We start from the raw sequence: 114,488 nt of genomic DNA on the forward strand, positions 1-114,488 counted from the left end.
AGATCGCCGGCAAGGCAGTCATCGAGCACACCCTGACCACCTTCGAGAACGCCGAGTCGATCGACGACATCATCGTTCTGATGGCGCCGGGCTATGTCCCCGACGTCGAGAAGATCGTCGCCAAGGCCGGCTTCGAGAAGGTCACCCGGATCATCGAGGGCGGCTCCACGCGCAACGAGACCACCGAGCGCGCCATCGCCGCCCTCGGTGAGGGCCTGGCCGAGGGCGAGGACGCCAACGTCCTCTTCCACGACGCCGTGCGCCCCCTGCTCTCGCAGCGCGTGATCGACGACTGCGTGATCGCGCTGGAGCGCTTCCAGGCCGTCGACGTGGCCATCCCCTCCGCGGACACCATCATCGTGACCCGCACGCACGGCGACGACGGCGAGTTCATCACCGAGATCCCCGACCGCTCCCGGCTGCGCCGCGGCCAGACGCCCCAGGCGTTCAAGCTGTCCACGATCCGCCGCGCCTACGAGGTCGCCGCCGGGGACCCCAACTTCCAGGCCACCGACGACTGCTCGGTCGTACTCAAGTACCTGCCGGACGTGCCGATCCACGTCGTCGCGGGCGACGAGTACAACATGAAGGTCACCCAGCCCGTCGACGTCTTCATCGCCGACAAGCTCTTCCAGCTCGCCTCCACCGCCGCCCCCGAGCAGGTCGACGAGGCCGCCTACCGCGAGCTGCTCACCGGCAAGACCCTCGTCGTCTTCGGCGGCTCGTACGGCATCGGCAAGGACATCGCCGAACTCGCCGAGGGCTACGGCGCCACGGTGTACGCGCTCGGCCGCTCCACCACCGGCACGCACGTCGAGAACCCGGAGGAGGTCGACGACGCGCTGTCCAAGGCCTACGCCGAGACCGGGCGCATCGACCACGTCATCAACACCGCGGGCGTGCTGCGCATCGGCAAGCTGGCCGAGACGGACAACGCGACCATCGAGGAAGCGCTGAAGGTCAACTACCTGGCGCCGGTGCAGATCGCCCGTTCCGCGTACAAGTACCTCGCCGAGACCAAGGGCCAGCTGCTGCTCTACACCTCCAGCAGCTACACCCGGGGCCGGGCCGAGTACAGCCTGTACTCCTCGACCAAGGCCGCGATGGTCAACCTCACGCAGGCCCTGTCCGACGAGTGGGCCGGCGACGGCATCCGCGTCAACTGCATCAACCCGGAGCGCACCGCCACCCCGATGCGCACCAAGGCCTTCGGTCAGGAGCCCGCCGGCACGCTGCTCTCCTCCGAGGCCGTGGCCCGCACCTCGCTCGACGTGCTGCTGTCCGAGCTGACCGGCCACGTCATCGACGTCCGCCAGCAGGACCCGACGGCCGGCGCGGCCAAGGCCTCCGGCTTCGAGGCCGCCCTCGCCTCGGTGCTGGACGTCCAGGACGGCGTTTAATAAAGCCTGACTCTGAGTTCCCGGTAAATTACTCAAAACCCCCAAGAGCAGGTTTATCAGTGATTTCCACCGCCATCCGCGTTGCCCGGGTGGGCAGCGCGGCCGAGCTCGCCGCGGCCGTCCTCATGATGCTGGGATTCCCCGCGCTCATGCTGGCCGCGCTCATCCCGAGTGTCCCGGCCTTCGCGGCCGCGGCCGTCGTGACGTACGTCGCGGACCACTATCTGCACCGGCAGGCCAGCTACCTGGTCAACCGCCTCAGCAAGGTCCGGGCGGGCCTCTCGATCCGCTTCCTGATCCGCCAGCTCCTGCTGATCCTGCTGCTGGCCCGCATGGATCTCTCGGACCACCTGATCTTCTACGGCGCGATCGCCTGCTTCATCGCGTTCTACGGCCTCCAGGCCCCGCACGGCGCGGTCGTCACGCTGATCCGCAACCGCCGCCGGATGCCGGTCGCCACCCGCAACGTCGACCTCGGCTCGCGCATCAACATCCCGGACGCCCCGCCGTTCGGCCTGCTGGAGCGCTCGGCCGAGAAGATGCTCCACCTCGACCTGTTCGCCGTCGTGGGCCTGCTGATCTCCGCGCAGCTGGACTCGGCCGTCGCCGCCTTCATCGGCATCGGCGTCACCCTGTTCCTGGGCACCCTCTACGTAGTCGCGCTCCTGCCCTACATAAGGGGCACGAAGATCCCGCCGACCGCCGAGGTCATCCTCGAAGCAGTCGACGACTGGCTGCACGAGTACGAGCCGCAGACGGTGCTCTGCTTCTCCGGCTCCAAGGACTCCGCGTACCAGGTCAACATGTGGCTGGAGACCATGGAGCAGCTGGAGTCCCGGCCCCTGGTCCTGCTCCGCGAGCGCGTCATACTGCAGAACCTCGCTCCCACCAAGGTCCCCGTCATCTGCGTCCCCGGCGGCGTGCACCTGATGAACATGGACCTCTCCAGCGTGCGTGTCGCGCTCTACGCGGCCAACGTCGGCAAGAACATCCACCTGCTGCGCGTCCCCACCATGAAGCACGTCTTCATCGGCCACGGCGACAGCGACAAGCTGGCCAGCGTCAACCCGTTCAGCAAGGTCTACGACGAGGTGTGGACCGCCGGCCGCGCGGGCCGCGACCGCTACGCCATCGCCGACGTCGGTGTCCGCGACGACGACATCGTCGAGGTCGGCCGCCCGCAGCTCGCCCCCATCCGGACCTGGCAGGGCGTCCCCGACGGCCGTATCCCCACCGTCCTGTACGCGCCGACCTGGGAGGGCTGGGACAACGACCCCGGCAACACCTCCCTGCTGCTGGCCGGCGAGAACATCGTGAAGAAGCTGCTCAAGGCCGACCCGCCGGTCCGCGTCCTGTACAAGCCGCACCCCTTCACCGGCACCGTCAGCTCCGCGGCCGGCTCCGCCCACCGCAAGGTCACCGCCCTGGTCGAGAAGGCCGCCGCCCAGCGCGCGACCGACCCGCGCTTCACGGCCGACGCCGCCGCGCAGACCAAGGCCAAGGCCGACATGGCCCGCATCGAGGCCCGGATCACCGAGCTGACCGGCGGCGCCGCCGACAAGGGCGACGAGGCCGAACTCACCCGCGACGGCGTGGTCGACCTGGCCAAGTACGAGGAGATCGCCCGGCTGCGCGCCGAGTGGAACGACGCGTACTGGCAGTCCTTCGGCACCTTCGAGCACCGGGTCATCTCCGGCGCCGAACCGCGCCTGTACGACTGCTTCAACGTGTCCGACGCGATGGTCTCCGACATCTCCAGCGTGGTCTCCGACTTCATCGCGAGCGGCAAGCCGTACGCGGTCACGGACTCCGCGCAGCTCGGCGTCGAGGAGTTCAAGCGGCAGAACACCGCGGTGCGCGCCGCCGTGATCCTCTCCAACAAGGCCGCCGAACTGGGCGAGCTGCTGGCGGCGGTCCGCGCCCCGGACGCCGACCCGCTAGCCGAGGACCGCAAGGAACTCAAGCAGTACCTGCTCGGCCCGGACGAGCCCACGTCCATCGAGCAGTTCAACACCGCGGTACGGGACCTGGCGCTCAAGTCCGAGGCCCGCAACGTCGGTCAGGAACGGTCGGCCGCGACCGAGGCCGAACTGACGAGCTGACCCGCTGACCCGCGCGGGTCAGAATTTGGTCAAGAAGAGCCCGGTTTTCGAGGAGTGATCCTCGAAAACCGGGCTCTTCTGCGTATCCCCAGCTGACGGAGGACAACCGATCCGCTCGGTCGGCCGTCTTCCAGATGTCGATTCGATGGACAAAGGGGAGCGCGTGACCGTGACACAGCCCGATGTGACCGTGGTCATCGGGGCGTACGAGGCGATGCCGTACCTCGTCGAGTGCCTGCGCTCGGTCGAGGCGCAGACCCTGGACCCGGCCCGGATCGAGGTCGTCGCCGTCGACGACGGCTCGACGGACGGCACGGGGGAGTACCTGGAGCAGTTCGCCGCCCGCGCCGCGAACCACGTCACGGTGATCCGCCAGGAGAACTCCGGCGGCCCCAGCTCCCCGCGCAACGTCGGCCTTGGCAAGGCCGCCGGGCGCTACGTCTTCTTCCTCGACGCCGACGACCGGCTCGCCCCCGAGGCCCTGGAGCGCATGGTCGCGATGGCCGACCGCAACGGCACCGATGTGGTGCTCGGCAGGGTCGAGGGGATCAACCGCGTCCCGCCCAAGGCGGCCTGGGTCGAGACGCTGGAGCGCACCGACGTCTTCCACTCCAACATCAAGTTCACGCTCAGCGCCCAGAAGCTGTTCCGGCGGGCGCTGCTGGAGCGGCACAGCATGCGGTTCGACGAGTCGCTGTTCACCGGCGAGGACGCGCTGTTCACGATGGAGGCCTATCTGCGGGCCGACGGCGTCTCCGTGATCGCCGACCACGTCTGCTACTACCTGGTGGGCCGCGACGACGGCAAACACGTGACGAAGAGCGGGAGTTACACCCTGCGCTTCGACTCGGCGCGCGCCCTGATGAACCTCGTCGCCGAGATGGTCCCGCCGGGCGTGGAGCGCGACAAGCTGATGCTCCGTCCGTTCCTGGTGACCCTGCTCCCGCAGTTCGGCCCGAAGTACCTGGCGGACAGCGAGCGGGTACGGCGCCACAAGTTCGAGCTGGCCAGGCCGCTGATGGCAGCCCACTGGACGGACGAGGTGGCCGTCCGCCTCAAGGTCGACGAGCGGCTGCGGCTGTATCTGGTGGCGCGGGAACGCCCCGAACTCCTGCTGGACGTGGTCGAGTTCGTCAAGTCGAAGAAGCGCCCCGAGGCAGTTCTGGAGAAGGGCGGTCGCCGGGTGTACCTGGCGTATCCGCACTTCCGCTCGGCCGAGGCGGGCCTGCCCGACTCCCTCTACCTCGCCGAACCCCGGGAGGCCCGCGAGGTCGAGGGGTACCGGGAGGGGGCGGCGGGCGCGCTCCTGCGGCGGGCGGTGCGGAAGGCACGCCGGGTGCTGCTGTCCCGGGCGGTCACCTCACGAGGCCGGGCAGCGGTCTGACGGATTCCGGCGGACGGTGGGCCCGGTCGCTCAGGACCTCCTGATGGGTGTCGCGCAGGATGCTTCCCGGCTCGACGCCCAGTTCCTGCACCAGGTGACGGCGGGGGTCGCGGAACACGGTCAACGCGTCGCCGCGTCTGCCCGATCTGTGCAGTGCGGTCATGCGCAGGCTCGCCGCGCGCTCCCGAAGGGGATGCTCGACGACGAGTGACGTCAGGTCCCTGATCGTGTCGCGCGCCCGGCCGGCTTCGAGGACGGCCGCGGCATGCTCCTCCAGGGCGGAGAGCCGCTCCTCCTCCATGTAGGCGCCGGCCGTCGACGGCAGCCACTGGCCCGCCACGCCCGAGAGCGGCGGTCCGCGCACGCCTGCGACCAGGGCACCTGAGACACCCTGGACGCGGCGGACTCCCACGGCCGTCCGTGACCACCAAAGGCCCCTCGCCGGACCGACGGGACAGTCACGGACGGCTGTCCGATGACTGGACCGATCCGCGGCCCCGGCCCTGTTCGCGTAGATTGCCGCGCGGGCAGCCGTACCTACGCGAGGGGAAGTCAGCACGTGGCAGGGGCAAGGCAGGCCGTGACCGAGGCCCGCAGGATCGTCGTCAAGGTGGGTTCCTCCTCGCTGACCACCGCGGCCGGCGGCCTGGACGCCGACCGCGTCGACGCACTCGTCGACGTCCTCGCCAAGAGCCGCAGCGGAGGCGAGAGAGAGGTCGTCCTCGTCTCTTCCGGAGCCATCGCCGCGGGCCTCGCCCCGCTGGGCCTGCGCCGCCGCCCCAAGGACCTGGCCCGCCAGCAGGCCGCCGCCAGCGTCGGCCAGGGCCTCCTCGTGGCCCGCTACACCGCCTCCTTCGCCCGCTACGGCATCCGCGTCGGCCAGGTCCTGCTCACCTCCGACGACATGAGCCGCCGCTCCCACCACCGCAACGCCTCCCGCACCCTCGACAAGCTCCTCGCCATGGGCGCCCTCCCGATCGTCAACGAGAACGACACCGTCGCCACGGACGAGATCCGCTTCGGCGACAACGACCGGCTCGCCGCCCTCGTCGCCCACCTCGTCCACGCCGACCTGCTGGTCCTCCTCTCCGACATCGACGGCGTCTACGACGGCGACCCCAGCAGGCCGGGCACCTCGCGGATAGCGGAAGTACGGGGACCGCAGGACCTCGCCCATGTCGAGATCGGCAGCGCGGGCAAGGCCGGCGTCGGCACCGGCGGCATGGTCACCAAGGTCGAGGCGGCCCGGATCGCCGCCGCCGCGGGCATCCCCGTCGTGCTCACCAGCACGGTCCACGCGACCGACGCGCTGAGCGGCGGCGACACGGGCACGTACTTCCACGCCACCGGCAAGCGCTCCGCGGACCGGCTGCTCTGGCTCCAGCACGCGTCCACGCCCCAGGGCTCGCTGACGCTCGACGACGGTGCCGTGCGCGCGGTCGTACAGCGCCGGATGTCGCTGCTGCCGGCCGGAATCGCCGCCGTGGAGGGGGAGTTCAGCGCGGGCGACCCCGTCGAACTCCGGGACGGCGCCGGACACGCGGTCGCCCGGGGGCTCGTCAACTTCGACGCCAAGGAGATCCCCCAGCTGATCGGCCGCTCCACCAGGGAACTGGCGCGGGAGCTGGGGCCGTCGTACGAGAGGGAAGTCGTACACAGGGACGACCTGGTGATCCTCCACCCGTAAAACAACCGAAACGTCCGCCTCCCTCGGTGGACGTTCCGCAAAAGTGCCACACGGACGCCCCGGGCCTGCTCAACTTTGCTCAGGGACCCATCCGCGCGAGCAGAGCAGCTCGACCGTTGCGTAAGGAGGCCGTCGTGAGACGAGTGCGCCCTGGGGCGGCGGCGTCCCGCGGTGGTGCCACCTCCCGCGTGCCCGGCGAGGAGCGCACGCTGACGAGCGTCGCGGCCGGCGCCCGGTACGAGGGCGAGGAGCCCAAGGACCTTCCCCGGCTGTGGCACGTCACCCTCAGCGTCTCCGGCGACGAGGCCCCGCTGAAGGAGGTGCGGCGCGGCCTGGAACAGCTCGCCCACGACCACCCCTTTCTGCTGACCAGCCGCTACGCCAACGACCACGCGGAGATCCGCTACTGGGAAGAGGCCCGCGACCTGCACGACGCCGCCGCCGTCGCGCTGCGCCTGTGGGGCGAGCACCGCCAGACCGCCAAACTGCCGCCGTGGGAGATCGTCGGCCTGGAGGTCATCGACCGCGAGACCTATCACCAGCGCATTTCCGAGGGTTACGGCCCGCTGCCCGCGACCCCCGTCGGCGTGCATCCGTTTTGAGCCGTCTTCGGGCCCTTCCGCGCTTGTCTCGCGGTTTGGGATAGCCGCTGGACGCCTCCGCCCGGCGCACTACCCTTCCCTCATGACCACGCTCTCGCCGTACGACTCCATGTCCCCGGTCACCCGGGCCGCCTACCGCGCCAAGTCCGCCGCCGCCGACCTCGCGCCGCTGCCCCGGGCGGAGAAGGACGACGCGCTGCTCGCCATCGCGGACGCGCTGGAAGTCCGTACGAGCGAAATCGTCGAGGCCAACGCCAAGGACATCGCCAAGGCCCGCGCGGCCGGCACCAGCGAGACGGTCATCGACCGGCTGACCCTCACCCCCGAGCGCGTGCGGGCCATCGCCTCCGACGTCCGGGACGTCGTCGCGCTGCCCGACCCGGTCGGCGAGGTCGTCCGCGGCTCGACCCTCCCGAACGGCATCGACCTGCGCCAGGTCCGCGTCCCCCTCGGCGTCGTCGGCATCATCTACGAGGCCCGCCCGAACGTCACGGTCGACGCCGCCGCCCTCTGCCTCAAGTCCGGCAACGCGGTCCTGCTGCGCGGCTCGGCCTCCGCCTACGAGTCCAACACCGCCCTCGTGCGCGTCATCCGCGACGCCGTCGGCGGCGCCGGACTGCCCGCCGACGCCGTGCAGCTGGTGCCCGGCGAGAGCCGCGAGAGCGTCCGCGAACTGATGCGCGCCCGGGGCCTCGTCGACGTCCTCATCCCGCGCGGCGGCGCCTCCCTCATCCAGACCGTCGTCACGGAGTCGACCGTCCCCGTCATCGAGACCGGCGTCGGCAACTGCCACGTCTACGTCGACGCGCACGCCGACCTCGACATGGCCATCGACATCCTGATCAACTCCAAGGCCCAGCGGCCCAGCGTCTGCAACGCCGCCGAGACCCTCCTCGTCCACCAGGACATCGCCCCCGAGTTCCTGCCGCGTGCCCTGGACGCCCTAGCCGAGGCCGGCGTCACCGTGCACGCCGACGAACGCGTCCTGGCCTACGCCAAGGAGTCCGCGGCCACCGTCGTCGAGGCCACCCCCGAGGACTGGGACACCGAGTACCTCTCCTACGACATCGCCGCCGCCGTCGTCGACTCGCTCGACAAGGCCGTCCAGCACATCCGGCTGTGGAGCTCCGGCCACACCGAGGCGATCGTCACCTCCTCCCAGCAGGCCGCCCGCCGCTTCACCCAGCTGGTCGACTCCACCACCGTCGCCGTGAACGCCTCCACGCGCTTCACGGACGGCGGCCAGTTCGGCTTCGGCGCGGAGATCGGCATCTCCACCCAGAAGCTGCACGCACGGGGCCCGATGGGCCTGCCGGAACTGACGAGCACGAAGTACATCGTCACCGGCGACGGGCACATCCGCCGCTGAGCCGACGGCTGTTGGCATATGCGCCGGGCATAGGGCCTCGTGGGCGGAGAGGTATCTCACCCTGCGGATGAATTTCCCTTCCGCCTGCCCAAATTGACCCCCCAGGTCTACTCTGGAGAGGTGCCGGAGGACGTGGGGGGCACGCCGTTCCCTGACGGCTGGGAGCCCGACGACGACCACGACCGCGGAATGTCGGACGAAGAATTCGACTCCGTGGTCTTCGACGAGGCCTTCGTACGGGCGGCCGTAGTACACGAGCCGACCGCCGTCGAGCGTCTCCTTGCCGCCGCGCAGGCGAGAGCGGAGGCCTCCGAGGCCGAAGCGCGCCGGGCCCAGCGCGGCAGAGGCCCCCGGAGCGACGACGACCTCTTCGAGGACATCTACGGACGCGATTTCGGCCATGATCCGGAGCTCGACGACCTGGACGACGCCGACCTCGTCGAGGGCCGCTACGGCGCCCCCGGGACGTACGGCAAACAGGTCCGCTGGCACCGCCCCGTCGCCTGGCTGCTCGCCCTGGTGATGGGCATCGGCATGGTCGCCCTGGCCTTCTCGGCGGTCTACCGCGGCGCGTCCTCGGGCAGCAGGGACCGCGTCCCGCCCCCGGCATCCACGGGTGTGGAGCAGGGCACGGCGGCGGCACCCTCCGTTTCCGCGGACAACTCCCAGCCACCGCTGTCGGCCGTACCGCGCACTCCCTGACCGGGCTGTGACCGGCTCGGTGAGAACCTGTCAGAACTTGTCGTGTACCAGGGCGTTTACCTGAGGCTCCGGAGACCTACTCTGAAAGTATGGGCGGTCCAGGAGACCCACCCGAGGGGACGCCCGAGGGCGCTCCCGGGGGTGGTGAGGACGAGTACCGATCCGTCGTGTTCGACGAGTCGTTCGTCCGTGCTGCCCGGCTCCAGGAGTTCTCCGCGCGGGAGCGCATGGCCGACCACGCCCCCGCCGTCCGCCGCCGCCCGGCCCTGCGCCGCGGTCTCTCCCGCCAGGCCCTGATCCTGGTCATGCTGATCGCCGTCGCCTTCGGCACCGCGATCTACATGGGCGTACGGCACCCCTACACGACCCCCACGGCCCAGCAGCCCGCCGAGCCGCTGCGGATGACCGTCATCCCGCTGTCCCCCCAGGGCGAGGTGCCGGGAGCGGCCGACGCCGAGTACCTCTTCGCGCACAGCCCGGCCGCGCAGTTCGACGTGGGCGGCGACGGCATACCGCTGCCGGCCGCGCGGCGCACCGCGCACTTCTCGGACAGCCAGGTCGTGGCCGCCCTGAGCACCGCCAAGGACTACATCGTGGAGTCCTCGCTCTACCCGGCCGTACTCACCGGCGGGCAGATCCGCCCCGCGCGCGTCCTCGTCGACCCCGACCAGCTCGACCAGTTCGACCAGAGCTTCGAGCACCCGGCCGCCGACGGCCGGCACGAGCCCACCGGATGGCTGGTTCGCTTCGATCCGGCACGCGCCGAGCTGGCCGACCGGAAGATCCGCGTCCAGGGCACCCTCCAGGCCACCGAGATCGACTCGTCCACCCTTGAGGTCACCGCCGACGGCACCTTCGTCTACGCGCTCCGGCCGACCGGCTCCGGCGACAAGGCCCAGGCGTCCCTGTTCACCGTCCGCCGCGAGCTCCAGTTCCGCTTCGACCGCGACGACCTGCGCATGGACCAGGCGCAGATCGTCACGTCCTACGTCCAGGCCGGGCCGCTGTCCTGCGCCGAGGACTCCGTCACCTACCTGCGCCCGCTGCTCGCCGGCCAGACCGCCAAGGCGGGCGGCCCGGCGGGCACCGACCCGTTCGCCACGGGCAGCGCCACCGCCCTGTGCGGCTCACTGGCGGCCGGCGCACAGCCGAAGGTGTGAGCGCCTCCGGAAGGGCTCCGGGAGGCGGCTGTGCGGGGCCGTCGTGGGTGTGAGGTCGGTGTGTATCCGCCGGGTTGGGTCCTCCCGCCGGGTCAGTCCTCGTCGCGCGGCGGAGTGTCCGTGGGCGGCTGCTCCGTGCCGTTGGCCGATTCGGTGGGCGGTCCGTCCTGCGGGCTCGTGCTCGCGAAGCCGCCGAAGCCGCGCCGCACCCGGCCGCCCAGGTCGCCCGCGCCGCCCGCGATGTCGCTGACCAGCTTCATCAGCGGGTCCTTGGAGCTCTTGACATTGCTCGCGTAGCTCGCCGCCGACTCGCGGAACGAGTCCGTGACCGAGGTGTCCTTGTCCTCGCTGCGCCGCGGGTAGTGCCCGTCCATGATCCGCTGGTAGTCGCGGGACTCGGCCCACTTCTTCAGCTCGGCCGCCCGCACCGTGGTGAACGGGTGGGAGCGGGGCAGTACGTTCAGGATCTTCAGGACCGAGTCGCGCAGGTCGCCGCCCGACTCGAACTCCTCGGCCTGCTTGAGGAACGCGTCCACGTTCATCTCGTGCAGGTGGTTGCCGCCCGCGATCTTCATCAGGCCGCGCATCGAGGCCCGCAGGTCCTGGCCGACCAGCAGCCCCGCGCGGTCGGCGGACAGCTCCGACTTGCGGAACCACTCGCGCAGCGCCGTCACGATCGCCAGGATCGCGAGGTTGCCCAGCGGGATCCAGGCGACCTTCAGGGCCAGGCTGGTCAGGAACAGCAGGATCGTGCGGTACACGGAGTGGCCGGACAGCGCGTGGCCCACCTCGTGGCCGACGACCGCCCGCATCTCCTCCTCGTCGAGCAGCTCGACCAGGCCGGTGGTGACGACGATGATCGGCTCGTCCAGGCCGATGCACATCGCGTTGGGCTGCGGGTCCTGGGTGACGTACATCGGCGGGACCTTCTCCAGGTCCAGGATGTAACAGGCGTCCCGCAGCATGTCGTTGAGGTGCGAGAACTGCTGGTCCGACACCCGCACCGAGTCGGACAGGAACAGCAGGCGCAGACTGCGCTCGGGCAGCAGCCCGCTGAGCGCCTTGAACACCGTGTCGAACCCGGTCAGCTTGCGCAGCGCCACCAGGGCGGAGCGGTCCGCAGGGTGCTCGTACGCGCGCGAGGAGATACCCGGGAAGCGCCTGCGCTGCCTGCTCGGCACGTTCTCGTGCGCGTTCTGCTCGTGGCCGTCTTCGGACATGTGGTCCCCCATGTGCGTCTGTGTGCGCTGAGTGCCCCCGAAGCAGAGCCCAGCCTAGGCGGAGATACCGTGGTCGGGCAGTACAGCGAAGGAGTCAACGCATGGAGCCCCATTCCGCAGCCGCCTGGCTCGCAGAGGCCGCGAACGCCGCCCCCCGGCAAGGATCGGGGGACCTGCTCAAGGTCGTACTGATCGTCATGTTCTTCGGCTGCATCCTGACCGCGTGGTTCCTGCTGCGCGGGTACAAACAGAAGGACGACTGAGACGCCCGTCGAGTTCCCTGCCGACGTCCCGCCGAGTTCCCAATGGCGGAGTCGGCGTGATCGCCGCCCGGGTGCCCGCATACCATGGGCCGACATCTTTATCCCGCCCACACCGGATAGGTTCTGCTGAAGATGAGCTTCCACGGCACCGCTGCCCAGTTGGTCACCCTTGCCGCCGAGGGGGAGGGCGGGGGCAACCACGAGAGCCTCCAGCCGATCGTCACCGGTGGCAGCGCTTTCATCATCCTGCTGCTCCTGCTGTGGATCACCACCCGCTTCAACCGCGACCGCTAGGGTCTGTCCCTTCTGTCCACCGGACGGGTCCCGGGGCCTTCACACCGGGCCGGTAGGGTCTGCACGCATGGGAGAGCAGGACATGCCTACCGGTCCGGCGGACGACACGACGCGCGGCACCTCACGCGGCACGGAGAACCGAATGGTCAACGGACCGCGCAACAACGGCCCGTCGAACCCCGGCAAGCGCCGTCTCGGCGTCATGGGCGGAACGTTCGACCCGATCCACCACGGACACCTCGTGGCGGCCAGTGAGGTCGCCGCGCAGTTCCACCTGGACGAGGTGATCTTCGTCCCGACCGGCCAGCCGTGGCAGAAGACCGACCGCAAGGTCGCGCCGGCCGAGGACCGCTACCTGATGACGGTCATCGCGACCGCCGAGAACCCCCAGTTCTCGGTGAGCCGCATCGACATCGACCGCGGCGGCCCCACCTACACCACGGACACCCTGCGCGACCTGCGCGCGCTCAACCCCGACGCGGACCTCTTCTTCATCACCGGCGCCGACGCCCTCGGCGCGATCCTCACCTGGCGGGACGCGGAGGAGCTGTTCTCCCTCGCGCACTTCATCGGGGTCACCCGCCCCGGCCACACACTGACCGACCCGGGCCTCCCGGAGGGCGGTGTCTCGCTGGTCGAGGTTCCCGCGCTGGCCATCTCCTCCACAGACTGCCGTGCGAGAGTCGCCAAGGGTGATCCGGTCTGGTACCTGGTGCCCGACGGAGTCGTGCGCTATATCGACAAGCGCGAGCTGTACCGCGGCGAGTGAGCCGAGAGGGGCACCGGTGAACGACCGATACGACGCCGGGTACGGCGGCGACCAGTACGAGCTCGTCGGCTACGACGAGTACAACCAGCCTGTCTACCGCCAGGTCCCGGCCCAGGGGACCCAACAGCCCCCGCATCAACAGCCGTACGACCCGTACGGGCAGCAGCAACAGCAGCAGGGCTACGCCTACGACCCGTACGCCACCGGCACCCAGCAGCAGACGCCCGACTACGACACGGGCGCCCAGCAGGCCTACGACAGCCGGCAGGCGCCCCAGTCCGGCTACGACCCCTACGCCACCGGGACCACGACGGCCTACGACCCCTACGGGCAGACCGCGACCGGCGGACAGCAGCCCCGGGCCGCCGAGCAGACCGCCTACATCCCGCAGCAGGGCGGCCCGGCCGAGGACACCGAAGCCCCGAAGACCCCTCAGGCGGGTGAACGGGACTACCGCACCGAGCAGTTCGCCTTCGTGGAGGAGCCGACCGACGACTCCGAGGACGTCATCGACTGGCTGAACTTCACCGAGAACCGCACCGAGCGCCGCGAGGAGGCCAAGCGCCGCGCCCGTGGCCGCATGGTCGCCCTCGTCGTCGCCCTGGCGCTGGTCGTGTCCGGCGGCGTCGGCTACCTCTGGTACGCCGGGAAGATCCCCGGAGTCTCCTCGTCCGCCTCGAAGTCCGGCACCACGACGGCCGCGGGCGCCCAGAACCGCGATGTGATCGTCGTCCACCTGCACAACACCGCGAAGGGCGGCACCTCCTCGGTGCTGCTCGTCGACAACACCACCCTCAAGCAGGGCACCACCGTGCTGCTGCCCAACTCGCTCGCCCTCACGGACGACGACGGCAACACCACGACACTGGCCAAGTCGGTCGACGACGACGGCACCTCCGGGACCGTCGACCAGCTCAACACGGTCCTCGGCACCGACATCGAGGGCACCTGGCGCCTCGACACCCCCTACTTGCAGAACCTGGTCGACCTCGTCGGCAACATCGACATCGACACCAACGCCGACGTGCCCGACCCGGCCGCCACGAAGAAGGGTGCCGAGCCCCTCGTCCACAAGGGCAAGGACCAGACCCTCAGCGGCAAGATGGCCGTCGCCTACGCCACCTACCGTGCCTCCGGCGAGTCCCAGAACACCCAGCTGGAGCGGTTCGGCCAGGTCATGCAGGGCGTGCTGCGCCAGCTGACCTCGGACCCGACGGCGGCGACCACCACCGTGCAGACCCTGGCCCAGATCCTCGACCCGCCCCTCACCGACAAGGACCTCGGCACCTTCCTCGCCAAGCTCGCCGACCTCGCCAAGAGCGGCGCCTACAAGACGGCCCTGCTGCCCGTCCAGAACGACGGCACGCTGACCGCGCAGGCCTCGGCCGGCGTCGTCAAGGACATCCTGGGTGGCACCGCGAAGAGCCCCGACGAGGGTTCGGCGGTCCGGGTCGCCGTCCAGAACGCCACCGGCGTCAAGGACGACACCGAGAAGGCCCGCGTCGTCCTCCTCAACGGCGGCTTCACCTTCCTGGAGGCCGGCACGCCGTCCGCGGCCTCGGCCAAGTCCAAGATCACGTACTCCGACGCGGCCGACAAGGAGAACGCCACCGAGGTCGCCAAGACCCTGGGCCTGCCCACCAGCACCGTGACCAAGGGCACGGTCGCCGCGAACGCGGACGTCTCGGTCGTCCTCGGAGAGGACTACAAGCCGTCGTCGGCATCTTGACGGCGGTGCGGTGACTGTGTGACGGAGAGCACGCCCCGGACGCCGGAGCCGGTGTCCGGGCCGGTGTCCGGGGCGTGATCCGTTATTCACGTGGGGTGCCGTCCGCGGTCCGTGAGACCCTTGAGGTCTGTTGACCGCCGACCGAAAGCCGCGTAGTGACCGCCACTGACCGCTCCATCGAGCTCATCTCCGCCGCCGCCCAGGCGGCCGCCGACAAGCTCGCGCACGACATCATCGCCTACGACGTCAGCGACGTGCTGTCGATCACGGACGCCTTCCTGCTGGCCTCCGCTCCCAACGACCGTCAGGTCAAGTCGATCGTCGACGAGATCGAGGAGCGGCTCAGCAAGGAGCTCGGAGCCAAGCCGGTGCGCCGTGAGGGCGACCGTGACGCCCGCTGGATCCTGCTCGACTACGTCGACATCGTCGTCCACGTCCAGCACAGCGAGGAGCGCGTCTTCTACGCCCTGGAGCGGCTGTGGAAGGACTGCCCCGAGCTGGACCTCCCCGCCGACGCGAAGCAGACCCGCGGCAAGGCCGCCGAGCACGCCAAGCTGCAGGCCGAGGAGGACGCCTCCGAGTTCGGGGAGGTGCGGTGAGCGCCGGCGCGGACGGCCGCAAGGCCGGCCGGGGCCGCCGCGTCATCCTGTGGCGGCACGGCCAGACCGCGTGGAACGTGGAGCGCCGCTTCCAGGGCACCACGGACGTCGAGCTCACCGAGACCGGCATCGGCCAGGCCCGCCGGGCCGCCCGCCTGCTGGCCTCCCTCAGGCCCGACGCGATCGTCGCCTCCGACCTGAAGCGGGCGGCGAACACGGCCGCCGAACTGGCCGCCCTCACCGACCTCGACGTCACCCACGACGAGGGCCTGCGGGAGACCTACGCGGGCGTCTGGCAGGGGCTGACGCACGAGGAGATCATCGCCCGCCACGGCGAGGAGTACGCCGCGTGGAAGCGCGGGGAACCGGTGCGCCGCGGCGGCGGCGAACTGGAGACCGAGGTCGCCGACCGGGCCGCCCCCGTCGTGGTGCGGCACGCCGAGAAGCTGCCCGAGGACGGCACCCTCGTGGTGGTCAGCCACGGCGGCACGATCCGCACCACCATCGGACGGCTCCTCGGTCTGGAGTCCCCGCACTGGGAGAGTCTCGGCGGTCTCTCCAACTGCTGCTGGTCCGTGCTCGGCGAGGGCGCCCGCGGCTGGCGCCTGCTGGAACACAACGCCGGCACGCTCCCGGAACCGGTGCTCGGCGACGACGACTGAGCGGCCCTCCGGGGCCCCGACCCCGGATTTCACTTTCCGGCAGGTCGCAGGCTAAAGTTCTTCTTGTTCGCCCGCCGAGCGGGAAGAACGCAAGGGGCTATAGCTCAGTTGGTAGAGCGCCTGCATGGCATGCAGGAGGTCAGGAGTTCAATTCTCCTTAGCTCCACAGTTCGACACTCTTGAGTTGTCAAGGATCGAGAGTCGTCACAGATCCAATCGATGAGATCCCATCCCTTTCAGGGGTGGGATTTTTTCGTGCGGCCTGGCCCGGGGCTCCTCGTCAACGTGCCCGTGGGCGTCGTACTCCTGCTCGTCGGCAGGCGCGTGCTGCCGACGGACGGGCCGTCGGAGCCCGAGCGGGCGCGGGCCCTCGACCTGCCGGTGCTGGTGCTGCTCGGCTCGGCCGTCGCGCGGCTTACGGTGCCGCTGGTGCTCGGGCAGGAGGAGGACTGGCCGCTGTGGTCGTGGCTGTCGCTGGCCGCGGCGGCGCCCCGCTGATCGCACCGCGTGTGCTGCGTCACCCCGGCATGGGTCTGGCCGTCTTCCGGATCCTGGCGGTCATGGCCGTCAACGGCGGTTTCCTGTTCGCGCTCACCCTGCACGTCCAAGAGGGCTTGGGTTTCAGCGCGTTGCGCGCCGGGCTCACCTACGCGCCGACCGCCGTCGTCTTCGGAGTGGTCGGTCTCACCTGGCGCAGGTGGCCGGCGGCCTGGCAGCGGGCGCGGACCCCGCTCGGGTTCGTGATCACGATCCCGTCCGCCCTGGGAGTCGGCCTGGCGTTCGAAGGCGGCGACCGCGGCGGGGCCGTACTGTACGTGGCGTACGTCGGAGTGGGGGCCGGGCTCGCGCTCGCCTTCGGTCCGACGCTGACCCGGGCGCTGGCCACCGTGCGGCCGAAGGACGCGGCGGACGCCGGCGGTCTGCTCTCCTCGGTCGCGCAGCTGGGTCAGCTGCTCGGGGGCGCGGTTTTCGGCACACTGTTCTTGAACCGGCTTGAGTCACTTGGGGTCCCGGGGGCGTATACCTCTGCGAAGGCGCTTTTGGCGTGCAGGTTCGCGCTGGCGGGGACGGCTGCGGTGGGTGCCGTGTCCGGACTGGTACTAAGGCGTCGCTGACCGTATTGGTCCGGCCGTGGCAGAATCAAACGGCCGGAAGGGGGCGCGGCCCGACGGGAGGGAGTAGCGATGCCTGCGAGCATCATCGAGGAGGTCGACCACCTCTTCGATGCGGCGTTGATACGAGATACGATCACCCGCCTGAGCTGCCCTTCCTGCGGTTCCGCCCACGTGGCCCAAGTCCTCGGTGACAACGGCGGAGTTTCCTACGTGTGCACGGCCTGCGGCCACAGCTGGAGCTGATCGATGGGTGCACACAGGCGAAAGTGCGACTGGTGCGGCAGTGGGACGCCGATCGTCCGTGACATGGAACCGGTGAATCCCGACTACCAGTACTGGTGCGAGGAGTGCGCTCGGGCGCTGATCATAAAAGGCGATCCGATCGAGACGTACCGCGAGCTCGAGGGCGAGCCGATCTACGGCCGACTCCTGGAAGAGCACTGCACTTTGAAACGGTTCTATTCGTTCGTCACCGCTTGACTCGGGCCGGGGCCCCGCGAGGAGGTCCCGGCGATCACGGTCACGGACGGGGCGAGGGAAACGATTTGGTGGTGCACCGGGTCGACCGGTAATGTTGGCGTCGCCGCCGGGGAGACCCGGTAGCACATTGCAAGGGGCTATAGCTCAGTTGGTAGAGCGCCTGCATGGCATGCAGGAGGTCAGGAGTTCAATTCTCCTTAGCTCCACAGAAGTCGAAGGCGGGTCATCCCACAGGATGACCCGCCTTCGGTGTGTCCAGGGGGAGTTGGCGCAGGTCATGGAGCGGCGGGCCGCCCCTTCCTGAGAAGAGGGCGGCCCGCCGTCCGTGTGCTCAGCGGCCGAGCGCCCGCCGACCGCGGCCTTGGGAGAGGACCGGCAGGTTGCGCGCGGGCCCCTTGTCCCGGGCCGTCTCCTCCTCCAGGCGGAGGGCCAGCGCCGGGCAGCGGCGCACCGCGCGGAGCGCCTTCGCCTCCGCGTAGCGCGGCACCTGGGCCTGCGCGACGGTGGGGAAGCCGTCGGCGCCGAGTTCGAAGACCTCCGGGAGGATGTCCGCGCACAGACCGTGGCCCCGGCACAGCGTCCAGTCGACGTAGATCTTCTGACGGCTGGGGCCGTTGTCCTCGGCCTCCGCGCCGCTCGTGATGCCCGCGGGGAGCTGGCCGCCCTCGAAGAGCGGCAGAACGCCCTCCACGGGCCTTCCGCAGCCGTTTCCGAGGACATGGGCCGCGAGGTCGTCCGTGAACGCCTTGATGGTCGATTCCAGGAACATCGCGGAGCCGTCCGGGTGCGAGCAGGCGCCGCGCCGCTTCACGGCCTTGGCGACCTGCTTCAGCGCCTCCAGGGCGGCCGGGCCGCCGCCGTTGAGGATGTCCTCCATGCCGCGCGCGGCGGCGGGCAGACCGAGGTAGCAGGGACCGCACTGTCCCGCGCTCTCGTCGGCCAGCCACTGGGCCACCCGGAGCGATTCGCCCAGGGGGCAGGTCTCCTGGGTGATCGGCATGATGGCGCCCGCGCCGAGCGCACCGCCCACCGCGTCCAGGGAGTTGCGGGAGACGATCGCCTCGTTGACCGTCGCCGCGTCGATCCACTTGCCGTGGTAACCGCCCGTCAGCACACCCTGGGGGACCGGCGGGGCGCCGGCCAGCTGAAGGACGTAGCGCAGCGGCACACCCGTGGGGACCTCGATCACCATGGGGCGCGCGACCGCCCCGGAGACCGTGAGCATGACGGTGCCGGGCTCGTCGTAGAGGCCGGTGTTGCCGTAGCGCTCGGGGCCGATGCGGGCGGCGATGGCGAGTTGGGCGAAGGTCTCGGCGTTGGAGAGCAGGGTCGGGGCGCCGCCGACGCCGTTCTGGGAGGCGCTGACCTTGCGGCCGGGCGGGATCGCCGGGCCGCCGTCGATCGAGCGGATCAGCGACGCGGCGGCACCGGTGACCATGCGGACCGGGTTGCGCTGGACGAACGCCTTCAGCGCCGAGCGGCGGGTGTTGCTCAGGCCGCGCTCCGAGAGCGCGGCCTCCATGGAGCGCTGCGTCGACTCACGGGTGACCCCCACCACGAGCGTGCGGGCACCCAGGGCCTCGGCGACCAGGAGGGCGCCGTCCAGGATGAGATGCGGGGCACGGTTGATGAGCACCGTGTCCTTGCGGCAGGCGGGTTCGTCCTCACTGCCGTTGACGACGACGACCGGCCGTACGCCGCGCTTGATCGCCGCTTCGGCGACCGACCGCAGCTTCTTGTGGAAGGGGAAGCCCGCGCCGCCGCGGCCCTTCAGGTTGATGGCCTCGGAGAGCTTCGCGAGCTGCTCCCCACCCATGGGTTCGAGCGGCCCGTGCACCTTGAGGTGCATGGGCAGGTCGAGCCTCTCGACAAGGTCGAAGCCCGACGTGAGCTGCGGAAGCCCGACGACGCGGACTTCTGGGACGTCGGGCAGGGCCTCGTTCACCTATAGCCTCCGGAAGGCGTGTTCCAAGGTTCGCCCGAGCCGCCCTGCGCGTCGAAGTCGTACGACGCGTTGGGCGTTTGATCAGTGGCGGGACCGCTGTTGTACGTGTCACCGGAGTTGTACGTACCGGAGGTGCCATTCGACTCACCGGTGGGGTACACATATCCGTCGCCGTATCCGCCCGCGCCCGAATTGTTGTTGTACGTCGGGATGTTGTACCCGGTGTCCTGGAGCGGGTCGTAGGCCGACGGGGGCGCCTCGCCGACCGGCGGCGGCGACGGGATCGGCCAGCTGCCGGAGGTGCTGCCGCCGTTGTCCGCGCGCGGGGTCTGGTCGGTGACGTACGGCATCTGGCCGGTGGACTCCGGTGTGGCGGTGCGGTAGGCGGCCGCGAAGCCGTTCGTGTCGGCCACCGGGGTCATGGACCTCGTCTCGTACTGGGCGGCGGCCGGGTCCACGCGCGGCATCGACCCGGTCCCGGTGAACGAGGGCTGCTGCGCGGCGCGTCGGCCCTCGGCCGGACGGCGGCTCTCGAAGCCCGGCAGCGCGGACTCGGCCACACGGCCGCGGCTCGCGTCGAGATCGTCCAGGCCGGGCCGCTCCTCGTTGCCCAGGAGCATGGCGACCCGGTCGGCGAACTTCCGCTTGAACGAGCGGGGCGCCGAGCGCAGGGCGAGGGCCGCGGCGACGCCGACCAGGCACAGCTCGTACGAGATCATGAAGAACGGCTTCGCCGCGCGGCCCGCGAACAGGCCGTGGACCAGGGCCGCGCACCAGGCCGGGTAGGCCAGCATGTGCATCGCGCGCCAGCGGGCGGCCACCGGGGCCGGCGACGCGAACTGGTTGCGCAGGGCGCCGGTGATGCCCACGAAGATCATGAGCAGGCCGGCCAGGGAGCCGAGGCCGATGAGTCCGGCGCTGCCCTTCACGCCGAGGCTGAACGGGATCAGCGCGGCGATCAGGACGGTGTGGTCGAGCGCCAGCTTGACCGTGATGTGAATCACGAGGAACGCGATCGAGCCGACGGCGGTCACCCGGTGGATGCCCTGGGCCACGATCCGCTGGCGGATGTTGAGGACGACCCGGTCCTGGGCGACGAGCCCCCAGATGACCGAGCAGGTGAGCGACACGAGCGAGAGAACGCCCGCGCCGAAGTTGAGGAAGTCCTGTACCTGGCTGCCTCCGGCCAGCACGAACACGGGTATGAAGATCAGGACGACGAGGCTCACCACGCCATAGGCCGAACGGCCCGGCTTGGGGAGCGAACTGGTACTACGACGAGCGTTCATGGGGGCAACTCCGAGCAGTATCGGGAAAGCGGTCCCGCTGCCGAACTCTAAGTGGCTCCATACCGGTGGGTACGAGGTTTGAGTTATTGCGTTGTTATCAAACGACAATGCGCTTGCTGTGATGTCCCGTAGTGGGTGGTACGCGAAGGTAGTCCTTGAACTCGGTTCAGTGCAGGCCGGTGCGGTCAGGGTGCCAAGGGTGATACGGAAGCGCGTCGCGTTGTGCTCAAGCGCTGCGGTACCCTCATGCCATGCGTGCCGTACGCCTTCTGCTTAGCGAGCCGCGCTGATCAGTCCCGACCACCGGTGAACGGTGAGGTCGGAATCGGCGCGGCGTCCCCTCCTGTGCGAGGGGATTTTTCGTTTCTTGAATGTCGCAGCCGCTGGCAGAGACGATCGATGGAGCTTTGAGGATCATGAGCGAGACGAACCCCGCTGCCGCCGCCGAGGTGGTCGCGCCGCACCGCTACACGGCCGCCATGGCCGCGGACATCGAAGCACGCTGGCAGGACTTCTGGGACGCGGAGGGCACCTACGAGGCCCCGAACCCGAGCGGTGACCTGGCCGGCGACCCCGAACTGGCCGCCCGCCCCAAGAAGTTCATCATGGACATGTTCCCGTACCCCTCCGGTGCGGGCCTGCACGTCGGCCACCCCCTGGGCTACATCGCCACCGATGTGTTCGCCCGGTTCCAGCGGATGACCGGTCACAACGTGCTGCACACCCTGGGCTTCGACGCCTTCGGCCTGCCCGCCGAGCAGTACGCCGTGCAGACCGGCACGCACCCGCGCGTGTCCACCGAGGCCAACATCGAGAACATGAAGGTCCAGCTGCGCGCCCTGGGCCTGGGCCACGACAAGCGCCGGTCGTTCGCCACGATCGACCCGGAGTACTACAAGTGGACCCAGTGGATCTTCCTGCAGATCTTCAACTCCTGGTACGACGACGAGGCCGACAAGGCCCGCCCGATCGCCGAGCTGATCGCCCAGTTCGAATCCGGTGAGCGTGCCGTACCGGGCCACACGCGCGCGTGGCCGGACCTGACCGCCACCGAACGCGCCGACGTCCTGAGCGAGTTCCGCCTGGCGTACGCCTCCGACGCGCCCGTCAACTGGTGCCCCGGCCTGGGCACCGTCCTGGCCAACGAGGAGGTCACCGCCGACGGCCGCTCCGAGCGCGGCAACTTCCCCGTCTTCAAGGCCAAGCTGCGCCAGTGGAACATGCGCATCACCGCCTACGCCGACCGGCTGCTGTCCGACCTGGAGGAGCTGGACTGGCCCGAGGCCATCAAGCTGCAACAGCGCAACTGGATCGGCCGCTCCGAGGGCGCCCGCGTCGACTTCCCCGTCGACGGCGAGAACATCACCGTCTTCACCACCCGCCCCGACACCCTGTTCGGCGCGACCTACATGGTGCTGGCGCCCGAACACCCGCTGGTCGACAAGTTCACCCCGGCCACCTGGCCCGAGGGCACCCACGACGTGTGGACCGGGGGGCACGCCACTCCGGAGGAGGCCGTCACCGCGTACCGCGCGCAGGCCGGCACCAAGTCCGACGTGGAGCGGCAGGCCGAGGCCAAGGACAAGACCGGTGTCTTCACCGGCGCGTTCGCCACCAACCCGGTCAACGGCGACCGGATCCCCGTCTTCATCGCCGACTACGTGCTGATGGGCTACGGCACCGGCGCGATCATGGCCGTCCCCGCGGGCGACCAGCGCGACTTCGACTTCGCGCGCGCCTTCGAGCTGCCGATCACCTGCATCGTCGAGCCCACCGACGGCCGCGGCACCGACACGTCCACCTGGGAGACCGCCTTCGGGTCCTACGACGCGAAGATCATCAACTCCTCGAACGACGACATCTCCCTGGACGGCCTGCCCGTAGCCGAGGCCAAGGCCCGCATCACCGAGTGGCTGGCCCGCAAGGGCATCGGCGAGGGCACCGTCAACTTCCGCCTGCGCGACTGGCTGTTCAGCCGCCAGCGCTACTGGGGCGAGCCCTTCCCGATCGTCTACGACGAGGACGGCGTCGCCCACTCGCTGCCCGAGTCGATGCTGCCCCTGGAACTGCCGGAGGTCGAGGACTACTCGCCGCGCACCTTCGACCCGGACGACGCGAACACGTCCCCCGAGACGCCCCTGTCCCGCAACGAGGACTGGGTGAACGTCACCCTGGACCTGGGCGACGGACGCGGCCCCCGGAAGTACCGCCGCGAGACCAACACCATGCCCAACTGGGCCGGTTCCTGCTGGTACGAACTGCGCTACCTGGACCCGCACAACGACCAGAAGCTGGTCGACCCGGCCGTCGAGCAGTACTGGATGGGCCCCCGCGCGGGCATGCCGCACGGCGGCGTCGACCTGTACGTCGGCGGCGCCGAGCACGCCGTACTGCACCTGCTGTACGCCCGGTTCTGGTCCAAGGTGCTGTTCGACCTGGGCCACATCTCGTCCCCGGAGCCCTTCCACAAGCTGTTCAACCAGGGCATGATCCAGGCCTACGTCTACCGGGACGCCCGCGGCTTCCCGGTGCCGGCCGCCGAGGTCGAGGAGCGCGACGGCGCCTACTTCTACCAGGGCGAGAAGGTCTCCCGGCTGCTGGGCAAGATGGGCAAGTCCCTGAAGAACGCGGTCACTCCGGACGAGATCTGCGAGGAGTACGGCGCCGACACCCTGCGCCTGTACGAGATGGCCATGGGCCCCCTGGACGTCTCCCGGCCGTGGGACACGCGCGCGGTAGTGGGCCAGTACCGGCTGCTGCAGCGGCTGTGGCGCAACGTCGTCGACGAGACGACCGGCGAGGTCACGGTCGTCGACGTGCCCGAGGCCGACATCGACGTGGAGACGCTGCGTGCCCTGCACAAGGCGATCGACGGCGTCCGCCAGGACCTGCATGGGCTGCGCTTCAACACCGCCATCGCCAAGATCACCGAGCTGAACAACCAGCTGACCAAGGCGGGCGGGGCGGTACCGCGGTCCGTCGCCGAGTCCCTGGTCCTGCTGATCGCGCCGCTGGCCCCGCACGTCGCCGAGGAACTGTGGCGCAAGCTGGGCCGCACCGACACGGTGGTCCACCAGGACTTCCCCGTGGCCGACCCGGCGTACGTCGTGGACGAGAGCGTGACCTGCGTCGTGCAGATCAAGGGCAAGGTCAAGGCGCGCCTGGAGGTCCCTCCGACGATCTCCGACGCCGAGCTGGAGAAGGTCGCGCTGGCCGACGAGAAGGTCGTCGCCGCGCTGGACGGCGCGGGCATCCGCAAGGTCATCGTGCGGGCGCCGAAGCTGGTCAACATCGTTCCGGCGTAGCTCCGCACAGCGCCGGGGCCGTCCGGGACCGGCGCCTCGGGGTAGTCCCCTACGGGCAGGTTCGGGGTTCTTCTGGAACTCCGGACCTGCCCGTTGCGTTTACCGTTGAAGAGCGGCGCGGCGTGTGCCGCCCGGAGCCGGTGGAGGAGCGTTGGAAGCCGTGATCGCAGTCTTCGCCCTTCTCTTCCTGCTGTTCGTCGTCGCGGGCGGCTATGCGGCGGTCAAGGCGGTGGGCGCGGCCAAGCGAGGCGTCGACCGCACGGTCGCGCAGGCCCGGCGCTCGGTCGAGGACCACACCCTGCGCGCCAAGTCCCTTGCCCAGCCCGGCCCGCAGGGACAGGTCGCCCAACTGCGGCTCGTGCTGCGCACATCGATGCGCGCGACCCAGGACGCGCTGCACGCGGGCGTGACCGAGGACGAGTCCCTCAAGGAGTCCCTCGGCCTCTTCGAGCGGCTCAGCGCCCACGGCCGTGAACTCGACGGCGAACTCAAACGACTGGAGGCCGAGCCGGACCGCAGAACGCTCGCCGAGCGCCTGCCCGCCCTGCGCGAGCGCACCGAGCGCATCACGAAATCGGCCGACTCACTGCGCTGGGCCGCCCGCGACCGGGCCGGCCGCTTCGCGGAGGACGACCTCGACGCGCTGAGCGCCCAGATAGACGTGGAGGCAGGAGCCCTCCGGCACTGGACGAAGTCGGAGCACGCGCCACCCCCGTGGCCCGACGCCCCGGCAGCCGACGCCACCACGGCCCACCAGACCTGGCCGGAGACCCCGCGCTCCCGCCCCGCCGCCGAGGAGCCCGCCCCCTCCGCCATCACCCCGCCGGGACGGCGTCCCGGCTACCCCTGGCAGAAGAAACCCCGCCCCGAGAGCACGACTTGACCGGGCGGCACCGCCCGAGCGTGCGGCACGGTGTGATCCGGCCGGTTCCGGCCCAGGTGAAAGGGGTCGGGCTGCCGTCCGGCCGCTACGGCAGGTAACCTCCAGCTCATGTCCCGCCATGTCGCGATCGTCACCGATTCAACGGCCTACCTGCCGCCGCTGACGATGGAGCGCCACGGCATCACAGCGGTACCGCTGACCGTGGTCCTCGGTGACCGGGCACTCGAAGAGGGCACCGAGATCTCCACCCGCTCCCTGGCCCTGGCCCTGCAGAAGCGGCGCCCGGTCACCACCTCGCGGCCCAGCCCCCAGCTCTTCGCCGAGACCTACCGCAGGGTCGCCGAGTCCGGCGCCACCGGCATCGTCTCCCTCCACCTCTCCGCCGAACTCTCGGGCACCTACGACGCGGCGGTCCTCGCCGCCCGCGAGGCACCCGTACCGGTGCGGGTCGTGGACACCGGCATGATCGCCATGGCGCTCGGCTTCTGCGCACTCGCCGCGGCCGAGACGGCGGAGGCGGGCGGCACGGTCGACGAGGCGGTCACGGCCGCGGAGAAACGGGCCGCGGGCACCTCCGCCTACTTCTACGTCGACACCCTCGACTATCTGCGCCGGGGCGGCCGTATCGGCGCGGCCCAGGCCCTGCTGGGCTCCGCCCTCGCCGTGAAACCGCTGCTCCAGCTGGAGGGCGGGCGCATCGAACCCCTGGAGAAGGTCCGCACGGCGTCGAAGGCGATCGCCCGCCTGGAGGAGATCGTGGCCGAGCGGGCGGGCAGCGCACAGGTCGACATCGCCGTCCACCATCTCTCCGCGCCCGAGCGCGCCGAGGCCCTCGCGGAGCGGCTCCGGGTACGGGTGCCCGGACTGGCCGACCTCCACGTGAGCGAGGTCGGAGCGGTGATCGGGGCGCACACCGGGCCCGGGTTGCTGGGGGCCGTGGTTTCGCCGCGGTGACGGCCCCCTGCGGTGTGCGGGGTGTTCGTCGGGGCCGGCAATCGTCAGCGCTGGTAACTCGTGTGGGTGACGGAGTTATCCACAACCAGGCGTATTTCCCCGGGAATTGAGCAAGATCATCGCGAAGCGGCGAGATGCCCGATCCTCGGCGCATGGCACTTCGATCACGCTCACACACAGCCACCGCGACCAGCGGCCCGGGCCGCGCCCCGTCCTCGGACGGCCGCACCCGCCATCGCCGCACAACGACCCGGGGCCGGGCCCACCGCCAGGCTTCGGCGGACGAACTCCGGCGACGCGCGGAACTCCTCTTCGCCGAACGAGTAGGGGAACGGCGGGAGTTGGGGAACGGGCCACCGGGGGAGGAGCGGGGTGTTCCGGCGCCGGGGGAGTGGGTGCCGGCGCGGGCGGCGGCCCGGGCACCGGCCCGGACGGGAGCGTCGGCGCGGGGTGGGCCGGCGTCTGACACTCCGTACGGCGGAGAGGCTGAGGGATCCACGGTGTCCGTGGTGTCTGCGGGGCCCGCGAGGGACGGAGACGGCGGAGACCTCGGCGGTGTCGGTGAGGCCGATGTCGGGGACGGCCGCGCGGTAGGGGTAGGGATAGGGGTAGGGGCCTGGCGCGAGCGGGCCGGGTCGGCCCTGCGGGAGCGGATGCCGGTCTGGGTACAGACACGGTGCGGGCTGGAGCGGCGGAGCGTGGTCGCGCTCGGTGTGCTGTTCGTGGTGGCCGCGGTCTTCGCCGTACAGCACTTCTGGGTCGGCCGGACCCAGCCCGTGCGGGCCCCGGAGGTGGTGCGGGCGGTGGCTCCCTACGGGGCAGGGGGCGATGAAGGAGTCGGCACCTCGGGCAAAGGGCCCGAATCGTCGCCTGCCTCGGCCGGGGCGCGGGGCGTATCGGGTGCGGCCGGCGCGGTCGGCGCCGAGATCGTCGTGGACGTCAGCGGCAAGGTCCGTAAGCCCGGGGTTCATCGGCTTCCGGCCGGTTCGCGGGTGACGGATGCGCTGCGGGCGGCGGGCGGGGCGCATTCGGGCACGAACACCGAGGGGCTCAACCTCGCCCGGTTCCTTGTGGACGGGGAGCAGATCGTCGTCGGGGGGCCGACGCCCGCCGCGGTGCCTGGAGCGGGCGGTGCGGCGGGTTCGACAGGCACCGGTGCGGTGGCCGCTCCAGGCGCTCCGGTCTCCCTCAACACGGCCACCGCCGACCAGCTCAACACCCTGCCGGGAGTGGGCCCCGTGCTGGCCCAGCACATCATCGACTACCGCACCCGGCACGGCGGTTTCCGCTCGGTGGACGAACTGCGCCAGGTCAACGGCATCGGCGACCGCCGCTTCGCCGATCTGCGGGAACTGGTCCGGCCATGACCCACCTCCACGACGACTCGTCCCGCCGTGCCGTGCATGCCTCCTCCGAGAACCGGCGGGGCGCCGCGCATCCCCACCAGGAGGGCCCGACGGACCTACGGCTCGTACCGCCCGCGCTCGCCGCCTGGGCGACGGCGGCGTTGGCGTTGGACGCATCGCCGGCCTGGGTCACCGGTGTCGGGGTTGCCGCACTGGTGGCGGGGCTCGTGCTCCTGCTGGCGCTACGGCGGGGCGGGGCGGTCGGCAGCCGTGCCCTCTCCTCCTGGCCCCGTGCCTCCGTCGCCGCCCTGCTCCTCTCCGTCGCGGCAGCCGCCGCCTCCGCCGGGTTGCACGGGGCGGATCTGCGCCGTGGGCCGGTGCCCGAGCTGGCGCAGCAGTACGCGTCCGTGACCGCGGAGGTGGAGGTCGGTTCCGATCCACGGTTGACCCGGCCCCGGATCAGCGGGGATCACGCGGCGCCGGTCTCCGTACTCGTCGAGGCCGAGGTACGGCGGGTGGAGCAGACGGACGGGACGGTCGTGGAGACACGGGCGCCGGTGCTGTTGATCGTCGATCCGGGCTCGTCCGCTCGGGGTGTCAGGGGCGCCAGGGGTGCCAGGGGTGCCAGGGGTGCCAGGGGCGTCGAGGGCGCTGTCGGCCCGGAGCATTCGCCCTGGCTGGGGCTGCTGCCGTCCACGCGGGTGAAGGTGACCGCGCGGCTGGCACCCTCTCTGACCAGCGGGGACCGGGTCGCGGCCGTGCTGCGCGTACGGAACCAGCCGGTGCCGGAGGTGGTGGGGAAGCCGTCCGGAGCCCAGCGGTTCGCGGGGCGGTTGCGGGCCGGGCTGCGCGAGGCCACCGACGGCCTGCCGGCGGACGCGCGGGCGCTGCTGCCGGGGCTGGTCGTCGGCGACACCGCGCGCATCACACCCGAGTTGGACGAGGCCTTCAAGGAGACGGACCTCGCGCACACCCTCGCCGTCTCCGGAAGCAACCTGACCATCCTGCTGGCCCTCCTCATCGGACCGCCCGGTCTCTCCCAACTCGTCGAACGCAGAGGTCTCGCACCGCGCCTGGGGATCTCGCTCCGGGCGACCGCGTTGCTCGGCGGGGTACTCACACTCGGGTTCGTCGTCGTGTGCCGGCCCGACCCGAGCGTGCTGCGGGCCGCGGCCTGCGGCGCCGTCGCGCTGCTCGCCCTGGCGACCGGACGCCGCAGATCACTGATCCCCGCGCTGGCGACGGCCGTACTGCACCTGGTGCTGTACGACCCGTGGCTGGCCCGCAGTTACGGCTTCCTGCTCTCCGTGCTGGCCACCGGAGCCCTGCTCACGCTCGCGCCACGCTGGTGCGAGACACTGCGGCGGCACCGGGTTCCGCCACGGCTGGCCGAGGCGTTGGCCGCCGCTGCCGCCGCCCAGGCACTGTGCGCACCGGTCGTGGCCGTGCTCTCGGCGCGGGTCAGCCTGGTCGCGGTGCCGTGCAACCTGCTCGCGGAACTCGCCGTCGCACCGGCCACGGTGCTGGGCTTCGCGGCGCTGGCGACGGCACCGGTGCTGATGCCGGTGGCCAAGGTCCTCGCGTGGGGCGCGAGTTGGCCCGCCGGGTGGATCGCGGACGTGGCCCGGACCGGCGCGGCGCTGCCCGGTGGGGGAGTGGACTGGCCGGGCAGTTGGACGGGGGCGCTGCTGCTCGCCGTAGCCGTCGCGGTCCTCGTGCTGATCGGCCGACGGCTGCTGAAGCATCCATGGCTGTGCGGTGTCTGCGGGGTGCTGCTCCTGCTGGTCGTGGTCGAGCCCGCGCCGCTCACCCGGGTGATCACGGGATGGCCGCCGCCGGACTGGCGGTTCGCGATGTGCGACGTCGGACAGGGCGACGCGACGGTGCTCGCGGCGGGAAAGGGCACCGGTGTCGTCGTGGACGCCGGACCCGATCCGAGGCTGGTCGACCAGTGTCTGCGCACGCTCGGCATCACCAGGATTCCGCTGGTCGTCCTGACCCACTTCCACGCCGACCACGTCGCCGGACTGCCCGGGGTGCTGCGGGGCCGCTCGGTGGGCGCGATCGAGACGACGTCCTTCGAAGAGCCCGCGGACCAGGCCGAGTTCGTACGGAGAGCGGCGGCGGAACGGCACATCCCGATCACCCGGGCCGTCGCCGGGGAACAGCGACGAGCCGGACCGCTCTCCTGGCAGGTGCTGTGGCCGCCACCGGAACCGGCACCGGACCAGGACGGCCCCAACGACGCCAGTGTCACGCTGCTCGTCCGGACCGCCGGGCTGCGGCTACTGCTGCTCGGGGACCTCGAACCCCCGGCCCAACAGGAGCTGTTGAGATCACCGGCGGCGGCACTGCTGGGAGGCGTGGACGTCCTCAAGGTCGCCCACCACGGTTCGGCGTACCAGGACCCGGACCTCATGCGCAGGGTGGCCCCACGGCTGGCGCTCATCTCTTGCGGTGCGGACAACCCCTATGGACACCCGGCCCCCAGCACGGTCGCGGCGCTCCGCTCGATGGGCGCGGTGGTCCTGCGGACGGACCGGGACGGGGCCCTGGCGGTGGGCGGTGAGGGGGATGGGCTGCGGGTGACACGGGGCTGAGGGGGGTGGGGCGGGGTGGGGGAGGGAGGGGGAGGGGGGAGGCCCCTCCCCGGCATCAAGCCCAGCGGCACCGACACCGAGCCGCCCTCGGCGTGAGACTGGTGGCATGAATCCCGCACAGGTTGATGCCTACCTCCGTCGGCTGGGAGTCCCGCGCCCCGCGCTGCCCACCGCCGGTGTCCTTCGCGAGCTGCATCTGCGCCATCTGCAGACCGTGCCCTTCGAGAATCTGTCGGTTCATCTGGGAGAGGAGATCGTGCTGGAGGAAGAGCGGCTGCTGGACAAGGTCGTGGGAGCCGGCAGGGGCGGGTTCTGCTACGAACTGAACGGACTGTTCGGCGCGTTGCTCGCCGCGCTGGGGTTCGAGGTCGCGCTGCTGGCGGCGCGGGTGTACGGGGACGGCGGGCGACTGGGAATCCCGTACGACCATCTCGCGCTGCGGGTGCGTACGGAGGAGGGGAGTGTGTGGCTGGCCGACGTGGGGTTCGGGACGCACAGCCACTATCCGCTGGCCTATGAGGAACGGGGTGAACAGGAGGATCCGGGCGGCACGTTCAGGATCGCCCCGTCAGCCGGCGACGGTAACGGTGACGGGGACGGGGACGTGGCGGAGACGGACCTGGACGTGGTCCGGAACGGAAAGCCCGAGTACCGGCTGGAGGTGCGGCCCCGGGTGCTCGGTGACTTCGCGGCCGGGGCGTGGTGGCACAGCACCTCGCCCGTGTCGCACTTCACCCGGTCACTGGTGTGTTCGCGGCTCACGGAGGACGGCGGGAGGATCACGCTCAGTGGTCGGGGTCTGACGGTGACGGGGGCGGACGGGAAGCGGGAGGTGCGTGAACTGGTCGCGGACGACGAGGTGTTGGCGGTGTATCGGGAGCGGTTCGGGATCGAGCTGGGGTCGGTGCCGACGGTGCGCGAGTTCGCGTGAGGGGGTTGTCGTACCGGAACATGTCCTCGTGAGCGATGTGAGACATGTGCTGGTGCTGCCCGACCGTGACGCGGCCGAGGAGGCGGCGGAGGCGCTCGGGCAGCGGTTCGCCCTCGACGAGGAACCGCAGTTGGTGCGGGACGCGCTGGCCGGCGAGGACGACGCCGAGGACGCGCAGTGGCTGCTGGTGCTGCGGGACGAGCGCGGACGGCTCGACCCCGGCGAGCTGGACGCGTTCGCGGGGGAGTGGGACGGCTGGCGCGAGGAGCCGTAACGGTCACAGGCCCACTCACGGGCGGACAACACCGACACCGACACCGACACCGACACCGGCCCCGCTCCACGCCAGGCCCTCCCACCGACACCCCCTCTCACCGGCCCCGACCGACACCCGCACCCGCCCCCGTTGTCAGTGCCGCGTGCGATGCTTTACGAGATGGCCAAGAAGACTGCGAATGACGACCCTCTCGCCCCGGTGACGCTTGCCGTGGGCCAGGAGGACCTCCTGCTCGACCGTGCCGTGCAGGAGGTGGTGGCCGCCGCCAGGGCCGCCGACGCCGACACGGACGTACGTGACCTGACCTCGGACCAGTTGCAGCCCGGCACCCTCGCCGAGTTGACCAGCCCGTCGCTCTTCGCGGAGCGCAAGGTCGTGGTCGTACGCAACGCGCAGGATCTGTCGGCCGACACGATCAAGGACGTGAAGGGGTATCTCGGGGCGCCCGCCGAGGAGATCACCCTGGTGCTGCTGCACGCGGGCGGGGTCAAAGGGAAGGCGCTGCTCGATGCCGCCCGCAAGGCGGGCGCGCGGGAGGTGGCCTGTCCCAAGATGACGAAGCCGGCGGACCGGCTGGCCTTCGTGCGGAGCGAGTTCCGGGCGACCGGGAGATCGGCCACGCCGGAGGCCTGCCAGGCGCTCGTCGACTCCATCGGCAGCGATCTGCGGGAGCTGGCGTCCGCCGTCTCCCAGTTGGTCGCCGACGTCGAGGGGACCATCGACGAGGCGGTCGTCGGGCGGTACTACACGGGGCGGGCCGAGGCGTCGAGCTTCACGGTCGCGGACCGGGCCGTGGAGGGTCGGGCGGCGGAGGCGCTGGAGGCGCTGCGGTGGTCGCTGTCCACCGGGGTGGCGCCGGTGCTGATCACCAGCGCGTTGGCGCAGGGGGTGCGGGCGATCGGGAAGCTGTCGTCCGCGCGGGGCGGGCGGCCGGCGGATCTGGCGCGTGAGCTGGGTATGCCGCCGTGGAAGATCGACCGGGTGCGGCAGCAGATGCGGGGCTGGACCCCGGACGCGGTCTCCGTCGCGCTGCGGGCGGTGGCCGAGGCGGACGCGGGAGTGAAGGGCGGTGGGGACGATCCGGAGTACGCGTTGGAGAAGGCGGTCGTCACGATCGCCCGGGCCGCTCGGTCCCGGGGACAGTCCTGACCCCCTGCCCTCCAGAAAGCGGCAGGTACTGGCAGACGGCGGACCCTCGGCCGACACCTGCGCGCGGATGCGGATACAGCAATGCCCCCGAAGTGGGTCCGGGGGCACTGTACGTGGCGTGGCGACCACGATGTCTGTCCGTGAATCGAGGTAGAGGGCTCGACGTTGTCCTCACGGCGGATTGCTACTGGTCCGGTCCGCGCGAGCGCGGGCCGAGGCAAGTGCGAAGGATCAGCCCTTGAGCGCGGTGACCTTGGAAGCAAGCGCCGACTTCTTGTTGGCGGCCTGGTTCTTGTGGATGACGCCCTTCGAGACGGCCTTGTCGAGCTGACGCGCGGCAGCGCGCTGGTACTCGGTGGCCTTCTCGACGTCACCCGCGGCAGCGGCCTCGCGGGCCTTGCGGATCGCGGTCTTCAGGGAGGACTTGACGGCCTTGTTGCGCAGCCGAGCCTTCTCGTTGGTCTTGATCCGCTTGATCTGGGACTTGATGTTCGCCACGAATGAGCCTTTGCAGGTTCTGGCACGGGGCCGCACGGGTCCCGGGCCGATGATTTTTCTTGGGGTGTGTCTCGTGCTGAGAGGGCAGGAGACACAGCCACCCAGGCTACCAGCAGCCCACCGACCCACCCAAACTGGCTACCACCCGGCTCCCGCAGCCCGATCCGTTACTGTCTCGCACCGGCCCAAACCGGACCGCACCTCCCACGCGTGGGACCATGGAGCCTACGTATCGATCCGACCCGAGACCGCAGACACTGCGGACGCCTCAAGAATCAGGACCCTGCGTGCCCGCGATCCCCAGCCATGTGCCCGAGCCGAGCCGTACCGACCCGGCGCTGATCCGCAATTTCTGCATCATCGCGCACATCGACCACGGCAAGTCCACCCTGGCCGACCGGATGCTCCAGCTGACCGGAGTGGTCGACCAGCGGCAGATGCGTGCTCAGTACCTCGACCGCATGGACATCGAGCGCGAGCGCGGCATCACGATCAAGTCCCAGGCGGTGCGTCTGCCGTGGGCTCCCACAGACGGGGGCGACGAGGGCAGCACCCACATCCTCAACATGATCGACACCCCGGGGCACGTCGACTTCACGTACGAGGTCTCGCGGTCGCTCGCCGCCTGCGAGGGCACCGTGCTGCTGGTGGACGCCGCCCAGGGCATCGAGGCCCAGACCCTCGCCAACCTCTACCTGGCGATGGAGAACGACCTCACGATCATCCCCGTGCTGAACAAGATCGACCTGCCGGCCGCGCAGCCCGAGAAGTTCGCGGAGGAGCTGGCGAACCTGGTCGGCTGTGACCCCGAGGACGTTCTCAGGGTCTCCGCGAAGACCGGGCTCGGCGTCGACGCGCTGCTGAACAAGGTCGTCAAGGAGGTCCCGGCGCCGGTCGGGAACGCGGACGCGCCCGCCCGCGCCATGATCTTCGACTCGGTGTACGACTCCTACCGGGGTGTCGTGACGTACATCAGGGTCATCGACGGGCAGCTCAACAAGCGTGAGCGGATCCGGATGATGTCGACGAACGCCACGCACGAGCTGCTGGAGATCGGCACCAACTCGCCGGAGATGCTCGGGGCCGACGGGCTCGGGGTCGGCGAGGTCGGCTATCTGATCACGGGTGTGAAGGACGTCCGGCAGTCCAAGGTCGGTGACACCATCACCACCCTGAACAAGGGGGCGACCGAGGCGCTCGGCGGTTACAAGGACCCCAAGCCCATGGTCTTCTCCGGGCTGTATCCGCTGGACGGGTCGGACTACCCGGAGCTGCGCGACGCCCTCGACAAGCTCCAGCTCAACGACGCCGCGCTGGTGTACGAGCCGGAGACCTCGGCGGCGCTGGGCTTCGGTTTCCGCGTCGGCTTCCTGGGGCTGCTGCACCTGGACGTGATCCGGGAGCGGCTGGAGCGCGAGTTCGGCCTCGACCTCATCGCGACGGCACCGAACGTGGTGTACCGCGTCGAGATGGAGGACGGCAGCGAGCACGTCGTCACCAACCCGAGCGAGTTCCCCGAGGGGAAGATCGACAAGGTCTACGAGCCCGTCGTGCGCGCGACGATCCTCGCGCCGTCGGAGTTCATCGGTTCGATCATGGAGCTGTGCCAGACCCGGCGCGGCACCCTGCTCGGCATGGACTACCTCTCCGAGGACCGGGTGGAGATCCGCTACACCCTGCCCCTCGCGGAGATCGTCTTCGACTTCTTCGACCAGCTGAAGTCCAAGACCCGCGGTTACGCCTCGCTGGACTACGAGCCCACCGGTGAGGTGGCCTCCAGCCTGGTCAAGGTCGACATCCTGCTGCACGGCGACAAGGTGGACGCCTTCTCGGCGATCACGCACAAGGACGCGGCGTACTCGTACGGCGTGCGGCTGGTCGCCAAGCTGCGGGAGCTGATCCCGCGGCAGGCCTTCGAGGTGCCCATCCAGGCCGCCGTCGGCTCCCGGGTCATCGCCCGCGAGACGATCCGCGCCATCCGCAAGGACGTCCTCGCCAAGTGCTACGGCGGTGACATCTCCCGTAAGCGGAAGCTGCTGGAGAAGCAGAAGGAGGGCAAGAAGCGGATGAAGATGGTGGGTTCCGTGGAGGTTCCGCAGGAGGCGTTCATCGCCGTGCTGTCCAGTGACGACAGCGGTGGCGGCGCCAAGGGCAAGAAGTAGCGGGCCCGTACACCGGGATTCCGGAGCAAAACGAGACGATCCCCGGGGCCCGTCGTGCTGCGGCGCGGCGGGCCCCGCGTCCTGGCTCTGTAGGAAGCGACAGTCCGCCGCCCCTTACGCACCGGCCGGTCGCGGCTTACTCTGATCACTGCTCGATGGTTACTCGCGAGTTAAACAACAGCCGTAGCACTGAGCCAGCCGCACCGTCGCGGGCCCCCGGAGGATGTCGTGAGCGACACACAGACCCTGATCGAGAACCGTCCGCCGTCCGTCGCGGGCCTCTTCCTGGAGCGAGTGGCGGCCACGCCGGATGTCGAGGCCTACCGTCACCCGGTGCCCGCGGCCTCCGGCGAGGGCCCCGACGACTGGAGGTCGCTGAGCTGGGCGCAGGCCGCCGAGCGGGTCTACGCGATCGCGGCCGGTCTGATCGAACTGGGCGTACAGCCCGAGCAGCGCGTCGCGCTCGCCTCCGCCACCCGGATCGAGTGGATCCTCGCCGACCTGGGCATCATGTGCGCCGGCGCGGCCACGACCACGGTGTATCCGCAGACCAACGCGGACGAGTCGACGTTCATCCTCTCCGACTCCGGGAGCAAGGTCCTGATCGCGGAGGACGCGGCGCAGCTCGCCAAGGCCGTGGAGAAGCGCGCCGAGCTGCCCGAGCTGACGCATGTCGTGGTGATCGACCCGGCCGGTGTCGACACGACGGAGACCGGCGACTGGGTGCTGAGCCTGGCCGAGCTGGAGCAGCGCGGTGCCGCGTACCTGGAGAAGAACCCGGATCTGATCAAGGAGCGGATCGCGGGCATCACCAAGGACCAGCTCGCGACGATCATCTACACCTCCGGCACCACCGGCCGCCCCAAGGGTGTCCGTCTCCGGCACGACAACTGGTCGTATCTCGCGAAGGCCATCGCCGCGACCGGGCTGCTCGGTCCCGAGGACGTCCAGTACCTGTGGCTGCCGCTGGCGCACGTCTTCGGCAAGGTGCTCACGTCCGGCCATATCGAGGTCGGGCACGTCACCGCCGTGGACGGCAGGCCGGACAAGATCATCGAGCAGCTGCCGATCGTCCAGCCGACGTACATGGCGGCCGTTCCGCGGATCTTCGAGAAGGTCTACAACGGGGTCGCGGCAAAGGCGCGGGCCGGCGGCGCGGCCAAGTACAGGATCTTCCAGTGGGCGGCGGAGGTGGCCCGCGAGTACGCCAAGGTCTCCCAGGACAACTTCCGCCGCACCGGCACCGCCACCGCGCCCTTCGGTCTCGCCGCCAAGCACAAGGTCGCCGACGCGCTGGTCTACGCGAAGATCCGCGAGGCCTTCGGCGGCAGGCTGCGCGCGTGTGTCTCCGGATCGGCCGCGCTCGCGCCCGAGATCGGCTACTTCTTCGCCGGCGCCGGCATCCACATCCTGGAGGGCTACGGCCTGACCGAGTCCTCCGCGGCCTCCTTCGTGAACCCCGGCGAGGCCTACCGCACCGGTACGGTCGGCAAGCCGCTGGCCGGCACGGAGGTGCGTATCGCGGACGACGGCGAGATCCTGCTGCGCGGCCCCGGCATCATGGAGGGCTACCACGGGCTGCCCGAGAAGACCGCCGAGGTCCTGGAGCCGGACGGCTGGTTCCACACCGGTGACATCGGCGAGCTGTCCCCGGACGGCTATCTGCGCATCACGGACCGCAAGAAGGACCTCATCAAGACGTCCGGCGGCAAGTACATCGCGCCCAGCGAGGTCGAGGGCCAGTTCAAGGCCGTGTGCCCGTACGTCTCCAACATCCTGGTGCACGGCGCGGACCGGAACTTCTGCACCGCGCTCATCGCCCTCGACGAACCGTCCGTCCTGGACTGGGCGAAGGAGAACGGCCTCGAAGGCAGGTCCTACGCCGAGGTCGTCGCCGCCCCCGAGACGGTCGCCCTGATCGAGGGCTACGTCAAGGAGCTCAACGAGGGCCTCCAGCGCTGGCAGACCATCAAGAAGTTCCGCCTCCTCCCGCGCGACCTCGACGTGGAACACGGCGAGATCACCCCGAGCCTCAAGCTCAAGCGCCCGGTGGTGGAACGGGAGTACAAGCACCTGATCGACGAGATGTACGCGGGTTCCCGCGAGGCGTAGCGGCTCGTTGTCACCGGGGGCACGGTCCTAACGGCTGTGCCCCCGGCGCATGTTCTGCACCAGCTGCTCCATCTGTCTCACCTGGTTGCCCAGTTCGCGCACCTCGTCCACCGTGCTGGCGGCCAGCTGCGTCTCGATCTCCTTGAGCCGCGACGCCAGTTCCTCGAACTGCCCCTGCTCCCGGGCCAGCATCCGCTCCAACAGCTGGTTCTTCCGGTGCAGTTCGAGGAAGACGGTCACCTTCGCCCGCAGCACCCACGGATCGAACGGCTTGGTCAGGTAGTCGGCGGCACCGGTGGCGTAGCCGCGGAACGCGTACCCCGCGTCCGAGTCGCTGCCGGTCAGGAAGATGATCGGGACGTCCTTGGTCTGGTCGAGCCGTTTGATGTTGGCCGCGGTCTCGAACCCGTCCATGCCCGGCATGCGGATGTCCAGCAGGACCACGGCGAAACGCTGCCGCAGCAGCGCCTTCATCGCCTCCTCGCCCGAACGAGCGCGTACCAGTGGCTCGTTGAGGGACCCCAGGACGGCCTCCAGCGCGATCAGGTTGTCCTCCATGTCGTCGACCAGGAGGATGCTCGCGCGCTCGTCGGTCGTTGCCTCAGCGCTCATGATGACTGCCTTCACTCAGTCGTCGGCGGTATCGCCGTCTCCCCTGTACCCGCGTCCGTCCCCGCGATGTCCGTCTCGGCCTCGGGGTCCAGGAGGGCGCAGACGATGGTCAGCAGCTGGTCCACGTCCACCGGCTTGGGCACGTAGTCGTTGGCGCCCCGCGCGATGGACTTCTCCCGGTCGCCGGGCATCGCCTTGGCGGTGAGCGCGACGATCGGCAGGCCGGTCCAGCGCGGGGCGCGGCGGATGGCGGCTATGGTCTCGTAGCCGTCCATCTCCGGCATCATGATGTCCATCAGCACGAGTTCGACGTCGGGATTGCGCTCCAGGGTCTCGATGCCCTCGCGGCCGTTCTCCGCGTAGAGCACGGGCATGCCGACGCGGCCCAGGACATGGGTGAGCGCGAAGACGTTGCGGATGTCGTCGTCCACGATCAACACCCGCCGCCCCGGCAGCACTTGACCGGCCCGCCCGGCCTTCCACGCCTCCAGCTTGGTGGGTGTGGGCCACGAGTCGTCCACCTCGTGCCCGGTGAACGCCTCGGACGACAACTGCTCGGCCGCCATGGGCAGTTCCTGGTCCTCGGTGGTCCGCCCGGTCGCCGCGTGGCCGGGGCTGACGACGGGGACGTAGAGCGTGAAGGTCGAGCCGCTGCCCGGCTCGCTCTCCGCGACGATACGGCCGCCGAGCAGCCCGGCGATCTCCCGGCTGATCGACAGACCGAGGCCCGTACCGCCGTACTTGCGGTTGGTGGTGCCGTCGGCCTGCTGGAACGCCTCGAAGATGACCGGGAGTTTCTCGGCGGCGATCCCGATGCCGGTGTCGGAGACGGCGAACGCGATGACCTCGTCGCTGTCGTGGGAGTAGCGGTGGTCGGGGTCCTTGACCCGGTTGACGCGGAGTTCGACCCGGCCGCTGGCGGTGAACTTGATGGCGTTGGACAGCAGGTTGCGCAGGATCTGCTGGAGCCGCTGCTCGTCCGACCACATCTCGCGCGGTACGTCCTCGCCGACCGACACCTCGAAGGCGAGCCCCCGGTCCAGGGTGAGCGGGCGGAACGTGGCGTGGACGTAGTCGAGGAGCTTGATGAGGGGAAGCCGCTTGGGGCGTACGTCCATCCGGCCGGCCTCGATCTTCGAGAGGTCGAGGATGTCGTTGATGAGCTGGAGCAGGTCCGAGCCGGAGCGGTGGATCGTGGTCGCGAACTGCACCTCCTGGTCGGAGAGATGGCCGTCCGGGTTGTCGGAGAGCAGCCGGGCCAGGATCAGGAGCGAGTTGAGCGGGGTGCGGAGTTCGTGCGACATGTTCGCCAGGAACTCCGACTTGTACTGGGAGCTGGTGGCCAACAGGGCTGCCTTCTCCTCCAGTTCGGCGTTGGAGCGCTGCAACTCGGCCTGCTGCTTCTGGAGTTCGTCCGAACGTTCCTGCAACTGCATCGCGAGCCGCTGGGACTCGCCGAGCAGGGACTCCGTGCGGGAGTTGGCGATGATCGTGTTGATCGCGACGCCGATGGTGTTCACGAACTGGTCGAAGAACGCGAGGTGGACGTCGGAGAAGCGGGAGAAGGAGGCCAGTTCGATGACGCCGAGGAGCTTGTCCTCGAAGATGATCGGGATGATGACCACGCTCGCCGGAGCGGCTTCCCCGAGCCCGCTGTTGATCTTGATGTAGTCCGGCGGGGCCTCCTCCACCAGGATCCGCTTCTTCTCCCGCGCCGCCTGTCGCACCAGCCCGTGCACCGGCATCCCGCCCGTGTCGACGGTCGCGCCCTGAGCCGACCCGTACCCGGCGATGAAGGCAAGTCCCTTGGCGGGGATGGCCGTTCGCAGGCTGTCCTCGTCCGGATCGGCCAGGAAGAACGCCCCGTACTGCGCGTTCACCAGCGGGGTCAGCTCGCGCAGGATCAGGTCGGCGACCTCCATCAGGTCCCGGTGCCCCTGCATCAGCGCGGCGAGCCGGGCCAGGTTGGACTCCAGCCAGTCCTTCGCGCGGGTCGTCTCGCGGAGGTTGGCCACCATCAGGTTGATGTTGTCCTTGAGTTCGGTGACCTCGCCCTGGGTCTCCACCGTGATCGAGCGGGACATGTCGCCCTGTGCCACCGCCGAGGCCACCTCGGCGATCGCGCGCACCTGGGTGGTGAGGTTCAGTGCGAGTTCGTTCACGTTGGTCGTCAGGCGCTTCCAGGTGCCGTAGACGCCCTCCACCCGTGCCTGGCCGCCGAGTTGGCCCTCCGAGCCGACCTCGCGGGCCACCCGGGTGACCTCGGAGGAGAAGGAGGAGAGGGTGTCGACCATCGTGTTGATGGTGGTCTTCAGCTCCAGGATCTCGCCGCGCGCGTCCACGTCGATCTTCTTCGACAGGTCGCCCTGCGCCACCGCCGTCGCGACCTGCGCGATGTTCCGGACCTGCGAAGTCAGGTTGTCGGCCATGTAGTTGACGTTGTCGGTCAGGTCCCGCCAGACGCCGGAGACGCCCAACACCTGGGCCCGGCCGCCCAGTCGCCCGTCCGTGCCGACCTCGCGGGCCACCCGGGTCACCTCGTCGGCGAAGGCGCGCAGTTGCTCCACCATCGTGTTGACGGTGTCCTTCAGTTCGAGGATCTCGCCGCGCGCGTCGACCGTGATCTTCTTCGACAGGTCGCCGTTGGCGACGGCGGTCGTCACCTGCGCGATGTTCCGCACCTGCGAAGTCAGGTTCAGGGCCATGAAGTTGACGTTGTCCGTCAGGTCCTTCCACACCCCGCTGACGCCCCGCACCTGTGCCTGGCCGCCGAGGTTGCCCTCGGTGCCGACCTCGCGGGCGACGCGCGTGACCTCGTCGGCGAAGGCGGAGAGCTGGTCCACCATCGTGTTGATGGTCGACTTCAGCTCCAGGATCTCGCCCTTCGCCTCCACCGTGATCTTCTTGCCCAGGTCGCCCTGCGCCACGGCCGTCGACACCAGCGCGATGTTCCGGACCTGCGAAGTCAGGTTGTCCGCCATGAAGTTGACGTTGTCGGTCAGGTCCTTCCAGACCCCGGAGACTCCTCGCACCTGGGCGCGTCCGCCGAGGTTGCCCTCGGTGCCGACCTCGCGGGCGACGCGGGTGACCTCGTCGGCGAAGGCGGAGAGCTGGTCGACCATCGTGTTGATGGTCGACTTGAGTTCGAGGATCTCGCCCTGGGCGTCGACGGTGATCTTCTGTGAAAGGTCGCCGTTCGCAACGGCCGTCGTCACCTGCGCGATGTTCCGCACCTGCGAAGTCAGGTTCGACGCCATGAAGTTGACGTTGTCGGTGAGGTCCTTCCAGACCCCGGACACGCCCCGCACCTGCGCCCGACCGCCCAACTGGCCCTCGGTGCCGACCTCGCGGGCCACGCGCGTCACCTCGTCGGCGAACGCGGAGAGCTGGTCGACCATCGTGTTCACGGTGAGCTTCAGTTCGAGCAGCTCGCCGGTCGCCTCGACGGTGACCGTACGGGTCAGGTCGCCGCGTGCCACCGCCGTGGTGACGAGGGCGATGTCCCGCACCTGCGCGGTCAGCCGGGACGCCATCGTGTTGACCGCCTCGGTCACATCACGCCAACTGCCCGACAGACCCTGCACCTTGGCCCGTCCGCCGAGCCTGCCCTCGGTGCCCACCTCGCGGGCGACCCGGGTCACCTCCCCGGTGAACAGGGAGAGCTGGTCCACCATCTTGTTCACCGTGCGGCCCAGCCGCCGTAGATCACCGCGCAACTGCCTGCTGCCGTCGTGCAGATCGACCCGCTGGGTCAGATCGCCGCCCGCCACCGCGTCCAGGACGCGGGTCGCGTTGGCGGCCGGGGCGACCAGGGCGTCGAGGAGCTGGTTGACGTCGTTGACGCGGGAGGTCCAGCCGCCCTGGCCGGGGCTGGCCGAGAGGCGCTCGTCGAGGCGGCCGTGGCGGATCAGCTCCCGTTTGACGCGCTGCGTCTCGGAGTTGAAGTGGGTGCTGCGGTCCATGATCTGGTTGAAGGCGGCGGTCAGTTCGGCCACCAGTCCGTGACCCGTCTCCGGTGCCTTCGTGAAGTCGCCGTCGCGCGCCGCCGTCATCACGGCGAGCAGAGGACGGAGATCCGATGCTCGGATCCAGTCCTCTTTGTGTCCGTCTTCGAGCACACGCGTAGCACTGTTCTCACTCATGGCGGCCCACTTCGGTAACTCGGCGCTTATGGCCGCAGTCAGTCTGTCACTCTGTCCGCATCGACCGAGGCGTATTCGTCCGATCTGCTCGGGGAGCTGTGCATGGGGGCAATTCCGACGCAACGGGAGACCACTTCGCGTGCTCCCGGCGCGCCCGCGCACCACGGCGCGGACCCGCGCACGACCATGCGCGCCACGCTCTCCGGAAGCCCCCTGGCGCCCGGTTCAGCCCGCGGGCTGGTGCGTGCCGCGCTCCGCGAATGGGCCGAACTCGCCCTGCCCGGCACCGAACACCTCACCGACCGGCTCGCCGACGACGCGATGGTCGTCGTCAGCGAACTCGTCACCAACGCCGTCGTGCACGCGGGCACGGACGTCGAGCTGGTCTCCCGGCTTGAGGACACCGGTTCTGTCGTCGTGGAGGTCGCCGACCACCACCCCTCCCGCGCCCCGCGCGACAACGGCGGTGAACAGGCTTACGAGACACCGGAGTTCGGGCGCGGACTGCGGCTCGTCTCCACGCTCGCCGAGTCCTGGGGCGTCACCTACCGTACCGGCACCAAGACCGTGTGGGCCCGGCTGCCCGCCGAAGGCAGCCCGGCCGACGAGGAGTTGGAGGCGTACGGCGGTGAACGCGGCCTGCGCGTCGCCGAGATCCTCGCCCCCGAACCCCGGCGCGCCGAACGCGACCGGGACTGGCTCGGCCGCGGCGCCCTCTCCTTCCTCGCCGAGGCCTCCGACCTCCTCGCCGGACAACTCGACGAGGACCTGGTCGCCGCGCTCGCCGGACAGCTGATCGTGCCGAGACTGGCCGACTGGTGCGCCGTATGGCTGGAGGACGAGTCGATGGGACGCGGCGGCTGGGCCGAGGACGCCGGAGCGGGCGCCGGACCGCGGCTCGCCCGCGTCTGGCACGGCAGCGAGAACCGCATCGAGGAACTGCGCGGCGCCCTGGAGAAGCACCCGCCCCGCCCCCAGGACTCACTGCGGCCCGCGCCCTACCCCTGGCCCGGCGACGCCCTCGGCCCGCACGGCGTCCACGGCGCGGCACTCGCGTACCGCCTGATCGCGGGCGGCCGTCCGCTCGGCACGCTCGTCATCGGACGTTCCGGGCTGCCCTGCTTCCCCGACGAGGTCACCGGCCTGGTCGAGGACCTCAGCCGCCGGGTCGCGCTCGCCATCGGCGCGGCCCGCCAGTACGCCCGCCAGGCCACCATCAGCCGCGTTCTCCAGCGCGGCCTGCTGCCCGGCGCCGTCGCCGAGATCCCCGGAGTCCACAGCGCCCTCGTCTACGAACCCTGCGACAAGGGCGGCCCCAGCGGCGACTTCTACGACCTCTTCCCGGCCGGCGACGGCCGCTGGTGCTTCGCCCTCGGCGACGTCCAGGGCAAGGGCCCCGAGGCCGCCGTGGTGATCGGCCTCGCCCGCCCCTGGCTACGGCTCCTCGCCCGCGAGGGCTACGGCGTCGCCGACGTCCTCGACCGCCTCAACCAGCTCCTCCTCGACGACGCCACGGAAGCGGCCGACGCGGCGGCCCACGCCCTGGTCGCCGCCGGCGGCATGCCCGGCCCGGTCGGCGACGGCCCCCGCTTCCTCTCCCTCCTCTACGGCGAACTCGTCCCCTTCGACGGCGGCGTCCGCTGCACCCTCGCCTCCGCCGGCCACCCGCTGCCCCTGCTCCTCGGCCCGGACGGCACCGTCGCCACCGCCGCCCGCCCCCAGACCCTCCTCGGCGTCGTCGAGGACGTCACCTACACCAGCGAGACCTTCGAACTCCGCCCCGGCGACAGCCTGTTGTGCGTCACCGACGGAGTCACCGAGCGCCGCTCCGGCCCCGTCCAGTTCGACGACGGCGACGGCCTCGCGACGGCGCTCGCCGGGTGTGCTGGGCTGAGCGCAGAGCTGATCGCGGAGCGGATCAAGAGGTTGGTGCACGAGTTCGGGGGGCGTCCGCCGGAGGACGACCTGGCGCTGCTGGTGCTTCAGGCGGAGTCGGCGGGGCGGGCGGAGCAGCCGGTTGTGCGGGGCTGATCGAGCGGCTGGTGCACCAGTCCGGCGGCCGTCCGCCGTAGGACGACCTGGCGTACCGCCGGTGCTTCGGGCGGAGCAGGTGGAGCAGTCCGCCCGGTGCTGGACAATGGAGGACATGCCTTCCGCACTCCCCGACGGTGATCCCGTCCCCGACGACGGTGCCCTGCCCGCGCAGGCGCTCGCCGGGGCCGCCGGCCGCCCCCTCGGGTTCTATCTGCACGTTCCGTACTGCGCGACCCGCTGCGGCTACTGCGACTTCAACACCTACACGGCGACGGAGCTGCGCGGCACGGGCGGAGTGCTGGCCTCCCGCGACAACTACGCGGACACCCTGATCGACGAGGTCCGCCTGGCCCGCAAGGTCCTCGGCGACGACCCGCGCCCGGTCCGCACGGTCTTCGTCGGCGGCGGCACGCCCACGCTGCTCGCGGCGGGCGACCTCGTCCGGATGCTGGGCGCGATCCGCGACGAGTTCGGTCTCGCCCCGGACGCGGAGATCACGACCGAGGCCAACCCGGAGTCGGTCGATCCCGCCTACCTCGCGGCCCTCCGCGACGGCGGCTTCAACCGCGTCTCCTTCGGCATGCAGAGCGCGAAACAGCACGTCCTGAAGGTCCTGGACCGCACCCACACCCCCGGCCGCCCCGAGGTCTGCGTCTCCGAGGCCCGCGCGGCCGGCTTCGAGCACGTCAACCTCGACCTGATCTACGGCACCCCCGGCGAGACCGACGACGACTGGCGGGCCTCCCTCGACGCCGCCCTCGGCGCGGGCCCCGACCACATCAGCGCCTACGCCCTGATCGTCGAGGAGGGCACCCAGCTGGCCCGCCGTATCCGCCGCGGCGAGGTCCCGATGACCGACGACGACGTCCACGCCGACCGGTACCTCATCGCCGACGAGCTGATGTCCGCGGCGGGCTTCGACTGGTACGAGGTCTCCAACTGGGCGACATCGAATTCCGGCCGTTGTCTGCACAACGAGCTCTACTGGCGCGGCGCCGACTGGTGGGGCGCGGGCCCCGGAGCCCATTCCCACGTCGGCGGGGTCCGGTGGTGGAACGTGAAGCACCCGGGCGCGTACGCGGGGGCGCTCGCCGCGGGCCGCTCCCCGGGCGCCGGCCGCGAGATCCTCACGGAGGAGGACCGCCGGGTGGAGCGGATTCTGCTGGAGCTACGACTCCGGGAGGGGGCGCCGTTGGATCTCCTCCACGAGGACGGTCTCAAGGCTTCCCTCCGGGCCCTCACCGACGGACTGCTGCAACAGCGGCCCTACGACGAGGGACGCGCCGTGCTCACGTTGCGGGGGCGGTTGCTGGCGGATGCGGTGGTGCGGGACCTCGTGGACTGATCACTCGGGGGAGTGGAGGCGGATTCGGCTGCTGATCCACTTTCTAGGCTGCCGTTGTGAGCGACCGGCGAATCACCAAGTTCTTTGCGGAGTTCGAGCCCCCTGAGGGCGCGAGGGCCGAACTCCTCCGGGGGCAAATCGTGCTGACGGCCAGCCCTGACCTGGTGCACAACGCGATCGTCGAGACGGTTCAGGACCAGATTCCCAGGACGGGCTGGAGACGGCTTCAGACGCAGCGAGTGGCGATCCCCGAAGAGCCGAGTGAGCCGCAGCCGGACCTTGTGGTGATCGAGCGCGGTACCGGCCCCGATCGCGGAAGACTGATGTCCGCCGGGGCCGCCAGGCTGCTGGTCGAGGTCGTCTCCACCAACAGCGTCCATCGCGACTACAGCGTCAAGCGCTCCATCTACGCCGCGGCCGAAGTGTCCGGGTACTTGATCATCGATCCGGTCATGGCCCAGTGCCTCCTGTTCACCGAGCCGACGGGCGCGGGCGAGGACGCGGACTACCGGTGGAGGCGGATCACCAAGTTCGGCGACCTCGCGCCGCTGGGGCCCATCGGTATCGAACTGGACACCAGCGAATTCGCCACCTACGAGAACGTCAAGCCTCACCGCTATCCGTGACGAAGTCGATCAACTCCTCCACCCGCCCCAGCAGTTCCGGCTCAAGATCCTTGTAAGACCCCACCTTGGCCAGAATCGCCTGCCACACCGCACCGGTGTTTTCCGGCCAACCCAGGGCCCGGCACACCCCCGTCTTCCAGTCCTGACCGTGCGGGACCCGGGGCCACGCCGCGATGCCGACCGAGGACGGTTTCACGGCCTCCCAGATGTCGATGTAGGGGTGGCCCACGACGAGAGCGTGCTCGCTGGTGACGGACTGGGCGATGCGCCACTCCTTGGTGCCGGGGAGCAAATGGTCCACCAGGATGCCCAACCGCGCGTCCGGGCCGGGGGCGAACTCGTCCACGATGGCCGGCAGGTCGTCGACGCCCTCCAGGTACTCGACCACCACGCCCTCGATGCGCAGGTCGTCGCCCCACACCCGCTCGACGAGCTCGGCGTCGTGCCGGCCCTCGACGTAGATCCGCCCGGCGCGGGCCACGCGCGCGCGTGCACCGGGAACGGCGACCGAACCTGATGCCGTACGGGTGGGCCGCAGCGGACTCGACACCGGCTTCACCAGGGTCACCACGCGGCCCTCCAGGAGGAAGCCGCGCGGTTCCAGGGGGAACACCCGGTGCTTGCCGAAGCGGTCCTCCAGGGTGACCGTGCCGGCCTCGCAGCGGATCACCGCGCCGCAGAAACCGGTGCCCGGCTCCTCGACCACCAGGCCGGGGTCCGCCGGGACCTCGGGCACCGGCTTGGGCTTCTTCCACGGCGGGGTCAGGTCGGCGGAGTACTGGCGCATTCGGATGACGATAGGAGAACCGGGCCGACCCTCCTCACGACACGCCGAAACGCGTTGCCAACGCGTCCCGTTGGGCCCGCACGAACCCCGCGTCCACCACCGCTCCGTGACCGGGGACGTACAGCGCGTCCTCGCCGCCCAGGCCGAGGAGACGGTCCAGGGCGGCCGGCCAGTGCGACGGTACGGCGTCGGGGCCCGCCTGCGGTTCGCCGGACTCCTCGACCAGGTCGCCGCAGAAGACAACGGTCGGATCACCCGGCACCACGACCGCGAGATCGTGGGACGTGTGGCCCGGGCCCACGTTCACCAGCAGGGCCTGCCGGTCGGCGCCCAGGGGCAGGGTCCGCTCGTCCGACACCAGGTGACGGGGGTATGGCAGCGCGGCCACCGCCTCGTCGGCCACGCGCGCGTGGAGGCCGTTTTCGACCGCGTCCCCACGGAGTGCGTCCCGCTCGTCCGTCAGTACCCGCTCCACGCCCGCCGCCCCGAACACCTCCGCGTCCGCGAACGCCGCCGCTCCGAAGACATGGTCGAAGTGGGGGTGGGTGAGCGCGAGACGGGTCACGGGGCGCCCGGCGAGCGCCCGCGCCTGCGTACGCAACCGCGCGCCCTCCGCGAGACTCGACCCGGCGTCGATCATCAGCACCGCGCCCTCCCCGACGACCAGACCGACCGTGCAGTCCCAGCCAGGCAGCCGGCACCGGCCCACCCCCGCGGCGAGCCGCTCCCACCCCGCCTCTTCCCAAGTCACCGTCATACGGCGACGCTAACGGTGACGGCACCCCACGGCGTGACATCGCAGGACCGGCCTTGCCCGGGGTGTACCTCACGGCCGTACACTGGCCGGGGAACGCTGGCACTCGTGCGCACAGAGTGCCAGGAAACGGGCAGACCGAAGGTACCGGCGAGCAGAACTGGAGGTGTGCGCGATGCTCAGCGAACGCAGACTTCAGGTACTGCGCGCCATCGTCCAGGACTATGTCGGCACCGAGGAGCCGGTGGGCTCCAAGGCGCTCACCGAGCGGCACAGCCTCGGCGTCTCCCCGGCGACCGTGCGCAACGACATGGCGGCCCTGGAGGACGAGGGGTACATCGCCCAGCCGCACACCAGCGCCGGCCGCATCCCGACGGACAAGGGCTACCGCCTGTTCGTCGACAAGCTCGCCGGCGTCAAGCCGATGACCGGCCCCGAGCGCAAGGCCATCCAGAACTTCCTCGACGGCGCCGTCGACCTCGACGACGTCGTGGGCCGTACGGTACGGCTGCTCGCGCAGCTCACCCGGCAGGTCGCCGTCGTGCAGTACCCCTCGCTGACCCGCTCGACCGTCCGGCACGTGGAGCTGCTGTCGCTGGCCCCCGCGCGCGTGATGCTCGTGCTGATCACCGACACCGGGCGGGTCGAGCAGCGCATGGTGGACTGCCCGGCCCCCTTCGGGGAGTCCTCGCTCGCGGATCTACGCGCGCGGCTCAACAGCCGGATCGCCGGCCGCCGCTTCGCGGACGTGCCGCAGCTCGTGCAGGACCTGCCGGAGGCCTTCGAGAACGAGGACCGCGGCACGGTCGCGACGGTGCTCTCCACCCTCCTGGAGACCCTCGTCGAGGAGACCGAGGAGCGGCTGATGATCGGCGGCACCGCCAATCTCACCCGCTTCGGACATGACTTTCCCCTCACCATCCGCCCCATCCTGGAAGCCCTGGAGGAGCAGGTCGTCCTCCTCAAGTTGCTTGGTGAGGCGGGGGATTCGGGCATGACCGTACGGATCGGTCACGAGAACGCCTACGAGGGACTCAACTCCACGTCGGTGGTGTCGGTCGGCTACGGTTCGGGCGGCGAGGCAGTCGCCAAGCTCGGCGTGGTCGGACCGACCCGCATGGATTACCCGGGAACGATGGGAGCGGTACGCGCAGTGGCACGGTACGTCGGACAGATCCTGGCGGAGTCCTAAGTGGCCACGGACTACTACGCCGTTCTCGGCGTGCGTCGCGACGCGTCGCAGGATGAGATCAAGAAGGCCTTCCGCCGGCTCGCGCGCGAGCTGCACCCGGACGTGAATCCGGACCCGAAGACCCAGGAGCGGTTCAAGGAGATCAACGCCGCCTACGAGGTGCTCTCGGACCCGCAGAAGAAGCAGGTCTACGACCTCGGCGGCGACCCCCTCTCGCAGGCGGGCGGCGGCGGAGCCGGCGGCTTCGGCGCGGGCGGCTTCGGGAACTTCTCGGACATCATGGACGCGTTCTTCGGCACGGCCTCGCAGCGCGGACCGCGCTCGCGCACCCGCCGCGGCCAGGACGCCATGATCCGGCTGGAGATCGAGCTGGACGAGGCGGCCTTCGGCACCACGAAGGACATCCAGGTCGACACGGCCGTCGTCTGCAACACCTGCAACGGCGAGGGCGCCGCCCCCGGCACCTCCGCCCAGACCTGCGACATGTGCCGCGGTCGCGGCGAGGTGTCGCAGGTGACGCGGTCCTTCCTGGGCCAGGTCATGACGTCCCGTCCGTGCCCGCAGTGCCAGGGCTTCGGCACCGTCGTGCCGACGCCGTGCCCGGAGTGCGCCGGCGACGGCCGCGTCCGCTCGCGGCGCACGCTCACGGTCAAGATCCCGGCCGGTGTCGACAACGGCACACGGATCCAGCTCGCGGGCGAGGGCGAGGTCGGCCCCGGCGGCGGCCCCGCCGGTGACCTGTACGTCGAGATCCACGAGCTGCCGCACTCCACGTTCCAGCGGCGCGGCGACGATCTGCACTGCACGGTGACGATCCCGATGACGGCGGCGTCCCTGGGCACGAAGGTGCCGTTGGAGACGCTGGACGGCATGGAGGAGGTCGACATCCGCCCGGGCACCCAGTCCGGCCAGTCGATCCCGCTGCACACCCGGGGCATCACGCATCTGCGCGGCGGCGGCCGGGGCGACCTCATCGTGCACGTCGAGGTCACCACCCCGACCAAGCTCGACGTGGAGCAGGAACGACTCCTGCGGGAACTGGCGAAACTGCGCGGCGAGGAGCGGCCACTCGGGCAGTTCCAGCCCGGGCAGCAGGGGCTGTTCTCGCGGTTGAAGGACGCCTTCAACGGCCGCTGAACCGGTCGTCGAACCGATCCGAACCGATCGTCGAACCGGCCGTCGAACCGGCCTCCGCGCGGGCATGCAGTTGGACTATGCCCGGCGGAAGGCCGGATTCGGACTTGTTCGGAGGACGTGACAACATGCCGTCATGTCCTCCGCACTGACCGATCTCTTCCCTCATCCGATCGTGCAGGCCCCCATGGCGGGCGGTGTCTCCGTACCGCGCCTCGCGGCCGCCGTGTCCGAGGCCGGCGGGCTGGGATTCCTCGCCGCCGGGTACAAAACAGCCGACGGCATGTACCAGGAGATCAAGCAGCTGCGGAGCCTGACGTCCCGCCCCTTCGGCGTGAACCTCTTCATGCCCCAGCCCGAGTACGCGGACAAGGCGGCGGTCGACGTCTACGCCCACCAGCTGGCCGGCGAGGCCGCCTGGTACGAGACGGAACTCGGCGACCCGGACAGCGGCCGCGAGGACGGCTACGACGCGAAGCTGTCCGTCCTGCTCGACAACCCGGTGTCCTTCGCCTCCTTCCACTTCGGCGTCCCCACCCGCGAGGTGCTGGACTCGCTGCGCCGGGCAGGAACCTTCACCCTCGTCACCGCCACCACCGCCGAGGAGGCCCTCGCCGTGGAGCGGGCCGGCGCCGACGCGGTGATCGCGCAGGGCATCGAGGCCGGCGGCCACCAGGGCACCCACCGCGACCTCCCGGAGAACGACGGTTCCGGCATCGGACTGCTCTCCCTGGTCGCCCAGATCCGCGAGACCGTGAGCCTCCCGATCGTCGCCGCCGGCGGTCTGATGCGCGGCAGCCAGATCGCCGCCGCCCTCGCGGCGGGCGCGAGCGCGGCCCAGCTCGGCACCGCGTTCCTCGCCACCCCCGAGTCCGCGGCGAACACCGTGCACAAGCAGGCACTCACCAACCCCCTTTTCACGCGTACCGAGTTGACCCGCGCGTTCTCCGGCCGCCCGGCCCGCGGCCTGGTCAACCGCTTCATGCGCGAGCACGGCCCGTACGCGCCCGCCGCGTACCCCGAGGTCCACCACCTCACCTCCCCGCTCCGCAAGCAGGCCGCCGCGGCCGGTGACGCGCAGGGCATGGCGCTGTGGGCCGGACAGGGCCACCGCATGGCACGCGAGCTGCCGGCCGGCCGGCTGGTCGAGGTACTGGTCGCCGAACTGACCTCCGCCCGGACAGCGTTGTCGGCCGGGGGTGAGCTCCGATGACCGCTGCGGTGTTCATCCTCGACCCCCTGGTGATCCCGGACTTCAGCGGCGGCGAGGTCGTCCTCGACGGCCCCGAGGGGCGGCACGCGGTCTCGGTGAAGCGCCTGCGGCCGGGTGAGGACATCACGCTCACCGACGGGCGCGGCCGGTATCTGGAGGGCGTCGTCAAGACCGTGGAGGGCAAGGACCGTCTCGTCGTCCTCGGCTCGACCGTCTTCGAGGAGCCTCGGGAACAGCCCCGCATCACCGTCGTCCAGGCCCTCCCCAAGGGCGACCGCGGCGAACTGGCCGTGGAGACGATGACCGAGACCGGCGTCGACGCCATCGTCCCCTGGGCGGCCTCCCGTTGCATCACGCAGTGGAAGGGCGAGCGCGGTCTGAAGGCCCTCGCGAAGTGGCGGGCCACCGCCCGCGAGGCCGGTAAGCAGTCCCGCCGGCTGCGCTTCCCGGAGGTCGCGGACGCGGCAACGAGCAAACAGGTTGCCGCACTTCTCGCCAAAGCCGACTTCGCCGCCGTACTCCACGAGGACCGCGCGTACGGCAGCGAGCGCCTCGCCACCGCCGAACTCCCCGTCGAGGGTGAGATCGTGCTGGTCGTGGGCCCCGAAGGGGGCGTCTCGCCCGAGGAGTTGGCGCTCTTCGGGGAGGCCGGGGCGAAGGCCTACCGGCTCGGGCCCACCGTGCTGCGCACATCGACCGCCGGGACGGCGGCGGCGGCCCTGCTCATGGGCCGTACGGGACGCTGGTCCTGAACGAGGGGAGACCGTCGTGGAACTCGCCCAAGTGAGGCTGCTCGTCACCGACTTCGCCGCCTGCTACCGCTTCTACGCCGAAGTCCTGGGCCTGAAGCCGCAGTCGGGCGCGACCGAGGGGCCGTACGAGAAGTTCAGCCCGGCCGTCGGGTCGGCCGGGATCGCGCTCCAGGACCGGGTGATGATGGCCCAAGTCCTCGGCGAGCTGGGGGAGTCGGTGACCGGGCACCGCTCGCTGGTGGTGCTGCGGGTCGACGACCTGGACGCGTACTGCGAGCAGATCACCGACCGGGGGGCGGCCCTTCTCCACGGTCCCGCGCCGATGACCGACCGGATGCGGGTCGCGCATCTCAAGGACCCCGAGGGCAATGTGGTGGAGCTTCAGGAGTGGCTGCTGCTCCGGGGCTGACGATCGTGCGCCGGTGACCGCGCCCCCGGCGCACGGGTGGCCGTATGCGCTCTTCCGTGTGCGCCCCGACGGTGGCAGGCTGCCGTCCATGGGGGCGTTGAGGCAGAACTGGCGTCGGCCCCGCGGACGGCGGGTGGCCGCCGTGGCGGGGCTCGCGATGGTGTCCGTGGGCGGGGTCGTCGCGTGCCAGCCGGGTGATCTCAGCGCGGCGACCGTCGCGTACACCACCGACAAGACGGCGACCGCGGAGCTCAAGCGGGACCATGTGAGCGTCCGCTATCTGACCTGCACGGGCAACTACGGCAGCGGCAACAAGGCCTACACGCCCGGCAGGACACCCTCGCCGACCGAGTCCACCGTCATCTCCGTGGACTGCCAGGGGCAGACGAACGACAACCGGGACATCACCGTCACCGGCAAGGTCACCCGGGCCGTCGACGGCGCCTGTGTGCGCGGCGACCTGGTCGCCAAGGTGGGCGGCAAACAGGTGTTCCACGTGACCGGGCTCGGCGACTGCAACGCGGCGACACCCTCGTCCGTGAGCAACCCGAACCCGAGCCTCACCTACGGCCCCGGACCGACCGTCACGGTCACGGTCACCAAGACCATCTGGTGCAAGGGCGACCCGACCTGCTGGCCCGTGGAGGGCAAGTGAGGACCCTTCCATAGCGGGCAAGTGATCCAAACCGCTGTCTTCACAGGCCGCCGCTGCATACGCTGATCAGGTGACTCAGCCCTCAGCGTCCGCAGCCCAGGCCGGTCTCCAGGCCTATCTCCGCTTCCCGCACCTGCACGGCGAGTTGATCGCCTTCACCGCCGAGGACGACGTGTGGCTGGCCCCCCTCGACGGCGGCCGGGCCTGGCGGGCCAGCGCCGAGAACGTGCCGGTGACCCACCCGCGCATCTCGCCCGACGGCACCACCGTCGCCTGGACCTCCACCCGGGACGGCGCCCCCGAGGTGCACATCGCCCCGGTCGACGGCGGACCCGCCAAACGCCTCACCCACTGGGGCAGTTCACGCACCCAGGTGCGCGGCTGGACGGCGGACGGCCAGGTCCTCGCCATCAGCACCCACGGCCAGGCGAACCTCCGCCGCAGCTGGGCCCGCGCGATCCCGCTGGACGGCGGACCGGCAACCACCCTGCCGTACGGGCCCGTCGGCGATGTCGCCATCGGCCCCGCCGCCACCGTGCTGCTCTCCGCCCCCATGGGCCGCGAGGCCGCCTGGTGGAAGCGCTACCGGGGCGGCACCGCGGGCAAGCTGTGGATCGACCGCGAGGGCGACGGCGAATTCACGCGCCTGCACGAGGAGTTGGACGGCAACATCGAGTACCCGGTGTGGGCGGGGGAGAGGATCGCGTTCCTCTCCGACCACGAGGGCACCGGCGCCCTCTACTCCTCCCTCGCCGACGGCACCGACCTCCGCCGCCACACCCCCCTCGACGGCTTCTACGCCCGCCACGCGTCCGGCGACGGCACCCGCATCATCTACTCCTCCGCCGGTGAACTCTGGCTCCTCGACGACCTGGACGGCGCCGAACCGCGCCGCCTCGACATCCGGCTCGGCGGACAGCGCACCGACCAGCAGCCCTTCCCGGTGTCCGCCGCCCGCTGGTTCGCCTCCGCGTCGCCCGACCACACCGCGCGCGGCAGCGCCGTCGCCGTCCGCGGCACCGTCCACTGGATCACCCACCGCGCCGGCCCCGCCCGCGCGCTCGCCGCCACCCCCGGCGTCCGCGCCCGGCTGCCCCACACCTTCCGCGTCGACGGCGAGGAATGGGTGGTGTGGGTGACGGACGCCGAGGGCGACGACGCCCTGGAGTTCGCCCCCGCCACCGGCCTCGCCCCCGGCGCCACCGCGCGCCGTATCGCCGCCGGACAGCTCGGCCGCGTTCTCGCGCTCACCGTCGCCCCCGACGGCGGCCGTGTCGCCGTCGCCTCGCACGACGGCCGCGTCCTCCTCATCGAGCGCGAGACCGGCGAGGTCCGCGAGGTCGACCGCAGCGAGGACGGCGATGTATCGGGCCTCGCCTTCTCCCCGGACTCGGCCTGGCTCGCCTGGTCGCACCCCGGTCCGCGCCCGCTGCGCCAGCTCAGACTCGCCAACACCACCGACCTGTCGGTCACCGAGGCGACCCCGCTCCGCTTCCAGGACTACGCCCCCGCCTTCACCCTCGACGGCAAGCACCTGGTCTTCCTCTCCACCCGCTCCTTCGACCCGGTCTACGACGAACACGTCTTCGACCTCGCCTTCGTGGTCGGCGACCGCCCGCACCTGATCACCCTCGCCGCGACCACCCCGTCCCCCTTCGGACCGCAGCGCCACGGCCGCCCCTTCGAGGCCCCCGACAAGGACGAGACCCCCGACAGCGAGGGCCGCCCCACCACCCGTATCGACCTCGAAGGCCTCGCCGACCGCATCGTCCCGTTCCCCGTCGAGGCCGGCCGCTACTCCAACCTGCGCGCCGCCAAGGACGGCGTCCTGTGGCTGCGCCACCCCGTGCAGGGCGTCCTCGGCGCCACCCGCGCGACCCCCGAAGACCCGGACCCCAAAACCGAGTTGGAGCGCTACGACCTCGCCCAGCAGCGCATCGAGCACCTCGCCGGGGACGCCGAGCACTTCGAGGTCAGCGGCGACGGCAAACGCGTCCTGCTGCGCACCGACCACAAACTGCGGGTCGTCCCCAGCGACCGCCGCGCCTCCTCCGAGGACGACGACAGCGACTCGAACATCAACGTCGACCTCTCCCGCATCCGCCAGACCGTCGACCCGGCCGCCGAATGGCGCCAGATGTTCGACGAGACCGGCCGCATCATGCGCGACAACTTCTGGCGCCCCGACATGAGCGGCGTCGACTGGAACGGCGTCCTCGACCGCTACCGCCCGATCCTCGACCGCGTCGCCACCCACGACGACCTCGTCGACCTCCTCTGGGAGGTGCACGGCGAACTCGGCACCTCGCACGCCTACGTCACCCCGCGCGGCGGCTACGGCAACGGCGAACGCCAGGGACTCCTCGGCGCCGACATCTCCCGCCACGAGGACGGCAGTTGGCGTATCGACCGCGTCCTGCCCTCCGAGACCTCCGACCCGGCGGCCCGCGCCCCGCTCGCCGCACCCGGAGTCGCCGTCCGCCCGGGCGACGCGATCCTCGCCGTGGCCGGCCAACTGGTCGACCCGGTAACGGGACCGGCCCCCCTCCTGGTCGGGACAGCGGGCAAGCCCATCGAGCTGACCATCTCCCCGGCCGGCGGCGGCGACCCCCGCCACGCGGTCGTCGTCCCCCTCGCCGACGAGGAACCCCTCTACTACCACGCCTGGGTCGCCGACCGCCGCGCCTACGTCCACGAGCAGTCCGGCGGCCGCCTCGGCTACCTCCACGTCCCCGACATGCAGGCCCCCGGCTGGGCCCAGATCCACCGCGACCTGCGCGTGGAGGTGGCCCGCGAGGGCCTGGTGGTCGACGTCCGCTACAACCGGGGCGGCCACACCTCGCAACTGGTCGTGGAGAAGCTGGCCCGCCGCATCGTCGGCTGGGACCTGCCGCGAGGCATGCGCCCGTACAGCTACCCCGAGGACGCCCCTCGCGGCCCGGTCGTAGCCGTGGCCAACGAGTTCTCCGGCTCCGACGGCGACATCGTCAACGCGGCGATCAAGGCGTTGGGGATCGGTCCGGTGGTCGGCACGCGTACGTGGGGCGGAGTGATCGGCATCGACAGCAGATACCGCTTGGTCGACGGCACACTCGTCACCCAGCCCAAGTACGCGTTCTGGCTTGAGGGTTATGGGTGGGGTGTTGAGAACCATGGCGTAGACCCGGACGTCGAGGTGGTGCAGAGGCCTCAGGATTATGCGGCGGGCAGGGACACCCAGCTGGACGAAGCAATCCGCCTGGCGCTGGAGAAACTGGAGACCGTTCCCGCAAAAACCCCGCCAGGCTTGCCGACTTAGGGGCGCGGGGAACTGCGCGACCAGCCACAACGCACCCGCACTCAACGACGATACGATGCCCACCGTAAAACGCCGCTCACCTTCCGAAGGGGATCCCACATGCCAGGGGAACCGCAGAACGACTGCCTGTTCTGCAAGATCGTAGAGGGCCACATCCCGGCGACGATCGTCCGCGAAACGGACACCACCGTCGCGTTCCGGGACATCAACCCCCAGGCCCCGACCCACGTCCTGGTGATCCCCCGCGTCCACTACCCCGACGCCGCCTCCCTCGCCGCCGCCGAGCCGACGATCGCCGCCGACGTCCTGCGCGAGGCGGGCGAGGTGGCGACCGACGAGAAGCTCGACAGCTACCGCGTCATTTTCAACACGGGCACCGGCGTGGGCCAGACCGTGTTCCACGCCCACGCCCACGTCATGGGCGGCCGCGGCATGCAGTGGCCCCCCGGGTGACTCACCGTGTCCGTACGTGAATTGGTGATCCTCGGCACCGCGAGCCAGGTCCCCACCCGCCACCGCAACCACAACGGCTACCTGCTGCGCTGGGACGGCGAGGGCATCCTCTTCGACCCCGGAGAGGGCACCCAGCGCCAGATGCTCCGCGCCGGGGTCGCCGCGCACGACCTCAACCGGATCTGCGTCACCCACTTCCACGGCGACCACTCCCTCGGCCTCGCGGGCGTCATCCAGCGCATCAACCTGGACCGCGTCCCGCACCCGGTCACCGCGCACTACCCGCGCTCGGGCCAGCACTTCTTCGACCGCCTGCGCTACGCCACGGCGTACCGCGAGACGGTCGGCATCACGGAGTCCCCGGTGGCGGCGGACGGAGTGATCGCCACCACGGGGAACTACACCCTGGAGACCCACAAGCTCTCCCACCCCGTCGAGTCCTACGGCTACCGCCTCACCGAACCCGACGGCCGCCGCATGCTCTCCGACCGTCTCGCCGCGCACGGCATCAAGGGCCCGGACGTGGGCCGCATCCAGCGCGAGGGCGCCATCGGTGATGTCACGTTGGACGACGTCAGCGAGGTACGGAGCGGGCAGCGGTTCGCGTTCGTCATGGACACCCGTCTCTGTGACGGAGTACATGCCCTCGCGGAAGGCTGCGACCTCCTGGCGATCGAGTCCACGTTCCTGGACGAGGACGAGCAACTGGCCGTGGACCATGGCCACTTGACCGCCGGACAGGCGGCCAGGGTGGCGCGGGACGCCGGCGTCCGCCACCTCGTCCTCACCCACTTCAGCCAGCGCTACTCCGAGCCGGAGGAGTTCGAGCGGCAGGCGCGGGCGGCCGGGTTCGAGGGGGAGCTGACCGTGGCGCACGATCTACTCAGGGTGCCGGTTCCGAAACGGCGATAAAACACCCGTACGATACTTCGATGCCCATCCCCAAAGCCGAACTGCACCTCCACATCGAAGGCACCCTCGAACCCGAGCTGGCGTTCGCCCTCGCCGCCCGCAACGGCGTGACGCTGCCGTACGCGGACACCGAGGCGCTCCGCAAGGCGTACCTCTTCGAGGATCTCCAGTCCTTCCTGAACCTCTACTACGAGCTGATGGCCGTCCTGCGCACCGAGCGGGACTTCGAGGACCTCGCGAACGCCTATCTCGCCCGCGCCGCCGCTCAGGGCGTACGGCACGCGGAGATCTTCTTCGACCCGCAGGCCCACATCACGCGGGGCGTGGACATGGGCACGGTGGTGGAGGGCCTGTGGCGGGCGCTCGGCGACAGCGGGACCAACCACGGCATCTCTACCCGGCTGATCATGTGCTTCCTGCGCGACGAGTCCGCCGACTCGGCCATGGCAACCCTGGAGGCGGCCAAGCCGTACCTCCACCGGATCACCGGCATCGGCCTCGACTCGGCCGAGGTCGGCCACCCGCCGGTGAAGTTCCGCGAGGTCTACGAGGCCGCCGCCGCGCTGGGTCTGCGACGGGTCGCGCACGCCGGTGAGGAGGGCCCGCCGGCCTACATCACCGAGGCGCTGGACGTCCTCGGCGTCGAGCGCGTCGACCACGGGCTGCGCTGCGTGGAGGACGCGGACCTGGTCGCCCGCCTGGTCCGGGACCGCATCCCGCTCACCCTCTGCCCGCTCTCCAACGTCCGCCTGCGCGCGGTCGACGTCCTCGCCGGGCACCCGCTGCCCGCCATGCTGGACGCGGGTCTGCTCTGCACGGTCAACTCCGACGATCCGGCCTACTTCGGCGGGTACGTCGGCGACAACTTCGACGCGGTTCGCTCGGCGCTGGGCCTGGGCGAGGAGCGGTTGCGGGAGTTGGCCCGCAACTCGTTCGTCGCGTCCTTCCTGGAGGACGACGAGGAGCTGCGGGCTCGTTATGTGGCCGAGGTGGAGGCGTACGAGTTCTCATAGGCGGGTGTTGACACTGCGGGCCGGTGGGGGCTGGTCGCGCAGTTCCCCGCGCCCCTGAGGGGGCGCGCCCCCCGGGCCTCGACAGAGATCTCGACGATCGATTGAGGTAGGCGGCGCCGGCCGGAGCCCACCGCTACCGCCGTCATCGGTACCGCCACCACGATCAGCCCCGCCGCCAGGATCGCCCCCATCGCCGGGAACCCCGCCCCCGCCGACAGCACACTCCCCGTGAGCGGCCCCGCCGCCGTTCCCAGGGACGAGGCCGAGCCGACCAGGACCGCCCAACGGCCGCGCGGGTCGAGGGAGGCGGCGAGGCCGAGGACGTAGGACAGGACGATCGGGTAGAGGGTGTTCCAGGCGATCTCGCCGGTCGCGAAGGTCCTCAGGTCGTGCGCGGACGCGCTGAGCACGATGCAGCCCGCGATGAGCGCGGTGCCCGCGCCGATCGGGACCGCGCGGCCCAGCCGGGAGCCGAGCGCGCCCGCGCCGATGACGCCGACCAGGCCGGTGCCGAGGGCGATGGCGAAGACCGCGCCGACGGTGACCTCGGAGAGGTGGGCCTGGGTGAGGCCGATGCGTCCGCTGACGCCCCAGAGGGAGTTCTGCGCGAGGGACCAGCACAGCAGGGTGGCGGCGAGGACCAGTCCGGCGCGGCGGTGGGGGAGGCCCGCGGTCTCCACGCGCGTGTGCTCCGTCGCCGTCGTACGGACCGGGAGGCGTGCGGTCAGCGGCCATACGGCCAGTGCGGTCAGCGCGATCGCGGCGAGCGGCCGGCCGTGGCCCGCGCCGAGGTGCGGGACCGTGAGGTAGACGGCGCCCGCGAGCGCGGACACGCACAACAGGCCGAGCGTGGAGGCGCGGTGGGGGTCGCGTTCGGCGGCGATTCCGGACGCGGCGACCGTCGTGGCCGTACCCGATCCGAAGCCGCCGACGATCGCGCCCGCGATGACCGCGGGTACGGCGTGCGTGAGGGCGGCCGAGCCGTAGCCGAGGACGGCCAGGGCCAGGCCGATGCGGGCGAGGGTGCGCGGGCCGACCCGGTCGATACGCGAGACGAGCAGGAAGCCCGCAGCCGCCGAACTCAGCAGCAGCGCGCTCCCGACGGCACCGGCCTGCGTGGCGGACAGGGGAAGTCCGGCGTCGAGGCGGCCGACGGTGGTGGGCAGGAGGTAGGGGGCCAGGTACCCGGCCGTGAAAAGGGCGACGAGGGGCCAGGGCATGGTGGTGCGGGCGGACACGGGCGTTCCCAGGGCATGCGGAAGAAGCGGCTCAAGCAGGGGAGGGGCGACGACCGTCGACGGACAGGAACGCGCGGGCAATTTGTATCAAGCACGCGGTTGGGAAAGAAGGGCGAAAGGAGGGCGGGGGGTGTGATGTGGGGCACGTTCTGTTTGGGGTGGGGAGTTCCGGGTAAACGCGCGCCCACATCGTGGAGCTGCCCGGCGAATTCTCGGCGCTAACGCCAGTTGACCGCCCCGCCGGCCGCCCGCGCCGCCGCCTCGATCTTGGCCCTGACCTCGCGCATCACGGAGACGATCTCCCCCTCGTGCTCCGGCGTCAGCCGGACCACCGGGACCGAGCAGCTGATCGCGTCCAGCGGCGGGTTGTCGTAACGCAGCGCGAAGCCGAAGCCGACGATGCCGAGGACGCCCTCCTCGCGGTCGACCGAGTAGCCGCGGGCGCGGACCGCTGCGAGGTCGGCGGCCAGTGCCTCCCGGGTGGTGCGGGTGTTGGGGGTCGCCGCCTCGTACGGCCCGTCGGGCAGCTCCGCGTCGTCCCGTTCCGCGAGCAGTGCCTTGCCGAGGGCGCCGACATGCGCGGGCAGCCGCCGTCCCACCCGGCTGATGGTCCGCAGGTACTCGTGGGATTCGCGCGTCGCGAGGTAGGCGACGTCCCGGCCGTCCAGCCGGCCCAGGTGGATGGTCTCGCCGAGCGCCTGGGACGCCTCGTCGAGATACGGCCGTACGGTCCGCACGCGCGGGTCGGAGTCCAGATAGCTGGTGCCGGTGAGCAGGGCGTGGATGCCGATGCCGTAGAGCGAGCCGGTGCTGTCGGTGCGGACCCAGCCGTGGGCGATCAGGGTCTGGAGGAGGGCGTACATCGAGCTGCGCGGGACGCCCAGTTCGTCGGCGAGTTCCTGGAGGCGCGCGGGACGGTCGCCGCGCGCGGCCAGCAGTTCGAGCAGCTCGACCGTGCGGGCGGCGGACTTCACCTCGCGGACGCCACCGGGCTCTGACATGGGGAGATGGTAGCGAGCGGTGACCGAGGCGCGACGGGCCCCATTGACGGCTGCGGTTCGCGTACCTAACCTTTGTCTTCATACGTGGATGATGTCTACATAGGGAGATGGCCAGGAGATGGCCCAGGTGAACGGCGAAACGGCGACCGTGGTGCGCAGGCTGCGGGACGGGATGGCGGGCGGAGTGCTCTCCTTCCCGCTCACCTCCTTCCACGACGACGGCTCCCTCGACCCCGACGGCTTCCGCGCCCATGTCGCCGCCCAGACCGCCACCGGCCCCGGCGCGGTCTTCCCGGCCTGCGGCACCGGCGAGTTCTTCTCGCTCGACGAGGACGAGTACCGGCAGGTCGTCACCATCGCCGTCGAGGAGGCGGCCGGCCGCCTGCCCGTCGTCGCCGGTGTCGGCTACGGCTGGGCGCAGGCCGCCCGCTTCGCCCGCATCGCCGAGGATGCCGGCGCCGACGCGCTCCTGGTCCTCCCGCACTACCTCGTCGCCGCCCCGCAGGACGGCCTGGTGGCCCAGCTGGGGCAACTCGCCGCCCGCACCCGGCTCCCGCTCATCGCCTACCAGCGCGGCCAAGTCGCCTATACGGCAGGCTCGTTGAGGCGGATCGCGGAGATCCCCGGCGTCATCGGCCTCAAGGACGGCCACAGCGACCTCGACCGGCTGCAACGCCTCACCCTCGCCGCCCCCGAGGGCTTCCTCTTCTTCAACGGCGCCTCCACCGCCGAGATCCAGGCCCGCGCCTACGGCACCGTCGGCGTCCCCGCCTACTCCTCCGCCGTCCACGCCTTCGCCCCTGAGATCGCGAACGCCTTCTTCGCCGCGCTGCGGGACGGCGACGACAAGACGGTCGAGAAACTGCTCCGCGAGTTCTACGTCCCGTTCGTCGAACTCCGCGACCGGGTACCGGGATACGCGGTCTCCCTCGTCAAGGCGGCGGCCCGGCTGCGCGGTCGCCCGGTGGGCCCCGTACGCGCCCCGCTCACCGACCCCACGGCCGCCGACCTGGCCGACCTCACCGCCCTGCTCACCACCGGACTCGACCTCGTAGGAGCCGCGCTGTGAACCTCACCATCGCCGACGTCCGGCTCACCCCGATCCTGGTCGCCGACCCGCCGCTGCTCAACACGCAGGGCGTCCACCAGCCCTACACCCCCCGCCTGATCGTCGAGATCGAGACCGCCGACGGGATCACCGGCCTCGGCGAGACGTACGGCGACACCAAGTACCTGGAGCTGGCCCGGCCGTACGCCGAGAAACTGATCGGCCGTCAAGTCTCCGACCGCAACGGCCTGTTCACCGTCGCCGACGAGGTCGCGGTCGACAGCTCCCGGACCTCCTCGCAGGTCGACGTCGGCGGACTGCGCGGCGTCCAGACCGCCGACAAGCTGCGACTGTCCGTCGTCTCCGCCTTCGAGGTCGCCTGCCTCGACGCCCTGGGCAAGGCACTCGGCCTCCCCGTGCACGCGCTGCTCGGCGGCAAGGTGCGGGACGCGGTGGAGTACAGCGCCTACCTGTTCTACAAGTGGGCCGACCACCCCGAGGGCGTGGCGAGCGAGAAGGACGACTGGGGCGCGGCCCTCGACCCGGCCGGAGTCGTCGAGCAGGCGCGGAAGTTCAAGGAGCGCTACGGCTTCACCTCCTTCAAGCTCAAGGGCGGGGTCTTCCCGCCCGACGAAGAGATCGCCGCCGTACGGGCGTTGGCCGCCGCCTTCCCCGACCACCCTCTGCGCCTCGACCCCAACGGCGCCTGGTCCGTGGAGACTTCACTGAAGGTGGCGAAGGAACTCGGGGACGTCCTCGAATACCTGGAGGACCCGGCGCTGGGCACCCCCGCCATGGCCGAGGTGTCCGCAGGGACCGACGTGCCGCTCGCCACCAACATGTGCGTGACGACCTTCGCCGAGATCAAGGAGGCGTTCACGCGCGATGCCGTACAGGTGGTGCTCTCCGACCACCACTACTGGGGCGGACTGCGCAACACCCAGCAACTCGCCGCCATCTGCCGCACGTTCGGCGTCGGCATCTCCATGCACTCCAACACCCACCTCGGCATCAGCCTCGCCGCGATGACCCACGTCGCCTCGACCGTGCCGAACCTCCACCACGCCTGCGACTCCCACTACCCCTGGCAGTCCGAGGACGTCCTCACCGAGCGCCTCACCTTCACCGACGCCAAGGTCACCGTCTCCGACGCGCCCGGCCTCGGCGTCGAACTCGACCGCGCCAAGCTCCAGTTGCTGCATCGGCGGTGGCTCGACGACGACGGAGCCCTGCGCGAGCGCGACGACGCGGCGGCGATGCGGATCACCGACCCGGAGTGGGTCACCCCCTCGATGCCCCGCTGGTAGGAACCGCGTGACCGGATCCGGACGTGCCCGTCACGGGCGGCCGAGGGGCGTTCGCGCGCCGCCGTACGGCCCGGACCTGCGGTTCCCGACACCGGCGCGACGGGCGGGTCCGGAGCGGGAGCCGCCCTCATACGTGCGTGGTGGTGCACACTGGCCTGATCCGCATCACGTCAGGGAGCGCACCGTGACCGCGTCCACCGGAAAGGGATCGTCGGCCGACCAGGAGGGCGACCGGGAGGCCGACCGGGAGAGGAGATCCTGTCCCGCCCAGGTCGACCCCCTCGCCGGACTGCGCGCGCCGGACGACCCGCCCTGGGACGTGTACCTCACCGGCACCGTCTTCCTCGACATCATCTTCACCGGCCTCGAAACCGCCCCCGTGCGCGGCACCGAGTCCTGGGCCCGCGGCATGGGCTCCAGCCCCGGCGGAGTGGCGAACATGGCCACCGCGCTCGCCCGCCTCGGCCTGCGCACCTCCCTCGCCGCGGCCTTCGGCGACGACCACTACGGCGAGTACTGCTGGGACGCGCTGGAACAGGGCGAGGGCATCGACCTCTCCGCCTCCCGCTCGGTACCCGGCTGGCACTCCCCGGTCACCGTGTCGATGGCCTACGAGGGCGAACGCACGATGGTCTCCCACGGCCACGAGCCGCCCCCGGAGACCGAGTTCAGCGAAGGCGGCGCCCCCGACTGCCCGCCCCGTGCGCGTGCCGCCGTCGCCTCCCTCACCCCCGGCAAGCAGGCCCCCTGGGTCGCCCAGGCCGCGAGCGAGGGCACCCGGATCTTCGCCGACGTCGGCTGGGACGAGACCGGAGCCTGGGACCTCGCCGGACTCGCCGACCTCGCCCACTGCGAGGCCTTCCTCCCGAACGCCGAGGAAGCCATGCGCTACACCGGCGCCGACTGCCCCCGCGCCGCCGCCCACGCCCTCACCGAACACGTACCGCTCGCCGTCGTCACCCTCGGCGCGGACGGCGCCTACGCCGTGGACCGCCGCACCGGTGAGTCCGCGTCCGTCCCCGCCATCGCCGTCGAGGCCCTCGACCCCACGGGCGCCGGCGACGTCTTCGTGGCCGGCTTCGTCACCGGCACCCTGGCCGGCTGGCCGCTCGCCGACCGCCTCGCCTTCGCCGGCCTCACCGCCGCCCTCTCCGTCCAGGAGTTCGGCGGCTCCCTCTCCGCCCCCGGCTGGTCCGAGATCGGCGCCTGGTGGCGCAAGGTCCAGTCCGTCGAGGGCCAGGACCCGACGGCCCTGCACCGGTACGCCTTCCTGGCCGGCCTCGTCCCCGAGGAACAGGACGAGGCCAGCCCCTGGCCACTGCGGCGGGCGGTGCCGACGATCGGGTTCGGGCGGTCGACGTAGGGCGGACCGAGGGAGCTCAGACCACCCGTCGCTCCAGCTCGGTCACCGTCTCGTGGATCGTGGTGAGGGCGTCGTGGCGGGCGTACTCGGCGGCCAGGACCGCGGCGCGCTTGCGGTAGGACGGTTCGGTGAGCACCGTGTCGACCGCCGCGCGTACGTCCTGCGCGGCGGGGCGCTGGGTGGCCAGGTTGATCGCCGCGCCCGTCCACGCGGCACGCGCCGTCACCTCGGTCTTGTCCTCCGTCTGGCCCGCCAGCACCATCGGCACACCGCGGCCGAGCGCCTGCTGCACCCCGCCGTACCCGCCGTTGCTCACCAACACGTCGGTGTGCGGCAGCAGTTCGTCGAAGGGGACGAACTCGGCCACGCGCGCGTTCGCCGGCACCCGGTCGAGCTCGGCGGCGCGCCCCAGCGTCGCGACCACCAGGACGTCCAGGTCGGCCAGCGCGTCGAGGGTCGGCTGGACCAGCTCGGTGAAGTCGACGTTCGCCGCGGTCCCCTGGGACACCACGACCACCCGGGGCGCAGACACCACCTCGTCCCACCACTCGGGAAGCCCGGCCTTCTGACCCGACCCGGCGGGCAGCGCGCCGACATAGCGGACCGAGTCCGGCAGATCGCCGCGCGGATAGTCCAGCGGCGCGATCGACAGTTGCAGGAACCGGTCCGGCACGCGCGACATGCCGTCCAGGACGAACGGCACCGGCTCCGTCGCCCCACAGGAGGCGAGCACCTTCACCAGATGTTCCTGCGTCGAACCGAACACCTTCTCCCGAACCATCGTGTTCGCCGCCCGGTTGCGCTCCCTGCCCTCCGGCGAGCTGTCCGGTGGCAGACCGAGCCCGAACGGCGCCGTGTCCTCACTGCTGATCGTGAGCGGCACCACCCCGAGCCCGACCACCGCGGCCGGCCGCAGCCCGCCCGCCCCGAAGCGCGTCGGCCACGCCCCGAGGAAACCCGTCTCGTGCAGCAGCACGACCGGCTCCCCGTCGGTCTCCGCCTCCGCGAGCAGCCCCTGCACCGTACGGTGCTGATCCGGCACCGGATCGATGAACAGGTGCCGCAGCCCGAAGCCCAGCAGCTCCGGGCCCGGCGGTATCGAGGGGATCTCCGGGAACAGCGCCGGCACATCGTCGCCGTCGAAGTCGGCCGCACCCAGTAACGGCGCGAACCGCGCGCCGACCGCCTCGACCGCCTCGCGGTACTTCGAACCGGTGGTCACCGTGACGTGGTGACCGCGTCGCACGAGATCGGCGGCGATCGCCCGTACCGGAGTGAAATGACCGTAGATCGGCGATGCGGCGAGAACAACTCGCGTCATGGAAAGCCCCCTTGGAGTGCACGATCTTGACCCGCACCATCCTGGGACAGCCCGGTCGGCAGGGGAAGCGAATACAATCGCTACCGCTTATCGCGGATGGTGATGACCGGATCCTCGGGATGAACGGACCGTCATGGAACTACGGCAGATCAGGGCGTTCGTCGTCGTCGCCGACGAGGCGAGCTTCACGCGCGCGGCGGCCAGGCTGAACGTGGTCCAGTCCGCGGTGTCGGCCACGGTGCGCAACCTGGAGCGGGAGCTGGGCGCGCAGCTCCTGGAGCGCACGACCCACCACGTGCGGCTGACCCCGGCCGGCCGGCTGTTCCTGCCCGAGGCACGGCGGACGCTCGCGGCGGCGCAGGAGGCCCGGCACGTCCTGGAGCAGTTGCGCGGGGGCCTGCGCGGCGAGGTACGCCTCGGGCTGATCCAGACACCGCAGAACGTCGTCGTGCATCCGGCCGCCCTCATCGCGGCATTCCGGGACGGCCACCCCGGCGTGACCGTGTCCGTACGGACCGGCGGCAGCGTCCAGCACGCGGAGGACCTGCGCCGCGGACGCCTCGACATCGCCTTCGTCGTCCTGCCGCCGGAGGCGACGGCCGGACTCGACCTGTACGTCCTCAGGTCGGAGAAGATGCAACTGCTCTGCCACGCCGACCACCCGCTGTCCGGCCGCGACCACGTCGAGCTGGCCGAACTCGTCGCCGAGCCGTTCGTCGAGACACCGGCGAGCTGGGGCAACCGCCTGGCGACCGACGCGGCCTTCGCCCGGGCCGGCCTCAGCCGCCGTATCGCCTACGAGATAGGAGACGTGGCGAGCTTCGTCTCCCTCGTCAAGTACCGCCTGGGCGTGGCCATCGCGCCGATGTCGTTCGTCGAGCGCGAGGAGGAGATACGGGGGATCCCGCTCGGCGCCGACGCGCCCGCGCTGGCCCTCGCGCTGGCCGTGCCCGAGGACCACCCGTTGAGCGCACCGGCGACGGCACTGCTCCAGGTGGCCAGGGAGATGCACGAGTCAGGGTCGTAGGCGGGCGTACCCGGCCATGCCCCCCGACCCGGCGACCGCGTCGGGAGCGTAACGTTCCTGCGCGGCTGCGGCCGACCCGGTCAGCTCGGCCCGGCCGCCCGCTCCACCACCCCGACGACCTCTTCCCGTACGGCCTCGAAGACCGCCTCCGGCAGCGTGCCCAGCGGGGTGAGCGCCAGGGCGCCGAGAATCCGGCGGACATCCGTGTCGTAGGGAACGACCTCGCTCAGCACGTCGTACCCGTCACGCACCGCGACCCGCAGAACGGGCCGCTCCGCCCCCGTCACGGCGACCGCGACCACGAACGGAACCTCGCCCCGCAGCACACCGGCCAGCTTGCGATAACCGCTGGCCACCGGCTCCCGCCAGCGCAGACTCAGCAGCAGCGGGCGCTTCGCCAGCAACTCGGCGAGATCGGTTTCGACGGGACCGTCCGGTTCCAGGACCACCGCGCGGGCGTCCAGCACCAGCGCGGGCGGCAGCAGACAGCGCAGCGTGCTGCCCACTATGTTCCCGCCGACCGTCGCGGCCCGGCGCACCGCACCCGTCCCCACCCCGGCCGCCGCCCGCCGCAGCACCTCCGGCACCCGCGCGTCGATCTCGTGCAGCAGTACGGCCGCGCCCAGCGTCCCGTCCCCGACCACTCTCGCCTCGGGCACCTCCCGCAGCGACACCGCCTGCTCCGGGAAGCCGTCCCGTTGCCAGGAGGCCCACACGAGCGTCGCCCCACCGACGGGCACCGCCCCCTCGGCCAGACACTCCTGCGCTTCGGACACGGACGTGGGCAGACGCACGAACACAGCGGCCGACCTGCTTTCCCTGCATGACTCACCTGACGGACACAGCGCATTGTCCGTACATACGAGGGGGCGCGAACAGGGCTCACGGCGTCACCCTGTGCACCCTCCCTGCGCCGGGTACGCCACCCGGAACACACGCGTCCACCCGGTATTTCGTGGCCCTACGGTCACCGAAAAGCCCTACGGCGTTGTCAGTGGCCCGGCGTACCCTGGAAATCACCAGGCCGCCCTTGTGGCGGGCGAGTCGTTTCGAGGAGGACGAGCAAGGCCTACAGAGCCGGCCCATGACTCAGACACCCACAGCTCACACCCCCGCGCAGGGACAGGCGAGAGCAGAGATCACCGTCCCCGCCCAGCACGCCATGGTGACCCTCCTGGGATCCGGCGACGCTCTCCTGCGGGTGATCGAGAAGGCCTTCCCGGCGGCCGACATCCACGTCCGGGGCAACGAGATCAGCGCGGTCGGCGATGCCCGTGAAGTCGCCCTCATCCAGCGCCTGTTCGACGAGATGATGCTGGTGCTCCGCACCGGGCAGCCGATGACGGAGGACGCAGTGGAACGCTCGATCGCCATGCTCAGGGCGAGCGAGAACGGGGATGGACCTGAGGAGACACCGGCCGAGGTGCTCACCCAGAACATCCTGTCCTCGCGAGGCCGCACGATCCGCCCCAAGACCCTCAACCAGAAGCGCTACGTCGACGCGATCGACAAGAACACGATCGTCTTCGGCATCGGCCCCGCCGGCACCGGCAAGACCTACCTCGCCATGGCCAAGGCCGTCCAGGCCCTCCAGGCCAAGCAGGTCAGCCGCATCATCCTGACCCGCCCGGCGGTCGAGGCGGGCGAGCGCCTGGGCTTCCTCCCCGGCACCCTCTACGAAAAGATCGACCCGTACCTGCGCCCCCTCTACGACGCCCTGCACGACATGCTCGACCCCGAGTCGATCCCGAAGCTGATGGCAGCGGGGACGATCGAGGTGGCGCCGCTGGCGTACATGAGGGGCCGTACCCTTAATGATGCTTTCATCATCCTCGACGAGGCCCAGAACACGAGCCCCGAGCAGATGAAGATGTTCCTCACCCGGCTCGGGTTCGAGTCGAAGATCGTGATCACCGGTGACGTGACGCAGGTGGACCTGCCGAGCGGGACGAAGTCGGGGCTGCGGCAGGTGCAGGACATCCTGGAGGGTGTCGACGACGTGCACTTCTCCCGCCTGTCGTCGGCGGACGTCGTACGGCACAAGCTGGTCGGCCGTATCGTCGACGCGTACGAGAAGTACGACAGCGAGAACGGTACGGAGAACGGCACCCACAAGGGTGCCCGTGACAAGCGGAAGTAGATCAGCACGACCATGTCGATCGACGTCAACAACGAGTCCGGAACCGAGGTCGACGAGCAGGCGATCCTCGACATCGCCCGCTACGCGCTCGCGCGGATGCGCATCCACCCGCTCTCCGAACTGTCGGTGATCGCCGTGGACGCCGACGCCATGGAGCAGCTGCACATCCAGTGGATGGACCTGCCGGGTCCGACCGATGTCATGTCCTTCCCGATGGACGAACTGCGTCCGCCGAGCAAGGACGACGAGGAGCCTCCGCAGGGGCTCCTCGGTGACATCGTGCTGTGCCCGGAGGTCGCCACGAAGCAGGGCGCCGAGGCCGAGACGCAGCACACCATGGACGAGGAGCTCCAACTCCTCACCGTCCACGGTGTGTTGCACCTCCTCGGCTACGACCACGAGGAGCCCGACGAGAAGGCCGAGATGTTCGGTCTTCAGGCGGCGATCGTGGACGGCTGGCGGGCGGAGAAGGGCCATGACGGTCCGTCCCCGGCGCCGACCGTCTCATAGGCGACAAGCGCGCTGATGAATCCTCAGATCGTCCTCGGTGCCGTCGCCCTTGTCGTGGTCGCCTGGCTCGCCGCCTGCGCGGAGGCGGGCCTCGCGCGCGTCTCCAGCTTCCGCGCCGAGGAGGCCGTACGGTCCGGCCGGCGCGGCAGCGCGAAGCTCGCGCAGGTCGCCGCCGACCCGACCCGCTATCTCAATGTCGCGCTGCTGGTCAGGGTGGCCTGCGAGATGGCCGCCGCCGCGCTGGTCACCTACGAGTGCCTGCACGTGATCCGCGGGACCGCGCCCGCGCTGCTCGCGGCGATCGGTGTCATGGTCCTCGTGTCGTACGTCGCGGTGGGGGTGTCCCCGCGCACCATCGGGCGGCAGCATCCGCTGAACACGGCGACCGCGGCGGCGTACGTGCTGCTGCCGCTCGCGCGGATCATGGGCCCGATCCCGTATCTGCTGATCCTGATCGGCAACGCGCTCACGCCCGGCAAGGGTTTCCGGCGCGGTCCGTTCGCGTCCGAGGCCGAGCTGCGGGCGCTGGTGGACCTCGCCGAGAAGGAGTCGCTGATCGAGGACGAGGAGCGCCGGATGGTGCACTCGGTCTTCGAGCTCGGCGACACCCTCGTGCGTGAAGTCATGGTCCCCCGCACGGACTTGGTGGTCATCGAGCGCTACAAGACGATCCGCCAGGCCCTCACCCTCGCGCTCCGCTCCGGCTTCTCGCGCATTCCGGTGACCGGGGAGAGCGAGGACGACATCGTCGGGATCGTGTACCTGAAGGACCTGGTCCGCAAGACGCACATCAGCCGGGACGCCGAGTCGGAGCTGGTGTCGACGGCCATGCGCCCGGCGTCCTTCGTCCCGGACACCAAGAACGCCGGTGATCTGCTGCGCGAGATGCAGCAGGAGCGCAATCACGTGGCCGTCGTCATCGACGAGTACGGCGGCACGGCAGGCATCGTCACCATCGAGGACATCCTGGAGGAGATCGTCGGCGAGATCACCGACGAGTACGACCGGGAGCTCCCTCCGGTGGAGGAGCTGGGCGACGACCGCTACCGGGTGACCGCGCGACTGGACATCGGCGACCTGGGGGAGCTCTACGGCTTCGAGGCCTACGACGACGAGGACGTGGAGACGGTCGGCGGACTGCTCGCGAAGGCGCTGGGCAGGGTCCCGATCGCCGGTGCCTCCTCCGTCGTGGAACTGCCGGACGGCCGCGAACTGCGCCTCACGGCGGAGGCCTCGGCGGGCCGCCGCAACAAGATCGTCACGGTGCTGGTGGAGCCGGTGGGCTCGGCCGGCGCCGAGGAGAAACCGGAGGAGTGACGCGGGTGACGGAGGCCGACGGGGGACCGGTGGCCCGGATGCGGGTGATCAACAGCGGTACGGCGATGCTGGAGTTGATCCTTGAGCCCTACGGCAGCGACCACTGGCTGCGGCCCGGGGAGACCTTCGTGGTCGTGACGTACGGCTTCGGCGACAGCGAGCCCTTCGAGGTCGAGCACGAACCGGCGACGGTGACGGTGAACCTCGGCGGCCACGGATATGTGACCGACCTGCACGGCGACGAGATCGACTGCGCCCACGGCCGCCCGGCGACCGGCGAGGAGACGACCGTATGACCCCCGGCGGACTGCGTGACTTCTGCCTCTCCTTCAACGCGGCGGTGGAGGACTTCCCCTTCTCCCCCGAGATGTCCGTCTTCAAGGTCCTGGGCAAGCTCTTCGCCCTGACCCGGCTGGACGGGCGGCCCCTCACGGTCAACCTCAAGTGCGACCCGGAGGACGCGATCCGGCTCCGGGAGGAGTACGAGGGGCTGATCGTCCCCGGGTATCACATGAACAAGCGGCACTGGAACACGGTGACGGTGGACGGGGACCTTCCGGACCGGGTTCTCAGGGAGCTGATCGAGGACTCGTACGACCTGGTCGTCGCGGGGTTGCCGCGGGCCGAACGGCTCCGCCTCGACCGGCCCTGAGGGACGCGCGAGGCCGGTCCTTCGTATGCTCTGTCCATGACCGACAGCAGCGCGCTTGACCCCGAGGACCGCAAGATCGTCACCCTGGCCCGTTCGGCCCGGGCCCGCAACGGTGTGCCCGAGGGCGCCGCTGTGCGGGACGAGACCGGGCGGACGTATGTCGCCGGGACGGTCGCCCTCGAGTCGCTGAAGCTGAGCGCGTTGCAGACGGCGGTGGCGATGGCGGTGGCGTCCGGCGCGAAGTCGCTGGAGGCGGCGGCGGTGGTGACGGAGGCGGAGTCCGCGTCGGCGGAGGACCGGGCGGCCGTACGGGATCTGGGCGGGCCGGAGACGCCTGTGCTGGTGGCCGCGCCGGACGGGGTTGTGCGGCGGACGGTGACCGCGGGCTGACACGCCCCCACTCGCCGGACCGTAACCGTGTCCGGAATTAACCCGTCCAGATTTCGCCCTTGCTCTCTCCGCGTCTCCCGCGCATCAATGGAACCGTAAGTTCCGACGGACCGTCAGATTCTGCTCGTGTGGCGCACCGCACCGCGTCCGTGAGTGGGGCTGAGGTGTTTCTCCCGTCCATCCCCACATGGCGTTCCCAGACTCGGGAAGGGATCCGGATCCATGAAAGGCAAGCTGAGAAGCAAGCGAATCGGAACGGGTGCGGCACTGGTGACGGGGGTCCTCGCGGCCACCTCGCTGGCGTTCGCGCCCAGCGCGCTCGCCGTCACTCCCCAGACGGCGACGATCACCGCGGACTGCGGCATCTTCGGCGGCGGTGCGGCCACACTCACGGCCACGCAGGACGGGACGGCGGCCACGATCACCGTCAACTCGTCCATCACTGCTCCGCTGCCCCTGGCGCAGGACTCGATCGCCTCCACCTTCACCTTCGTGAACGCGAGCGGCGGCACCACCGACTTCAGCGGGACGGTGAACCCGGCCATGGCGACCGGCGACGCCGTCACCGTCGGCCCGCTCAGTGGCACCGTCGCCTCCGGTGACAGCCTGGAGGCGTACGGCGGCTCGCTGAAGATGACCATCTTCGGTATCGCCGTGACCTGTACGGCCACCGCGGCGCAGTCGCCGGGCCCGTTCGTGTTCGACTGAGAAGTCGCCCGAGAAGTCGCCCGACAATTCCCCCCACGGGCTCAACTGGGCCGTCAGCTCCCGCTGTTGGGCGGGAGCTGACGGTCCATCAGTTTATTTGTCCGTCTCCATTGACTTCTCACGCGATCCCCACATCAATGCCCCCTGTGGGCGCGGACGAGCCGCTGTGCCCACCGTCCTCAGGAGGGGGCACAGCCATGGCTACGACAACCCGAAGACGCCGTTGGGCGTCGGTGCTCGGGGTGACCGCGCTCGCGGTCGCCACGGGCGGCGCGCTGGCCTGTCCGGCCGGCGCGTCGACGAACGTGGACTTCGCCACGCACTGCATCCCGCCGGCGGTGGCGGGCATCCCGCCGATCGACGGCACCACGACCGCCGCGATCACGGTGGACAACACCGCGCCGAAGGTCGGCGACACGGTCACCGTGACCTACACCGTGGTCAAGCCGGCCGCCAGCAACCCGACGGCGATCGCCCTGCCGGCCGACATCATGACGCCGACCGGGAAGGTCACCCTCGGCGGTGCCCAGACCGGCAGTGTCACGGTCGCCGGGCCCAAGAAGAACGACCCGGTGCCGGGCAACGGCGCCTTCCCGTCGTTCTCCATGACCGGCACCTTCACGGTCACCACTCCGGGCGCGATCACCCTCTCGCCCGGCGACTACAACATCCACACCAGCTACATCCTTGAGCTGGACACCCCCTGCACGGTGACGAACCCGCCGGCGCCGGTCTCCGAGACCGTCACCGCGACCGCCACCGTCCCGGTCAACACCCGTGCGATCAGCCTGGGTTCGGCCTCCGGCAACGCAGGTGACAGCGTCACCGTCACCGGCAGCAACTTCACCCCGGGTGCCACCGTGACCCTGGCCGGACGGTCCGGCAGCGCCCAGACCGCGGACACGGCGACCGTCACGGCATCCAGTGCCGGCACCATCAGCGGCTCGCTGGTCGTCAACGACAAGACGACGACCGGGATCGTGGCGTACGAGGGCAGTGCGTGGAGTGCCGATCTGGGTGCCGGTCCGGCCGCCTATGTCGTCAACGACACCACGCCCGTTCCGCCGGGGAGTCAGAAGCTGACGACCACCGTCAAGGCGGGCAGTCTGTCGATGTCGCAGGCCGGGGACGCCGTGGGCCTCTCCGCCGTCGACTTCGGCAAGGGCGGTGCCTCCACGGGCGCCCTCAACACGGTGACGGTCCAGGACTTCCGCGGCGGACCCGCGGGCTGGTCCCTGACCGGCAAGGTCACCGACTTCACCGGTCCCGGCGCCAAGATCGATGCCGGGGCGCTGAGTTGGACTCCCGCCTGCGCCACCAAGGCGGGCAGCCCGAGCACCTGTGTCGCCGGTTCGGCCGGCACGGTGGGCTCTTCGGGTGCGACGCTCGCGTCCACGCCCGACGGGACGGTCACCGGCGGCGAGTTCACCGTCGACGCCGGACTCTCCCTGAACGTACCGGCGTTCACGCCTCCGGGCTCGTACTCCGGCGTTCTGACGCTCACGCTCACCTGACCGTCCGAACTCACCTCCGGTGGCCGGGCGCCCGCACCCGCCCGACCGCCGCACACCACGTCCGTGGGGGTCCGCACCCATGCGCAAGCTGTACGTCCTCCTCCTGAGTCTGTGCTTCGGCGTGCTCGCCGCGCCGTCGTCCCACGCCGCCGACAACGGCAGTTGGTCCGTGTACCCGGCCGCCTCGCAGATCGCCGCGCGGCCGTACTTCTATCTCTCCGCCGACCCCGGCCAGACCATCCAGGACAAGGTGGTCGTCGCCAACAAGACGGCGCAGCCCCTCACCTTCCGCCTCTACGCGGCCGACGCCTACAACACCGCGCGCGACGGCGGGTTCGCCGTGCGGACGGTGAAGGAGAAGATGCGCGGGGTGGGCGCGTGGGCGAAGCCCACCAAATCCCAAGTCACCGTCCCCGCCCACAAGTCGGTCACCGTGCCGTTCACCCTGCACGTGCCCGAAGGCGCCGAACCGGGCGACCACCCGGGCGCGTTGGTCGCCCTCGACGAGCGCGTCGACAAGGGCGACGGATCACTCGCGCTCGGCGTACAGCGGGCCGTCGGCGCCCGTGTCTACCTCCGGGTGAGCGGACCCACACTGCCCGCGCTCGCCGTCGAGCACGTCCACATCGCCCATCACCAGCCGCTGGTACCGGGGTTGGGGAGCAGCGAAGCGACGATCTCCTACACGCTGCACAACACCGGCAACGTCACCCTCGACCCGAAGGTGACGCTGAAGGCGCAGGGTCTGTTCGGCCGGACGCTGCTCTCGCGCGGACTGACCCGGATCCCGGCCGAGTTGCTGCCCGGGCAGAGCGTGAAGCTGACCGAGCCGTGGAAGGGGGCGCCCCAACTCGACTGGGGCGACGTCACGTTGACCGCGAGCGCGACCGGTACGAAGCAGTCGGCGAGCGCGTCGTTCTTCGCGCTGCCCTGGCTCGCGGCGGCGCTGCTGCTCGCGGTCGGGTTCGTCGGGGGAGTGCTGGCGGTCAGAGCGCGTCGGGGCCGCGCTCGCCCGTCCGTACCCGTACGACCGTCTCGACCGGAATCGACCACACCTTCCCGTCCCCGATCTTCCCCGTCTGCGCGGCCTTGACGATCGCGTCGATCACGGCGTCCGAGTCCGCGTCGTCGACGACGACCTCGATCCGCACCTTCGGCACGAGGTCGACGCGGTACTCGGCGCCCCGGTACACCTCGGTGTGCCCGCGCTGCCGGCCGTAGCCGCTGGCCTCGGTGACGGTCAGGCCGTGCACGCCGAGCTCCTGGAGCGCCGTCTTGACCTCGTCGAGGCGGTACGGCTTGACGATCGCGGTGATGAGCTTCATGGCTGGGACGTGACCTTCTGGAGGGAGGGGACGGACGGGCCGACCGGGGCTCCGTGCCCCAGGACGCCGTGATCGTATGCGGTCTCTGCGTGCACCGTAAGGTCCAGCCCCGTCCGCTCCTCCTCTTCACTCGCCCGCAGCCCCATCACCCTGTCGAGCAGCTTCCCGATCCCGTACGTCACGAGGAACGCGTACGCCCCTACGGCGGCCACGGCCACCAGCTGCTTGCCGAGCTGGGCGAGCCCGCCGCCGTAGAGGAGCCCTTCCGGGCCGCCGGTCATCGAGGTGACCGCGAAGACGCCGATCAGGAGGGTGCCGATGACGCCGCCGACCAGGTGGACGCCGACGACGTCGAGCGAGTCGTCGTAGTTCAGCCTGAACTTCCAGCCGACCGCGTACGAGCAGACGGCACCGGCGGTGAGGCCGACGACCAGCGCGCCGAGGAGCGAGACCGAGCCGCAGGACGGGGTGATGGCGACCAGGCCGGCGACCGCGCCGGAGGCCGCGCCCAGGGTGGTGGGGTGGCCGTCGCGCTTCTGCTCGACGAAGAGCCAGCCGAGGAGGCCGGTGCAGCCGGCGGCGAGCGTGTTGAGGAAGGCCGCGGCGGCGAGGCCGTTGGCGCCGAGCGCGGAGCCCGCGTTGAAGCCGAACCAGCCGAACCAGAGCAGGCCCGCGCCCAGCATGACCATGGGGAGGTTGTGCGGCCGCATGGCGTCCTTCTTGAAGCCGAGGCGGGGGCCGACCACCAAGCACAGGGCCAGCCCGGAGGCTCCGGACGTGATCTCGACCGGGAGGCCGCCCGCGAAATCGAGGGCGCCGAGGTGCGCCGCGATCCAGCCGCCCGGGCCCCACACCCAGTGCGCGACGGGAACGTATACGAGCAGCGCCCAGACCGGCACGAAGACCAGCCACGCCCCGAACCGCACCCGGTCCGCGACCGCGCCGCTGATCAGCGCGGCCGTGATGATCGCGAAGGTGAGCTGGAAGGTGGCGAAGAGGAGGGTGGGGACGGTGCCGTGGACGGAGTCCGGGCCGAGGCCCGCCATGCCGGCGTGCTTGAGGCCGCCCAGCAGCCCGCCGCCGATGTCGTCCCCGAACGCGAGCGAGTAACCGGCCGCCAGCCACACCACCGTGACCAGGGCGATCGACACGAAACTCATCATCAGCATGTTGAGGACGCTCTTCGTGCGGACCATGCCGCCGTAGAAGAGGGCCAGGCCCGGGGTCATCAGCAGGACCAGGGCGGTGGCGGCGAGCAGCCAGGCGGTGTCGCCGGTGTCGATGCGCCCGGCGGCGAGTGCGGCGGTGGGGGTCACGGTCGTCACGGTCGTCTCCAACGGTGTGGGGGCTCGTCAGAGGGTCACCGGCCTGGGTTTCCGGTTGTGCACGTCCGTGTTTCCGTGACGTTTCATTGCGTCGGGGTTACCGAAAGCTCACCGTGTGAGGCTCCGGTGGACTGTTGTGCGGCGCGGGCCTGTGGATCAGGGACAATGGGCGCCATGAGCGTTCGTACCCCGTCATCCAAGCCGTCCGCGTCGTCGGAGGCTCCTCACCGCGCCGGCTTCGCCTGCTTCGTGGGCCGCCCCAACGCGGGCAAGTCCACCCTTACGAATGCTCTGGTCGGCCAGAAGGTGGCGATCACCGCCAACCAGCCGCAGACCACGCGGCACACGGTCCGCGGCATCGTCCACCGGCCGGACGCGCAGCTGATCCTGGTCGACACCCCTGGCCTGCACAAGCCGCGCACGCTGCTCGGGCAGCGGCTCAACGACATCGTCCGCACGACGTGGGCCGAGGTCGACGTCATCGGCTTCTGTCTGCCGGCGAACGAGAAGCTGGGCCCGGGCGACCGTTTCATCGCGAAGGAACTGGCGTCCATCAAGAAGACGCCGAAGATCGCGATCATCACGAAGACCGACCTCGTCGACTCGAAGACCCTCGCCGAGCAGCTCATCGCCGTCGACCAGCTCGGCAAGGAGCTGGGGTTCGAGTGGGCGGAGATCGTGCCGGTGTCGGCGGTCGCGGACCAGCAGGTGGATCTGCTGGCGGACCTGCTCATCCCGCTGCTCCCGGAGGGGCCGGCGCTCTACCCCGAGGGTGACCTCACCGACGAGCCCGAGCAGGTCATGATCGCGGAACTGATCCGTGAGGCGGCGCTGGAGGGTGTGCGTGACGAACTCCCGCACTCCATCGCCGTCGTCGTCGAGGAGATGCTGCCCCGCGAGGACCGGCCCGCCGACAAGCCGCTCCTCGACATCCACGCCTTCGTCTACATCGAGCGGCCGAGCCAGAAGGGCATCATCATCGGCCCGAAGGGCGCGCGGCTGAAGCAGGTCGGGATCAAGTCGCGCAAGCAGATCGAGGCGTTGCTGGGGACGCCGGTGTTCCTGGACCTGCATGTGAAGGTGGCGAAGGACTGGCAGCGGGATCCTCGGCAGTTGCGGAAGCTGGGGTTCTAGAGGCCGGTTGGGGTTCTGCGGGCTTTTTCGCCCCCGCCGCCCCTACCCGTCCCGTCCTTCTGGGGCTCCGCCCCAGACCCCGCTCCTCAAACGCCGGAGGGGCTGAGTCGATGTCGGCCGGGACTTTCAAGCGCTGGTCCGCATTACTCAGCCCGTCCGGCGTTTGAGGACGAGGCCCCTTCAGGGCCGATGGGCGGCGGGAGTCATGTCCTGCACGCCTATCACCCGCAGCAGCTGCAAGCGCTCGTAGGACTCCGTCCCCGGGCGCGCCGTGTGGATGACCAGGAGGTAGTGGTCGTCCTGGTTCAGGAGGACCTCGCAGTCCAGTTCCAGGAGGCCGACGAGCGGGTGGCGGAAGCGCTTCGTGGACTGTCGGCGTACGGCCACCTCGTGCTGGTCCCACAGGTGGGCGAACTCCTCGCTGCCCGCCCGTAGTTCGGCCACGAGGGCGGCCGGTTCCGGGTCGTCGGGGCGGGCCGCGGCCACCGCCCGGAGGTTCGCCACGTGGGCGCGGGCGTGCTCCGGGATGTCCTCCGGGGGGAACAGTTCCCGTGAGGCGGGGTTCAGGAAGAAGCGGCGGAGCATGTTGCGCTCCCGGGGCGGGCGGGCGAACGCGTCGCCCGACAGCGCCCGTGCCATCGCGTTCTGCGCGATCACCTCACCGCAGTCGCTGGACACGTGCGCCGGGGTGTCGTGCAGCCGGTCCAGGACCAGCAGGAGGGCCGGCCGCAGGTGCGCGCTCCCGCCGCCCCGGCGCGGGGGTTCCTCCCCCGTCAGGTGGAAGAGGTGGTCGCGTTCGTCGTCGGTGAGGCGGAGCGCCCGCGCCAGCGCCGTGAGCATCTGGCGGGACGGGCGCGGGCCCCGGGACTGTTCGAGGCGCGTGTAGTAGTCCACGGACATCCCGGCGAGCTGTGCCACCTCCTCGCGGCGCAGTCCCGGCGTACGGCGGCGGGCGCCGGCCGTGAGGCCCACGTCGGAGGGGTCCAGGCGGGCCCGGCCCCGGCGCAGGAAGTCGGCGAGTTCGGCTCGGTTCACGCTTCCAGCGTGCGGCAGTGGGCCCGGCTTATCCAGGGACTGCCGATCCCCTGATCGGAAGGTCTCTCCCGGCCGCGCCGGATCCGGCCGAGGCTGGTGGCACCAGATCGTGAGGAGCAGATGATGTTGACACTGGTGACGGGTTCGACGGGACAGGTCGGCCGGCGCTTCGTACCGAGGCTGCTGGCGCAGGCGAGGGCGGGGGAGCAGGTGCGGGTGATCGTGCGGGACGCGGCCCGCGCCGAGCGCTTCGCGGAACTGGGCGCAGAGGTCGTCGTAGGCGATCTGCGCGACACCGACGACCTCGGAAAGGCGGTCTCCGGCGCCGACGCGGTCGTGAACGTCGCCGCGTCCTTCCGCGGCGTACCGGACGAGGAGGCCTGGGCCGTCAACCACGAGGCGGCGGTCGCCCTGGGGAAGGCCGCGCTGGCCTCGGGCGTACGGCGCTTCGTGCAGGTGAGCACCGGAATGGTGTACGGCGTGGGACGTGGTCGCCCGCTGACCGAGGAGGACGAGAGCCGGCCCGGCGGCAAGATGTGGGGCGCCTACAACGAGTCGAAGGTGGCCGCCGAACGCGAGCTTCTCGCTCTCGACACCATGGACGTCCGCGTCGCCCGCCTCCCCTTCGTCTACGGCGAGGGCGACCCCCACCTCGCCAACTCCCTCCAGTGGGCCGCGAACTGGGCCTCGAACCAGCGCCTCCACATGGGTCACCACGCGGACGTCGCCCAGGGCCTGCTGCGTGTCCTGCACGCTCCGGGAGTCGCCGGCCGCGTCTACAACATCGCCGACGACGCCCCGGTCACCGCGCTTGAACTGCACCTGCTGAACGGGGTCGAGGTCCCCGCCGGTCTCGACCGGAACACCGACCCCGACCCGTGGTTCGGCGTCATGTCCACCGAGCGGATCAAACGAGAGCTGGGCTACCGCCCGCTGTACCCGTCCGTCTGGGCGGCCCGGGACGCCGGCGCCCTCTGACCCGCCTCAGTCCACCCCCCGAATCCGCCGCACCAGCAGCGCCCCCGCCATCCCGATCACCGCCGACACCAGATACAGCACCCGGTATCCGCCCAGATAGGTGACGATCGGCGCGGCCAGGGCGGGGGCCGCGACCTGGGGAAGGGCGTTGGCGACGTTGATGACGCCGAGGTCCTTGCCGCGGTCCAGGGCCTTGGGGAGTACGTCCGTCATCAGGGCGAAGTCGACCGAGGTGAAGACGCCGAAGCCGATGCCGAGGAGGGCCGCCGAGGCCACCGCGCCGGGCCAGGTCTGCCAGCCCGCCAGCACCGCCGTCGCCACCGCCATCAGGACGCCGGACCAGATCACGAACGGCTTGCGGCGGCCGACCCGGTCGGACCACACTCCGCCGACCACCACCGTGGCCAGCAGGGTCAGCCCGTTCACCGCCGTCAGGATCAGGACCCCCTGGTCCGGGTCGTGGTAGTGCAGGCGGTCGCGCAGGTAGTACAGGAGGTACAGCAGCACCAGGGCGTTGCTCAGGTTGATCAGGAAGCGGGTCAGCCAGGCCCAGCCGAGGTCGGGGTAGCGGCGCGGGCTCAGCCAGAAGCCCTTCGCGAAACTCCGCCAGGACCACAACGGGCGCTCCGCCGGGGACAGTTGGAGGTCCTTGTAGCGCAGGACGTACGGCAGCACACCCACCGCCGTGAACACCGCGCACGCCACATAGCCCGCCCCGATGCCCCCGGCCGCCGTAGCGAGGCCCGTGCCGCCGACCACGCCCAGGATCTGCGCGGCGCCCAACCAGCCGCCCACAGAGCCCCGTTGGAGGCGCGGTACGCGGTCGGGGACGGCCGCGGTGACCGCCGCGAAGGCCGCGTTCAGGGTGAGCTGGACCAGGCACCACCCGGCCGCCATCGTCCACACCCCGCCCGCACCCGCGAGCAGCAGCAACGACAGCGCCCCGCCCGCCGACCCGGCCACGATCCACGGCGTACGGCGGCCCCACCGGGACGTCGTACGGTCGGACAGCGCGCCGAAGAGCGGATTGGCGACCAGGGACACCAGCGCGCCCGCGCCGGTCACCCACGCGAGCATCGTCTCCTTGGACATGCCGGTGCCCGGCGCGAAGTCCTTGGCCTGGGAGGCCAGCAGGATCTGGAGCGGGCCGTACCAGCCCACCCAGATCGCCCCGTTGGCGAGCGAGAGCGCGGAGGTCCAGCCCCGGCCGACGCGTTCGACGGGCTCGGCGAGGGCGCCGGGCGCGGAGAGCGCGTCCGCCGCGTCGGCCGTGGTCATCCCTGTCCCCGCTCTCTCTGGGCCCGCAGCAGGCCCTGGAACCAGCCGTACGACGCCTTCGGGGTCCGCGCCAGCGTCTCGTAGTCGACGTGGACGAGGCCGAAGCGGCGCTCGTAGCCCTCCGCCCACTCGAAGTTGTCGAGGAGCGACCACACGAAGTAGCCGCGGACGTCCACGCCGGCCTCCAACGCCCCGTGCAGCGCCCGGACATGGCCGTCCAGGTAGGTGATCCGGTCCTGGTCGTCGAGGCCGTCGTAGGAGCAGCCGTTCTCGGTGATGACGACGGGCGGGAGGCGGTCGCCGTAGCGGTCGCGGAAGGTGGTGAGGAGTTCGGTGAGGCCCTCGGGGACCACGGGCCAGCCGAAGTCGGTGACCGGGACGCCCTCGATCTCCCTTACGGAGAAGGGGAGTTCGGCCGGGAGGGTCAGGCCGCCGAACTCGATCTCCGCGCCCTGGGGTGCGCCGACCCGGCTCGGCGCGTAGTAGTTGACGCCGTACCAGTCGATCGGTTCGGCGATCACCTTCAGGTCGGACTCGACGTCACCGGGCATCAACTCGCCCAGCCCGGACGGGTATTCGCCGAGGATCAGGGGTTCCGCGAACAGGCGGTTCAGCAGCAGGTCGTAGAAGTTCGCCGCCTCGATGTCCTCCGGCTCCTGCGAGGCCGGCCAGGTCGGGCCGTGCGAGTTGGCGATCCCGATGTCGCCGGCACCGGCCGCGCGCAGGGCCCGTACCGCCAGGCCGTGGGCGAGGAGTTGATGGTGGGCGACCGGGAGCGCGTCGAAGAGCAGCGTCTTCCCCGGGGCGTGGGCGCCCAGCGCGTGTCCCAACAGGGTGTGTTCCGCGGGCTCGTTGAGGGTGATCCACTTCTTCACCCGGTCGCCCAGCCGCTCGGCCACCACCGACACGTACTCCGCGAAACGGGATGCCGTGTCCCGGTCCATCCAGTCAAGACCGGCCGGGAGGTCCCAGTGGAACAGAGTCGGGACCGGGCGGACGCCCGCCGCGAGCAGGTCGTCGACGAGACGGTCGTAGAAGTCGAGGCCGCCGGGGGAGTTCACCCGCGGCCAGGAGATCGAGAAGCGGTACGCGTCCACGCCGAGGCCGGCCAGGAGGGTCACGTCCTCGCGGTGGCGGTGGAAGTGGTCGCAGGCCACCGCCGCCGTGGAACCGTCCTTGATCCGGCCCGGCTCGGTCTCGAACACGTCCCAGACGGAGGGCTCGCGCTCGTCCGCCGCACCCTCGATCTGGTGGGCCGAGGTCGACACGCCCCAGAGGAAATCGGCCGGGAACCGGGGTATCGGATTGCCTGCATCAGTCGCCATGCGCCGGATCATCCGTACCGGTGGTAACGGGTGTCAACGGGCGGGCGTGAACAAGCAGTTACGCACCTTCCTTCAACACCCTCTGGATCAGTGTCCGTTGCTCCTCCGTAAGCCTGGGGTCGGCCGTGTACACGGTCTTCCCGTCCACCGTGATCTCGTAGTGGAAGCCGTCCGGGACACCGGACTTGGGCGTGCGCCGGCCGTCGGCGACCGCCCGCTCGGCCAGCGCGTGCCACTCATGGGCGTCGGGCCGCGCCGAGGTGTCGACCTCGCCGCGGCGCTCGATGCCACCGAAACCGCCCGTGCGCCGTACCTGAATACGCATGGGTCCTGTCTAGTACGGATACGGGCCCGGCGCGACCAGGAGAGTGCGGCTACGACGAGATCGGCACCCCGACCTGCTCCCACGCCTTCTGCACGGCCTGGAGTTCCTCGCCGCCGTCCCCGAACCGGGTCTTCGCGGCGGCGACGGTGAGCGTGGCGAAGTCGGTGAACAGGGCGTCCTTCTTGAGTTCGCCGCCGGTCAGCACGTCGTACCAGATCTGTCCCGCCTTCTCCCAGGCGTGCCCGCCGAGCGCGTCGGCGACCAGGTAGAAGGCGTGGTTGGGGATCCCGGAGTTGAGGTGCACACCGCCGTTGTCGCGCCCGGTCTTGACGTAGCCGTCCATCGTCGCGGGCTGCGGGTCCTTGCCGAGGGCGTCGTCGTCGTAGGCCGTGCCCGGGGCCTTCATGGAGCGCAGGGCGACGCCGGTGACGCGCGGGGCGAGCAGGCCCGCGCCGATCAGCCAGTCGGCCTCGGCGGCGGTCTGGCCGAGCGAGTACTGCTTGATGAGGGAGCCGAAGACGTCGGAGATCGACTCGTTCAGGGCGCCGGACTGGCCGAAGTAGGTCAGGTTCGCGGTGTACTGCGTGACGCCGTGGGTGAGTTCGTGGCCGATGACGTCGACCGGGATGGTGAAGTCGAGGAACAGCTCGCCGTCGCCGTCGCCGAACACCATCTGCTCGCCGTTCCAGAACGCGTTGTCGTACTTCACGTCGTAGTGGACGGACGCGTTGAGCGGCAGGCCCTCGCCGTCGATGGAGTGCCGGTTGAAGGCCTTCAGATACAGCTCGAAGGTGGCGCCGAGGCCCGCGTAGGCGCGGTTGACGGTCGCGTCCTTGCCGGGGTCGGAGCCCTCGGCGCGGACCTTCTTGCCGGGCAGGTCCTGCTTGTGCTTGGCGTCGTAGATCGTGCGCTTCGGCTGGTCGGTCGCGGCGGGCGCGGCGACGGTCGGCGCGCCGAGCACCGTGGTCAGCCGGCGGTGGGTGCGCTCGTAGGCGTCGCGCTGGAGGGTCTCGCGGGCGGGACCGGCGAGCGCGGGGTCCTCGTGCTGGGCGAGCTTGTCGAGGACATGCGGTGGGACGATCGTGCAGAAGACGGGCTCGAAGCCCCCGTGTGTCGTCATGCCCGGCACCTTGGCACCGAGTTATGCCGCTGTCACTACCGGCAACCATGATTGGTGAAATACAGGGACAATCATCACAGTGTCGTAGCGGAGAGTGGTATACACCGGCGGATATCCCGCATAGTGATACGGCCCCCCGCACGGCGTACGACTCGGCTACTCTGCTGAGCATCATGCGTTTCGGGCTGCTTCTCCTTAGCTGCCGCGGCGAGGGCCTGTAGTCGAGGCCGACCCCCTCCCCGCGGAGTCTGGCGTTGCGCCGTCGGCCGTCCTTCAGGACACCACGAGGAGCCCACGCATCATGGCCCAGAGCGCCAATCGCCAGCAGCCCAGTTCCATGCCGATCCACAAGTACGGCCAGTACGAGCAGGTCGACATCCCCGACCGCACCTGGCCGCAGCAGCGGATCACCGTCGCCCCCCGCTGGCTCTCCACGGACCTGCGGGACGGCAACCAGGCCCTGATCGACCCCATGTCGCCCGTGCGCAAGCGCGCGATGTTCGACCTGCTGGTCAAGATGGGCTACAAGGAGATCGAGGTCGGCTTCCCCGCCTCCGGCCAGACCGACTTCGACTTCGTGCGCTCGATCATCGAGGAAGAGGGCGCGATCCCGGACGACGTCACGATCTCCGTGCTGACCCAGGCCCGCGAGGACCTGATCGAGCGGACCGTGGAGTCCCTGAAGGGCGCCAAGCGCGCCACCCTGCACCTCTACAACGCGACCGCGCCCGTCTTCCGCCGCGTGGTCTTCCGCGGCTCCAAGGACGACATCAAGCAGATCGCCGTCGACGGCACCCGCCTGGTGATGAAGTACGCCGACGTACTGCTGGGCCCGGAGACCGAGTTCGGCTACCAGTACAGCCCCGAGATCTTCACCGACACCGAGCTGGACTTCGCGCTGGAGGTCTGCGAGGCGGTCATGGACGTCTGGCAGCCCGGCCCGGGCCGCGAGATCATCCTCAACCTGCCCGCCACCGTTGAGCGTTCGACCCCGTCCACGCACGCCGACCGCTTCGAGTGGATGGGCCGCCACCTGTCCCGCCGCGAGCACGTCGTCCTCTCCATCCACCCGCACAACGACCGCGGTACGGCCGTCGCCGCCGCCGAGCTGGCGCTGATGGCCGGCGCCGACCGCGTCGAGGGCTGCCTGTTCGGCCAGGGCGAGCGCACCGGCAACGTCGACCTGGTCACCCTGGGCATGAACCTGTTCTCCCAGGGCGTCGACCCGCAGATCGACTTCTCCGACATCGACGAGATCCGTCGTACGTGGGAGTACTGCAACCAGATGGAGGTCCACCCGCGCCACCCGTACGTGGGCGACCTGGTCTACACGTCCTTCTCCGGCTCCCACCAGGACGCCATCAAGAAGGGCTTCGACGCGATGGAGGCCGACGCCAAGGCCAAGGGCGTCACGGTCGACGACATCGAGTGGGCGGTCCCGTACCTGCCGATCGACCCGAAGGACGTCGGCCGCTCCTACGAGGCCGTCATCCGCGTCAACTCGCAGTCCGGCAAGGGCGGTATCGCGTACGTCCTGAAGAACGACCACAAGCTGGACCTGCCGCGCCGGATGCAGATCGAGTTCTCGAAGCTGATCCAGGCCAAGACGGACGCCGAGGGCGGCGAGGTCACCCCGAAGGAGATCTGGGCGACCTTCGAGGACGAGTACCTGCCGAACCCGGACAACCCCTGGGGCCGTATCCAGGTCAAGACCGGCCAGTCGACCACCGACACCGACGGCGTGGACACGCTCAAGGTCGAGGCGAGCGTCGACGGCGTCGACACCGTCCTGACCGGCTCCGGCAACGGCCCGATCTCCGCCTTCTTCGACGCCCTCCAGTCCGTCGGCATCGACGTACGGCTCCTGGACTACCAGGAGCACACGATGAGCGAGGGCGCCTCCGCGCAGGCCGCCTCGTACATCGAATGCGCGATCGACGACAAGGTTCTGTGGGGAATCGGGATCGACGCGAATACGACACGTGCCTCACTGAAGGCGGTCGTCTCGGCCGTCAACCGCGCTACCCGCTGAACCATCCTGACCGGCGGTTTACCCGTCGCCCAAGGGCCCCGTACGCCGCTCTCCGGCGGGCGGGGCCCCGTCGTTTCCCGGCCATTCGATGTGCAGGTCACGAGCAGGTCTCGTCCTGGGTACTGACTCCAGCTCAACAATGTGGCTAACATCACGCCAGCGCGGCGATGTTGCCGCGGCGTTACGGAGGTGCGACGTGCTGCCAGAACGGGGACGAAACGGCCGAGTTGTCCATGAGGGCCGTGCAGCGCGCGTGCTGGGCATCCGTACCGCGTGGACCAGCGTCGGAGACGGCGAGTTCTTCTGCCCCGGCTGCGGGGGCGACCGCAACTACCAGCGGCTCACCGGGCGCCGCCGCTTCACCCTGCTCGGCATGCCGGTGCTGCCGCGCGGCGACACCGGGCCGGTCGTCGAGTGCGCCGCCTGCCAGGGCCACTACGGCACCGACGTCCTCGACCACCCCACCACGAGCCGCTTCTCCGCGATGCTCCGCGACGCCGTCCACACGGTCGCCCTCGCCGTCCTCGCGGCCGGCGGCACCTGCGCCCGTACGTCCCTGGAGGCCGCCGCGGGCACCGTGCGCGCCGCCGGCTTCCAGGACTGCACCGAGGACCAGCTCGGCGCCCTCGTCGAGGCCCTGGCCGCCGACACCGGCCGCGTCTTCGGCGAACCCAGCGGCGCCGGCCTCGCCATAGAGCTCCACGAGGCCCTCGACCCGCTCGCCCCGCACCTCGCCCCCGCGGGCCGCGAATCGATCCTGCTCCAGGGCGCCCGCATCGCGCTGGCGGACGGCCCCTACACACCGGCGGAACGCGACGCCCTCGCGACGGTGGGCGCGGCCCTGACGATCTGCTCGGACGACGTGACCCGACTGCTGGCGGCGGCGCGGACGCCGTCCTAGACCCCTTCAGTACTCCGACCCCTTCAGTACTCCCCAGGGAGTAATACGGCCGTCCCGGCTGCCCCCGGCAGTACGCCCGAACTCGCCCTCCCGCCCGACGACCCGCCCCTCCCGCTCCGGAAGTCTGGAGATCGCAACCAGACATCCGCGCAGCGCCGGGAGGGGACCCGTTTCATGGGGGCCGAACAGAGGAACAGCACAAGGCGACGGGCCATCCCCTGGGTGGTGCTCGCGCTCTGGATCGGAGTGCTCGCGCTGGCCTCGCCGTTCGCGTCGAAGCTCGGCGAGGTGCAGCACGACCGGGTGACCGACTATCTGCCCGCGAGCGCGGACTCGACCCAAGTGGCCAAGATCCAGGAGCGGTTGCCCGGCGGCCAGACCACCGAACTGGTCCTCGTCTACCACCGCGACAGCGGACTCACGGCCGCCGACAAGTCCACGGCGGCCCAACAGCTCGCGCGGATAAGCACCTTGCACCCGCTGTCCGCCACACCCCACGGCGTCCCGTCCGCCGACGGCACCACCCTCATGTACCCGGTCACCAGCAACTGGCCCGGCACCGACGAGAAGAAGCGCACCGCCCTCGTCGACGACATCCGCCAAGTCGCCCAGGACAAGGCCGGGTTGACGGTCGAGGTCGGCGGCCCCGGCGCGCTGGCCACCGACGCCGGCAAGGTCTTCGACTCGCTCGGCGGACCCCTGCTCTACACGACCGTCGCGGTGGTCGCCGTCCTGCTGATCCTGATCTACCGCAGCCCGGTCCTGTGGCTCGTCCCGCTGGTGGTCGCCGGAGTCGGCGACTTCCTGTCCACAGGGATCGCCTACGGCCTCAACCAGGCCTTCGGGACCACCATTTCGGGCCAGAGCACCGGCATCATGACGATCCTCGCCTTCGGCGCGGGCACCGACTACGCCCTGCTCCTCGTCTCCCGCTACCGCGAGGAACTACGACGCGTCGAGCGCCCCTACGACGCGATGCGCGCCGCCCTGCGCGGCTGCGGGCCCGCCGTGCTCGCCTCCTCCGGCACGGTCGCCGCCGGACTGCTGTGCCTGCTCGCCGCCGACCTCAACTCCAGCCGCGGAATGGGCCCGTTGGGCACGGTCGGCGTCCTGTCCGCACTCGTCGCGATGCTCACCCTGCTGCCCGCGCTCCTCGTCCTCCTCGGCCGCCGCGTGTTCTGGCCGCTCGTCCCCGCCCACGGCTCCACGCCCAAGGCCCGCCGCTCCCTGTTCACGGCGATGGGCAGCTCCGCCGGACGCCGGCCCCTCCTCGTCCTCGTGGGCGGCGCGGCCCTGCTCGGCGCACTCGCCCTGGGCACCCTGAACCTCCCCGGCACCCTCGAACAGGACGACACCTTCGTCGACCGCCCCGACTCCGTCACCGCGATGCGCACCCTCGCCGAGGCCTACCCCGAACGCTCCGCCCAGCCCATCGACGTCGTCACTCCGACCTCGCGCGCCGACGCGACCCTGGCCACGATCCGGGGCACCCAGGGTGTCGCGGGCGCCCAGCAGGGCCGTAACGGACACGGCTGGACGGAGATATCCGTCACCGCCGTAGGCGCTCCGCAATCGGCGGCCGAGACCCGCACCATCGAGGACCTGCGGCACACGCTCAAGGGTTCCTACGTCGGCGGGCCCAGTGCCCAGCAGATCGACCTGCGGGACACCAACGCGCGGGACCGGCTGGTCGTCGTGCCGATCGTCCTCGCGTCCGTGCTGCTGATTCTGATCGTTCTGCTGAGGTCGCTGGTCGCGCCGCTGATGCTGGTGGCCGCGGTGATCGCGGTGTGGGGCGCGGCGCTCGGCATCGGGGGGCTGGTGTTCGGCCCGCTGTTCGGATTCCAGGGCACCGATCCCGGGCTGGGACTGCTGTCCTTCGTGTTCCTGGTCGCGTTGGGTGTCGACTACGGCATCTTCCTCATGCACCGGATGCGCGAGGAGTCGGTCGGGGGCGCGGAGCCGGTCGCCGCCGCGCTGACCGCCCTGCGGACGACGGGCGGGGTCATCGCCTCCGCCGGGCTGGTCCTGGCCGCGACCTTCGCGGTGCTGACGAACATGGGGCTCGTGCAACTCGTCGAGCTGGGCTTCGTGATCGCGGTCGGCGTGCTGCTGGACACCTTCCTCGTGCGGACGTACCTCGTGACCAGCGCGAGTGTGCTGCTGGGGCGGAAGGTGTGGTGGCCGGGGCGGCTGTCCCGAGCCCCCGAGGCCGTACGGCCCGAGCGGCAGCCGGAGCCCGTGTGAGGGCCGCACGTCGGGCTGACGGAAGATGAACCCCGTGCGGGCCATCACGATGAGCGTCCGGCGGCAGGACGCGCTCCTCGCCGCCGGCCTCGCCGTGCTCGCGTCGGTCGTCGCCGTCACCTTCGGGAGCGGACGGCGGCCGGACGCGCTCGGCTGGGCCCTGCTGCTCGCCCTGCACGTCCCGCTGGTGTGGCGGCGGCGCGCCCCGCTGGTGGCGCTGTGCGTGATGATCCCGCTGATCGCGACCTTCCACGAGCAGGACTACAACCACTCCGCGCCGACCGGCGCCTCCATGGTGCTCCTCTACACGGTGGCGGTCACCGGCAGCGTCCGACGCACGGTGGTCGCCGGCTGTACGGTCATCGGGCTGATGCTGGCGCTCAAGCTCGGCGACGGCATGGCCGGGGTCGCCCAGAGCTTCCAGATCGCCGGCTGGATCGTCTCCATGCTGGTCTTCGGCGGCTATCTCCGCGTCCACCGCCAGCTCACCGCGACCGCGCTCGAACGGGCCGAGCGCGCCGAACGCACCCGCGAGGAGGAGGCCCGCCGCCGCGTCGCCGAGGAACGCCTGCGGATCGCCCGCGACCTGCACGACCTGCTCGCGCACAGCATCACCCTCATCGGCGTGCGGACCTCGGTGGCCGCGCATGTGCTCACCGAGGACCCCGACCGCCTCGACCGGGCCGCCGTCGCCAAGGCCCTCGACGACATCGCGGACACCTGCCGCGCGGCCCGCGGCGAACTCCGCACCACCCTGGAGGTCCTCCGGGACGACGGCCCGCCCGACGAGCGCGGCCCGCTCCCCGGCCTCGACGGACTGCCCGACCTCGCCGCCACGGCCCGGGGCGCGGGCGCGAAGGTCGAACTCGCGGTACTGGCCGACGCCGTCCCGGCCGCCGTCGGCGCCGCCGCCTACCGGATAGTCCAGGAGGCGCTCACCAACGCGGTACGGCACGGCGGGCGCGCCGACCTCACCGTGCGGGTCGGCGTGCGCGAGCGCGACGGCGCCCTGCACGTGGACGTCACCGACGACGGACTCGGCAGCGGCGCGGCCCCGCCCGGCTTCGGTCTTGTCGGCATGCGCGAACGGGTCCGGAGCGTCGGCGGCACGCTGACCGCCGGGCGACTCGATACAAGGGGCTTCCACGTGAACGCCGTACTCCCACTGCGCACGCACGGCGAGGAGGGTGTGAGGTGACCGCCATCCGCGTACTCCTCGCCGACGACCAGACCCTCGTACGGGCCGCGTTCGCCATGCTCGTCGAATCGGCGCGGGACATGGAGGTCGTAGGACAGGCCGCCACCGGCCGCGAGGCCGTGGCGCTGGCCCGCACGTCTCGCGCCGACCTCGTCCTCATGGACATCCGCATGCCCGACCTCGACGGCATCGAGGCCACCCGCCTCATCGCCGCCGACGAGGACCTCGCCGGGGTCAGGGTCCTCGTCCTCACCACCTACGACACCGACGAGAACGTGGTGGAGGCGCTGCGCGCCGGCGCCTCCGGATTCCTGGTCAAGGACACCCGTCCGGCCGAACTCCTCGACGCGATCCGCACGGTGGCCGCCGGAGAGGCGCTTCTGTCGCCCGGTCCGACGGCCCGGCTCATCGCCCGCTTCCTGCGCAGCCCCGCCGCGCCCGCCACCGGCGGCCCCGAATGCCTCTCCGCACGGGAGCGCGGAGTGCTCGCCCTGGTCGCGCGCGGCCTCAACAACACCGAGGTGGCCGAAGCGTTGGGCCTGAGTCCGCTCACCGCGAAGACGCACGTCAGCCGCATCATGGGCAAACTCGGGGCGCGGGACCGGGCCCAGCTGGTGATCGTGGCGTACGAGTCCGGGATGGTGACACCGGGGAGGCTGTGACGGACAGGTCGGCGTCGTCCCGCGCGGGGCGACCTCCGCAAGGGAGCGCGATGACCATCCTGAGCCGCACGCTTCTCGTAGCCGCAGTACTGGTCACCCCGATCACTTTCGCCGGGCACGCCCTCGCGCGCTCCGGCTGTACGTCCTCCGTGCCCTACGTCTCCGGAGACGGCGGCTACGACACCTACCGCATCCCGGCGACCGTCGTCACCGACCGGGGTACGGTGCTGGCTTTCGCCGAGGGGCGTCACAACAGCGCGGGCGACACCGGCAACATCGACGTCGTCCTACGGCGCTCCACCGACGGCGGCTGCACCTGGGGCCCCCTGTCCGTGGTGGCCGCCGGCGACGGAGACACCCGGGGTAACCCGGCCCCCGTGATCGACCCCCGCACCGGCGCGATCGTGCTGGTCACCTCCTACAACAGCGGCACCGTGACCGAGGGCCAGATCATGCGCGGCGAGGTCACGGCCGAGCAGAGCCGCCGGGTGTTCGTGCAGCGCAGCTGGGACGACGGGCGCACTTTTACGCCTCCGCGAGACATCACGACGGAGGTGAAACTCCCGACCTGGCGCTGGTACGCCACGGGACCCGGCCACGCGGTCGCGCTGACGCGGGGCGCGCACGCGGGACGCCTGGTCATCCCCGCGAACCACTCCGCCGCACCGCCCGCCGGCTCGACCGACACCGGGCAGGAGGCCAGGTACTACGGCGGCCACGACCTCTACAGCGACGACGGCGGCGAGACGTGGCGGCTGGGCTTCGTGGACTCCACGTACACCGGGGTCAACAACGCGAACGAGTCCTCGGCGGCCGAACTCCCCGACGGGCGCCTGTACTTCAGCTCGCGGGATCAGCTTGGTACGAGTGCGGGGAATCGGCTCGACACGTACTCCAGCGACGGGGGCGAGACGCTCGACCGGCCGTACGCGGTCCAGCACACGCTGGACGACGTCCCGGTGGTGGAGGGGAGTGTGCTGCAACTCCCCGGCACGGGTGGGGCGTTGCTCTTCTCGGCGCCCTCCGTGCCCAACGTCCGCCAGGGGATGGCGATCTGGCGGAGCGGGGACGGTGGGGGGAACTTCGTGAAGGCGGTGGTGTTGTCGCCGCAGCGGGCGGGGTACTCGGATCTGGTGCGGGTGGGGGCGGATGTGGTGGGGGTGTTGTACGAGACGGGGGTGACGGGCACGTACGACACGATCGAGTTCCGGCGGGTGGGCGTGGCCGAGCTGAGTGGTGGGTGACCGTCCCTGGGGTCTCCGCCCCCAGACCCCCGGCCTATGCCCGCCCACCACCCGTTTACTGTCTCTTGAAGGGTGACCGTCAAAACGGCCGAGTCGGGTGGGTGGGCGGGAAGCGGGGGTCTGGGGGCGGAGCCCCCAGGCGGTCACAGCAAGCCCGCCGCCGCCAGGAACTTCCCCACCTTCCCCACCTCGTCCGCCGACAACGCAACCTGCGGCTCCGCAGTAGCCGCGCACTCGATCACGCCCCGCAGGTGCAGCGCTGCCTTGAACGCCCCGAGGGCCGACGAACTGCCTCCCATCCGCGCCGGGTCACCGACCCCCACCAACCCGAACAACGAGCACAACCGCTCCTGTTCGGCCCGTGCACGCGACCAATCGCCGGCCCGGCACAGCGCGTCGAGCCGGACGTACCCGTGCGGATCGACGTTGGCGAGACCGGGCACCGCCCCGTCCGCCCCCAGCGCCAGCGCGGAGTCGACGAAGAGTTCGGAACCGGTCAGCACGCTGAAACCGGTGATGTCGGGACGGGAACGCGTGCCCATCACGACCGTACGGAAGCCGCCGAGGTCACCGCTGGAGTCCTTCAGGCCCGCCAGAACACCCTCCGCGGCGAGTTCGAGGACGAGGTCGGCGGGCAGCTTGGTGTGGACGGAGGCCGGAAGGTCGTAGGCCACCACAGGAACCGGTGACGCGGCGGCGATCAGGCGGTAGTGGCGGGCGATCTCCGCCGGATGCGTGCGCGTGTAGAAGGGGGCCGTCACCACCACCGCGTCCGCGCCCGCGTCCGTCACCGCCGCCACATGGTCCAGGACTCGCGGGGTCGTCATGTCGATCGCGCCCGCCAGCACCGGGAGTTGACCTTCCACATGCGCCACCACCGCCTCGACCACAGACCTGCGCTGCCGGTCCGTCAGATACGCCGCCTCCGAGGTCGAGCCGAGCAGGAACAGCCCGTGCACCCCGGCCCCGACCAGATGGTCGACGAGCCTGAGCAGTGAACGGACGTCCACCTCGCGGTCCGGTGTCAGGGGCGTGCAGACGGGCGGTACGACACCGGTGAGCGGGGCGGGGAAGGTCATGAAGGCTCCATGGGGCGGCTTTGGCGAACGAGGTCGCGGGTGGTCAGGTCCTCCTCCACAGGATGGTGGCAGCGGTAGCGATGTCCCGGCGTCGACGCGGGTGAAAAGTCCGGCATGACGGACGCGCACACCTCGTCCGCCTTCCAGCACCGGGTACGGAACGGGCACCCGCTCGGCGGACGCGTCGCCGACGGCACCGGACCGATCAGCGGAATCGGGTCGATGGGGTGCAACAGGCCCGGCGTCGCCGAGAACAGGGCCCGGGTGTACGGATGCCTCGCCCGGTCCGTGACCTGGCCGGCCGGGGTCTCCTCGACGATCCGGCCCAGGTACATGGTGATCACGCGGTCGCTCATCCGCCGTACCGTCTGGATGTCGTGGGACACGAACACCAGGGCCAGGCCCAGCCGTTCCTTCAGGTCCAGCAAGAGATTCAGGATCTGGGCTCGGACCGAGACATCCAACGCGCTCGTCGGTTCGTCGGCCACCACCAGGTCGGGGTCGAGCGCCAACGCCCGCGCGATCGCCACTCGTTGACGCTGGCCTCCCGAGAGCTGGCCCGGGAGGCCGTCGGCGAGAGCGCGCGGGAGGCCTACCAGCGACATCAACTCCCGTACCCGTTCCTCCCGTTGGCTCCGGTCGCCGCGACCGTGCACATCCAGCGGGTCCCGCAGTATCTGGCGAATCGTCAGACGGCGGTTCAGCGCGGTCGACGGGTCCTGGAAGATCATGCCGATGCCGGTGCCCACCGCGGCCCGGCGTTCGCCGTCCGGCATGGACCACAGGTCGCGGCCCCGGAACGACACCGTGCCGGACGTCGGCCGCTGTACGCCCACCAGCACCTTCGCCAGCGTGGACTTGCCGCAGCCGGACTCGCCGACCACGCCGACCGTCTCGCCGGGCGCGATGGTGAGATCGGCGCCGGTCAGGGCGTAGACCCGGTCGCGGCTGAACAGACCACCGCTGCGCGCCTTGTGGACGACATGGGCGTCGGACAACTCGACCAGCGAGCCGCCCAGTCGACCGCGGGCCGCCTCCGGTTCGACCTCCGCGCCGCTCATGACACCGTCTCGCTCTCCGTCGTCACCAGGTCGATCGCCGGGTGGTGGCAGGCCGCCGTGTGCGTGCGCGGGCCGACCAGATCCGGTGCGGTCGTACGGCAGATGTCGCTCGCCAGCGGGCAGCGGTCGGCGAAGCGGCAGCCGGCCGGGAAGTCGGCGGGGGAGGGGACGACACCCTTGATCTGGGTCATGCGTTCGGCCGCCGACTCCAGGGACAGCACGCTGCCGAGCAGGCCGCGCGTGTAGTGGTGGGCAGGCGACTCCACCAGGTCGGCGGTCACGCCCGTCTCCACGATCTGCCCGCCGTACATCACCACCACCCGGTCGGTGACGTCGGCGATGAGTGCCAGGTCGTGCGAGACGAGGACGAGGGCGAAGCCCAACTCCTCGCGCAGGCGCAGCAGTAGCTCTATGACCTGCGCCTGCACGGTGACGTCGAGGGCGGTGGTCGGTTCGTCGGCGACGATCAGTCCGGGGTCGCGGGACAACGCCATGGCGATCAGCACGCGTTGGCGCTGGCCGCCGGAGAGTTCGTGCGGGTAGCTGCGCAGGGTGCGTTCGGGGTCGAGGCCGACCATCGTCAGCAACTCGCCCGCCCCGCGGCGGCCTCCGCGCCGTATCACCTGCTTGAGCTGGGCACGGATCGTCATCGCCGGGTTCAGCGAGGACAGGGCGTCCTGGTAGACCATCGCCATCTCGTGGCCCAGCAGTTTGCGGCGGACCCGCATCGGCTCGCCCACCAACTGGCGCTGGTTGAAACGGACATGGCCGCGCACCCGCGCGCCCTTCGGTTCCAGGCCCATCACCGCGAGTGCCGTCAGCGACTTGCCGCAGCCCGACTCGCCCACCAGGCCCAGGACTTCACCCGCCCGCACCTCGAAGCTGATGCCGTCGACGATGTCCACGCCGTGATGGCGGCCCTCGAAGCCGATCGCCAAGTTCTCTACCGCCAGCACTGGTTGACCGTCGGGGTCGGGCAACGGCCGTGCCCGGGACCGGAGTCGTAGCGCCGCCTCCGTCAGGCCGGGGAGGGGGAGGACCTCGCCGGTGCCCGGCTCCGGCGCGTCGAGCGGGTCCTCGTCGGGTCGTACGTCCACCTCGCGCGGCGCGGGGGCCGCCCACGCGTCCGAGACTCCCTCGGACAGTATGTTCAGGGACAGTACGGTGATCAGCATCAGCAGGCCGGGGAAGACCGTCGCCCACCAACCCCCGGTCAGCACCATGTTCTTGCCGTCCGCGATGACACTGCCCCACGACGGGTCCGGGGGCCGTACGCCCGCGCCGATGAACGACAGCGACGCCTCGAACACGATGGCCTCGGCGACCTGCACGGTGCAGAACACCAGGATCGGGGCGGCGCAGTTGACGGCCACGTGCTTGATGACGATGTGCGGGGTGCGGGCGCCGATCACCCGCTCGGCGGTGACGTAGTCCTCGCCGTACTGGTCAAGTACGTTGGCCCGTACGACCCTTGCCACCGGCGGGGTGAACAGGAACGCGATCGCGCAGATCAGGACCGTGATCCCGCCGCCGAACACCGCGACCAGGACGGCCGCGAGCGCGATGCCGGGGAACGCCATCACCACGTCCAGACAGCGCATCAGCGTCTCGTCGACGCCCTTGCGCGCGGTCGCCGCGATCGCGCCGATCAGCGCGCCGACCACGAGCGCCAGCGCGGTCGCCCCGAGCCCGATCGCGAGGGACCAACGGGCGCCGTACATCAGCCTGCTGAGGATGTCCCGGCCCAGGCTGTCCTGGCCCATCCAGTGGTCGGCGGAGGGGTGCCCGGTGCCGTCGACGGGGAGTTGCTGGTCGAGCGGGTCGTCGGGCGCGAGGAGCGGGGCGAACAGCGCCACCAGCACCACGACCGCCAGGAAGCACACCGCGACCTTCGACGCGAGCGGCAGCCGGCGCGGGCCGCGCAGCCTGATGCCCGGCCGGGACAGGGTCTCGGCGAGGCCCCTGCGGGAGAACTGGGGGAACTGGGTGAACATCAGGAGGCATCCCTCAGGCGCGGGTTGACCAGCAGATAGAGGATGTCGATGACCAGGTTCACCACGACGAACCCGGTCGCCGTCGTGAGCACCACGCCCTGGACGACGGCCGGGTCGCCGTTCTGCACGGCGTCGATCATCAACTTGCCCATCCCGGGGAGGGAGAAGATGGTCTCGATGACGACCGCACCGCCGAGCAGGTATCCAACACGCAGGCCCAGTACGGTCAGTGGGTTCATGAGGGCGTTGCGGAGCACGTTCCGGCCGACCACGACACGTGGCGGCAGACCGCTGCCGATCGCGGTCCGGACGTAGTCCTTGTCCAGCTCCTCGACCACCGACGTCCGTACGATGCGCGTGAGTTGGGCCGCCACCGGCAGCGACAGCGCGAGCGCCGGGAGCGCCATCGTCTTGAGCCAGCCGGTGAGGGAGTCCGCCGGGTTGATGTAGCCGCCGGTCGGGAACCAGCCCCGGTCCACCGCCAGGTACTGGATCATCAGCAGCGCCAGCCAGAAGCCGGGCGCGGCGACCCCGGTGAGCGACACGACCCGGATGATCTGGTCGGGCAGCCGGTCCCGGTAGATGGCCGCGGTCACCCCGCCGAGCAGCGACAGTGCTGTCGCGATCGCCAGTCCCAGGAAGGTGAGTTGGAGGGTGAGCGGCAGCGCGGTGGTGACCTGCTGGACGACCGGCGCCCGGGTCAGCGCGCTGGTGCCCAGGTCGCCGTGGAGGAGCGCGCCCACGAAATGGACGTAGCGCAGGGGGAGCGGATCCAGCAGCCCGTTCCGCTCGCGGAAGTCGTGCAGTTGCTGCGGGGTCGGGTTGGCGCCCTGGAAGAACGCGGACGCCGGGTCGACGTCCGAGAAGCGCATCACCACGAACACGAACAGCACGATGCCGAGCATCAGCGGCACGAGCAGGACGATGCGGCGGGCCAGAATCCTGACGACGGTGACCATGGGTCAACAACTCCTGTACTGGTCAACTCCTGTACGGCTAGACCCACTTGGCCTGGAGGACGTTTATGCCGGGGTAGGGCTGTGCCCTTATCCCGGTCAGCTTCCTCGGGTCCCAGGCGGTCATCAGCTCGTTGTGGACGACCGGGTAGAGCACGGCCTGTTCGGCGACGATGTCGATGTAGTCCTGGATCATCGCCTTCTTCTTCGCGGCGTCCGGCTCCTGTGTCGCCCGGTCCATGTCCTTGAAGAGCTGTTTGGCGACGGAGTTTCCGGCCCAACGGGCGTAGCCCATCCAGAGGTTCTGCGGGCCGTAGTTGTAGTGCATGATCAGGTCGGCGTCGAGGCCGAACTGGTTGGGGTTCGAGGCGGCGGCGACGATCTGGTAGTCCTGCTTCTGGTCCATCTTGGTGAAGACAGCCGTGGTCTCCTGCGGGGAGAGCGTGGTCCTCACGCCGATCGCGTCCCAGGACGCCTTGATGGTGGGCAGGCAGTCGACGATCCAACTCACGTTCACCGACATGAGGTTGACGCTCAGTCCGCTGACCCCGGCCGCCTTCAGCAGGGCCTTCGCCTTGTCGGGGTCGTAGTCGTAGACCGTCTTCGCCCGCCGGTAGCTCGGGTTGCCCTCGTTGAGGAAGGACGAGGACGGCTTTCCGTGTCCGCGCAGGGCGAGTTGGACCATCTTGCCGGTGTCGATGGCGTAGTGCAGCGCCTGGCGCACCCGTACGTCGTCGAAGGGCTTGTGCCGGGTGTTGAACATCAGGAACAGGTTGTTCATCCCGGCCCCGCCCGCGACCGTCAGCCCGCCGCTCTGGAGCCGCTGGATGTTGGCGTAGGGGATGTTGTCGGCGATCTGCGCGCCCGCGCTCGACCCGGAGATCTTGGCGACCCGGGGTGCCGCGTCGACGATCGTCAGCCAGTTCATCGTCCTGAAGGCGGGCGGGCGCGGGCCGTTGTAGCCGGTGAAGGCGGCGAAGGTGGTGTTGGACTTCGGGTGGTGCGCGGTCTGCCGGTACGGCCCCGAGCCGACCGCCTTGCCCTTGATCGCGTCGTCCCAGCCACCCGGCCGCGAGAAAATGTGCTTCGGCATGATCTTCGCGAGGGTGAGCCGTGAAATCCCTTCCGGGAAAGGGAACTTGAGGACCAGCTCGACGTTCTGCGCGTCGATCTTCCGGGCCTCCTTGAGCCAGCTCACGAAGAAGCCCTGCGCGAGGGTCGTCGTCTTCGGGTCGAGGATGCGGTCGAAGACGAAGACGACGTCGTCCGCGGTGACCGGCTGCCCGTCGTGGAACTTCGCGCCCGCACGCAGCGTGAACTTCCACGAGGTGCCGCTCGTGTCCTTCGGTACCGCGGTCGCCAGTGCCGGGTAGGGCGCGCGGGTGATCGGATCGGTGTCGATCAGGCCCTCGTAGATGTGGTTGTTGCCGGCCATCGCGAACGCGGACGCCGTCTGCGTCGGGTCCCAGCTGCCGTCGTTGCCGTAGCCGATCACCGCGGTCAGGGTGCGGTTCTTGCCGCTGCCCCCGCCGCCGGTGTCGTTCGTCGACTGCGGCCCCGAGGAACAGGCCGTCAGGGACGAGGAGATCGCCGCCGCCGCGCCCAGCGCGCCGGAGTACTTCAGGAACGCCCGGCGGTGCAGCGCGGGCACGTTCCGGTTCACGTCTTCGCGCACGGTTCCTCCAGGAGGTACGACGTCCTACGTCCTGCGGTCAGCGCGACCATAAGAGCGCTCGTGGGGGCGGTCAAGGCATCACACACGAATGGCGTAGCCGTCAGAGGTCGGACCAATGGCGGTTTGAAATGGCGGAAGTTGATGCCTTTTCAGGGACGGCCGAGCCGGGACATGGGACGTGGGACCTCCCGTGCGCGTACGATGCGGCGCATGTCCGGGGAGCCAAGGAACAGTCGGATACAGCGCGAGGTCGTCCAGCTGATCCTCGACCGCAAGCTCCAGCCCGGTGCGCCCCTGCCCACCGAGGCCGAGCTGATGGAAGACCTCGGGATCAGCAGAAACTCCGTCCGCGAGGCCCTCAAGGCGCTCCAGGCCCTCGACATCGTGGAGATCCGGCACGGCTACGGCACCTACGTCGGCCGGGCCTCGCTGACCCCGCTCGCCGACGGCCTGACCTTCCGCACCCTCACCCGGCACGAGGACGACGCGGACGCGCTGGCCGAGATCCTCCAGGTGCGCGAGGTGCTGGAGGAAGGCCTGATTCATCGGGTCTCCGCCATCCTCACCGAACCGGACCTCGACCGCCTGGAAGCGGTGGTGGACCGGATGGAGGAGGCGGGCCGCGAGGGCCGGCCCTTCCCCGAACTCGACCGCGAGTTCCACGAGTTGCTCTACGCCTCGCTCGGCAACGAACTCGTCCCGCAACTCCTCGGCGCCTTCTGGACGGTGTTCCACCGGGTCGCCGGAGCCCGCGGCTGGACCGACGACCCGGCACCCGGACTCACCGTCCGCCGCCACCGCGACATCGTCGACGCGCTGCGCGCCCGCGATGTCGGGAGCGCGCAGCGCGCGATGGCGGACCACTTCCGCGGCATCGAGGCGCGCGCGGCGCAGGAGTCGCGGGGGGTGGGCTGACGTTCAGGGAGACCCTGAACTGTGCTCAGGGAGCGGTGAGTTGGGCCGCGATCGACGCGCCGTCCAGCCACACGTTCTCACGGGAGATCTTGCCGTGAGCCCGGGACCGTGCAGGTGATCAGGTCCTCGACGGTCGCCGCGTTCTCCGAGTAGTAGGTGTGGGTGCGCTCGGACTTCTCGGTGCTGATGTCCTGCACCAACTGCTCGTAGCGCTCCTGCGCGGCGGCGATGCCGACCGCGGGGCCGCCCGGCCGGCCGACGGCGTCGTGCTCGATGTCCTCGGTGTAGACGGACACCGCCGCCGCGGGATCCCCGTGCTCCTCGGCGAGCATGTGCGTGCCGATCAGTACTCACGACAAGAAGGTATTCGCATGCCGGAAGGCCGCAGCAGACGGAAGTTGCGCACGCGCCGCGCGCTGATCGAGGCCGCGGTCACCCTGATCCGCGAGGGCCGGACGGCCACGATCGCGGAGGCGGCGGAAGCGGCCCGCAGGAGCTGCTCCAGGAGACCCAACTCCTCATCCGTACCCCCGACGTCACCGCCGATCTGCCCGCCGACCCGGCCGAGCGCCTCGACACCCTGATCTCGCGCGTCGCCGAGCTCCAACTCGGCGACGAGGCCATGCGGCGGACGCTGGTGCGGGCCAGCCTCGAACGCTGGTTCACCCAGCACGAGCAGGGAGACCAGCAGGGACGCGAGCAGGGCCGGGGGAACGGCGAGCCGGAGATTCCCACCCGCAACCAGACCCGCCTCGGCTACACCCGCACCGCCCTCGAACCCCTCGCCGACACCCTCCCGTCGAGGCGCTGATCGCGACCCGCGACGCCTGCGGAATCGACCCCGAGGAGACGCGGGACGTGATGCGATGGGCGGCGAGCGCACTCCTGGAGAAGGCGGTGCGCGAGGCACCGGACGCGTGAGCGGTGGGAGGGGGATGACCGTGCTGTGGGACGAAGGGGACGCGGGCGTCCTACGACTGCCCTCCGGCCGCCTGATCCGGGGGCGAGGCCTGCGCCGCCCGCTCCCGGCCGACGGCCCGGTCCCGACGTACGGCGTCTATCTGCTCGGCAAGCCGCCGCCCGAAGTCCTTTGGCAGGCAAGGTGGTTGCGCTGGCCGGACTTCAGGCTGCCCGCCGACCGGGCGGAGGCGCGCGCGGTCCTCACCGAGGTCTGGCACCGCTCGCTCACCGAGCGCGTCGAACTCGCCTGCGGCGGCGGCCGGGGCCGCACCGGCACGGCACTCGCCTGCCTCGCGGTCCTCGACGGGGTACCGCCCGGGGAGGCGGTCTCCTACGTCCGCGCCCACTACGACCGGCACGCGGTGGAGACGCCGTGGCAGCGGCGGTACGTGCTGCGGTTCGGGGCGCCGGTGGGCGAGGCGGGCGTGGAGGGCGCGGAGGGCTGGTCAGGCCCGTCGCGCCCGGAAGCGTAGGCGGCGGCTCTCCGCTTCCAGGTCCACCGCCACGTCCGTGAAGCCGGCCCGCTCCAGCCTGTCCGGAAGCGTCACCGGATCGAGGGTGTTCATCGTGTCCCGGAAGTGCAACACCCGGAAACGGAAGCTCGGTTGACTGTCGCTGCCCGCGAAGGTGCCTCCCGGGCGCAGCACACGGAACGCCTCGGCGAAGATTCGGTCCTGGTGGTCGGCGGTGGGCACGTGGTGCAGCATCGTGAAGCAGACGACGGAGTCGAACGACGCGTCGGGCAGCGGGAGTTCGGCGCCGTCCGCGTGCAGGACGTCGGCCCGCTCGCCCCACTTGGACTGGAGCATGCGGGCGGAGTCGGCGTCGATCTCGGCGGCGGTGAGGTGGTCGACCCGTTCGACGAGAACGCGGAGGTTCGCCCCGTAGCCGGGCCCGATCTCCAGTACGTCCGCGCCGAGTTCGACGTCTTCGAGGGCCCAGGGCAGGATGCGGTCCTTCGTGGTCCGCGCCCACTCCTCTGAGCTGCATATCTTGCGATGGGCTCGATTCATCGGCATACGTCGACGCTAGGCGCGGCGGCTGGCTGTCCGCCACGGGCTAGCCTGCCGTGTCATGTCGCGAAACGGACAGGAGCGGGACCGCCGGTTCGGCACGGCCATCCTCGTCGGCCAGTTCGTCATGCCGCGCGGCACCGCCTTCGCCGAGCACTGGCACCCCGACCACCAACTCCTGTGCTCGGAACGTGGGTTGCTGCGCATCCGCAGCGAGCACGGGACGTGGCTGCTGCCGCCGTCGCTCGCTCTGTGGATCCCCGCGCACGTCCCGCACGCCACGGAGTCCGAGGGTGACGCCGTCATGCGCGGCGTGTTCGTCGACCCGGGCAGCTGCCCGTACATCGACTGGCGGGACCCCACGGTCGTCGCGGTCACCCCTCTTCTCCACGCGCTCGTCGTGCACCTGGACCGCACCGACCTGACACCGCAGGCCCGTTCACGTGCCGAACCGGTGCTGCTCGACGAGCTGCGCCCGGTGCCGGTGACCAGCGTGGCCGTACCCGAACCGCGCGATCCACGGGCGCGCGCGGTGGCCGAGGCGCTGCGGGCCCGCCCGGCGGACGGACGGGCCCTCGCCGCGTACGGCGATCAAGTCGGCGCCAGCGCACGGACGTTGGCGCGGCTCTTCGTCGCGGAGACCGGCCTCGCCTTCGGCCAGTGGCGCGAACGGCTGCGGATGCAGGCCGCGTTGCCCCACCTGGTCGAGGGACTGCCGGTGGAGGCCGTGGCACGGCGGGTGGGGTACGCGTCGGCGAGCTCCTTCACGGCGGCGTTCCACCGGGTGGTCGGGGTGACACCGAGGCAGTACTTCCCGCGCTGACCGCGTCCGACCTCTGCCGCTTTCCTCGTCAGGCGATGGCCGCCGCCACCAACTCGGCGGTCTCGGCCACCAGTTGGTTGTCGTACGGCGCGTCGGGCAGCGTCGGCTTCGTGGTCAGGACCGCGAGGACGACCGGGTCACCGGCCTGTGTCCAGGCGATGCCGACGTCGTTGGCGGTGCCGTAGTCGCCGCTCCCCGTCTTGTCGGCGATCGTCCAGCTCGCGGGGAGTCCGGCGCGGAAACGGGCGGCGCTCGTCGTGTTGTTGAGCAGCCAGGCGGTGAGCCGGTCGCGGTCGGGGCGGCGCAGCGCGTCGCCGAGGACCAGCCTGCCGTAGAGTCCGGCGATCGCGCGCGGGCTGGTGGTGTCGGTGATCCGGTCCGGCTCGGCCGAGTTGAGTTCGGTCTCCCAGCGGTCGAGGCGGGTGACCTGGTCGCCGAGGGAGCGCGCGAAGCGGGTGATCGCGGTCGGGCCGCCGAGTTCGCGCAGGAGCAGGTTGCCGGCGCCGTTGTCGCTGAAGCGGATCGCCACGTCGGCGAGCTGCTCGACCGTCATGCCGTCGGCGAGGTGTGCCCGCGTGTGGTCCGACCCGTCGACGAGATCGGCCTCCGTGTAGTGCACGACCCGGGACAGGACCTCGCCGTGCCGGTCCAGGTCGCGCAGCACGGCCGCGGCGGCGAGGGTCTTGAACACCGAGCACATGGGGAAGAGCTCGTCGGCGCGGTGCACGACGGTCCTCCGCGTACCGAGATGGTGCGCGAACACGCCGACACGGGCGGTGTGTTGCTCTTCGAGGGCGGCCAGACGCGCGGAGACGCCGGGGTCGGTGGATGCCCGCGCCGGGGTGGCGCCGGCGAGGAGGGCCGCGGTGGTGACGGCACCGGCGGTCAGGAGCGTACGGCGGCTGGTAGTGGCGGGCCCGGAGGACTGTGCGGAGCCTGAGATCACGCTCTCCTTTGTTCGGTCGGTCGGTCGATCGGCGTCGACGATCGGTCGGTTTCCGTCGACGATCTCTCCAGTGACCGACGCGAGAGCTCATACCTTGGTTGCCCCGCCGTAGACCATCGGTCGATGCCGGGCCGGGGCCGGGCTCGGCACAGTGGGCGCATGGCGAACACCACGGGGATCGACAGGAAGCAGTTCCTGGCAGGGGCGCTGGCACTCGGGACGGCGGGCGCGCTGCTGCCTGCGGGGCAGGCGAGAGCGAGGACGCGGACAACGCCGAAGGAGCAGACCACGGCGAAGGAGCAGACCACGGCGGGCGGCCGACGCGGCCTGCGCCGCCACGGTGTCGTCTACACCGTCGGCGAGGGCGGCACCCCCGCCACCGCCTGGAGCCCGCGCCGGATGCGCGCCGACCTCCGCGCCATCCGCGACGAGTTGCACGCCGACACGGTCGAGGTCACCGGCGACGGCGTCGACCGCCTCACCGCCACCGCCTCCCGGGCCGCCGAACTCGGCCTGCACATCTGGCTCCAGCCCACCCTCGCCGACGTCCCCGAGCGGGACATCCTCGAACACCTCGCGGAGACCGGCCGGTTCGCGGAACGCCTGCGCAGGCAGGGCGCGAGCGTCGACTTCAGCGTCGGCTGCGAGTTCTGGCTGTTCGTTCCCGGGATGGTGCCGGGCGCGACGGTCCTGGACCGCGTCGAGAACCTCCTGAACGGCACCTTCGACCCGGTCAGGATGCAGCGCAGGCTGGACGCCTTCACCAAGAAGGCGGCGGCACTGGGCCGTTCGGTCTTCCACGGCAACCTCGGCTACGCCGCCGCCCAGGACGACAAGGTCGACTGGCACCTCTTCGACATCGTGGGCATCGACTACTACTCCTACTTCCCCCACCCCTCCTCCTACATACGGGAGTTGCGCCGCTACCAGCACTGGGGCAAGCCCGTCGCCATCACCGAGTTCGGCACCTGCGCGTACCGGGGCGCCGAGAAGACGGCCGGCATGGGCTGGAACGTCGTGGACCACACCAAGAACCCGGAGGAGATCAAGGGCCACCTGATCCGCAGCGAACAAACCCAAGCCACCTATATGGCCAACCTGCTGAAGGTCTTCGAGTCGATGGGCCTGTACGGCGCGATGGCCTTCGAGTTCGTCACCCCGGACGCCCCACACCGCACTCACGACCCACGCCACGACCTCGACATGGCGAGCTACGCGATCACCAGGACCGTCGAGGACCGCCCGTTCGACCCGACGTCACCGTGGCACTGGGAACCGAAGGAGGCGTTTCGGGCGGTGGGGCGGCACTATGCCCGGTGCGCTCGTCAGGCCCCGTTGATTCCCGGCCGGGCGGTCCCCTCGCCGCCTGCCGGTCTCACACGTCCCGCCGGTCCACCACCACGACCATGACCACCCCCGAGACCACCGCCCACACCCCGAACACCACCCACGCACCCCCGACCGTCGTCGGATACCGCGAGACCAACTGGTACGGCAGGTGACCGTAGTCGACCTGCACGAGTCGTTCCCAGGCGTGGAACGGGAGGGCGATGCGGATGCAGACCGTCCAGTGGTGGCGGTCGGTGACGAACTGGGGGAGGAGGAGCAGGACACCGGCCGTGAGGACCATCGTCGTGGCGCTGTGCCGGATCAGGGCGCCCAGGGCCATGCCGGTCAGCGCGGAGACCGGGGCGAGCAGGGCCGAGGCGGTGATCACGCGCAGCGCGCCGGGGTCGCTCACCGACAGGCCCGCGTGGCGGCCCGAGAGGATCGCCTGGGACACCCCGAAGGAGGCCCCGGCGATCACGAAGCCGTACCCCGTCATGAGCGCCGTCACGACCGCCGCCTTCGCCGACATCAGCGCCCGGCGGTCCGGCACGGCCGCGAAGGTCGTACGGATCAGGCCCGTCGAGTACTCGCCCACGACCGTGATCGCGCCGACGCTCGCCACCGTCAGGACGAGGATCATCGCGGCGCCGTCGGTGAAGGCGTCGAAGAGGGCGGTGGTGTGGAAGTGGGCGCGGGTCATCGCGTTGTAGTGCGGATAGTCGACGTAGTCGGTGCGGGCCGCGTTCGCGTCGAAGGCGATCACGGTCAGCGCCCCGATGCCGAGGGCCCAGTAAGTGGAGCGCAGGGTACGGAGTTTGAGCCACTCGGCGGCCAGCAGGTCGCCGAAGCGCGGGGTGGGCACGGGCGGTGCCGTGGTGGCCGTCACCGAGACTCTCCGGCCGGGTAGTCGACGCTGTCGGCGGTCAGTTCCATGAAGGCCGTCTCCAGGGAGGCCCGCTCCGTCGTCAACTCCCGGAGCGGGAGGCCGTGTTCGTGGGCCAGTTCGCCGATACGGGCGGCGCTCGCCCCGGTCACCTTCAGCGTCTCCGTGCCGTACGGCGTCACCACCGCGCCCTCCGTCGCGATGAGGGCGGCCAGCGCGCCCGCGTCCGGGGTCCGTACGGTCACCGTCGGCGCCGTACCGCGTGCGGCGAAGTCGGCGAGCGGCTCGGCGGCGATCAGCTCGCCCCTGCCGATGACGATCAGTTGGTCGGCCGTGTTCTCCATCTCGGACATCAGATGGCTGGAGACGAAGACGGTACGACCCTCCGCCGCCAGTTTCCGGAACAGGCCCCGCACCCACAACACCCCTTCCGGATCAAGGCCGTTGAGAGGTTCGTCGAAGAGCAGCACGGGCGGGTCGCCGAGCAGGGCGGTCGCGATGCCGAGCCGCTGCCGCATGCCGAGGGAGTAGCCGGCGACCCGGCGCCGGGCCGCCGCCCCGGTGAGCCCGACCTCGGCGAGCACCTCCTCGACCCGGCTCGCCGGGATGCGGTTGCCGCGGGCCAGTATCCGCAGATGCGCCCGCGCCGAACGCCCGCCGTGCACATCGCCCGCGTCCAGCAGCGCGCCGACGTGCCGCAGCCCGCGGGCGTGGCGGCGGAAGCTGTGCCCGCCGACCGTCGCGCTGCCGCCGGTCGGCTCCACAAGTCCCAGCAGCATCCGCAGAGTTGTCGTCTTGCCCGCGCCGTTGGGTCCGAGGAAACCGGTGACGTGCCCCGGCCGAACCGTGAAGGAGAGTGCTCGTACGGCGGTCGTCGTGCCGTACCGCTTGGTGAGTTCATCGGCTTCGATCACGGGACCACGCTGTCGCGGGCGGCCACGCGCCCGCATCGGCCCCGGGCCGACATCCCCACCCCGCCGATGTCGACCGTGGTCGTACGTCTCCCGGCTGATGACCGCGGCCGCCCCCCGCTCCTACGATCACGGTATGCCCGCCTCCCCGCCGCTGCCCCTGCTCAAGCGAGTACCGCCGGGCGTCTGGACGGGCGTGCCCTGGACCTACGGCACGCTGTTCTCCATCCGGGCCTTCTTCCACCTGCCCTTCATGCCGACCGATCCGTTCCCGCCCACGCCCTACGGCTGGGCGCTCATCGTGTCGGGCAGTGTTCTGGCCCTGTCCGGCTGTCTGCTGCTGCGCCCGCTTCCGCTGCCCGGGTTCGGGCTGCTGCTGGCCGGGACGTACGCCGTGACGCTGGGGCTGAACGGGCTGACCCTGGGCCTGTTCCACTACACGGCGCTCGCCATCGCGGTGGGCCGGCTCGCCGCGACCGCCGACCGCCGGCGCAGCCTCCTCGCCCTCGTCCTCGCGATCGCCGTGCTCCCCGCCTACCAGTTCACCCGCGTCGGCCTCGGCCGCCCCCTCGTCGCGCTCTACGACACCGGCCGCGGCGACTGGCGGAGCTGGTCGTCGCTCACCCTCATGGCCGTCGTCGCCTGGCTGATCGGCAACTCCGTGCGGCAGAACCGCGCGTACACCGAGCGGCTCACCACCCAGGCCGCGACCCAGGCCGTCACCGCCGAACGCCTGCGGATCGCCCGGGAGATGCACGACACCGTGGCCCACAGCATCGGCATCATCGCCCTCCAGGCGGGCGCGGCGGCCCGGGTCACTACCACCCAGCCGGAGGCTGCCCGGGAGGCGATGCGGGCCGTGGAGCGCGAGGGCCGGGAGACCCTGGCCGGGCTGCGCCGCATGCTGGTCGCGCTGCGGGCGGCCGACAGCGAGCCGCCCGTCGTGGCCGCGGGCCTCGGCGACATCGACCGGCTCGCCGCGACGACCACGGCGGCCGGGGTACGGGTCGAGGTGCGCCGCCGCGGTGAACCGCGTCAACTCCCGCCGGACATAGACCTGTCGGCGTTCCGCATCGTCCAGGAGTCCGTCACCAACGTCGTACGGCACGCGGGCACCCGCGCCTGCCGGGTCACCCTCGACTACCGCGAGGACGAACTCGCCCTGGAGGTCACGGACGACGGACACGGCCACGGGACCGGCACCGGCTTCGGGCTGGCCGGCATGCGGGAGCGAGTGGCCCTGCTGCACGGGGAGTTCACGGCCGCACCGCGTCCCGAGGGCGGCTTCCGGGTAGCGGTCCGCCTGCCGGTACCGGCGACGGTGGCCCGGTGAACGGCCCCGTCCGTGTGCTTCTCGCCGACGACCAGCAGCTCATCCGTACGGCGCTGCGGATGGTGATGGCAGACATCGACGACATGGAGGTCGTCGGCGAGGCCGGCACCGGGGCCGAGGCGGTACGGCTGACGGCCGAACTCGCCCCGGACGTCGTGGTGATGGACATCCGTATGCCCGGGATGGACGGCATCGAGGCCACCCGCGGGATCACCACCGATCCGTCAAAGAGCTCGGCGTCGGCCCGGGTCCTCGTCCTCACCACCTTCGACGACGACGATCACGTCTACGGCGCGCTGCGCGCGGGCGCGTCCGGGTTCCTGGTCAAGGACATGGCCCTGGACGACATCATCGGCGCGGTACGGGTGGTGGCCGCCGGGGACGCCCTGATCGCCCCGAGCGTGACCCGGCGCCTCATCGGGCACTTCGCCGCTGCCCGCCCCGAACAGGCCCGCGCGCGCCGTGAGTTGAAGGGGATCACGGACCGGGAACGCGAGGTGCTGACCCTGGTCGGCTCCGGCCTGTCCAACACGGAGATCGCGGCCGAGCTGTGCATCAGCGTCGCCACGGCGAAGACCTATCTGACCCGCCTCTTCACCAAGCTGGACGCGCGGGACCGGGTCCAGCTGGTGATCCTCGCCTATGAGGCGGGACTTGTGTCCGTCGGCTAGCCGACGCCCTTCCGCTCGAACAGTTGGCCATGGCCAACGCCCTTTGTACGCACCGGACTTGTGGCCGTCGTGCGGTCGACAGACTCCTGCCGAGTGTAGGCGCAGCGGGGCACCCAGGAGAGGAGAAGCGTGAAACCCGGAAGGGGAGGGGAGCCAGGTGTGGGCACACTGCTCGGAGGCGAGGGACACACCTTGATGGCATTGCGGGTTCGGGTGCGAGGAGAACGATGAAACCGCCGGTCGGATCGGTCGCCGTGGACACCCGGACCGGGAGAGTGGGCATCGTCATGGGGCACGAGGGACCCTACGTCCAGCTGCGCCCGTACGGCGGGGGGCGGGAGTGGGACGTCGAACCGGCCGCCGTGCGCGACGCGACCCCCGCCGAGCGGCTGAGCGCGGCGACCGCGTACGCGAACGCCCGCAGCCGGGGTGAGGTCCCTTGAGGCGCCGGTGCCCGGGAACGTCGTAGAGCCACCGGGCCGTAGGGGACAATGGGCTCCATGAGTCTGTTCCGCGACGACGGCATCGTGCTGCGCACCCAGAAACTCGGTGAGGCGGACCGGATCATCACGCTGCTCACGCGGGGGCACGGGCGGGTGCGCGCGGTGGCGCGCGGGGTGCGGCGGACCAAGTCGAAGTTCGGGGCCAGGCTGGAGCCCTTCTCGCACGTGGACGTGCAGTTCTTCGCGCGGGGGAGCGAACTGGTCGGCCGTGGGCTGCCGTTGTGCACCCAGAGTGAGACGATCGCTCCGTACGGTGGCGGGATTGTCGCCGACTACGCTCGGTACACCGCCGGTACGGCCATGCTGGAGACCGCCGAGCGGTTCGCCGACCACGAGGGCGAGCCCGCCGTACAGCAGTATCTGCTGCTGGTGGGCGGGCTGCGGACGCTGGCCGGCGGGGAGCACGCGCCGCATCTGATTCTCGACGCGTTCCTGCTGCGGTCGCTCGCCGTCAACGGGTACGCCCCGAGCTTCGGGGACTGTGCGAAGTGCGGGATGGCCGGACCCAACCGGTTCTTCTCCGTGGCGTCCGGCGGGGTCGTCTGCGCCGACTGCCGGGTGGCCGGGAGCGTCGTACCCTCGCCGCAGGCTCTCGAACTGCTCGGTGCGCTGCTCACGGGAGACTGGGAGACGGCGGACGCGTGCGAGGCGCGCCATGTGCGGGAGGGGAGTGGGCTGGTGTCCGCCTATCTGCACTGGCATCTGGAACGCGGACTGCGCTCGCTGCGGTACGTGGAGAAGTCGTAGCAGGTCACGGAAAGAGGAGACGAGAAGCACATGGCCGTACGCGGGATCCTGGGGCGCCAGCGGCGCGAGTACAAGGCGCCGGAGCCGCACCCGTCCGGAGCCCGTGCGCCGAAGCTGCCCGGTGAGCTGATCCCGAAGCACGTGGCGATCGTCATGGACGGCAACGGGCGGTGGGCGAAGGAGCGCGGGCTGCCGCGCACGGAGGGCCACAAGGTCGGCGCCGAGCGGGTGCTGGACGTGTTGCAGGGGGGTGTGGAGATGGGCGTCGGGGCTATCTCGCTGTACGCGTTCTCCACCGAGAACTGGAAGCGCTCGCCGGACGAGGTGCGCTTCCTGATGAACTTCAACCGCGACTTCATCCGCAAGACCCGTGACACCCTCGACGAACTCGGCATCCGGGTGCGGTGGGTGGGCCGGATGCCCAAGCTGTGGCGGTCGGTCGCCAAGGAGCTCCAGATCGCCCAGGAGCAGACCAAGAACAACGACGCGCTCACGCTGTACTTCTGCATGAACTACGGCGGCCAGGCCGAAATCGGCGACGCGGCACGGGCGTTGGCGGAGGACGTGAAGGCCGGGAAGCTCGACCCGTCCAAGGTCAACGAGAAGACCCTCGCGAAGTACCTGTACTACCCGGACATGCCGGACGTGGACCTGTTCCTGCGCCCCAGCGGCGAGCAGCGCACCTCCAACTTCCTTCTCTGGCAGAGCGCTTACGCCGAGCTGGTCTTCCAGGACGTGCTGTGGCCGGACTTCGACCGCCGCGACCTGTGGCGCGCTTGCGTCGAATTCGCCCAGCGGGACCGGCGGTTCGGCGGCGCGGTACCGAACGAGAAGCTGCTCGCGATGGAGGCGGAGATGCGGGGGCGACCCGAGGAGGGCTGAGCAGGGGCGGCTACGATCACGGCTCGTCACCGTAGGACCGGGGAGGGGCCGTGATGGAACAGACCGTCGAGCAGCGCGCGAGCGATGTGGTGCTGGAGTACGAGATCCGGCAGGAGCACATGACGGAGGCCGTCCGGCTGATGATGCGCAAGCGGGGCCGGGCGGGGTTCCTCCACCACCCCGTCTTCCTGGCGGCCGTCATGGTGGTGGGCGTGCTTGTGCTGACCGCGGGTCTGGCGGGCGGCGACGGTACCGGCTTCGCCTTCGGCGTGATGCTCATGGTCTGGCCGCTGCTGATGCTCCGCGTGCCCGTCATGACCGCCCGCCAGATGCTGCGGGCCAATCAGCACCACGGTGTGCTCCAGGTGACCGTCGCCGAGCAGCAAGGGGTGCGGACGGTGAGCGCGCACATCGACTCCCGCATGGCCTGGGCCAACTACGGCAGCTACGCCGAGACGGAACACTGCTTCGTGCTGCGCAGCCCCGACCGCATCGGAGCCTGCGCGATGGTGCTTGTCAAGCAGGGCGCGGCCACCCCGCAGGACGTGGACCGGCTGCGCGCCTTGCTGGACAGCAGGCTGCCGCGCGTCTAGCGCCCTAACCGGCCGCCGCGCAGTCCGCGCACGTGCCGAAGATCTCCACCGTGTGGGCCACGTTCACATAGCCGTGTTCCGCCGCGATGGCCTCCGCCCATTTCTCGACGGCCGGGCCCTCGACCTCGACCGCCTTGCCGCAGACGCGGCAGACGAGGTGGTGGTGGTGATCGCCGCTGGAGCAGCGGCGGTAGACGGACTCGCCGTCGTCGGTGCGCAGGACGTCCACCTCGCCGGCGTCGGCGAGGGACTGGAGGGTGCGGTAGACCGTCGTCAGGCCGACCGAGTCGCCTTTGTGCTTGAGCATGTCGTGCAGTTCCTGGGCGCTGCGGAACTCGTCGACCTCGTTGAGCGCCGCCGACACGGCGGCACGCTGGCGGGTGGATCGTCCCTTAACGGGCGGGCCGGCCGTCGTCACCGTTGCCTCCTCACGTCTGCACTTTGCCGGGCCATTGTGCCAGCCCGGACTGTGCTTGGTCAGACGCCGACCTCGTCGGCGGCCCCCCGGGTGGCCGGAATCACGCACTCCACCGGGTCCCCGGCGGGCCGCGCGGCGGCCGCCGCCCGGGCCCGGCGGCGGGCGAGCGGAGCCGCGAGAGCCGTGAGTGCGATGAACGCGCCGATGGTCAGGAGCACGATCGTCGCGCCGGGCGGGACGTTCTGGTAGTACGAGGTGACCGTGCCGCCGATGGTCACGCTCACGCCGATCGCCACCGCGATCACGAAGGTCGCGGCGAAGCTCCGGCTCAGCTGCTGGGCGGCGGCCACCGGGACCACCATCAGCGCCGACACCAGCAGCAGCCCGACGACCCGCATCGCGACGGTCACCGTGACGGCCGCCGTCACCGCCGTCAGCAGGTTCAGCGCGCGCACCGGCAGCCCGGTGACCCGCGCGAACTCCTCGTCCTGGCTCACCGCGAACAGCTGCCTGCGCAGCCCCAGCGTGACCACCACCACGAAGGCGGCGAGCAGACAGATCGCGGTCACGTCGGACTGCGAGACCGTCGAGAGGGACCCGAAGAGGTACGACGTGAGGTTCGCGTTGGAGCCCGTGGGCGCGAGGTTGATGAACATCACGCCGCCGGCCATACCGCCGTAGAAGAGCATCGCGAGGGCGATGTCGCCGCGGGTCCTGCCGTACCAGCGGATCAGTTCCATGAGGATCGCGCCGAGGACGGAGACCCCGGTGGCCATCCACACCGGGGAGGTGTTCAGGAGGAAGCCGAGGCCCACGCCCGTCATGGCGACGTGGCCGATGCCGTCGCCCATGAGGGCCTGGCGGCGCATGACGAGGTAGATGCCGACGGCGGGGGCGGTGATGCCGACCAGGACGGCGGCGAGCAGGGCCCGCTGCATGAAGGCGTAGTTCAGGAAGTCCATCAGCTCAGCAGTCCTGTGTGGAGCGGCTCGTGCGGGTGTACGTGGTCGTGGCCGGGCAGCGCGTGCTGGCCGAGGGCCTGCGGGGGCGGGCCGTCGTGCTGGACGCAGCCGTCGCGCAGGACGACCGCGCGGTCGATCAGGGGCTCCAGCGGGCCGAGTTCGTGCAGCACGAGCAACACCGTTGTGCCCTCGGCGACTTGGCGGGACAGGGTGTCCGCGAGGACCTGCTGGCTGGCCAGGTCGACGCCCGCCATCGGCTCGTCCATGATCAGCAGTTCGGGCTCGGCGGCGAGCGCGCGGGCGATCAGCACCCGCTGGTGCTGGCCGCCGGACAGCGCGTTCACCGAGTCCTTGGCGCGGTCCGCCATGCCGACCAGCTCCAGGGCGTGCCGCACGGCCGCGTGGTCCGCCTTGCGCAGCAGGCCGAAGCGGGTGCGGGAGAGGCGGCCGGAGGTGACGATCTCGGTGACCGTGGCGGGCACTCCGCCCGCGGCCGTGGTGCGCTGCGGTACGTAGCCCACGCGCCGCCAGTCCCGGAAGCGGGCCCGGTTCGTGCCGAAGAGCTCGATCTCGCCCTCGCTGAGCGGGACTTGGCCGATGACCGTGCGGATCGCGGTCGACTTGCCCGAGCCGTTGGCGCCGAGCAGCGCGACGACCTCACCGCGGTGCACGGTGAGGTCGATGCCGCGCAGGACGGGGCGCGAGCCCAGCTCGGCGCGGACTCCGCGCAGCGATATGACGGGCTCGCCCATGACGTCCTCCGTAACGGTCACTTGGTTCCCAGCGCGGTCTGGAGCGCCTTGAGGTTGGCCCGCTGGACCGAGAAGTAGTCCGTGCCGCGGGACTTCTTGGTGATGCCCTCGATGGGGTCGAGGACGTCGGTCTTCAGGCTCGCGTCGGCGGCGATGGTCTTCGCGGTCTTGTCGCTGACGAGCGTCTCGTAGAACACGGTGGTGACGCCGTCGGCCTTCGCCATCTTCTCAAGGTCCTTCACGCGCTCGGCACTGGGCTCCGACTCGGGGTCGAGGCCGTTGATGGCCTCCTCGGTGAGGCCGTAGCGCTCGGCGAGGTAGCCGAAGGCGGCGTGGGTGGTGATGAACACCTTGGTCCTGGTGTCCGCGAGGCCGGTCCTGAACTCGGTGTTGAGCGCGTCCAGCTTCCTGACCAGGGCCGCGGTGCGCGTCCGGTAGTCGGCCGCGTTCTTCGGGTCGGCCTTCTCGAAGGTCTTGCCGACGCCCTCGGCGACCTGGGCGTAGCGCACCGGGTCGAGCCAGATGTGCGGGTCGAGGCCGGCCAGTTCCTCGTTCTCGGAGCTGTCGTGGGACGCCGCGTGGCCGCCGACCTCGTTGCCGTGCTTCTCCAGCGTGGTCAGGGAGGCGGCGTCGATCTTCGTCTTGATCTCGGACTGCTCGACCGCCTTGTCGACGGCGGGCTGGAGGTTCTTGAGGTAGAGCACCGCGTCGGACTCCTGGAGCGCGACGATCTGCTGCGCGCTGATCTCCAGGTCGTGCGGCTCCTGGCCGGGCTTGGTGAGGCTGGTGACGTGGACGTGGCTCCCGCCGATCTGCTCGGCGAGGTACTGGAGCGGATAGAACGACGCGACGACGTCGAACTTGTCGGTCTGGGCCGCCGCCGCGCTGTCGGAGCAGGCCGAGAGGGTCCCGAGGCCGAGGGCGGTGGCCGCGGCTATCGCGATCCCGGATATGTGGCGTCGTCGTACGTTCATGACAGTCATTTTCAACTGAGATGGAAACCGTTGTCAACAAGGTTCGAGTACGGAACCGATTTGATATGGGGGCAGGAGACGCCGGTAACCTAAGTCATTCGCCGCCGTCCATTCGTCATGAAGA

At 70.7% G+C, this 114,488-nt stretch carries 106 protein-coding genes, 2 tRNA genes and 1 pseudogene (1 of these 109 only partly in view); 74 read left to right on the top strand and 35 right to left on the bottom strand.

All coding sequences use genetic code 11. The annotated features are described in order from the left end of the window. The 3 genes from ACQHII_RS31935 to ACQHII_RS31945 form a co-directional block, all read left to right on the top strand. On the top strand, positions 1–1,400 hold the 3' portion of the coding sequence (locus tag ACQHII_RS31935) for an SDR family NAD(P)-dependent oxidoreductase (RefSeq protein WP_427922516.1). It extends 94 nt beyond the left edge of the window; 1,400 of the gene's 1,494 nt are visible here — the last part of the coding sequence; the start codon falls outside the window, past its left edge; the stop codon is at positions 1,398–1,400. 59 nt (positions 1,401–1,459) lie between these two features. Next, positions 1,460–3,502: a hypothetical protein gene (locus ACQHII_RS31940; RefSeq protein WP_427922517.1), complete on the top strand. Its 2,043-nt coding sequence runs from the start codon at positions 1,460–1,462 to the stop codon at positions 3,500–3,502. A gap of 163 nt (positions 3,503–3,665) precedes the next feature. Beyond that, on the top strand, positions 3,666–4,886 hold the full coding sequence (locus tag ACQHII_RS31945; protein WP_427922518.1) for a glycosyltransferase family 2 protein: 1,221 nt from the start codon (positions 3,666–3,668) through the stop codon (positions 4,884–4,886). Here the strand turns inward: ACQHII_RS31945 and ACQHII_RS31950 are convergent. Continuing rightward, positions 4,858–5,250 (bottom strand): AfsR/SARP family transcriptional regulator, encoded by a 393-nt coding sequence (locus tag ACQHII_RS31950; protein WP_427922519.1) that lies wholly within the window; start codon positions 5,248–5,250, stop codon positions 4,858–4,860. The genes ACQHII_RS31945 and ACQHII_RS31950 overlap by 29 nt on opposite strands. A gap of 216 nt (positions 5,251–5,466) precedes the next feature. Here ACQHII_RS31950 and proB point away from each other — a divergent pair, with 216 nt between their 5' ends. From proB to ACQHII_RS31975, 5 genes are all read left to right on the top strand, one after another. Then, a complete protein-coding gene (gene proB, locus ACQHII_RS31955; protein ID WP_427925455.1) occupies positions 5,467–6,573 on the top strand; it encodes a glutamate 5-kinase in 1,107 nt (368 codons plus the stop codon). A gap of 143 nt (positions 6,574–6,716) precedes the next feature. Next, positions 6,717–7,175 carry a hypothetical protein gene (locus ACQHII_RS31960; RefSeq protein ID WP_427925456.1) on the top strand — a complete coding sequence of 153 codons (459 nt, stop codon included), beginning with the start codon at positions 6,717–6,719 and terminating at the stop codon, positions 7,173–7,175. Between the two features lie 82 nt (positions 7,176–7,257). After that, positions 7,258–8,544, top strand: a complete 1,287-nt coding sequence (locus tag ACQHII_RS31965) for a glutamate-5-semialdehyde dehydrogenase (protein ID WP_093626675.1) — start codon at positions 7,258–7,260, stop codon at positions 8,542–8,544. 93 nt (positions 8,545–8,637) lie between these two features. Then, positions 8,638–9,246: a hypothetical protein gene (locus ACQHII_RS31970; RefSeq protein WP_427922520.1), complete on the top strand. Its 609-nt coding sequence runs from the start codon at positions 8,638–8,640 to the stop codon at positions 9,244–9,246. A gap of 89 nt (positions 9,247–9,335) precedes the next feature. Next, positions 9,336–10,406: a hypothetical protein gene (locus ACQHII_RS31975; protein WP_427922521.1), complete on the top strand. Its 1,071-nt coding sequence runs from the start codon at positions 9,336–9,338 to the stop codon at positions 10,404–10,406. 92 nt (positions 10,407–10,498) lie between these two features. Here ACQHII_RS31975 and ACQHII_RS31980 read toward each other — a convergent pair whose 3' ends face one another. Further along, complete coding sequence (locus ACQHII_RS31980) at positions 10,499–11,626, bottom strand: M48 family metallopeptidase (RefSeq protein WP_427922522.1); 1,128 nt, start codon at positions 11,624–11,626, stop codon at positions 10,499–10,501. Between the two features lie 101 nt (positions 11,627–11,727). Between ACQHII_RS31980 and ACQHII_RS31985 the strand changes: the two genes are divergently transcribed. The 11 genes and pseudogenes from ACQHII_RS31985 to ACQHII_RS32035 all read left to right on the top strand — a co-directional run bounded on the left by ACQHII_RS31985 (position 11,728) and on the right by ACQHII_RS32035 (position 17,743). Continuing rightward, positions 11,728–11,889: a hypothetical protein gene (locus tag ACQHII_RS31985; protein ID WP_327404136.1), complete on the top strand. Its 162-nt coding sequence runs from the start codon at positions 11,728–11,730 to the stop codon at positions 11,887–11,889. Between the two features lie 132 nt (positions 11,890–12,021). Beyond that, on the top strand, positions 12,022–12,183 hold the full coding sequence (locus tag ACQHII_RS31990; protein ID WP_019065530.1) for a hypothetical protein: 162 nt from the start codon (positions 12,022–12,024) through the stop codon (positions 12,181–12,183). 67 nt (positions 12,184–12,250) lie between these two features. After that, a complete protein-coding gene (nadD, locus tag ACQHII_RS31995; RefSeq protein WP_427922523.1) occupies positions 12,251–12,952 on the top strand; it encodes a nicotinate-nucleotide adenylyltransferase in 702 nt (233 codons plus the stop codon). 16 nt (positions 12,953–12,968) lie between these two features. Further along, on the top strand, positions 12,969–14,681 hold the full coding sequence (locus ACQHII_RS32000) for an LCP family protein (protein WP_427922524.1): 1,713 nt from the start codon (positions 12,969–12,971) through the stop codon (positions 14,679–14,681). Between the two features lie 155 nt (positions 14,682–14,836). Continuing rightward, positions 14,837–15,280 carry a ribosome silencing factor gene (gene rsfS / locus ACQHII_RS32005; protein WP_093626661.1) on the top strand — a complete coding sequence of 148 codons (444 nt, stop codon included), beginning with the start codon at positions 14,837–14,839 and terminating at the stop codon, positions 15,278–15,280. Next, the gene (locus tag ACQHII_RS32010) at positions 15,277–15,942 is read left to right on the top strand and encodes a histidine phosphatase family protein (protein WP_427922525.1); all 666 of its coding nucleotides are present in this window, start codon (positions 15,277–15,279) and stop codon (positions 15,940–15,942) included. The genes rsfS and ACQHII_RS32010 overlap by 4 nt, the downstream gene beginning before the upstream one ends. A 93-nt stretch (positions 15,943–16,035) precedes the next feature. Further along, positions 16,036–16,108 (top strand) — tRNA-Ala (locus ACQHII_RS32015). Between the two features lie 101 nt (positions 16,109–16,209). Next, positions 16,210–17,057: pseudogene (locus tag ACQHII_RS32020) on the top strand (MFS transporter); the annotation flags it as partial. Positions 17,058–17,126: 69 nt separating this feature from the next. Beyond that, a complete protein-coding gene (locus ACQHII_RS32025; protein ID WP_019063265.1) occupies positions 17,127–17,300 on the top strand; it encodes a hypothetical protein in 174 nt (57 codons plus the stop codon). Between the two features lie 3 nt (positions 17,301–17,303). Further along, positions 17,304–17,537 carry a hypothetical protein gene (locus ACQHII_RS32030; protein WP_003976229.1) on the top strand — a complete coding sequence of 78 codons (234 nt, stop codon included), beginning with the start codon at positions 17,304–17,306 and terminating at the stop codon, positions 17,535–17,537. Between the two features lie 133 nt (positions 17,538–17,670). Next, positions 17,671–17,743, top strand: a tRNA-Ala gene (locus ACQHII_RS32035). A 125-nt stretch (positions 17,744–17,868) separates the two neighbouring features. Here ACQHII_RS32035 and ACQHII_RS32040 read toward each other — a convergent pair. Further along, a complete protein-coding gene (locus tag ACQHII_RS32040) occupies positions 17,869–19,482 on the bottom strand; it encodes an NADH-ubiquinone oxidoreductase-F iron-sulfur binding region domain-containing protein (RefSeq protein WP_427922526.1) in 1,614 nt (537 codons plus the stop codon). Then, positions 19,479–20,771, bottom strand: coding sequence for a cytochrome b/b6 domain-containing protein (locus ACQHII_RS32045; protein ID WP_427922527.1), 1,293 nt, complete (start codon positions 20,769–20,771; stop codon positions 19,479–19,481). Before ACQHII_RS32045 ends, ACQHII_RS32040 begins: the two co-directional genes overlap by 4 nt. A gap of 416 nt (positions 20,772–21,187) precedes the next feature. Here ACQHII_RS32045 and leuS point away from each other — a divergent pair, with 416 nt between their 5' ends. From leuS to holA, 8 genes are all read left to right on the top strand, one after another. Further along, positions 21,188–24,076, top strand: a complete 2,889-nt coding sequence (leuS, locus tag ACQHII_RS32050; RefSeq protein WP_427922528.1) for a leucine--tRNA ligase — start codon at positions 21,188–21,190, stop codon at positions 24,074–24,076. A gap of 151 nt (positions 24,077–24,227) precedes the next feature. Next, positions 24,228–24,959 (top strand): hypothetical protein, encoded by a 732-nt coding sequence (locus ACQHII_RS32055; RefSeq protein ID WP_427922529.1) that lies wholly within the window; start codon positions 24,228–24,230, stop codon positions 24,957–24,959. A 108-nt stretch (positions 24,960–25,067) separates the two neighbouring features. Beyond that, complete coding sequence (locus ACQHII_RS32060) at positions 25,068–25,913, top strand: DegV family protein (RefSeq protein WP_201053747.1); 846 nt, start codon at positions 25,068–25,070, stop codon at positions 25,911–25,913. A 152-nt stretch (positions 25,914–26,065) separates the two neighbouring features. Next, positions 26,066–27,280, top strand: a complete 1,215-nt coding sequence (locus ACQHII_RS32065; protein ID WP_427922530.1) for a helix-hairpin-helix domain-containing protein — start codon at positions 26,066–26,068, stop codon at positions 27,278–27,280. After that, positions 27,277–29,859, top strand: a complete 2,583-nt coding sequence (locus ACQHII_RS32070; RefSeq protein ID WP_427922531.1) for a ComEC/Rec2 family competence protein — start codon at positions 27,277–27,279, stop codon at positions 29,857–29,859. The genes ACQHII_RS32065 and ACQHII_RS32070 overlap by 4 nt, the downstream gene beginning before the upstream one ends. Positions 29,860–29,965: 106 nt before the next feature. Next, complete coding sequence (locus tag ACQHII_RS32075) at positions 29,966–30,790, top strand: arylamine N-acetyltransferase family protein (RefSeq protein ID WP_427922532.1); 825 nt, start codon at positions 29,966–29,968, stop codon at positions 30,788–30,790. Positions 30,791–30,818: 28 nt separating this feature from the next. After that, the gene (locus tag ACQHII_RS32080) at positions 30,819–31,064 is read left to right on the top strand and encodes a hypothetical protein (RefSeq protein ID WP_427922533.1); all 246 of its coding nucleotides are present in this window, start codon (positions 30,819–30,821) and stop codon (positions 31,062–31,064) included. Positions 31,065–31,226: 162 nt separating this feature from the next. Continuing rightward, positions 31,227–32,216 carry a DNA polymerase III subunit delta gene (gene holA / locus ACQHII_RS32085; protein WP_201054618.1) on the top strand — a complete coding sequence of 330 codons (990 nt, stop codon included), beginning with the start codon at positions 31,227–31,229 and terminating at the stop codon, positions 32,214–32,216. A 231-nt stretch (positions 32,217–32,447) separates the two neighbouring features. Here the strand turns inward: holA and rpsT are convergent, their stop codons facing one another. Further along, positions 32,448–32,714 (bottom strand): 30S ribosomal protein S20, encoded by a 267-nt coding sequence (rpsT, locus tag ACQHII_RS32090; protein ID WP_019074070.1) that lies wholly within the window; start codon positions 32,712–32,714, stop codon positions 32,448–32,450. A 287-nt stretch (positions 32,715–33,001) separates the two neighbouring features. Here rpsT and lepA point away from each other — a divergent pair, with 287 nt between their 5' ends. Both lepA and ACQHII_RS32100 read left to right on the top strand, forming a co-directional pair. Beyond that, on the top strand, positions 33,002–34,876 hold the full coding sequence (gene lepA / locus ACQHII_RS32095) for a translation elongation factor 4 (protein ID WP_427922534.1): 1,875 nt from the start codon (positions 33,002–33,004) through the stop codon (positions 34,874–34,876). A 228-nt stretch (positions 34,877–35,104) separates the two neighbouring features. Next, the gene (locus ACQHII_RS32100; protein ID WP_427922535.1) at positions 35,105–36,988 is read left to right on the top strand and encodes an AMP-dependent synthetase/ligase; all 1,884 of its coding nucleotides are present in this window, start codon (positions 35,105–35,107) and stop codon (positions 36,986–36,988) included. Positions 36,989–37,015: 27 nt separating this feature from the next. Here ACQHII_RS32100 and ACQHII_RS32105 read toward each other — a convergent pair whose 3' ends face one another. After that, entirely contained in the window at positions 37,016–37,600 is a 585-nt protein-coding gene (locus tag ACQHII_RS32105) for a response regulator (RefSeq protein ID WP_427922536.1), read from the bottom strand. Between the two features lie 11 nt (positions 37,601–37,611). Next, complete coding sequence (locus tag ACQHII_RS32110) at positions 37,612–41,742, bottom strand: HAMP domain-containing protein (protein ID WP_427922537.1); 4,131 nt, start codon at positions 41,740–41,742, stop codon at positions 37,612–37,614. A gap of 102 nt (positions 41,743–41,844) precedes the next feature. Here ACQHII_RS32110 and ACQHII_RS32115 point away from each other — a divergent pair, with 102 nt between their 5' ends. From ACQHII_RS32115 to ACQHII_RS32125, 3 genes are all read left to right on the top strand, one after another. Next, complete coding sequence (locus ACQHII_RS32115) at positions 41,845–43,773, top strand: SpoIIE family protein phosphatase (RefSeq protein ID WP_427922538.1); 1,929 nt, start codon at positions 41,845–41,847, stop codon at positions 43,771–43,773. A gap of 115 nt (positions 43,774–43,888) precedes the next feature. Further along, positions 43,889–45,121, top strand: a complete 1,233-nt coding sequence (gene hemW, locus ACQHII_RS32120; RefSeq protein ID WP_427922539.1) for a radical SAM family heme chaperone HemW — start codon at positions 43,889–43,891, stop codon at positions 45,119–45,121. Between the two features lie 56 nt (positions 45,122–45,177). Then, positions 45,178–45,747 carry a Uma2 family endonuclease gene (locus ACQHII_RS32125; protein ID WP_427922540.1) on the top strand — a complete coding sequence of 190 codons (570 nt, stop codon included), beginning with the start codon at positions 45,178–45,180 and terminating at the stop codon, positions 45,745–45,747. Here the strand turns inward: ACQHII_RS32125 and ACQHII_RS32130 are convergent. Beyond that, positions 45,725–46,534 carry a DUF3097 domain-containing protein gene (locus tag ACQHII_RS32130; RefSeq protein WP_427922541.1) on the bottom strand — a complete coding sequence of 270 codons (810 nt, stop codon included), beginning with the start codon at positions 46,532–46,534 and terminating at the stop codon, positions 45,725–45,727. The two genes, ACQHII_RS32125 and ACQHII_RS32130, sit on opposite strands and share 23 nt — an antisense overlap. Before the next feature lie 34 nt (positions 46,535–46,568). Then, positions 46,569–47,291 (bottom strand): MBL fold metallo-hydrolase, encoded by a 723-nt coding sequence (locus ACQHII_RS32135; protein ID WP_427922542.1) that lies wholly within the window; start codon positions 47,289–47,291, stop codon positions 46,569–46,571. A 172-nt stretch (positions 47,292–47,463) separates the two neighbouring features. Between ACQHII_RS32135 and hrcA the strand changes: the two genes are divergently transcribed. The 10 genes from hrcA to ACQHII_RS32185 all read left to right on the top strand — a co-directional run bounded on the left by hrcA (position 47,464) and on the right by ACQHII_RS32185 (position 58,319). Beyond that, positions 47,464–48,480 (top strand): heat-inducible transcriptional repressor HrcA, encoded by a 1,017-nt coding sequence (gene hrcA / locus ACQHII_RS32140; RefSeq protein ID WP_019074081.1) that lies wholly within the window; start codon positions 47,464–47,466, stop codon positions 48,478–48,480. Beyond that, positions 48,481–49,617 (top strand): molecular chaperone DnaJ, encoded by a 1,137-nt coding sequence (gene dnaJ, locus ACQHII_RS32145; protein WP_427922543.1) that lies wholly within the window; start codon positions 48,481–48,483, stop codon positions 49,615–49,617. 133 nt (positions 49,618–49,750) lie between these two features. Then, positions 49,751–50,827: a nitronate monooxygenase gene (locus tag ACQHII_RS32150; protein ID WP_427922544.1), complete on the top strand. Its 1,077-nt coding sequence runs from the start codon at positions 49,751–49,753 to the stop codon at positions 50,825–50,827. Further along, on the top strand, positions 50,824–51,579 hold the full coding sequence (locus ACQHII_RS32155; protein WP_427922545.1) for a 16S rRNA (uracil(1498)-N(3))-methyltransferase: 756 nt from the start codon (positions 50,824–50,826) through the stop codon (positions 51,577–51,579). Before ACQHII_RS32150 ends, ACQHII_RS32155 begins: the two co-directional genes overlap by 4 nt. A 16-nt stretch (positions 51,580–51,595) precedes the next feature. Further along, a complete protein-coding gene (locus tag ACQHII_RS32160) occupies positions 51,596–51,988 on the top strand; it encodes a VOC family protein (RefSeq protein ID WP_427922546.1) in 393 nt (130 codons plus the stop codon). A 142-nt stretch (positions 51,989–52,130) separates the two neighbouring features. After that, on the top strand, positions 52,131–52,643 hold the full coding sequence (locus ACQHII_RS32165; RefSeq protein WP_427925457.1) for a hypothetical protein: 513 nt from the start codon (positions 52,131–52,133) through the stop codon (positions 52,641–52,643). A gap of 70 nt (positions 52,644–52,713) precedes the next feature. Continuing rightward, positions 52,714–55,941: a S41 family peptidase gene (locus ACQHII_RS32170; RefSeq protein ID WP_427922547.1), complete on the top strand. Its 3,228-nt coding sequence runs from the start codon at positions 52,714–52,716 to the stop codon at positions 55,939–55,941. 99 nt (positions 55,942–56,040) lie between these two features. Then, positions 56,041–56,394, top strand: a complete 354-nt coding sequence (locus ACQHII_RS32175; protein ID WP_427922548.1) for a histidine triad nucleotide-binding protein — start codon at positions 56,041–56,043, stop codon at positions 56,392–56,394. Between the two features lie 6 nt (positions 56,395–56,400). Then, the gene (locus ACQHII_RS32180; protein ID WP_427922549.1) at positions 56,401–57,306 is read left to right on the top strand and encodes a ribonuclease Z; all 906 of its coding nucleotides are present in this window, start codon (positions 56,401–56,403) and stop codon (positions 57,304–57,306) included. A 20-nt stretch (positions 57,307–57,326) separates the two neighbouring features. Beyond that, the gene (locus ACQHII_RS32185; protein WP_427922550.1) at positions 57,327–58,319 is read left to right on the top strand and encodes an adenosine deaminase; all 993 of its coding nucleotides are present in this window, start codon (positions 57,327–57,329) and stop codon (positions 58,317–58,319) included. Here ACQHII_RS32185 and ACQHII_RS32190 read toward each other — a convergent pair. Continuing rightward, on the bottom strand, positions 58,283–59,557 hold the full coding sequence (locus ACQHII_RS32190) for an MFS transporter (protein WP_427922551.1): 1,275 nt from the start codon (positions 59,555–59,557) through the stop codon (positions 58,283–58,285). The genes ACQHII_RS32185 and ACQHII_RS32190 overlap by 37 nt on opposite strands. Before the next feature lie 218 nt (positions 59,558–59,775). Further along, entirely contained in the window at positions 59,776–60,558 is a 783-nt protein-coding gene (locus ACQHII_RS32195) for an IclR family transcriptional regulator (protein WP_427922552.1), read from the bottom strand. A gap of 118 nt (positions 60,559–60,676) precedes the next feature. Between ACQHII_RS32195 and ACQHII_RS32200 the strand changes: the two genes are divergently transcribed. The 3 genes from ACQHII_RS32200 to ACQHII_RS32210 all read left to right on the top strand — a co-directional run bounded on the left by ACQHII_RS32200 (position 60,677) and on the right by ACQHII_RS32210 (position 64,276). Beyond that, complete coding sequence (locus ACQHII_RS32200; RefSeq protein WP_427922553.1) at positions 60,677–61,627, top strand: 5-dehydro-4-deoxyglucarate dehydratase; 951 nt, start codon at positions 60,677–60,679, stop codon at positions 61,625–61,627. Further along, positions 61,624–62,913, top strand: a complete 1,290-nt coding sequence (locus ACQHII_RS32205) for a glucarate dehydratase family protein (RefSeq protein WP_427922554.1) — start codon at positions 61,624–61,626, stop codon at positions 62,911–62,913. Before ACQHII_RS32200 ends, ACQHII_RS32205 begins: the two co-directional genes overlap by 4 nt. A gap of 184 nt (positions 62,914–63,097) precedes the next feature. Beyond that, the gene (locus ACQHII_RS32210; RefSeq protein WP_427922555.1) at positions 63,098–64,276 is read left to right on the top strand and encodes a carbohydrate kinase family protein; all 1,179 of its coding nucleotides are present in this window, start codon (positions 63,098–63,100) and stop codon (positions 64,274–64,276) included. Between the two features lie 16 nt (positions 64,277–64,292). Here the strand turns inward: ACQHII_RS32210 and ACQHII_RS32215 are convergent, their stop codons facing one another. Beyond that, positions 64,293–65,597, bottom strand: coding sequence for a nucleotide disphospho-sugar-binding domain-containing protein (locus ACQHII_RS32215; RefSeq protein WP_427922556.1), 1,305 nt, complete (start codon positions 65,595–65,597; stop codon positions 64,293–64,295). 133 nt (positions 65,598–65,730) lie between these two features. Between ACQHII_RS32215 and ACQHII_RS32220 the strand changes: the two genes are divergently transcribed. After that, entirely contained in the window at positions 65,731–66,624 is an 894-nt protein-coding gene (locus tag ACQHII_RS32220; protein WP_427922557.1) for a LysR family transcriptional regulator, read from the top strand. Positions 66,625–66,704: 80 nt separating this feature from the next. Here the strand turns inward: ACQHII_RS32220 and ACQHII_RS32225 are convergent, their stop codons facing one another. Continuing rightward, positions 66,705–67,424 carry an FAD binding domain-containing protein gene (locus ACQHII_RS32225; protein ID WP_427922558.1) on the bottom strand — a complete coding sequence of 240 codons (720 nt, stop codon included), beginning with the start codon at positions 67,422–67,424 and terminating at the stop codon, positions 66,705–66,707. A 284-nt stretch (positions 67,425–67,708) separates the two neighbouring features. On the opposite strand from ACQHII_RS32225, the gene ACQHII_RS32230 reads away from it, so the two are divergent. The 9 genes from ACQHII_RS32230 (at position 67,709) to ACQHII_RS32270 (ending at position 74,948) form a co-directional block, all read left to right on the top strand. Further along, positions 67,709–68,764, top strand: coding sequence for a PhoH family protein (locus ACQHII_RS32230; RefSeq protein ID WP_427922559.1), 1,056 nt, complete (start codon positions 67,709–67,711; stop codon positions 68,762–68,764). Between the two features lie 12 nt (positions 68,765–68,776). After that, on the top strand, positions 68,777–69,274 hold the full coding sequence (ybeY, locus tag ACQHII_RS32235) for an rRNA maturation RNase YbeY (RefSeq protein WP_200712892.1): 498 nt from the start codon (positions 68,777–68,779) through the stop codon (positions 69,272–69,274). A gap of 15 nt (positions 69,275–69,289) precedes the next feature. Beyond that, entirely contained in the window at positions 69,290–70,591 is a 1,302-nt protein-coding gene (locus ACQHII_RS32240; RefSeq protein WP_427922560.1) for a hemolysin family protein, read from the top strand. 5 nt (positions 70,592–70,596) lie between these two features. Beyond that, positions 70,597–70,887, top strand: coding sequence for a hypothetical protein (locus ACQHII_RS32245; protein WP_427922561.1), 291 nt, complete (start codon positions 70,597–70,599; stop codon positions 70,885–70,887). Continuing rightward, positions 70,884–71,243, top strand: coding sequence for an MmcQ/YjbR family DNA-binding protein (locus ACQHII_RS32250; RefSeq protein WP_427922562.1), 360 nt, complete (start codon positions 70,884–70,886; stop codon positions 71,241–71,243). The genes ACQHII_RS32245 and ACQHII_RS32250 overlap by 4 nt, the downstream gene beginning before the upstream one ends. 36 nt (positions 71,244–71,279) lie before the next feature. Further along, complete coding sequence (locus ACQHII_RS32255; protein ID WP_427922563.1) at positions 71,280–71,633, top strand: cytidine deaminase; 354 nt, start codon at positions 71,280–71,282, stop codon at positions 71,631–71,633. 222 nt (positions 71,634–71,855) lie between these two features. Next, positions 71,856–72,341 carry a hypothetical protein gene (locus tag ACQHII_RS32260; RefSeq protein ID WP_427922564.1) on the top strand — a complete coding sequence of 162 codons (486 nt, stop codon included), beginning with the start codon at positions 71,856–71,858 and terminating at the stop codon, positions 72,339–72,341. A gap of 197 nt (positions 72,342–72,538) precedes the next feature. Next, the gene (locus ACQHII_RS32265; protein ID WP_427922565.1) at positions 72,539–73,855 is read left to right on the top strand and encodes a beta-xylosidase; all 1,317 of its coding nucleotides are present in this window, start codon (positions 72,539–72,541) and stop codon (positions 73,853–73,855) included. 79 nt (positions 73,856–73,934) lie between these two features. Continuing rightward, positions 73,935–74,948, top strand: coding sequence for a WxL protein peptidoglycan domain-containing protein (locus ACQHII_RS32270; protein ID WP_427922566.1), 1,014 nt, complete (start codon positions 73,935–73,937; stop codon positions 74,946–74,948). Here ACQHII_RS32270 and ACQHII_RS32275 read toward each other — a convergent pair. Then, the gene (locus tag ACQHII_RS32275; protein ID WP_200682139.1) at positions 74,842–75,180 is read right to left on the bottom strand and encodes a P-II family nitrogen regulator; all 339 of its coding nucleotides are present in this window, start codon (positions 75,178–75,180) and stop codon (positions 74,842–74,844) included. The two genes, ACQHII_RS32270 and ACQHII_RS32275, sit on opposite strands and share 107 nt — an antisense overlap. Next, complete coding sequence (locus ACQHII_RS32280) at positions 75,177–76,517, bottom strand: ammonium transporter (RefSeq protein WP_427922567.1); 1,341 nt, start codon at positions 76,515–76,517, stop codon at positions 75,177–75,179. Before ACQHII_RS32280 ends, ACQHII_RS32275 begins: the two co-directional genes overlap by 4 nt. A 153-nt stretch (positions 76,518–76,670) precedes the next feature. Between ACQHII_RS32280 and era the strand changes: the two genes are divergently transcribed. Next, on the top strand, positions 76,671–77,639 hold the full coding sequence (era, locus tag ACQHII_RS32285) for a GTPase Era (protein WP_427922568.1): 969 nt from the start codon (positions 76,671–76,673) through the stop codon (positions 77,637–77,639). 180 nt (positions 77,640–77,819) lie between these two features. Here era and ACQHII_RS32290 read toward each other — a convergent pair whose 3' ends face one another. Then, positions 77,820–78,674: a helix-turn-helix transcriptional regulator gene (locus tag ACQHII_RS32290; protein ID WP_427922569.1), complete on the bottom strand. Its 855-nt coding sequence runs from the start codon at positions 78,672–78,674 to the stop codon at positions 77,820–77,822. Between the two features lie 123 nt (positions 78,675–78,797). On the opposite strand from ACQHII_RS32290, the gene ACQHII_RS32295 reads away from it, so the two are divergent. Then, on the top strand, positions 78,798–79,652 hold the full coding sequence (locus tag ACQHII_RS32295; protein ID WP_427925458.1) for an NAD-dependent epimerase/dehydratase family protein: 855 nt from the start codon (positions 78,798–78,800) through the stop codon (positions 79,650–79,652). Between the two features lie 6 nt (positions 79,653–79,658). On the opposite strand, the gene ACQHII_RS32300 is transcribed toward ACQHII_RS32295, so the two are convergent. Genes ACQHII_RS32300 through ACQHII_RS32315 form a run of 4 tightly spaced genes read right to left on the bottom strand, consistent with a single transcriptional unit; the run spans position 79,659 to position 83,700 of the window. Beyond that, a complete protein-coding gene (locus ACQHII_RS32300; protein ID WP_427922570.1) occupies positions 79,659–80,930 on the bottom strand; it encodes an MFS transporter in 1,272 nt (423 codons plus the stop codon). Further along, positions 80,927–82,267 (bottom strand): GH1 family beta-glucosidase, encoded by a 1,341-nt coding sequence (locus tag ACQHII_RS32305; RefSeq protein WP_427922571.1) that lies wholly within the window; start codon positions 82,265–82,267, stop codon positions 80,927–80,929. Before ACQHII_RS32305 ends, ACQHII_RS32300 begins: the two co-directional genes overlap by 4 nt. Positions 82,268–82,313: 46 nt before the next feature. Next, positions 82,314–82,580 carry a protealysin inhibitor emfourin gene (locus ACQHII_RS32310; RefSeq protein ID WP_427922572.1) on the bottom strand — a complete coding sequence of 89 codons (267 nt, stop codon included), beginning with the start codon at positions 82,578–82,580 and terminating at the stop codon, positions 82,314–82,316. 49 nt (positions 82,581–82,629) lie between these two features. Beyond that, complete coding sequence (locus tag ACQHII_RS32315) at positions 82,630–83,700, bottom strand: M4 family metallopeptidase (protein WP_427922573.1); 1,071 nt, start codon at positions 83,698–83,700, stop codon at positions 82,630–82,632. 301 nt (positions 83,701–84,001) lie between these two features. On the opposite strand from ACQHII_RS32315, the gene leuA reads away from it, so the two are divergent. The 6 genes from leuA (at position 84,002) to ACQHII_RS32345 (ending at position 91,984) form a co-directional block, all read left to right on the top strand. Beyond that, the gene (leuA, locus tag ACQHII_RS32320; protein ID WP_427922574.1) at positions 84,002–85,732 is read left to right on the top strand and encodes a 2-isopropylmalate synthase; all 1,731 of its coding nucleotides are present in this window, start codon (positions 84,002–84,004) and stop codon (positions 85,730–85,732) included. A 196-nt stretch (positions 85,733–85,928) separates the two neighbouring features. Next, positions 85,929–86,633, top strand: a complete 705-nt coding sequence (locus ACQHII_RS32325; RefSeq protein ID WP_200712876.1) for a TerB family tellurite resistance protein — start codon at positions 85,929–85,931, stop codon at positions 86,631–86,633. A 174-nt stretch (positions 86,634–86,807) separates the two neighbouring features. Next, positions 86,808–88,880 carry an MMPL family transporter gene (locus ACQHII_RS32330; protein ID WP_427922575.1) on the top strand — a complete coding sequence of 691 codons (2,073 nt, stop codon included), beginning with the start codon at positions 86,808–86,810 and terminating at the stop codon, positions 88,878–88,880. A 49-nt stretch (positions 88,881–88,929) separates the two neighbouring features. Then, the gene (locus tag ACQHII_RS32335; protein WP_427925459.1) at positions 88,930–90,078 is read left to right on the top strand and encodes a sensor histidine kinase; all 1,149 of its coding nucleotides are present in this window, start codon (positions 88,930–88,932) and stop codon (positions 90,076–90,078) included. Next, positions 90,075–90,740 (top strand): response regulator, encoded by a 666-nt coding sequence (locus tag ACQHII_RS32340; RefSeq protein ID WP_427922576.1) that lies wholly within the window; start codon positions 90,075–90,077, stop codon positions 90,738–90,740. Before ACQHII_RS32335 ends, ACQHII_RS32340 begins: the two co-directional genes overlap by 4 nt. A gap of 50 nt (positions 90,741–90,790) precedes the next feature. Further along, complete coding sequence (locus ACQHII_RS32345; RefSeq protein ID WP_427922577.1) at positions 90,791–91,984, top strand: sialidase family protein; 1,194 nt, start codon at positions 90,791–90,793, stop codon at positions 91,982–91,984. A 143-nt stretch (positions 91,985–92,127) separates the two neighbouring features. On the opposite strand, the gene ACQHII_RS32350 is transcribed toward ACQHII_RS32345, so the two are convergent. The 5 genes from ACQHII_RS32350 to ACQHII_RS32370 are packed head-to-tail and all read right to left on the bottom strand — an operon-like array spanning position 92,128 to position 98,749. Next, on the bottom strand, positions 92,128–93,063 hold the full coding sequence (locus tag ACQHII_RS32350) for a dihydrodipicolinate synthase family protein (RefSeq protein ID WP_427922578.1): 936 nt from the start codon (positions 93,061–93,063) through the stop codon (positions 92,128–92,130). Then, a complete protein-coding gene (locus ACQHII_RS32355; RefSeq protein WP_427922579.1) occupies positions 93,060–94,124 on the bottom strand; it encodes an oligopeptide/dipeptide ABC transporter ATP-binding protein in 1,065 nt (354 codons plus the stop codon). The genes ACQHII_RS32350 and ACQHII_RS32355 overlap by 4 nt, the downstream gene beginning before the upstream one ends. After that, positions 94,121–96,118: a dipeptide/oligopeptide/nickel ABC transporter permease/ATP-binding protein gene (locus ACQHII_RS32360; protein ID WP_427922580.1), complete on the bottom strand. Its 1,998-nt coding sequence runs from the start codon at positions 96,116–96,118 to the stop codon at positions 94,121–94,123. Before ACQHII_RS32360 ends, ACQHII_RS32355 begins: the two co-directional genes overlap by 4 nt. Beyond that, positions 96,118–97,077, bottom strand: a complete 960-nt coding sequence (locus tag ACQHII_RS32365) for an ABC transporter permease (RefSeq protein ID WP_427922581.1) — start codon at positions 97,075–97,077, stop codon at positions 96,118–96,120. Before ACQHII_RS32365 ends, ACQHII_RS32360 begins: the two co-directional genes overlap by 1 nt. Before the next feature lie 37 nt (positions 97,078–97,114). Then, positions 97,115–98,749 (bottom strand): ABC transporter substrate-binding protein, encoded by a 1,635-nt coding sequence (locus tag ACQHII_RS32370; protein WP_427922582.1) that lies wholly within the window; start codon positions 98,747–98,749, stop codon positions 97,115–97,117. A 201-nt stretch (positions 98,750–98,950) separates the two neighbouring features. Between ACQHII_RS32370 and ACQHII_RS32375 the strand changes: the two genes are divergently transcribed. Then, on the top strand, positions 98,951–99,664 hold the full coding sequence (locus ACQHII_RS32375) for a FadR/GntR family transcriptional regulator (RefSeq protein WP_427925460.1): 714 nt from the start codon (positions 98,951–98,953) through the stop codon (positions 99,662–99,664). 77 nt (positions 99,665–99,741) lie between these two features. Here the strand turns inward: ACQHII_RS32375 and ACQHII_RS32380 are convergent, their stop codons facing one another. Further along, positions 99,742–99,996, bottom strand: coding sequence for a hypothetical protein (locus ACQHII_RS32380; protein ID WP_427922583.1), 255 nt, complete (start codon positions 99,994–99,996; stop codon positions 99,742–99,744). A gap of 11 nt (positions 99,997–100,007) precedes the next feature. Next, on the bottom strand, positions 100,008–100,271 hold the full coding sequence (locus tag ACQHII_RS32385; protein WP_427922584.1) for a hypothetical protein: 264 nt from the start codon (positions 100,269–100,271) through the stop codon (positions 100,008–100,010). Between the two features lie 15 nt (positions 100,272–100,286). Between ACQHII_RS32385 and ACQHII_RS32390 the strand changes: the two genes are divergently transcribed. Beyond that, on the top strand, positions 100,287–100,475 hold the full coding sequence (locus ACQHII_RS32390) for a hypothetical protein (protein WP_427922585.1): 189 nt from the start codon (positions 100,287–100,289) through the stop codon (positions 100,473–100,475). A 124-nt stretch (positions 100,476–100,599) separates the two neighbouring features. Then, entirely contained in the window at positions 100,600–101,097 is a 498-nt protein-coding gene (locus ACQHII_RS32395) for a protein phosphatase (RefSeq protein ID WP_427922586.1), read from the top strand. Here ACQHII_RS32395 and ACQHII_RS32400 read toward each other — a convergent pair. After that, positions 101,071–101,643: a class I SAM-dependent methyltransferase gene (locus ACQHII_RS32400; RefSeq protein WP_427922587.1), complete on the bottom strand. Its 573-nt coding sequence runs from the start codon at positions 101,641–101,643 to the stop codon at positions 101,071–101,073. The two genes, ACQHII_RS32395 and ACQHII_RS32400, sit on opposite strands and share 27 nt — an antisense overlap. A 55-nt stretch (positions 101,644–101,698) precedes the next feature. Here ACQHII_RS32400 and ACQHII_RS32405 point away from each other — a divergent pair, with 55 nt between their 5' ends. Further along, complete coding sequence (locus ACQHII_RS32405; RefSeq protein WP_427922588.1) at positions 101,699–102,460, top strand: AraC family transcriptional regulator; 762 nt, start codon at positions 101,699–101,701, stop codon at positions 102,458–102,460. 28 nt (positions 102,461–102,488) lie between these two features. Here ACQHII_RS32405 and bla read toward each other — a convergent pair whose 3' ends face one another. Continuing rightward, complete coding sequence (bla, locus tag ACQHII_RS32410; RefSeq protein ID WP_427922589.1) at positions 102,489–103,406, bottom strand: class A beta-lactamase; 918 nt, start codon at positions 103,404–103,406, stop codon at positions 102,489–102,491. Positions 103,407–103,565: 159 nt separating this feature from the next. Here bla and ACQHII_RS32415 point away from each other — a divergent pair, with 159 nt between their 5' ends. After that, positions 103,566–104,816: an abortive phage infection protein gene (locus ACQHII_RS32415; RefSeq protein ID WP_427922590.1), complete on the top strand. Its 1,251-nt coding sequence runs from the start codon at positions 103,566–103,568 to the stop codon at positions 104,814–104,816. Here the strand turns inward: ACQHII_RS32415 and ACQHII_RS32420 are convergent. Together ACQHII_RS32420 and ACQHII_RS32425 are read right to left on the bottom strand one after the other, a co-directional pair. Then, positions 104,782–105,621 carry an ABC transporter permease gene (locus ACQHII_RS32420; protein WP_427922591.1) on the bottom strand — a complete coding sequence of 280 codons (840 nt, stop codon included), beginning with the start codon at positions 105,619–105,621 and terminating at the stop codon, positions 104,782–104,784. The two genes, ACQHII_RS32415 and ACQHII_RS32420, sit on opposite strands and share 35 nt — an antisense overlap. Then, a complete protein-coding gene (locus ACQHII_RS32425; protein WP_427922592.1) occupies positions 105,618–106,532 on the bottom strand; it encodes an ABC transporter ATP-binding protein in 915 nt (304 codons plus the stop codon). The genes ACQHII_RS32420 and ACQHII_RS32425 overlap by 4 nt, the downstream gene beginning before the upstream one ends. Positions 106,533–106,665: 133 nt before the next feature. Between ACQHII_RS32425 and ACQHII_RS32430 the strand changes: the two genes are divergently transcribed. The 6 genes from ACQHII_RS32430 (at position 106,666) to ACQHII_RS32455 (ending at position 111,258) form a co-directional block, all read left to right on the top strand. Beyond that, the gene (locus tag ACQHII_RS32430) at positions 106,666–107,862 is read left to right on the top strand and encodes a sensor histidine kinase (RefSeq protein ID WP_427922593.1); all 1,197 of its coding nucleotides are present in this window, start codon (positions 106,666–106,668) and stop codon (positions 107,860–107,862) included. Next, positions 107,859–108,533: a response regulator gene (locus ACQHII_RS32435; RefSeq protein ID WP_427922594.1), complete on the top strand. Its 675-nt coding sequence runs from the start codon at positions 107,859–107,861 to the stop codon at positions 108,531–108,533. Before ACQHII_RS32430 ends, ACQHII_RS32435 begins: the two co-directional genes overlap by 4 nt. A 227-nt stretch (positions 108,534–108,760) precedes the next feature. Further along, positions 108,761–108,976: a hypothetical protein gene (locus ACQHII_RS32440; RefSeq protein ID WP_427922595.1), complete on the top strand. Its 216-nt coding sequence runs from the start codon at positions 108,761–108,763 to the stop codon at positions 108,974–108,976. A gap of 57 nt (positions 108,977–109,033) precedes the next feature. Continuing rightward, positions 109,034–109,783 (top strand): DNA repair protein RecO, encoded by a 750-nt coding sequence (gene recO, locus ACQHII_RS32445; RefSeq protein ID WP_427922596.1) that lies wholly within the window; start codon positions 109,034–109,036, stop codon positions 109,781–109,783. Positions 109,784–109,813: 30 nt separating this feature from the next. Then, on the top strand, positions 109,814–110,665 hold the full coding sequence (locus ACQHII_RS32450) for an isoprenyl transferase (protein WP_427922597.1): 852 nt from the start codon (positions 109,814–109,816) through the stop codon (positions 110,663–110,665). A gap of 53 nt (positions 110,666–110,718) precedes the next feature. Continuing rightward, on the top strand, positions 110,719–111,258 hold the full coding sequence (locus ACQHII_RS32455; RefSeq protein WP_427922598.1) for a hypothetical protein: 540 nt from the start codon (positions 110,719–110,721) through the stop codon (positions 111,256–111,258). 4 nt (positions 111,259–111,262) lie between these two features. Here ACQHII_RS32455 and ACQHII_RS32460 read toward each other — a convergent pair whose 3' ends face one another. The 4 genes from ACQHII_RS32460 to ACQHII_RS32475 are packed head-to-tail and all read right to left on the bottom strand — an operon-like array spanning position 111,263 to position 114,364. Next, positions 111,263–111,676: a Fur family transcriptional regulator gene (locus ACQHII_RS32460; RefSeq protein WP_427922599.1), complete on the bottom strand. Its 414-nt coding sequence runs from the start codon at positions 111,674–111,676 to the stop codon at positions 111,263–111,265. 59 nt (positions 111,677–111,735) lie between these two features. After that, a complete protein-coding gene (locus ACQHII_RS32465) occupies positions 111,736–112,638 on the bottom strand; it encodes a metal ABC transporter permease (RefSeq protein ID WP_427922600.1) in 903 nt (300 codons plus the stop codon). Next, positions 112,638–113,390, bottom strand: a complete 753-nt coding sequence (locus tag ACQHII_RS32470; RefSeq protein ID WP_427922601.1) for a metal ABC transporter ATP-binding protein — start codon at positions 113,388–113,390, stop codon at positions 112,638–112,640. The genes ACQHII_RS32465 and ACQHII_RS32470 overlap by 1 nt, the downstream gene beginning before the upstream one ends. Before the next feature lie 17 nt (positions 113,391–113,407). Next, positions 113,408–114,364, bottom strand: coding sequence for a metal ABC transporter substrate-binding protein (locus tag ACQHII_RS32475; RefSeq protein WP_427922602.1), 957 nt, complete (start codon positions 114,362–114,364; stop codon positions 113,408–113,410). Between the last annotated feature and the right edge of the window lie 124 nt (positions 114,365–114,488).

This window comes from Streptomyces sp. cg40 (assembly GCF_050320165.1).
Taxonomy (GTDB): domain Bacteria; phylum Actinomycetota; class Actinomycetes; order Streptomycetales; family Streptomycetaceae; genus Streptomyces; species Streptomyces hokutonensis.

Bases quoted from the DNA above. Each gene is read 5' to 3' on its own strand.
- ACQHII_RS31965 (WP_093626675.1), top strand. From the start codon at position 7,258: ATGACCACGCTCTCGCCGTACGACTCCATGTCCCCGGTCACCCGGGCC.
- ACQHII_RS31975 (WP_427922521.1), top strand. From the start codon at position 9,336: ATGGGCGGTCCAGGAGACCCACCCGAGGGGACGCCCGAGGGCGCTCCC.
- ACQHII_RS31980 (WP_427922522.1), bottom strand. From the start codon at position 11,626: ATGTCCGAAGACGGCCACGAGCAGAACGCGCACGAGAACGTGCCGAGC.
- ACQHII_RS31985 (WP_327404136.1), top strand. From the start codon at position 11,728: ATGGAGCCCCATTCCGCAGCCGCCTGGCTCGCAGAGGCCGCGAACGCC.
- ACQHII_RS31990 (WP_019065530.1), top strand. From the start codon at position 12,022: ATGAGCTTCCACGGCACCGCTGCCCAGTTGGTCACCCTTGCCGCCGAG.
- nadD (WP_427922523.1), top strand. From the start codon at position 12,251: ATGGGAGAGCAGGACATGCCTACCGGTCCGGCGGACGACACGACGCGC.
- ACQHII_RS32025 (WP_019063265.1), top strand. From the start codon at position 17,127: ATGCCTGCGAGCATCATCGAGGAGGTCGACCACCTCTTCGATGCGGCG.
- ACQHII_RS32030 (WP_003976229.1), top strand. From the start codon at position 17,304: ATGGGTGCACACAGGCGAAAGTGCGACTGGTGCGGCAGTGGGACGCCG.
- ACQHII_RS32045 (WP_427922527.1), bottom strand. From the start codon at position 20,771: ATGAACGCTCGTCGTAGTACCAGTTCGCTCCCCAAGCCGGGCCGTTCG.
- leuS (WP_427922528.1), top strand. From the start codon at position 21,188: ATGAGCGAGACGAACCCCGCTGCCGCCGCCGAGGTGGTCGCGCCGCAC.
- ACQHII_RS32060 (WP_201053747.1), top strand. From the start codon at position 25,068: ATGTCCCGCCATGTCGCGATCGTCACCGATTCAACGGCCTACCTGCCG.
- ACQHII_RS32065 (WP_427922530.1), top strand. From the start codon at position 26,066: ATGGCACTTCGATCACGCTCACACACAGCCACCGCGACCAGCGGCCCG.
- ACQHII_RS32070 (WP_427922531.1), top strand. From the start codon at position 27,277: ATGACCCACCTCCACGACGACTCGTCCCGCCGTGCCGTGCATGCCTCC.
- ACQHII_RS32075 (WP_427922532.1), top strand. From the start codon at position 29,966: ATGAATCCCGCACAGGTTGATGCCTACCTCCGTCGGCTGGGAGTCCCG.
- holA (WP_201054618.1), top strand. From the start codon at position 31,227: ATGGCCAAGAAGACTGCGAATGACGACCCTCTCGCCCCGGTGACGCTT.
- ACQHII_RS32105 (WP_427922536.1), bottom strand. From the start codon at position 37,600: ATGAGCGCTGAGGCAACGACCGACGAGCGCGCGAGCATCCTCCTGGTC.
- ACQHII_RS32110 (WP_427922537.1), bottom strand. From the start codon at position 41,742: ATGAGTGAGAACAGTGCTACGCGTGTGCTCGAAGACGGACACAAAGAG.
- ACQHII_RS32115 (WP_427922538.1), top strand. From the start codon at position 41,845: ATGGGGGCAATTCCGACGCAACGGGAGACCACTTCGCGTGCTCCCGGC.
- hemW (WP_427922539.1), top strand. From the start codon at position 43,889: ATGCCTTCCGCACTCCCCGACGGTGATCCCGTCCCCGACGACGGTGCC.
- ACQHII_RS32130 (WP_427922541.1), bottom strand. From the start codon at position 46,534: ATGCGCCAGTACTCCGCCGACCTGACCCCGCCGTGGAAGAAGCCCAAG.
- ACQHII_RS32135 (WP_427922542.1), bottom strand. From the start codon at position 47,291: ATGACGGTGACTTGGGAAGAGGCGGGGTGGGAGCGGCTCGCCGCGGGG.
- hrcA (WP_019074081.1), top strand. From the start codon at position 47,464: ATGCTCAGCGAACGCAGACTTCAGGTACTGCGCGCCATCGTCCAGGAC.
- ACQHII_RS32150 (WP_427922544.1), top strand. From the start codon at position 49,751: ATGTCCTCCGCACTGACCGATCTCTTCCCTCATCCGATCGTGCAGGCC.
- ACQHII_RS32155 (WP_427922545.1), top strand. From the start codon at position 50,824: ATGACCGCTGCGGTGTTCATCCTCGACCCCCTGGTGATCCCGGACTTC.
- ACQHII_RS32175 (WP_427922548.1), top strand. From the start codon at position 56,041: ATGCCAGGGGAACCGCAGAACGACTGCCTGTTCTGCAAGATCGTAGAG.
- ACQHII_RS32185 (WP_427922550.1), top strand. From the start codon at position 57,327: ATGCCCATCCCCAAAGCCGAACTGCACCTCCACATCGAAGGCACCCTC.
- ACQHII_RS32195 (WP_427922552.1), bottom strand. From the start codon at position 60,558: ATGTCAGAGCCCGGTGGCGTCCGCGAGGTGAAGTCCGCCGCCCGCACG.
- ACQHII_RS32200 (WP_427922553.1), top strand. From the start codon at position 60,677: ATGGCCCAGGTGAACGGCGAAACGGCGACCGTGGTGCGCAGGCTGCGG.
- ACQHII_RS32215 (WP_427922556.1), bottom strand. From the start codon at position 65,597: ATGACGCGAGTTGTTCTCGCCGCATCGCCGATCTACGGTCATTTCACT.
- ACQHII_RS32220 (WP_427922557.1), top strand. From the start codon at position 65,731: ATGGAACTACGGCAGATCAGGGCGTTCGTCGTCGTCGCCGACGAGGCG.
- ACQHII_RS32230 (WP_427922559.1), top strand. From the start codon at position 67,709: ATGACTCAGACACCCACAGCTCACACCCCCGCGCAGGGACAGGCGAGA.
- ybeY (WP_200712892.1), top strand. From the start codon at position 68,777: ATGTCGATCGACGTCAACAACGAGTCCGGAACCGAGGTCGACGAGCAG.
- ACQHII_RS32240 (WP_427922560.1), top strand. From the start codon at position 69,290: ATGAATCCTCAGATCGTCCTCGGTGCCGTCGCCCTTGTCGTGGTCGCC.
- ACQHII_RS32250 (WP_427922562.1), top strand. From the start codon at position 70,884: ATGACCCCCGGCGGACTGCGTGACTTCTGCCTCTCCTTCAACGCGGCG.
- ACQHII_RS32255 (WP_427922563.1), top strand. From the start codon at position 71,280: ATGACCGACAGCAGCGCGCTTGACCCCGAGGACCGCAAGATCGTCACC.
- ACQHII_RS32260 (WP_427922564.1), top strand. From the start codon at position 71,856: ATGAAAGGCAAGCTGAGAAGCAAGCGAATCGGAACGGGTGCGGCACTG.
- ACQHII_RS32265 (WP_427922565.1), top strand. From the start codon at position 72,539: ATGGCTACGACAACCCGAAGACGCCGTTGGGCGTCGGTGCTCGGGGTG.
- ACQHII_RS32270 (WP_427922566.1), top strand. From the start codon at position 73,935: ATGCGCAAGCTGTACGTCCTCCTCCTGAGTCTGTGCTTCGGCGTGCTC.
- ACQHII_RS32275 (WP_200682139.1), bottom strand. From the start codon at position 75,180: ATGAAGCTCATCACCGCGATCGTCAAGCCGTACCGCCTCGACGAGGTC.
- era (WP_427922568.1), top strand. From the start codon at position 76,671: ATGGGCGCCATGAGCGTTCGTACCCCGTCATCCAAGCCGTCCGCGTCG.
- ACQHII_RS32295 (WP_427925458.1), top strand. From the start codon at position 78,798: ATGTTGACACTGGTGACGGGTTCGACGGGACAGGTCGGCCGGCGCTTC.
- ACQHII_RS32300 (WP_427922570.1), bottom strand. From the start codon at position 80,930: ATGACCACGGCCGACGCGGCGGACGCGCTCTCCGCGCCCGGCGCCCTC.
- ACQHII_RS32305 (WP_427922571.1), bottom strand. From the start codon at position 82,267: ATGATCCGGCGCATGGCGACTGATGCAGGCAATCCGATACCCCGGTTC.
- ACQHII_RS32310 (WP_427922572.1), bottom strand. From the start codon at position 82,580: ATGCGTATTCAGGTACGGCGCACGGGCGGTTTCGGTGGCATCGAGCGC.
- ACQHII_RS32315 (WP_427922573.1), bottom strand. From the start codon at position 83,700: ATGACGACACACGGGGGCTTCGAGCCCGTCTTCTGCACGATCGTCCCA.
- leuA (WP_427922574.1), top strand. From the start codon at position 84,002: ATGGCCCAGAGCGCCAATCGCCAGCAGCCCAGTTCCATGCCGATCCAC.
- ACQHII_RS32330 (WP_427922575.1), top strand. From the start codon at position 86,808: ATGGGGGCCGAACAGAGGAACAGCACAAGGCGACGGGCCATCCCCTGG.
- ACQHII_RS32335 (WP_427925459.1), top strand. From the start codon at position 88,930: ATGAGCGTCCGGCGGCAGGACGCGCTCCTCGCCGCCGGCCTCGCCGTG.
- ACQHII_RS32345 (WP_427922577.1), top strand. From the start codon at position 90,791: ATGACCATCCTGAGCCGCACGCTTCTCGTAGCCGCAGTACTGGTCACC.
- ACQHII_RS32350 (WP_427922578.1), bottom strand. From the start codon at position 93,063: ATGACCTTCCCCGCCCCGCTCACCGGTGTCGTACCGCCCGTCTGCACG.
- ACQHII_RS32355 (WP_427922579.1), bottom strand. From the start codon at position 94,124: ATGAGCGGCGCGGAGGTCGAACCGGAGGCGGCCCGCGGTCGACTGGGC.
- ACQHII_RS32360 (WP_427922580.1), bottom strand. From the start codon at position 96,118: ATGTTCACCCAGTTCCCCCAGTTCTCCCGCAGGGGCCTCGCCGAGACC.
- ACQHII_RS32365 (WP_427922581.1), bottom strand. From the start codon at position 97,077: ATGGTCACCGTCGTCAGGATTCTGGCCCGCCGCATCGTCCTGCTCGTG.
- ACQHII_RS32375 (WP_427925460.1), top strand. From the start codon at position 98,951: ATGCGGCGCATGTCCGGGGAGCCAAGGAACAGTCGGATACAGCGCGAG.
- ACQHII_RS32380 (WP_427922583.1), bottom strand. From the start codon at position 99,996: ATGCTCGCCGAGGAGCACGGGGATCCCGCGGCGGCGGTGTCCGTCTAC.
- ACQHII_RS32390 (WP_427922585.1), top strand. From the start codon at position 100,287: ATGCGGCGGACGCTGGTGCGGGCCAGCCTCGAACGCTGGTTCACCCAG.
- ACQHII_RS32395 (WP_427922586.1), top strand. From the start codon at position 100,600: ATGACCGTGCTGTGGGACGAAGGGGACGCGGGCGTCCTACGACTGCCC.
- ACQHII_RS32400 (WP_427922587.1), bottom strand. From the start codon at position 101,643: ATGCCGATGAATCGAGCCCATCGCAAGATATGCAGCTCAGAGGAGTGG.
- ACQHII_RS32405 (WP_427922588.1), top strand. From the start codon at position 101,699: ATGTCGCGAAACGGACAGGAGCGGGACCGCCGGTTCGGCACGGCCATC.
- ACQHII_RS32415 (WP_427922590.1), top strand. From the start codon at position 103,566: ATGGCGAACACCACGGGGATCGACAGGAAGCAGTTCCTGGCAGGGGCG.
- ACQHII_RS32430 (WP_427922593.1), top strand. From the start codon at position 106,666: ATGCCCGCCTCCCCGCCGCTGCCCCTGCTCAAGCGAGTACCGCCGGGC.
- ACQHII_RS32440 (WP_427922595.1), top strand. From the start codon at position 108,761: ATGAAACCGCCGGTCGGATCGGTCGCCGTGGACACCCGGACCGGGAGA.
- recO (WP_427922596.1), top strand. From the start codon at position 109,034: ATGAGTCTGTTCCGCGACGACGGCATCGTGCTGCGCACCCAGAAACTC.
- ACQHII_RS32450 (WP_427922597.1), top strand. From the start codon at position 109,814: ATGGCCGTACGCGGGATCCTGGGGCGCCAGCGGCGCGAGTACAAGGCG.
- ACQHII_RS32455 (WP_427922598.1), top strand. From the start codon at position 110,719: ATGGAACAGACCGTCGAGCAGCGCGCGAGCGATGTGGTGCTGGAGTAC.
- ACQHII_RS32465 (WP_427922600.1), bottom strand. From the start codon at position 112,638: ATGGACTTCCTGAACTACGCCTTCATGCAGCGGGCCCTGCTCGCCGCC.
- ACQHII_RS32470 (WP_427922601.1), bottom strand. From the start codon at position 113,390: ATGGGCGAGCCCGTCATATCGCTGCGCGGAGTCCGCGCCGAGCTGGGC.
- ACQHII_RS32475 (WP_427922602.1), bottom strand. From the start codon at position 114,364: ATGAACGTACGACGACGCCACATATCCGGGATCGCGATAGCCGCGGCC.